The sequence below is a fragment of the Polaribacter sp. 20A6 genome (genome assembly GCF_011378915.1).
Classification (GTDB): domain Bacteria; phylum Bacteroidota; class Bacteroidia; order Flavobacteriales; family Flavobacteriaceae; genus Polaribacter; species Polaribacter sejongensis.
In genome coordinates this window covers 57,672-173,014 of sequence record NZ_WTPZ01000002.1, presented here as the reverse complement: position 1 = coordinate 173,014, position 115,343 = coordinate 57,672, and the positions used below count along the sequence as shown (strand labels likewise).

82 protein-coding genes and 1 riboswitch (2 of these 83 cut by a window edge) are annotated in these 115,343 nt (G+C 30.6%); of the genes, 49 read left to right on the top strand and 33 right to left on the bottom strand.

Translation table 11 applies throughout. The annotated features are described in order from the left end of the window. From GQS57_RS04485 to GQS57_RS04475, 3 genes are all read left to right on the top strand, one after another. A protein-coding gene (locus GQS57_RS04485; RefSeq protein WP_205860210.1) for an SPFH domain-containing protein crosses the window boundary here: on the top strand, window positions 1–71 show its 3' portion. 859 nt of this gene lie to the left of the window's left edge; only the last 71 of its 930 coding nucleotides appear in the window; its start codon lies beyond the left edge, outside the window; it ends in the stop codon at window positions 69–71. Window positions 72–143: 72 nt separating this feature from the next. Next, complete coding sequence (locus tag GQS57_RS04480; protein WP_165731391.1) at window positions 144–461, top strand: heavy metal-binding domain-containing protein; 318 nt, start codon at window positions 144–146, stop codon at window positions 459–461. 275 nt (window positions 462–736) lie between these two features. Then, on the top strand, window positions 737–1,612 hold the full coding sequence (locus GQS57_RS04475; RefSeq protein ID WP_165731390.1) for a LytTR family DNA-binding domain-containing protein: 876 nt from the start codon (window positions 737–739) through the stop codon (window positions 1,610–1,612). A gap of 198 nt (window positions 1,613–1,810) precedes the next feature. Here GQS57_RS04475 and tatA read toward each other — a convergent pair whose 3' ends face one another. The 3 genes from tatA to rnr form a co-directional block, all read right to left on the bottom strand. Next, the gene (gene tatA / locus GQS57_RS04470; protein ID WP_068447859.1) at window positions 1,811–1,999 is read right to left on the bottom strand and encodes a twin-arginine translocase TatA/TatE family subunit; all 189 of its coding nucleotides are present in this window, start codon (window positions 1,997–1,999) and stop codon (window positions 1,811–1,813) included. Window positions 2,000–2,055: 56 nt separating this feature from the next. Beyond that, window positions 2,056–2,745 (bottom strand): head GIN domain-containing protein, encoded by a 690-nt coding sequence (locus GQS57_RS04465; protein ID WP_165731389.1) that lies wholly within the window; start codon window positions 2,743–2,745, stop codon window positions 2,056–2,058. A 157-nt stretch (window positions 2,746–2,902) separates the two neighbouring features. Continuing rightward, a complete protein-coding gene (gene rnr / locus GQS57_RS04460; protein WP_165731388.1) occupies window positions 2,903–5,128 on the bottom strand; it encodes a ribonuclease R in 2,226 nt (741 codons plus the stop codon). Between the two features lie 115 nt (window positions 5,129–5,243). On the opposite strand from rnr, the gene GQS57_RS04455 reads away from it, so the two are divergent. The 3 genes from GQS57_RS04455 to GQS57_RS04445 all read left to right on the top strand — a co-directional run bounded on the left by GQS57_RS04455 (window position 5,244) and on the right by GQS57_RS04445 (window position 7,868). Continuing rightward, window positions 5,244–6,149 (top strand): diacylglycerol kinase family protein, encoded by a 906-nt coding sequence (locus tag GQS57_RS04455; protein ID WP_165731387.1) that lies wholly within the window; start codon window positions 5,244–5,246, stop codon window positions 6,147–6,149. Between the two features lie 745 nt (window positions 6,150–6,894). Further along, the gene (rpiB, locus tag GQS57_RS04450) at window positions 6,895–7,329 is read left to right on the top strand and encodes a ribose 5-phosphate isomerase B (protein WP_165731386.1); all 435 of its coding nucleotides are present in this window, start codon (window positions 6,895–6,897) and stop codon (window positions 7,327–7,329) included. A 98-nt stretch (window positions 7,330–7,427) separates the two neighbouring features. Continuing rightward, a complete protein-coding gene (locus GQS57_RS04445) occupies window positions 7,428–7,868 on the top strand; it encodes a GNAT family N-acetyltransferase (protein ID WP_165731385.1) in 441 nt (146 codons plus the stop codon). Window positions 7,869–8,122: 254 nt separating this feature from the next. Here GQS57_RS04445 and GQS57_RS04440 read toward each other — a convergent pair whose 3' ends face one another. The 3 genes from GQS57_RS04440 to GQS57_RS04430 are packed head-to-tail and all read right to left on the bottom strand — an operon-like array spanning window position 8,123 to window position 12,131. Further along, window positions 8,123–10,651 carry a carboxypeptidase-like regulatory domain-containing protein gene (locus GQS57_RS04440; RefSeq protein ID WP_240915430.1) on the bottom strand — a complete coding sequence of 843 codons (2,529 nt, stop codon included), beginning with the start codon at window positions 10,649–10,651 and terminating at the stop codon, window positions 8,123–8,125. Continuing rightward, window positions 10,641–11,561 carry a FecR family protein gene (locus tag GQS57_RS04435; RefSeq protein WP_165731383.1) on the bottom strand — a complete coding sequence of 307 codons (921 nt, stop codon included), beginning with the start codon at window positions 11,559–11,561 and terminating at the stop codon, window positions 10,641–10,643. The genes GQS57_RS04440 and GQS57_RS04435 overlap by 11 nt, the downstream gene beginning before the upstream one ends. A 60-nt stretch (window positions 11,562–11,621) precedes the next feature. Continuing rightward, complete coding sequence (locus GQS57_RS04430; protein ID WP_165731382.1) at window positions 11,622–12,131, bottom strand: RNA polymerase sigma factor; 510 nt, start codon at window positions 12,129–12,131, stop codon at window positions 11,622–11,624. 179 nt (window positions 12,132–12,310) lie between these two features. Here GQS57_RS04430 and GQS57_RS04425 point away from each other — a divergent pair, with 179 nt between their 5' ends. The 3 genes from GQS57_RS04425 (at window position 12,311) to GQS57_RS04415 (ending at window position 14,849) form a co-directional block, all read left to right on the top strand. Next, window positions 12,311–13,363 carry a hypothetical protein gene (locus tag GQS57_RS04425; protein ID WP_165731381.1) on the top strand — a complete coding sequence of 351 codons (1,053 nt, stop codon included), beginning with the start codon at window positions 12,311–12,313 and terminating at the stop codon, window positions 13,361–13,363. A gap of 99 nt (window positions 13,364–13,462) precedes the next feature. Continuing rightward, window positions 13,463–14,245, top strand: a complete 783-nt coding sequence (locus GQS57_RS04420) for a membrane metalloprotease (protein ID WP_165731380.1) — start codon at window positions 13,463–13,465, stop codon at window positions 14,243–14,245. A 16-nt stretch (window positions 14,246–14,261) separates the two neighbouring features. Continuing rightward, on the top strand, window positions 14,262–14,849 hold the full coding sequence (locus GQS57_RS04415) for a porin family protein (protein ID WP_205860209.1): 588 nt from the start codon (window positions 14,262–14,264) through the stop codon (window positions 14,847–14,849). A gap of 178 nt (window positions 14,850–15,027) precedes the next feature. On the opposite strand, the gene GQS57_RS04410 is transcribed toward GQS57_RS04415, so the two are convergent. Genes GQS57_RS04410 through GQS57_RS04400 form a run of 3 tightly spaced genes read right to left on the bottom strand, consistent with a single transcriptional unit; the run spans window position 15,028 to window position 17,211 of the window. Continuing rightward, on the bottom strand, window positions 15,028–15,594 hold the full coding sequence (locus GQS57_RS04410) for a pseudouridine synthase (RefSeq protein WP_302849292.1): 567 nt from the start codon (window positions 15,592–15,594) through the stop codon (window positions 15,028–15,030). Window positions 15,595–15,601: 7 nt separating this feature from the next. Continuing rightward, entirely contained in the window at window positions 15,602–16,390 is a 789-nt protein-coding gene (locus GQS57_RS04405; protein WP_165731378.1) for an alpha/beta hydrolase, read from the bottom strand. A 29-nt stretch (window positions 16,391–16,419) separates the two neighbouring features. Beyond that, on the bottom strand, window positions 16,420–17,211 hold the full coding sequence (locus GQS57_RS04400) for an aldose 1-epimerase (RefSeq protein WP_165731377.1): 792 nt from the start codon (window positions 17,209–17,211) through the stop codon (window positions 16,420–16,422). 113 nt (window positions 17,212–17,324) lie between these two features. Between GQS57_RS04400 and recA the strand changes: the two genes are divergently transcribed. Further along, entirely contained in the window at window positions 17,325–18,332 is a 1,008-nt protein-coding gene (recA, locus tag GQS57_RS04395; protein WP_068447884.1) for a recombinase RecA, read from the top strand. Between the two features lie 130 nt (window positions 18,333–18,462). Here the strand turns inward: recA and GQS57_RS04390 are convergent, their stop codons facing one another. Next, a complete protein-coding gene (locus tag GQS57_RS04390) occupies window positions 18,463–18,612 on the bottom strand; it encodes a PspC domain-containing protein (RefSeq protein ID WP_165731376.1) in 150 nt (49 codons plus the stop codon). A gap of 275 nt (window positions 18,613–18,887) precedes the next feature. Between GQS57_RS04390 and GQS57_RS04385 the strand changes: the two genes are divergently transcribed. After that, a complete protein-coding gene (locus tag GQS57_RS04385; RefSeq protein WP_165731375.1) occupies window positions 18,888–19,604 on the top strand; it encodes a LytTR family DNA-binding domain-containing protein in 717 nt (238 codons plus the stop codon). A 212-nt stretch (window positions 19,605–19,816) separates the two neighbouring features. Here the strand turns inward: GQS57_RS04385 and dut are convergent, their stop codons facing one another. Genes dut through GQS57_RS04370 form a run of 3 tightly spaced genes read right to left on the bottom strand, consistent with a single transcriptional unit; the run spans window position 19,817 to window position 22,583 of the window. Next, on the bottom strand, window positions 19,817–20,248 hold the full coding sequence (dut, locus tag GQS57_RS04380; protein WP_165731374.1) for a dUTP diphosphatase: 432 nt from the start codon (window positions 20,246–20,248) through the stop codon (window positions 19,817–19,819). Further along, window positions 20,229–21,125: an alpha/beta hydrolase gene (locus GQS57_RS04375; protein ID WP_165731373.1), complete on the bottom strand. Its 897-nt coding sequence runs from the start codon at window positions 21,123–21,125 to the stop codon at window positions 20,229–20,231. The genes dut and GQS57_RS04375 overlap by 20 nt, the downstream gene beginning before the upstream one ends. A gap of 3 nt (window positions 21,126–21,128) precedes the next feature. Further along, on the bottom strand, window positions 21,129–22,583 hold the full coding sequence (locus GQS57_RS04370) for an oligosaccharide flippase family protein (protein WP_165731372.1): 1,455 nt from the start codon (window positions 22,581–22,583) through the stop codon (window positions 21,129–21,131). A gap of 94 nt (window positions 22,584–22,677) precedes the next feature. Between GQS57_RS04370 and GQS57_RS04365 the strand changes: the two genes are divergently transcribed. The 3 genes from GQS57_RS04365 (at window position 22,678) to GQS57_RS04355 (ending at window position 25,742) form a co-directional block, all read left to right on the top strand. Continuing rightward, window positions 22,678–23,673 carry an NAD(P)H-dependent glycerol-3-phosphate dehydrogenase gene (locus tag GQS57_RS04365; RefSeq protein WP_165731371.1) on the top strand — a complete coding sequence of 332 codons (996 nt, stop codon included), beginning with the start codon at window positions 22,678–22,680 and terminating at the stop codon, window positions 23,671–23,673. A 43-nt stretch (window positions 23,674–23,716) separates the two neighbouring features. Then, window positions 23,717–24,376 (top strand): hypothetical protein, encoded by a 660-nt coding sequence (locus tag GQS57_RS04360; protein WP_165731370.1) that lies wholly within the window; start codon window positions 23,717–23,719, stop codon window positions 24,374–24,376. Window positions 24,377–24,473: 97 nt separating this feature from the next. Further along, window positions 24,474–25,742 carry an MFS transporter gene (locus GQS57_RS04355; protein ID WP_165731369.1) on the top strand — a complete coding sequence of 423 codons (1,269 nt, stop codon included), beginning with the start codon at window positions 24,474–24,476 and terminating at the stop codon, window positions 25,740–25,742. 61 nt (window positions 25,743–25,803) lie between these two features. Here GQS57_RS04355 and GQS57_RS04350 read toward each other — a convergent pair whose 3' ends face one another. Beyond that, window positions 25,804–26,142 carry a hypothetical protein gene (locus tag GQS57_RS04350; RefSeq protein WP_165731368.1) on the bottom strand — a complete coding sequence of 113 codons (339 nt, stop codon included), beginning with the start codon at window positions 26,140–26,142 and terminating at the stop codon, window positions 25,804–25,806. Between the two features lie 317 nt (window positions 26,143–26,459). Further along, window positions 26,460–28,106, bottom strand: a complete 1,647-nt coding sequence (locus GQS57_RS04345; protein ID WP_165731367.1) for a glycerol-3-phosphate dehydrogenase/oxidase — start codon at window positions 28,104–28,106, stop codon at window positions 26,460–26,462. A gap of 71 nt (window positions 28,107–28,177) precedes the next feature. Between GQS57_RS04345 and GQS57_RS04340 the strand changes: the two genes are divergently transcribed. From GQS57_RS04340 to GQS57_RS04330, 3 genes are all read left to right on the top strand, one after another. Continuing rightward, entirely contained in the window at window positions 28,178–31,486 is a 3,309-nt protein-coding gene (locus tag GQS57_RS04340) for a S8 family serine peptidase (protein WP_165731366.1), read from the top strand. Between the two features lie 127 nt (window positions 31,487–31,613). Then, entirely contained in the window at window positions 31,614–32,048 is a 435-nt protein-coding gene (locus GQS57_RS04335; RefSeq protein WP_165731365.1) for a TerB family tellurite resistance protein, read from the top strand. 46 nt (window positions 32,049–32,094) lie between these two features. Further along, window positions 32,095–32,685 (top strand): 2OG-Fe(II) oxygenase, encoded by a 591-nt coding sequence (locus tag GQS57_RS04330; protein ID WP_165731364.1) that lies wholly within the window; start codon window positions 32,095–32,097, stop codon window positions 32,683–32,685. A gap of 34 nt (window positions 32,686–32,719) precedes the next feature. Here GQS57_RS04330 and GQS57_RS04325 read toward each other — a convergent pair whose 3' ends face one another. Then, a complete protein-coding gene (locus GQS57_RS04325; protein WP_165731363.1) occupies window positions 32,720–33,262 on the bottom strand; it encodes a pyridoxamine 5'-phosphate oxidase family protein in 543 nt (180 codons plus the stop codon). A gap of 89 nt (window positions 33,263–33,351) precedes the next feature. Between GQS57_RS04325 and GQS57_RS04320 the strand changes: the two genes are divergently transcribed. Continuing rightward, window positions 33,352–34,827: a Na+/H+ antiporter NhaC family protein gene (locus GQS57_RS04320; protein WP_165731362.1), complete on the top strand. Its 1,476-nt coding sequence runs from the start codon at window positions 33,352–33,354 to the stop codon at window positions 34,825–34,827. 1,000 nt (window positions 34,828–35,827) lie between these two features. Here the strand turns inward: GQS57_RS04320 and GQS57_RS04315 are convergent. The 8 genes from GQS57_RS04315 to pheS form a co-directional block, all read right to left on the bottom strand. After that, a complete protein-coding gene (locus tag GQS57_RS04315; protein WP_165731361.1) occupies window positions 35,828–36,223 on the bottom strand; it encodes a hypothetical protein in 396 nt (131 codons plus the stop codon). 9 nt (window positions 36,224–36,232) lie between these two features. Further along, window positions 36,233–36,829, bottom strand: coding sequence for a TetR/AcrR family transcriptional regulator (locus GQS57_RS04310; RefSeq protein ID WP_165731360.1), 597 nt, complete (start codon window positions 36,827–36,829; stop codon window positions 36,233–36,235). A 9-nt stretch (window positions 36,830–36,838) separates the two neighbouring features. Continuing rightward, window positions 36,839–38,257: an efflux transporter outer membrane subunit gene (locus tag GQS57_RS04305; protein ID WP_165731359.1), complete on the bottom strand. Its 1,419-nt coding sequence runs from the start codon at window positions 38,255–38,257 to the stop codon at window positions 36,839–36,841. A gap of 1 nt (window position 38,258) precedes the next feature. Further along, complete coding sequence (locus GQS57_RS04300) at window positions 38,259–41,405, bottom strand: efflux RND transporter permease subunit (RefSeq protein WP_165731358.1); 3,147 nt, start codon at window positions 41,403–41,405, stop codon at window positions 38,259–38,261. A gap of 22 nt (window positions 41,406–41,427) precedes the next feature. Further along, complete coding sequence (locus GQS57_RS04295) at window positions 41,428–42,558, bottom strand: efflux RND transporter periplasmic adaptor subunit (protein WP_165731357.1); 1,131 nt, start codon at window positions 42,556–42,558, stop codon at window positions 41,428–41,430. 13 nt (window positions 42,559–42,571) lie between these two features. Continuing rightward, the gene (locus GQS57_RS04290; protein ID WP_165731356.1) at window positions 42,572–43,075 is read right to left on the bottom strand and encodes a GbsR/MarR family transcriptional regulator; all 504 of its coding nucleotides are present in this window, start codon (window positions 43,073–43,075) and stop codon (window positions 42,572–42,574) included. Between the two features lie 251 nt (window positions 43,076–43,326). Further along, window positions 43,327–43,584, bottom strand: a complete 258-nt coding sequence (locus tag GQS57_RS04285) for a hypothetical protein (RefSeq protein ID WP_165731355.1) — start codon at window positions 43,582–43,584, stop codon at window positions 43,327–43,329. 75 nt (window positions 43,585–43,659) lie between these two features. Further along, a complete protein-coding gene (pheS, locus tag GQS57_RS04280; RefSeq protein WP_165731354.1) occupies window positions 43,660–44,679 on the bottom strand; it encodes a phenylalanine--tRNA ligase subunit alpha in 1,020 nt (339 codons plus the stop codon). Between the two features lie 134 nt (window positions 44,680–44,813). Here pheS and GQS57_RS04275 point away from each other — a divergent pair, with 134 nt between their 5' ends. From GQS57_RS04275 to GQS57_RS04250, 6 genes are all read left to right on the top strand, one after another. After that, on the top strand, window positions 44,814–47,846 hold the full coding sequence (locus GQS57_RS04275) for a PEP/pyruvate-binding domain-containing protein (RefSeq protein WP_165731353.1): 3,033 nt from the start codon (window positions 44,814–44,816) through the stop codon (window positions 47,844–47,846). A 176-nt stretch (window positions 47,847–48,022) separates the two neighbouring features. Next, window positions 48,023–49,360 (top strand): NADP-specific glutamate dehydrogenase, encoded by a 1,338-nt coding sequence (gdhA, locus tag GQS57_RS04270; RefSeq protein WP_165731352.1) that lies wholly within the window; start codon window positions 48,023–48,025, stop codon window positions 49,358–49,360. 374 nt (window positions 49,361–49,734) lie between these two features. Then, window positions 49,735–51,078 (top strand): NADP-specific glutamate dehydrogenase, encoded by a 1,344-nt coding sequence (gene gdhA, locus GQS57_RS04265; protein ID WP_165731974.1) that lies wholly within the window; start codon window positions 49,735–49,737, stop codon window positions 51,076–51,078. Between the two features lie 85 nt (window positions 51,079–51,163). After that, window positions 51,164–51,787: a LysE family transporter gene (locus tag GQS57_RS04260; protein ID WP_165731351.1), complete on the top strand. Its 624-nt coding sequence runs from the start codon at window positions 51,164–51,166 to the stop codon at window positions 51,785–51,787. A gap of 81 nt (window positions 51,788–51,868) precedes the next feature. Next, entirely contained in the window at window positions 51,869–52,414 is a 546-nt protein-coding gene (locus tag GQS57_RS04255) for a glutamate dehydrogenase (protein WP_240915429.1), read from the top strand. 7 nt (window positions 52,415–52,421) lie between these two features. Then, window positions 52,422–53,264, top strand: a complete 843-nt coding sequence (locus tag GQS57_RS04250) for a S9 family peptidase (protein ID WP_165731350.1) — start codon at window positions 52,422–52,424, stop codon at window positions 53,262–53,264. A gap of 44 nt (window positions 53,265–53,308) precedes the next feature. On the opposite strand, the gene GQS57_RS04245 is transcribed toward GQS57_RS04250, so the two are convergent. The 4 genes from GQS57_RS04245 to GQS57_RS04230 all read right to left on the bottom strand — a co-directional run bounded on the left by GQS57_RS04245 (window position 53,309) and on the right by GQS57_RS04230 (window position 57,922). Continuing rightward, window positions 53,309–54,376: a hypothetical protein gene (locus tag GQS57_RS04245; RefSeq protein ID WP_165731349.1), complete on the bottom strand. Its 1,068-nt coding sequence runs from the start codon at window positions 54,374–54,376 to the stop codon at window positions 53,309–53,311. Window positions 54,377–54,493: 117 nt separating this feature from the next. Continuing rightward, a riboswitch (cobalamin riboswitch) is annotated at window positions 54,494–54,704 on the bottom strand. A gap of 434 nt (window positions 54,705–55,138) precedes the next feature. Continuing rightward, complete coding sequence (locus GQS57_RS04240) at window positions 55,139–56,710, bottom strand: S41 family peptidase (RefSeq protein WP_165731348.1); 1,572 nt, start codon at window positions 56,708–56,710, stop codon at window positions 55,139–55,141. Next, complete coding sequence (locus tag GQS57_RS04235; protein WP_165731347.1) at window positions 56,700–57,128, bottom strand: dCMP deaminase family protein; 429 nt, start codon at window positions 57,126–57,128, stop codon at window positions 56,700–56,702. Before GQS57_RS04235 ends, GQS57_RS04240 begins: the two co-directional genes overlap by 11 nt. Before the next feature lie 212 nt (window positions 57,129–57,340). After that, entirely contained in the window at window positions 57,341–57,922 is a 582-nt protein-coding gene (locus GQS57_RS04230; RefSeq protein ID WP_165731346.1) for a HupE/UreJ family protein, read from the bottom strand. A gap of 225 nt (window positions 57,923–58,147) precedes the next feature. On the opposite strand from GQS57_RS04230, the gene nirB reads away from it, so the two are divergent. From nirB to GQS57_RS04180, 10 genes are all read left to right on the top strand, one after another. Beyond that, window positions 58,148–60,661 (top strand): nitrite reductase large subunit NirB, encoded by a 2,514-nt coding sequence (gene nirB, locus GQS57_RS04225; RefSeq protein WP_165731345.1) that lies wholly within the window; start codon window positions 58,148–58,150, stop codon window positions 60,659–60,661. A 198-nt stretch (window positions 60,662–60,859) separates the two neighbouring features. Continuing rightward, on the top strand, window positions 60,860–61,237 hold the full coding sequence (gene nirD, locus GQS57_RS04220; RefSeq protein WP_165731344.1) for a nitrite reductase small subunit NirD: 378 nt from the start codon (window positions 60,860–60,862) through the stop codon (window positions 61,235–61,237). A 9-nt stretch (window positions 61,238–61,246) separates the two neighbouring features. After that, window positions 61,247–61,831 carry a DUF4202 domain-containing protein gene (locus GQS57_RS04215; protein WP_165731343.1) on the top strand — a complete coding sequence of 195 codons (585 nt, stop codon included), beginning with the start codon at window positions 61,247–61,249 and terminating at the stop codon, window positions 61,829–61,831. A gap of 17 nt (window positions 61,832–61,848) precedes the next feature. Next, window positions 61,849–63,660, top strand: a complete 1,812-nt coding sequence (locus GQS57_RS04210) for an ATP-binding protein (protein ID WP_165731342.1) — start codon at window positions 61,849–61,851, stop codon at window positions 63,658–63,660. Window positions 63,661–64,079: 419 nt separating this feature from the next. Next, on the top strand, window positions 64,080–64,739 hold the full coding sequence (locus GQS57_RS04205; RefSeq protein WP_165731341.1) for a response regulator transcription factor: 660 nt from the start codon (window positions 64,080–64,082) through the stop codon (window positions 64,737–64,739). A gap of 518 nt (window positions 64,740–65,257) precedes the next feature. Next, window positions 65,258–66,691 (top strand): MFS transporter, encoded by a 1,434-nt coding sequence (locus GQS57_RS04200; RefSeq protein ID WP_165731340.1) that lies wholly within the window; start codon window positions 65,258–65,260, stop codon window positions 66,689–66,691. 141 nt (window positions 66,692–66,832) lie between these two features. Beyond that, a complete protein-coding gene (locus GQS57_RS04195; RefSeq protein ID WP_165731339.1) occupies window positions 66,833–70,354 on the top strand; it encodes a nitrate reductase in 3,522 nt (1,173 codons plus the stop codon). Next, window positions 70,351–71,784, top strand: coding sequence for a rubredoxin (locus tag GQS57_RS04190; protein WP_165731338.1), 1,434 nt, complete (start codon window positions 70,351–70,353; stop codon window positions 71,782–71,784). The genes GQS57_RS04195 and GQS57_RS04190 overlap by 4 nt, the downstream gene beginning before the upstream one ends. 135 nt (window positions 71,785–71,919) lie before the next feature. Then, the gene (locus GQS57_RS04185) at window positions 71,920–73,197 is read left to right on the top strand and encodes an alginate export family protein (RefSeq protein WP_165731337.1); all 1,278 of its coding nucleotides are present in this window, start codon (window positions 71,920–71,922) and stop codon (window positions 73,195–73,197) included. Between the two features lie 659 nt (window positions 73,198–73,856). Beyond that, a complete protein-coding gene (locus GQS57_RS04180; RefSeq protein WP_165731336.1) occupies window positions 73,857–74,507 on the top strand; it encodes an HAD family hydrolase in 651 nt (216 codons plus the stop codon). 168 nt (window positions 74,508–74,675) lie between these two features. On the opposite strand, the gene GQS57_RS04175 is transcribed toward GQS57_RS04180, so the two are convergent. The 5 genes from GQS57_RS04175 to GQS57_RS04155 form a co-directional block, all read right to left on the bottom strand. Further along, entirely contained in the window at window positions 74,676–76,304 is a 1,629-nt protein-coding gene (locus GQS57_RS04175) for a sodium/sugar symporter (protein WP_165731335.1), read from the bottom strand. A 145-nt stretch (window positions 76,305–76,449) separates the two neighbouring features. Beyond that, window positions 76,450–76,626 carry a hypothetical protein gene (locus GQS57_RS04170; RefSeq protein WP_165731334.1) on the bottom strand — a complete coding sequence of 59 codons (177 nt, stop codon included), beginning with the start codon at window positions 76,624–76,626 and terminating at the stop codon, window positions 76,450–76,452. A gap of 26 nt (window positions 76,627–76,652) precedes the next feature. Further along, the gene (locus GQS57_RS04165; protein ID WP_165731333.1) at window positions 76,653–79,052 is read right to left on the bottom strand and encodes a leucine-rich repeat protein; all 2,400 of its coding nucleotides are present in this window, start codon (window positions 79,050–79,052) and stop codon (window positions 76,653–76,655) included. Window positions 79,053–79,358: 306 nt separating this feature from the next. After that, the gene (locus GQS57_RS04160; protein ID WP_165731332.1) at window positions 79,359–80,510 is read right to left on the bottom strand and encodes a T9SS type A sorting domain-containing protein; all 1,152 of its coding nucleotides are present in this window, start codon (window positions 80,508–80,510) and stop codon (window positions 79,359–79,361) included. A 190-nt stretch (window positions 80,511–80,700) separates the two neighbouring features. After that, window positions 80,701–84,864 carry a hybrid sensor histidine kinase/response regulator transcription factor gene (locus GQS57_RS04155; RefSeq protein WP_165731331.1) on the bottom strand — a complete coding sequence of 1,388 codons (4,164 nt, stop codon included), beginning with the start codon at window positions 84,862–84,864 and terminating at the stop codon, window positions 80,701–80,703. Between the two features lie 525 nt (window positions 84,865–85,389). Between GQS57_RS04155 and GQS57_RS04150 the strand changes: the two genes are divergently transcribed. From GQS57_RS04150 to GQS57_RS04080, 15 genes are all read left to right on the top strand, one after another. Further along, window positions 85,390–86,862: an arylsulfatase gene (locus tag GQS57_RS04150; protein ID WP_165731330.1), complete on the top strand. Its 1,473-nt coding sequence runs from the start codon at window positions 85,390–85,392 to the stop codon at window positions 86,860–86,862. Window positions 86,863–86,972: 110 nt separating this feature from the next. After that, window positions 86,973–89,564 carry a fibronectin type III domain-containing protein gene (locus tag GQS57_RS04145; RefSeq protein ID WP_165731329.1) on the top strand — a complete coding sequence of 864 codons (2,592 nt, stop codon included), beginning with the start codon at window positions 86,973–86,975 and terminating at the stop codon, window positions 89,562–89,564. A gap of 24 nt (window positions 89,565–89,588) precedes the next feature. Then, the gene (locus tag GQS57_RS04140) at window positions 89,589–92,732 is read left to right on the top strand and encodes a glycoside hydrolase family 2 TIM barrel-domain containing protein (protein ID WP_165731328.1); all 3,144 of its coding nucleotides are present in this window, start codon (window positions 89,589–89,591) and stop codon (window positions 92,730–92,732) included. A 192-nt stretch (window positions 92,733–92,924) separates the two neighbouring features. Beyond that, window positions 92,925–95,990 (top strand): glycoside hydrolase family 2 TIM barrel-domain containing protein, encoded by a 3,066-nt coding sequence (locus GQS57_RS04135; protein ID WP_165731327.1) that lies wholly within the window; start codon window positions 92,925–92,927, stop codon window positions 95,988–95,990. 387 nt (window positions 95,991–96,377) lie between these two features. Further along, the gene (locus GQS57_RS04130) at window positions 96,378–97,871 is read left to right on the top strand and encodes a sialate O-acetylesterase (RefSeq protein ID WP_165731326.1); all 1,494 of its coding nucleotides are present in this window, start codon (window positions 96,378–96,380) and stop codon (window positions 97,869–97,871) included. 15 nt (window positions 97,872–97,886) lie between these two features. Then, window positions 97,887–99,398 (top strand): sulfatase-like hydrolase/transferase, encoded by a 1,512-nt coding sequence (locus GQS57_RS04125; RefSeq protein ID WP_165731325.1) that lies wholly within the window; start codon window positions 97,887–97,889, stop codon window positions 99,396–99,398. A gap of 12 nt (window positions 99,399–99,410) precedes the next feature. Beyond that, a complete protein-coding gene (locus GQS57_RS04120) occupies window positions 99,411–100,544 on the top strand; it encodes an alpha-L-fucosidase (RefSeq protein ID WP_165731324.1) in 1,134 nt (377 codons plus the stop codon). 361 nt (window positions 100,545–100,905) lie between these two features. Continuing rightward, window positions 100,906–103,989 carry a TonB-dependent receptor gene (locus GQS57_RS04115; RefSeq protein ID WP_165731323.1) on the top strand — a complete coding sequence of 1,028 codons (3,084 nt, stop codon included), beginning with the start codon at window positions 100,906–100,908 and terminating at the stop codon, window positions 103,987–103,989. Window positions 103,990–104,003: 14 nt separating this feature from the next. Continuing rightward, window positions 104,004–105,917, top strand: coding sequence for a RagB/SusD family nutrient uptake outer membrane protein (locus GQS57_RS04110; RefSeq protein WP_165731322.1), 1,914 nt, complete (start codon window positions 104,004–104,006; stop codon window positions 105,915–105,917). Window positions 105,918–106,014: 97 nt separating this feature from the next. Then, the gene (locus GQS57_RS04105; RefSeq protein WP_165731321.1) at window positions 106,015–108,807 is read left to right on the top strand and encodes a SusC/RagA family TonB-linked outer membrane protein; all 2,793 of its coding nucleotides are present in this window, start codon (window positions 106,015–106,017) and stop codon (window positions 108,805–108,807) included. Window positions 108,808–108,837: 30 nt separating this feature from the next. Further along, complete coding sequence (locus GQS57_RS04100; protein ID WP_165731320.1) at window positions 108,838–110,565, top strand: RagB/SusD family nutrient uptake outer membrane protein; 1,728 nt, start codon at window positions 108,838–108,840, stop codon at window positions 110,563–110,565. 20 nt (window positions 110,566–110,585) lie between these two features. Next, window positions 110,586–111,497, top strand: coding sequence for a DUF1735 domain-containing protein (locus GQS57_RS04095; RefSeq protein ID WP_165731319.1), 912 nt, complete (start codon window positions 110,586–110,588; stop codon window positions 111,495–111,497). Window positions 111,498–111,915: 418 nt separating this feature from the next. Further along, complete coding sequence (locus GQS57_RS04090) at window positions 111,916–113,283, top strand: alpha-L-fucosidase (protein ID WP_165731318.1); 1,368 nt, start codon at window positions 111,916–111,918, stop codon at window positions 113,281–113,283. A gap of 12 nt (window positions 113,284–113,295) precedes the next feature. After that, complete coding sequence (locus GQS57_RS04085) at window positions 113,296–114,870, top strand: T9SS type A sorting domain-containing protein (RefSeq protein ID WP_165731317.1); 1,575 nt, start codon at window positions 113,296–113,298, stop codon at window positions 114,868–114,870. 203 nt (window positions 114,871–115,073) lie between these two features. Then, window positions 115,074–115,343: the 5' portion of a T9SS type A sorting domain-containing protein gene (locus GQS57_RS04080; RefSeq protein WP_165731316.1), read on the top strand. The gene runs 2,151 nt beyond the window's last position; the window shows 270 of its 2,421 coding nt (coding positions 1–270); the start codon lies at window positions 115,074–115,076; the stop codon falls past the right edge of the window.

The window sequence follows — 115,343 nt, the reverse complement described above, 5'->3', positions numbered from 1 at the left end:
CAAGTTTTACTGCAAGTAACCAAATTGGTGAAGCAATGAAAAATGCAAAACCTAAAAAATTAGATAAATAAGTAAATACAATTATACTTCATCTTTTGTTACTTTAATGAAAGATGAAGTAACCTTATAAAAAATTACAAGAAATGATAGTAACAACAACTCCCACCATAGAAAACAGACCTGCAACTCAATATTTAGGTATTGTAACAGGAGAAACCATTATTGGCGCTAATTTTATTAAAGATTTCTTTGCAGGAATTAGAGACATAGTTGGTGGACGTTCTGGTTCTTATGAAAAAGTTTTAAGAGAAGCTAAAGATTCTGCTTTAAAAGAAATGCAAGAAATGGCAAATTCTTTAGGTGCAGAAGCTATTGTTGGTGTAGATTTAGATTATGAAACTGTTGGTAAAAATGGAGGAATGCTAATGGTTACAGCCTCTGGAACAGCAGTAAAGTTATAGTAAAATAGCTACTTTTTAATGATCATAAGCTTAATAAAATATTCTACTAAAAATTTTATTAAGTTTTTTTTTCCTAAATTTTAATGCACATTGTATTCGTAAAAAATATTAAAGATTATCTAAGGATAAATTATCATTTTTAATAAAAAAAATAGTTTAACTTACTTCGTAATATAATTATCTTAACTTTCATTTAGTTTGAAAAATAAATAGATTCTTGTTGAAATACTTATAAATAACTATTATTTTTAAAATTTTTATAAAATATAATTTTTATGAAAAATATTCTTAAATGGCTTTCAACGCCCTATTATTTTAATCCATCCATAAAAATTAAACTAAAAATTAGTTTTTCTCTTGGGTTATTCATCTTTATATTTTTATATATTTTTAGACCGTTTTATTTGAATCAATTTGAAGTTATTCTTTTAGAATATACTTTATCAATAGGTATTACTGCCTTTATATCTGCTTTTATTATTCAATATGTACCACCACTTATTTTTAAAGATTATTTTAATGAAGATAAATGGACTATTGGTAGAAATCTATTTTTAATAGTGGTAAGTATTATAATAATGGGAACTATTGTTTGGTATTTTAGTGATCTATATACAAGACCCTATCACCTTAGAAGGTTTAGCCTTTTAGAATTTCTTTTCTATACATTTTTAATGAGCTTAATTCCATTAACCTTTTTTCTTTTTATTAATGAAAAAAATATAAGAGAAAGAAGAGAAAAAAAGGTATTAGAAATTAAAGAAATAAAAAAAGATAAAGAAATTGAAATTTCTAAAAAACTTGCCAGTAAGATTTCTATTACTTCAGATAATGGAAAAGAAAATATTACTTTCAAAATAGATAATTTAGTTTATGTTACTTCTCAAGGAAACTATGCAAGTTTCTTTTTGTTACATGATAATAATCTGAAAGAAAAAATATTAAGAGTTACATTAACCAAAATAACTAAAGAATTAGAAGAGTATCCTAATATTATAAGATGTCATAAAAGTTATATTGTAAATGTGAATTATATTACTGATATTTCTGGAAATGCACGAGGTTATTTATTAGGTTCAAAATTAATACCAATAGTTATTCCAGTATCTAGAAGTTTTTCTAAACAATCTTTACAAAGTTTGATACAATAACCTTCCCATTTATCCCAAATACCGCAAAAATCTTCCTGTTTATAACAAATTTTTAATAATTTCGATTAAGATATATATATTTGTGTCAATGAAAAAGGATTAAAAATATTGGGGGATTTTTTTAATTCGTATACTAAAAAGCTCAACTTGTATTATACAAATTGAGCTTTTTTTATGTTTAAAAAGAATAATTTACTATTATTTTTTCTCTTCTAATTTTTCTTCTGGTTCTTCTTTAGCAGCGTTTTTAAACTCCTTAATTCCGCTTCCTAAACCTTTCATTAATTCTGGAATCTTCTTACCACCAAATAATAGTAAAACTACTACCACAATAATAATTAGTTGTGGACCACCAATGAACATAAAATTTGTTGCTAAACTATACATGTTTTCTTTTATTTAATAGTACAAATATACAAAAAAGGTAATAACACTAACCTTTGTTAATTCCTTTTTTGGATAATTCCACCAATTACTTTTTTATCTTTAACAACCTCTGGATCTCCTTTGTAAAAAATAGATCCTCCAAAGCTTACTTTAGCACTTAAAGTTTTACCTGCTAAAACTTCTGCTTTAGCTCCTGTACCTGCAAAAACATTAGAATTACTAGTTACTTGCATGTCAAAACCATTATAAATACCATATAAGTCTACATCTACTTCTTGGTTATCTGCAGTACCAGTTAATTTTATAATTCCGCCAGATGATGTTTTAACAGTTAAATATTTAACGTCTGTTGTTAAATTAATAAAAGCTCTTTCTTGCGCGTTTACTTCTAATTTATCTTGATTTATATCTTTACCAGTTACCGTTGCACCTTCATTAGCATCTATAATAGCTATATTTTTGTTATAATATAGTTTTACTAATACTTGACCATCTGCAGCATTGTTTTCTGGCTTTAATGAAAAGGGTAATGATATTTTTAAGATGTTATTCACATTCTTAATTTTTACCATTTCAGATTTTTCTCCAGTAATTTCTAATTTTTGCTCTGCAGATTTTATCAACTCTAACTCTATTCCATTATAGACTTTTAATTCAGAATAATCTCCTAAATTTTTAGTTACAGTTGTTTGTGCAATTGTTACAGAACTTAACAGTATAGCACAGATATATATTATATTTTTCATTATTTAAAATTTTTGATTACTATATTTAATTCAACAATTATACCACTATAAAGACTTTTTATCTTTTTTATTGTCACAAAAATAAAAAAGATAATAATCTTAAAGTATTAAAATTTAGTTAATGAATTTTAAATCAATTATTTACCATTTAAAAAAATTAAGCTTCTATTAAAGCAAAATCTAAATGTTTTCTTTCTAAATCTGTATGTTTTACTCTTACTTTAACATCATCTCCTAATTGATACATTTTTTTAGAAGCTTGACCTACAATAGCATATTGCTTTTCATCAAAAAGATAATAATCACTTTTTATATCTCTAATTCTCACCATTCCTTCACATTTATTAGAAGAAATTTCTACATAAATACCCCATTCTGTAACACCGGTAATTACACCTTCAAAAATTTCATCTTTATGATCTTGCATGTATTTTACTTGCATGTACTTAATAGAAGATCTTTCTGCTTTAGAAGCTAATTCTTCTCTGTTAGATGAATGTTTACACTTTTCTTCATACTTATCTGCTTTTGGGCTTTCTCCGCCATCTAAATAGTGTTGCAGCAATCTATGTGTCATTACATCTGGATAACGTCTAATAGGTGACGTAAAATGACTGTAATAATCGAAAGCCAATCCGTAATGCCCAATATTTTGAGTTGTATACACTGCTTTAGACATGGTTCTAATAGTTAAAGTCTCAATCATGTTAGATTCTGCTTTACCATGTACATCACTTAATAACTGATTTAAAGAATCTGAAGTAGATTTTTTGGTATCTGTATTAATTTTGTATCCAAATTTACGGACCATATTTTCTAAAGAAGCTAATTTTTCTACATCTGGCTCATCATGAACCCTGTAAATAAATGTATTGTTAGTAGCTTTTCCTTTAGAAAAACCAATAAATTCAGCTACTTTTCTATTTGCTAACAACATAAATTCTTCAATTAATTTGTTAGCATCTTTAGATTCTTTAAAGAAAACACCCACTGGGTTTGCTTCTTCATCTAAATTGAACTTCACTTCTACTCTATCAAAAGAAATTGCACCTTGTTTCATTCTTTTTTTACGAAGAATTTTAGCCAACTCATCTAACTTTAAAGTAGCTTCTACAACTTCTGGAGCTACTACATAAGATTCATCTGTAATAGAAATATCTTCTGGCATAGTATACGGTTGAACATCATCAGATAATTTTACATTTTCTATAATAGATTGTGCTTCTTCATAAGCAAAACGTTGGTCTGAATATGTTACTGTTCTACCAAACCACTCGCCTACTACTTCTGCTTTTTTGTTCAATTCAAACACTGCAGAAAATGTTAATTTTTCTTCATGTGGTCTTAAAGAACACACTCCATTAGATAACATTTCTGGTAACATTGGTACTACTCTATCTACTAAATATACAGATGTTGCTCTTTTATAAGCTTCATCATCTAAAATAGTTTTAGGTTGTAAATAATGCGAAACATCGGCAATATGAATTCCTATTTCATAATTCCCATTTTCTAATTTTGTGAAGGATAATGCATCATCAAAATCTTTTGCATCTTTAGGATCTATTGTAAAAGTTAAATCTTTACGCATATCTCTACGCTTAGAAATTTCTTTTTCTGTAATTTCAATTGATAAAGATTCTGCATCTTTTTCTACCTCTGGTTCAAACTCATAAGGCAAACCATATTCTAATAAAATAGAATGCATTTCTGTATTATGATCTCCTGGTTTACCAAGAACAGTTGTAATTTTTCCAAAAGGATTTTTGGAGTTTTTAGGCCAATCTAACAAAGTAGCTTGTACTTTATCGCCATCTACTGCCCCATTCAACTTACTTTCAGATACAAAAATATCTGCATACATTTTGTTGTTATCTGGCACTACAAATCCAAAATTTTTGGTTTTACTTTTTTGTAAAACACCAACAAATTCTGTTTTTGCTCTTTCTATAATTTCTACAACGTCAGCTTCATATTTCTTTCCGCTTCGCCTTTTATAAACATATGCTTTTACAGTATCGTTATGCAAACCTTTACCCAAATTAATATTCGGAATAAAAATATCGTCTTCATAATCATCTGTTACAAAATATCCGTTTCCGGTAGAAGTTACATCTAAAGTACCAATAGAATATTTTCTATCAACATTTACTTGAAACTTACCGCGTTCTACTTCTTTTATTTCTTTAGTTGCAGCTAATTCTGCTAATTTCTTAATTATTTGGGTTCTCCCATCCGTATCAGAAATTTTTAATTTTGCAGCAATTTGCTTATGATTATAAGATTTTTCGCTGTCTTGTTTTAATACTTTAAATATATTTTTGGTTAAGTCTTTTACAACGTTCCCTTTCTTTTTATATATTTTATTCTTCTTTTTTGTCATTAATTCTTACTTCTTATTATATGATACTAAATTACAAATATTTACTGTGATTGGCTATTAAAAAATGGTTATCAATCTAAAATTGTAATTTGGCATTACTTTAATTATTATTTTTATGTCTACATCTTGGTTTATAATTGCAAATCCTATTTCTGGAAATCGGAATTTTTCTAAACAATGGAAGGAAATTCAACAATTATTAAACAATAAGAAAATAGACTTTTCTTTTGCTTTTACAAAATTTTCTAAACACGAAATTGAATTGGTTGATACCGCAATTCAACAAGGTTTTAGAAATATTATTTCGATTGGTGGAGATGGAACACTACATAACATAGTTAACGGAATAATGATGCAAAGGTACGCAAAAACTTCTGATATAACTATTGCTGTAATTCCACAGGGAACTGGTAACGATTGGATAAAGACCTATAACATACCTAATAACGTTAAAAAAGCGATTGAAATTATTCATAAAAAGAATATTATTTTACAAGATATTGGTGTTTTAGAAACTGATAATAGCACTGTTTTTTTTAATAATGTAGCAGGTTTAGGGTATGATGGTTACATTGTTAATAAACTAAAAACTTTAAAAAGTTTTGGATCTTTAGCGTATATATTAAGCGGAATAGCTGGTTTATTATTTTATAAAAAAACAGTGTTTAAAATTATTTTTAATGATAAAGTACTAGAAACTAATTGTTTAATGACTGTTTTTGGGATTTGTAAATTTTCTGGTGGCGGAATGCAGTTTACAAAAAATGTAAATAGCACAGATGGTTTATTAGATGTTACCATAGCTAAAAACCTGAATATGTTCGATTTAATTTTAAATTTACCTAAATTATATTCTGGTAAAATTGTAGATCATAAAAAACTAGAAACTTATAAAACTAAAGCAATTAGGGTGGTTCCAAAAACAGCAAAACCTTTTATTCAGGCTGATGGTGAGGTAATTGGAACTGGAGAAGTACAAGTAAAAATTATTGAAAAAGCTATTAATTTTGTAGTTAAATAATTAAAAATCAAATTTATAATTTCAATATAGCTTATATTTTTAAAGAAAAAGACATTGAAGACAATATGCTCTTTTGTTTTTATAAAAGGGAACGCAACTTTAAATTATTAAAAATACTTTTATTCTCTATTAACAGAAAAATAAAGAGTTTAATAAAAGTTAAGTCAATTTCTTCTCTATTTTCTTTTCGCTTTCCTCCTATTTCATTTTTTCGTTTTCAACAGTTATAAACATTCTTTATAATAATTATATTTTCTTTTTAAATTTAAAAAAAACAATAATGGTTATAATAGTGTGTGAATAGCTACTATAAAAAAATGTCTTTTTATTTTTTAATTTCAGTTATTAAAAATCATTGACAAGTTATGAGTTACTTAAAAGCTTAAAAATCAATTTAAAATTAGAGTTATTAACAATAGTTATAAACAGTAGTTAACCTAAAACTCTTAATAGTTAACAACCTAATTGATGTAAACAAATGGTTAATTTTATGTTGATAAACTTTTATCAAAAACTCATAAATAAAGTTGTGTATGTCATAGTACTCGCTGTATTGTAATTTTAATTCAATATACCAAATTTACTTGTAAAACTTTACTGATACTTCTTAACAATTACCTAACATAGCTAAAGAGTTAAAAATTAAAAGGTTATTAAAAAAGCTAATTTTTTGATTGTTTATAACTGTTGATAACCGTTAGTTTCTGTATTTTTGTGGCTACAACACAATTAAAATCAATTTATTATGACAATTGCCATTGGTAACGACCACGCTGGTACAGAATACAAATTCGAAATTATAAAACATTTAGAAGAAAAAGGATATAAAGTTCTAAATTTTGGAACCGATACAAACGATTCTATGGATTATCCGGATGCAATACATCCAACAGCAGATGCTGTAGAAAGTGGTAAAGCAGAAATGGGTATTATTTTATGTGGTTCTGGTAACGGAGCGCAAATGACTGCTAATAAACACCAAGGCATTAGAGCTGCTTTGTGTTGGAATAATGAATTGGTTGCATTAACAAGACAACATAACAATGCAAATGTTCTTACAATTCCTGCACGTTTTGTTTCTTTACAACAAGCTATTGGTTTTGTAGATGTTTTTCTTTCTACAGAGTTTGAAGGTGGTAGACATGGAGATAGAGTAAATAAAATTTCTTGTGCTGGATAATTATTAAAATATTCTTGATACAAAATTTATAAAAAATAAATAAAAATCACTCGACCTTACTATAGTTCGAGTGATTTTTTCTTTCAAATTGATATAATATGGAGTTTATAATAAAAACTTTTTCAGAATTAAATACTACAGAGTTGTATAATATACTTCAATTACGATCGGAAGTTTTTGTGGTAGAACAAGACTGTGCATACCAAGATGTAGATTTTAAAGATCAAAAGGCATTACATGTTTTTGGTTTAAAAGATGATAAAATAATTGCATATACACGTATTTTTAAACCAGGATTTTATTTTAAAAATGCCAGTATTGGTAGGGTAGTAGTTGCTGCTAACGAACGTAAATACGGTTTTGGACACGATTTAATAAAAGCTTCTATTAAAGCTATTAAAACTCATTTTAACGTGGATGAAATTACAATTTCTGCTCAAAAATATTTAAAGAAATTCTATGAAACGCATCAATTTATTCAAGTAGGCGAGGAGTACTTAGAAGATGGTATTCCGCATATTAGAATGGATAGAGAATAATTAGTTTTTGTAGACATTCAGTTTAATGTTTTCACTGTTATGGGATTTCTCCTTTCGTGGAAAAGACAATTTGGATGGTTCGTTATCCGTTCTGTATTAACCTGTTGTTTGTCATTTCGAAATGAGTTTTTTTGCCTTTCGACCTCGCTCAAGATAAACTAATGAGAAATTTCATAAAGTAGCTCAGTTTTTCGCTAGCTTTTTTATGAAATTTTACCTTTGTAAAAGTGACAATTATTGTGGTCTTTTATTGATTAAAAATTGACTCTAAAGCTTAAATTAGGAGTAAAAGGCAAAGAATAATTGTTTACTCTATTTACATTATTTTTACTAGTTTCATCTACAATATAATAAGAATCTATAATGTTTTCCTTATCCGTTAAATTAGTAAAACCTAGACGAATAGTAGATTTTATAACATCAGAAAAATCAAAATTATAACTTCCAGAAAGATCTAATCTAAAGAAATTATCTAGCTTTTCTTGGTTAGGATTGTTATAATTTACAATAGTTCTGTTACCACTTTTTATGGTTTCATTACCGTCAATAGGTGTAGTATAAGGTTTACCAGAACGTAAAACTCCACCAAAAGAAATTTTAAAAAATTCAGTAAAATTATAGTTAAATGCTGCACTTAAAGAATGTGTAATATCTAAGCTATTAGAAAATGTTGTAGGATTAAAAATATCGAATGTATAATCATTTTTAGCGTACGTATAGCTAAGCCAAGTACTAATTTTTTCAGTTTGTTTGTTCACTAAAAACTCAACCCCTTTTACTTTATAATTTCCTATAGAATTTACGGCTTGCGTATTGTTATAAAAGCCTTGGTTATCAGCTGTAATTCCATCTGCTTTTTTATAAAAACCAGTAATATCTACATATAATTTGTTTTTAGAATATGCTGCTCCAAAAGAAGCCTGTTTACTTTTTATAATAGGTGTATTTTCATCATCAGAAAGAATCCATCTTCGTTTTTCTATTCCTAAAAAATTATCTTCAAAATCTATTTTTTGTGCTGTTGTTTGGTTTTTTAATTCGCCTTCTAATTTTACAGATAATTCTGTATTTAATTGCTGTCGGATGTTAATTCTAGGTTCTACAACAAATTTAGAAAACTGATCAAAGTAGTTTGCCCGAACTCCAAATCTTGCATAAGTATTTTTTTTATGATACTCAATTTCAGTATAAAAAGCACTTTTTAACAACACATTTTTGTCTGTTTTAGAAAATGTAGGTGCATTTACAGTTGTGGTATTTTTTATACCTATTTCATTTAATACCAATCCATTAGTAAAATGTAAAACATCAGAAATCTCATATTTAGAATTTAACTTTACTTCCGTTTCTAACACATTATTAAACTGCGTTTGATATTGATCTGAATCTTTATTATAATCTGTAGAATTTATTCTATAATCAGAAAAAAAGAAAGATAAGTTAGTAGAAAATTTAGCATCCCAGTTTGCATGCCAGTTGATGTTTGCCCCTAAATTCTCTTGTTTTAAAGTACTATTTTCTTCAATTGTAGTAGTATTGGTAGTGTACTTTTCTTGATAGTCTAAATTGTTTTTTATATGAATAAAATTGGCTCTAATAGTATGATTGTAGCTAACATCATATAAAACTTTAAAAGAATAATCGTAGAAATAAAATTTAGAATCGGCGTTATTTATAGTACTTGATGAAATAGAATTATCTTGAAAACTACGAGAGAAATAATTTTTATAAGTTGGAGTGTTAATAACATCTGTAAACGACCTTCTTGCAGAAATATGAGCTTCTAAATTCTTCTTTATAGGCACTTGTACAAAAGCATCTGCACTTAATAAATTAAAACCACCACCACCAGAAAGTTTATTTGTAATTTCATTAGATGTTTCCATCTTTATAGTTGAAGAAACCCCGTCTGAAAAAGCACTACTTGTTCCGTTTTTAGTAACAGATATTTTTTTTGTTAAATACGGATTATAAGCAGAAATAAGTCCAAAAAAATGACCTGAATGATACATTTTTATACCATCCCAAAGCATTAAATTTTGGTCATTTGTACCACCTCTTACGTTAATATTAGAAATACTTTCGTTTATACTTTCTATACCTGGTAGAATTTTAATTGTTTTTAAAATATCGGGTTCTATTAAACCTGGTAAAATGCCGAATTTTTCTGTGTCTAAAACTGTACTACCATCAGTATTTTTATGCAAACCAGCGGTTAAAAACTTAGGCATTATAATTTCTGATAATTCTTCTGTTTCTTCTTCTAAAAATACTTCTTTGCAGTTAGAAGAAAACAACTCTTTAGCAGTAATAATCTTTGTTTTAAAACTGATAAAAGAAATTGTTAAAGTAGCATTAGCAGGTACATTTTTTAACTTAAAATTACCGTTATTATTAGTGGTTGTTCCTAATTTATAACCATTTACTTTTACAGAAGTTAAAAATAAAGGTTCTAAAGAGTTAGCATCTAAAACGGTTCCGCAGACAGAAATGTATTTATTTAAAAATGAAACGGTTACATATCTATTGTCTAAAGTTTTAAATTGTAAAAAGGTTTCTTTATTTAAAAAAGAGAGTAGATTTTCTATTGAAATATCTTTTTTTGGTTGCTGTATAAAAATATTTTTTACATCATTATCAGAATAAGAAAATTTTATATCATAACTTTTTTCAAGCCCTAATAAAATTGATGTAAGTGGCTTTTTCTCTGAAGAATTTTGAGAAAATACAAGATTATTAGTCAGTATAAAACTGATAAAAAAAAGAAGATACTTATTTCTCATAATTAAAGATAGTAATTTTTTTACCATCAATTTTATAAGATAACTGTAACGGAATTGTAACAGATTTTAAAGCAATATCTATATCTGTATGTGTAAAACCACCAGAATATAAAATATCTAAATCTACATTTGTAGTTTCAATAGTATACCCAAACTGATTTTCTATTTCTTCTAAAATAAAACGTAATGCTGTACTTTTAAAATTAGATTCTTTTTGCAACCAAGATTTCTCTTTAATATCAAAAGTATTGTTAATATCTACCACGCCATTTACTACTTTAAAAATAGATCCTCTAGGTAATTTAATCAAGCTATCTTTATAAACAACGCTTACCAAACCTTCAAAGGTTTTTACTTCAAAATAATTTTCTCTTTCTTTTACATTAAATTGTGTTCCAAGTACTGTAACCCTACCAACTTCTGTATTAACAGTAAACTTTTCTCCTTTTTGTACTTTAAAAAATGCTTCTCCGTCTAAGGTTAAATTTCTATTTTCTTGCCAACTATCTTTAGCATAAGAAATTTCTGAATTTGCATTTAATACCACCTCAGAATTATCTGGTAAATTAAAGTTTTTTGTTTCTGCAAAGGCTGTTTTATAAATAGCATTATCAGTATTATTAGAGATAAAAAAATATGAAGTTGTTAGTAAGACAACCACTGCTGCTGCATATTTATAGAGTTTCTTATAATTAAAAGGAATAACTTTTCCTTTTTTAGAGGTATTTTCAGTTTTTAATTTAAAATCTGCCAAGGCTTTTTCTACATCAACTTTAGGAGCTTCTATTTGAGATGAATAATGTGCAATTTTTTCTAAAGTATTAAAATCTTTTGTTTCTTTTAAATGCGTTAGTTCTTCATCAGAAATTTCTCTGTTTAGCCATTTTAATATGTCTTTTTCTTTTTTCATTGTATTGTACTTCTATATATAAAACAACTAATCAGTAGTTTACCCTACCTTAAATTGATATTAAATTCCGTCTATTTTAGTTCTTAACTTTTTTAATGCTGATGACATTCGTTTTTCTACTGCTTTTTGAGATATTTCTAACGTTTCAGCAATTTCTCTGTATTTTTTTCCATCAATCCTATTCATCAAAAAAACTTCACGTTCTCCTTCTGTTAGACCTGCAATAGCATTTTTTAGTTTGTCTTTAAACTCTTCTTCTTCTAATAAATAATCTGGACTTTGGTTATTAACATCTAAATAAGGACTGCTTTTTGCATACTCAAAAACTACTTTTTGATGTTTTACTTTATTTAGAAAAAGATTGTTAATAACTGTAAATAAGTACGACTTGGCTTTTGTAAAATCTACTTTAGAACAATGTTCCCATATTTTTATAAAGGCTTCTTGTACTAAATCTAAAGAAGCATTTTTATCACCAGATTTATAATAAGCAAAATTACTTGCAGACTGAATATGAGAAGTATAAAACTCATTAAAATTGATTTCATCACAAAGAGATTTATCAGTCATATTAAGGGGATTAAATAAAAAATATAATTTTTTTTGAGGACAAAGGTAGGGTAAATAAATGTTTAGTTGTTTTACTTACAGGACAGCAATAATATAGCTATTCAAAAAATAAGTAAGATAAATAGTTACTGTTGTTTTACTTATAAATACAAAAAAAAAAAATATCAAAATTTATTATTATGAAATCATTAAAATTATTTACTGCAATTGCGTTGACTGCAATATTAGGTTTTACATCTTGTCAGTCTAACGAAAGTGAAGAAGTAGGTACAAACCCAAATACAAATTCCTCTACATCTCCAACAGCTTCAAATTATGAAAGAGCAGCTAAAAATAATGGTTCTGAAGATGACTTTTTAGACGGAAACGCATGTACTGAGTTGTTATTTCCATTAACAGCAACTGTAAACGGAAAACAAATTACGCTTATTAGTAAATTAGATTTCTCTACAGTTTTAAACATAATGGGAGAGTTTAATGACGATAGTGATGCTGTAACTTTTAATTTTCCTATTCGTGTAAAAACGAGTAATTATACAGAGGTAATTGTAAATAACCAAGCAGAATTAGATGCTTTAAAGGAAGAATGTGAGCAAGCAGAAGAAGTTGGAAAAGATGCTATTTCTTGTATTGATATTAATTTTCCGGTAACGATGTTAACTTATAGTATAAGTTTAGAACAAACAGGAACCGTAGTTCTAGAATCACAAGAACAATTGTATACGTTTATGACAGATTTACAATCTGATGAGTTATTTGCTGTAAATTATCCAATAAATGTAACCTTAAGTAACGGTACTTCAACAGAAATTAATAGTGATACAGAGTTTCAAAATGCGGTTTCTGAATGTGTACAATATGAAGAAGAAAAAGATGAAGCAAAAGAAACTGCAGTAGAAGTAGAGGCTATTTTAACAGGAACTAAATTTAAAGTAGAATCATTTGTTACAGCAGGTGTAGATACTGCAAATGAGTATGCAGATTGGTCTATAGAATTTACAAACGACTTAAAAGTTGTAGCCAAAGATGTAGTAAATGCAACGTTAAATGAAGTTGAAGGAACCTATACTGTAAGTTCTGAAATAGAAGCCTTTGTAACTATTGATTTTGCAAGTAATACAACAGTAAGTGCATTAGGTAATGATTGGGTTGTCACTAATTATAGCAGTGCATTAATTACTTTAAAAAGTAAAACTGATGCTTCTGTAACTTTAGCTTTTAAGAAAATTTAAAAGATTATTAAGTAATAAATATAGTTAGTTGATGATAACTTTGCAGCTATTGACCCTATACCCCTAAAGTAATAGCTGTAAAGTTTTAATAAAACCAGAATGAAAAATATTCTTTTAAAAGTAATTTTAGTTTGCAGTATTTTATTTTCTTGTTCTTCTAAAGAAGATGAAATAATAGATAATGAAACTGGTAACTTAATAAATGTAAGTACAAACAGACAAGTAACAGGTTCTTCTGCAAACGATTTACTTTCTGGAGGTATTTTAAAAAAAATGATTGTAGAAATTGCATATATAGAAGGTTTTAAACCCTCTGAAACAGCTATAAATAATTTTAAAAATTTTATTACAAGTAGAACTAATAAACCAGAAGGAGTAACCTTTATAACTCAAGAAATTTCTTTTACGGATAAAGAAGCATATACTTTAGAAGAAGTAGTAGCTCTAGAAAAAGAGCATAGAACTAAATACAGTTCAGATACAACCATTGCTCTTTGGGTATTATTTGTAAACGGAAAATCTTCTAAAGATACCAGTTCTAGTGCTATTTTAGGCGCTGCATATTGGAACACTTCTTTTGTTATTTATGAAGAAACGCTTCATGGTTTAAGCAATGGTGCTTTTGAACCTGAAAGGAGTTTATTAGAGTCCTCAGTAATTAATCATGAATTTGGTCATCTCTTAGGATTAACAAATTTAGGAAGTGAATTACAAAGTAATCATGAAGATACAGAACATCCAAAACACTGTATCGAAGAAGATTGTTTAATGTATTGGGCAGCAGAAACAAGCCAAGGAATAGGCAATATGCTTTCTGGAGGACAAGTACCAACATTAGACGCACAATGTTTAGAAGATTTAAAAGCCAATGGTGGCAAATAATTTTAAAAATAGAAAAATGAAAACAATATATATTACAATGGCATTAATGATTACAAGTGTATTATCATTAAATGCGCAAGACAGTAAAAACAAAGCAACAGCAGGTATTAAAGGAGGATATAATATGTCTTCTGTAAGTTTTGATGGTAGCTCGGAAACAGATAGATTACACGGGTATCATATAGGTATTTATGGAGAATCTTTTATAGGTAAATTTCTCTCTATTCAACCAGAAATTTTGTACTCTAAACAGGGTTATAAAATTATAGATGGATCTAGTACGTATACCCAAAAACTAGACTATATAAATGTGCCATTGATGTTAAAATTATACCCTGTAAAAAGTTTCTTTTTAGAAGCAGGACCACAAATAGGCTTTTCAATTTCACATAAAGAAACCTTTGAAAGTGGTTTTATTTTATATGATACCGAAAAAGAATTTGATCCTAATAATTTTGATTGGGGTGTGAATGTAGGTGCTGGTTTTAAAAGTGATTCAGGCGTTAGTTTAGGTGTTAGATACCATTTAGGTCAAAATGATATTTATGATGAAGACAAGCCTAAAAATAGAGTTTGGCAACTTTATGTAGGATTCGATTTTTAAACATAAAAAAGGGAGATAAATTAATTTTTATCTCCCTTTTTTGTCATTTTGTAAATTAAGTAACCAAAACCCACTACAAAGTGTAGAATAATTACGGCAGCTACTATATATAAAGTGGTGTTAGAATTGTTCATAACACAAAATTAGAAATATAAATATTGTTTTTTTCTGATAATTATCACATAAAACCTTCAACTTCCTTTACGCCACTAATTTCTAAATCTCCCAATTCTATTTCACCAATTCGTACTCGAATTAAACGTAAAGTAGGCAAACCAACTGCAGCCGTCATTTTACGCACTTGCCTAAATTTTCCTTCTCTTATAATTATAGAAACCCAACTTGTTGGTCCGTGTCTTTCATCTCTAATCTTCATGCTTCTCAGCGGAAATTTTGGATCATCAATAATAGAAGCTTTCCCTGGTTTTGTCATGTATTTTTTACCATTAAAACCAATTTCTACACCATTTTTTAATAGTTCTATTTCTTTCTCGGTGATTACACCATCAACTTGTACGTAATATTCTTTTTCGTATTTATTACTTCTAATTTCTGCGGATACTTTTCCGTCAGTTGTTAATAAAAGTAATCCTTCCGAGGGAACATCTAAACGACCAATTGCCATCGTTCCTGCTGGGAAATCATGTAAATCTCCTAATAATTTTTTCTTCCGCTTTGCGGGATTTACAAACTGAGAAATCATTCCCCAAGGTTTGTGAATTATAAAATGACGGTGTTTTTCTATCAATTTATTAGTTTTTTAAAGAAGATAAAAACTCCTTAAAAGAAGCCCAATACGTTTCATTACCTTCTGTAGTTTTCCAAAGCGCTCTAGAACCATGAATCCCTTTTACTTCTGGTATAAAATGCGTTAAATAACTAGCATCTACTTTATTTACTAATGTTTTAACGGCAACACTTTCGCTTAAAGAAGAAGTAACAAAAACAGGTTTTTTATACATACTTATACTTTTATTAATGTCTATTCCTTTAAAATATTCACCAGGACTAAATGCAGCAACAGCTTTTATTTTAGAATTATTTACACCCATTAAAAGTGCTAAAGAAGAAGAGTAAGAACTACCAACTAATATAATTTTTTGTCCGCCGTTTTGATTGTATATATAATCTACAGCAGCTTCAATGTCTTGTTTTGCATCTAAATAAGTATCGCCTAAACCTTTTGTACGAGCAGCCATTGCGGTTTCATTATCTATATTATTAACCGTTTTACCAGAACGTTGATCTATTGCCATTACAGCATATCCTAGTTTAGTTAATTCTATAGCAGAATCCTTATATTCTCCTCTACTATAACCTGCCTGATGACATAATAAAATAGTAATAGGTGTTTCTTTGTTTTTATAAATATCTGCCGTAATTGGTAAACTATCTTTAGAAGGAAAAGTGATTGTAGTTTTTAGAAAACTTTTGTCTATTTCTTTTACAATGCTTTTATTTTCTTTTTCTACGGTAGTTTTATTAGTAGGTTGTTTACAAGAAAAGACAAGTATAAGGCTAAGTATTAAAGTAAATTTCATGTTATTATGTATAGATTTTAATATTGTCGTTAAATTACTTTTATAGTTACAGAAAAACTATTTTCACTTTTAGAAATACTCATATTTTCTTCGGAAAATTTTTGGTCTGTGTACGACGTATATTGAGTAATTGGTTCTATGCAAAGCATGTTATCAACTTCTGTCCACAACATAAAATTATTGAATCCCTTTGTAGTAATTTCTAAATCGTTTCTATCAATATTTTTTAAAATGATTTTATCAGTATTTAAAACCGGAAAAGCATTTGCACCTGCTTTATAAACATCTGCTAAAGTAATTTCTGTACCATTAGAAATTAAAGTTTCATTACCAGTGTTAGATAGCATAAATGCCGGATGATATCCTAACATAAATGGCATTCCTTCATCAGAATTAATAATGAATTCTATTTTTAGAGTATTATTATCTAAAGTAAAATTCTTTTGAAAAGTAAAATCGAAAGGCCAAGAAAGTTTTTCTTCTGTAGATTTTTTAGGAAATTTACTATTGTTAATAAGTGTATTCTTTTTGTATTTTTTGATGAATTTAGCCGAGTTTTCATCTGAAGAGATTAAAGAATACTCTAATTCACGCAACAAACCATGTTGGTCTAGAATGGCATCACCATTTTTGGTATGAACTCTAAAATTATTTTTAGTAGTTGGACCAATTACTGGAAACATTTCATCATCAGAATTACGCCAACCGTTGTTTCCTTTTTGATGAATATATTCTTTATCATCTTTTTGAAAACTGATAATTTCTCCTTTTTCAATGTTAACTGTGCACTCTTTATTTTTTAAAAATACTTTAAAATTCATTGTTAGTAAGCTTTGTGTAAAAATAGAATAAATTTGACTGTTATTTTTTAGGAAACTAATTTAAGTTTTTTGTAACTTGTCGGACTTATTTAAAAATAAAACAAGCAAGATTAATGGCGACAGATAAAGAAAAAACAGCAAAGCTAAAAGCACTTCAACTTACTCTAGATAAGCTAGATAAGACTTATGGTAAAGGAGCTGTAATGAAATTAGGTGATGTAGTAACTGAAGATATAGATGCAATTTCATCTGGTTCTTTAGGGTTAGATTTGGCTTTAGGCGTTGGTGGTTATCCAAGAGGAAGAGTTATTGAAATCTACGGACCAGAATCTTCTGGTAAAACTACCTTAACATTACATGCAATTGCAGAGGCTCAAAAAGCAGGTGGAATTGCAGCGTTTATTGATGCAGAACACGCATTCGATAAATTTTACGCAGAAAATTTAGGAGTAGATATTGATAATTTAATTATTTCTCAACCAGATCATGGTGAGCAAGCTTTAGAAATTGCAGAAAACTTAATACGTTCTGGTGCAATTGATATTGTGGTTATTGATTCTGTTGCAGCATTAACTCCAAAATCTGAGATTGAAGGAGAAATGGGAGATTCTAAAATGGGTTTACATGCTCGTTTAATGTCTCAAGCATTACGTAAGTTAACAGGTACTATTTCTAAAACAAAATGTACTGTTATATTTATTAACCAATTACGTGAAAAAATTGGTGTAATGTTCGGTAATCCAGAAACTACAACGGGTGGTAACGCATTAAAATTTTATGCTTCTGTTCGTTTAGATATTAGAAGAAGAACACAAATTAAAGACGGAGACAAAGTTATTGGAAACAGTACTAAGGTTAAAGTTGTTAAAAATAAAGTAGCACCTCCTTTCCAAATTGCAGAATTTGATATTATGTATGGACAAGGAATTTCTAAAGTTGGTGAAATTTTAGATATTGGTGTAGAGTTAGGTATTGTTAAGAAAAGTGGTTCTTGGTTTAGTTACGGAGAAACAAAATTAGGGCAAGGTAGAGATGCTGTTAAAGGCTTAATTAAAGACAATCCTGAGTTGGCAGAAGAACTTGAAGGTAAAATAAAGATTGCTATTGAAAATCAAGAATAAATATTAAAAGTTCTAACTATTATTATTAAACTGCTATAGAAGTAATCAATCTATAGCAGTTTTCTTATTTTTAAAATGTTTTCTTTCTAATTTTATCTATTGTATTTAATAGAATAAGACTCTAAATGGTTTACTTAGAAAGCAACTTTACAATCCATAAGATTAGGTATAAACCCAATCCAACACCTGCGAATAAAAAGGCAACAACAAAGCCTATTCTAATATACTTTGCTTCTACATTTATTTTTGGACTTAACCAATCTGAAACACCTAAAATCATATTTTTATTTTTTGTTATGTTAATAAAGGCCATTAAACTTCTAATATTACTAAAAGAAGATTCCTATTTCATATAGAAAACCTAATCATAAAGATATAATAAAAAAGCATTATTTAATAACAACACTTCAAATTATGTTTTAAAATTGAAAAGGTATCTTAATCTTTATCCTATAAAAATATTTGTTTATCCTTATTAATTATTATTTAATACTTTTTATTTGTAAATTTGCATGAAGTCTATTTTTTAGAAATTTTATCTTTTAAAAAGAGAATATGAAATACAAATACGTAATTATACAAGACAATCAAGAAGCGCTTGATGATTTAAAATCCACTTTAGACAAACATTCTAATTATAAGCTTATAGATGTTGCATCGAATCTAGAAGATGGATTTGCTTTAATTTTAAAAACTAAACCCGATCTAATTTTTTTAGATGTAGAAATAAATGATAAAAATTCTTTTACGCTTATTCCTAGGTTAAAAGAATTTTTTATGGAGTTGCCAACCATTATTATGACAACCTCACATAATTATTATGCAAAAGAGGCGGTAAACAATCAAATATCTTATTTTTTAAGTAAACCAATTGAACCGGTAGAATTACAAAAGTCATTATTATTATTTGAGAAAGGATTTACAGAAGGACAATCGCATCTTGCTGTAAAAACAAGTTCTGATATTCATCTTTTATCTTACAAAGACATTTGTTTTTTACAAGCAGAAAGAAACTATACCAATGTTTTTAATATCACAGGAGAGAAGTTATCAACTTCAAAATCCTTAAAGCATTTTGAAGAAACTTTACCTAAAAAATTCATTAGAATTCATAAAAGTTTTATCATCAACAAAGATTGTATTGAAAAGTTAAATACTAGAAAAGGGCAACTTTTTTTACAACCACTTGATGCTCTTATAGATTTAGAAGAAAACTTTGTGCCCATAGGAAAAGAGTATGTTCAGAAGCTTAAAAACTCATTTACATTTTAAAGTAAAACAAAAAGTATAATTGATTTTTTGATGTTTGTCCTTGTTAAAAGGATATTCATGTTATTAATTTATAATTTTATCCTAAAATTTATTTATAAGAATATAAATTATAAAATAATATAAACTGTCTTTTTAAAAGTTAATTAGTTTAAGAAAAAACAAAATTCCCGCAACAGCGGGAATAAGTATTATTAAAAATATGTGTTTGGTATTTAAACACCTGTACTTCCAAAACCATCAGCACCACGTTCTGTTTCACTTAAAACAGTTACTTCTTGCCAATTTACACGTTCGTGTTTTGCAATGATTAATTGTGCGATTCTTTCACCATCATTAATTACAAAATCATCATTAGATAAGTTGACTAAAATTACGCCAATTTCTCCTCTATAATCTGCATCTACAGTTCCTGGAGAATTTAAAACGGTTATTCCGTTTTTTGCTGCCAAACCACTTCTTGGTCTTACTTGGGCTTCAAAACCAACTGGTAAAGCTATAAACAAGCCTGTTTTAACAATAGCTCTTTCTAATGGCTTTAATGTGATTACTTCTTCAATATTTGCTCTTAAATCCATTCCTGCAGCGCCTTCGGTTTCGTAATTAGGCGTTGCGTGTTTCGATTTGTTAATTATTTGTACGTTCATTGTTTTCTAAATTAAATAAAAATGTAATTACTTCTAAAAATTCTGCTTTCCAAAAAGACTCTGTATGTTCTCCGTTTGCTGCAATTTTCGTTTTTAAATTTTGTGTTGTAAAACCAAGCGATATTAATAATTCTGACATATTCTTGGTATCAGGCACCATAGAATCTCCTTCTTCATCACCAACTAATAGAAATAGTTTTGTTTTTTGCTGATTTCCATTTTCCTCGGCAAATGTAATTACTTTATTAGAGAACCAAAAGGAGGTAGAGAGAGCACCAATTTTACCAAAGGTTTCAGTATGTTTTAATCCGCCATAAAAAGATATTAAACCACCTAAAGAACTACCAATAATAGCGGTGTTTTCTGCTGCAGGTTTAGTTCTGTATTTTTTATCGATAAAAGGTTTTAGTTTATTTATCAGAAAATCTACATAAATGTCACCTTTTCCACCACCATATTTTTCGTTTTTCCAAGGTGTGTATTCTTCAATTCTTTTCTCACCACCATTTTCTATGCCAACAACAATAAAGCTTTTTCCTGTGTTTTTGTATAGAGTATTTAATGTTTCATCAATTCCCCATTCTCCAACAAAAGATGTGGCATTATCAAATAAATTCTGACCATCGTGCATATAAATTACATCATATTTTTCTGTTGATGTAGTATAATTTGGAGGTAAATACAACCAAATTTTATGCGCAATATCATTTAAACCATTAATAACAAATGTGGTTTCTAAAATGGAAACATTGGCTGCTTTTGTAGAAGTTCTTTCTGAATTTACTTTAGATTTATTTTCTTTTACATCTTCTTTTTTCACTTTACAAGAAATAGAAACAAGTATAAAAGCAAAAAAAAGGATAGATATTCTATTCATAATTTATCGTTTTAAAATTTGCTTTATTTCATCTTTTTCATTGTAATAAATCAAGCCAAAGAAAAGTAAAATAGTTACTATAGAAAACCAATACTGCCCTCTAAATAAAGTAAAAGAAATCCACTCGAAAATGATTGAGAATACTAAATAATAAGCTATTTTTTTTAATTTATAATTTACCGGATAATGTTTTTTACCAACAAAATAAGACAACACCATCATGGTACCAAAGGCTATTAAGGTTGCCCAAGCAGAAGCCATAAAACCAATTTTAGGAATCATTACTAAGTTAAAAACAATGGTAATGATAGCACCAACAATAGAAAAGTACATTCCGTATTTTGTCTTGTCCGTAAGTTTATACCAAATTGATAAATTGTTATAAATACCTAAAAATAAGTTTGCTAAAAGTATAATTGGTACTATAGAAAGCGCCGTAAAATATTCTGGTTTTCCTAATAGAATTTGCGCGAACAAATCAATAAAAATGACTACAATTAGCATAAAAAATGCTCCAAAAATGGTAAACCAAGTCAAAACTTTAGAGTAGGTTTCTTTGGCATTTTTTTTATCAGCATTATTAAAGAAAAATGGTTCTGCACCTAAACGGAATGCCATAATATACAAGGTCATAAAAACACCTAATTTGTAACAAGCAGCGTAAATTCCCATTTGTTTTTCACCTAAAATATCTCCTAAAAGTAGTTTGTCTAAATTTTCATTGGTTACAAAAGCTAAACTTCCAACCATTATTGGAAAACTATATTTTAACATCCTTTTGAAAAGAGAAATATCAAACTCGAATTTGAATTTAAAAACAGCAGGAAAAAGTAATAGAAAAGTAGATAAACTTGCCACAGTTCCTGCAACAAAAATGTGTATTACTTTTGGATAATTATTGTAATAGTTTACAATGGATTCAGGTAAATAAATTTCGTTTTTTAAGGCATAAGGAACAAACCACAAAAAGAAAACATTTAAAATTGTGAACACACCAATATTTATCAATTTTATTGCAGTAAATTTTAAAGGTTTGTTGGTAACACGTAAATATGCAAATGGTACAACTACTAAGGTATCTAGCGTAATTGTATATACTAATAATTTAAAGAATAAAGGGTTTTTAAATCCGAAGAAAATAGCTATTTCATTATTAAAAAATAGGGCTAAACAGCAGAAGATTAGTGTGGAAATTAGCAAACTAATAAAGGAGGTAGACACCACTTTTCCTTTCTCTTTTTCTTTAGAAAAAAAACGAAAAAAGGCAGTTTCCATACCAAAGGTTAGTAGTGCATTTAAATAGGCAGCGTACACATAATAATCTGTATTTACGGCATATTTCTCTGCATCTAAAGTAGAGGTATGTAGTTTTACCAAAAAGATGTTAATTGCCCGTGGTAAAACAGCGGCAATTCCGTATATTATAGTGTCTTTAAAAAAGCGTTTTAAGGAACTCAATAAGTTTGAATTAGAGTATACAAATATAATAATTCGTAAATGCAATCCTCAAAAGATAATAGTTTTATTACTTTTGATGTAAAAAACACGATTCATGAACACACAGAAAAAAATAGCGGTCTTTGGAGGGGGAAGTTGGGCGACTGCAATTGTAAAAATGTTGTCTGAAAATATTAGTACAATTGGTTGGTACATGCGTAATGAACAGGCAATTGAGCACATAAAAGAAAATGAACACAATCCTAATTATTTGCAATCTGCAGAATTAAACGCAGAACAATTAGATCTGTCTAGTGATATAAATTATACAGTAGAAAATTACGATGTTCTTATTTTTGCAATTCCATCTGCATTTTTAACAAGTGAATTAAAAAAATTAACGTCTTCATTAGATGGTAAAATCATTTTTTCTGCCATTAAAGGTATTGTGCCAGAAACAGGATTAATTATAGGCGAGCATTTTAATAGAGAATACAATGTTCCAATAGATAATATTGGTGTAATTACGGGGCCTTGTCATGCAGAAGAAGTGGCTATGGAGCGTTTATCTTATTTAACAATTGCTTGTAAAAATGAAGATAATGCAAAATTTATAGAGAAATCTGTGCAAAGTTGGTACATTAAAACGAAGATTTCAGACGATATTGTTGGTACAGAATATGCTGCTATGTTAAAAAATATTTATGCGGTTGCAGCAGGTATTGCACATGGTTTAGGGTATGGAGACAATTTTCAGGCGGTGCTAATGAGTAACGCAATTAGAGAAATGAAAAGCTTTATAAAAAAGGTGCATAAAATGAAACGTAACATTAACAACTCTGCTTATTTGGGCGATTTGTTAGTTACCGGATATTCTCTTTTTAGTAGAAATAGACAGTTTGGAAACATGGTTGGTAAAGGCTACACTGTAAAATCTGCGCAAATGGAAATGAGCATGATTGCAGAAGGATATTATGCTACCAAAAGTGCTTTTAAAATGAAAGAAGAAAATGGAGCAAATACACCTATTATAGATACCGTTTATAATATTCTATATGCAAATAAAAACCCTAAAAAAGAATTTCAAAAATTGACAGATAAATTAGATTAAATGTTTAATTTTGAACATTGAAGTTAATTATTAAACAATTACAATGAAAACAATACAAGAAGTTGTAGAAAGCACCATTAGAAAAACACCTTTTATAGAAGAGGCTTTAAATGAAAAGTTGATAAATGTTTCTTCTTTAGCAAGAATTATTTTACCCGAAGTTTCTACTGCTTTAAAGAAAGAAGTAAAGGTTGGTGCAGTTATGATGGCTATTAATAGACTTTCTCCTGCAAGTGAATTACGTATCAGAAAAAATATTAAGAAGTTAGCTTTAGATTTAGGTGATGTAATTGTACGATCTGATTTGTGTGATTTTACTTTTAAAAACACCACTTCATTATTAAAAGAAATTGCAAAAATTTTAATGAAATCATCAGAAAGTTCTGATTATTTCTTGACGGTTTCTCAAGGTATTTTTGAAACGAATATTGTTACTAGTAAAAATTTAGAACCTTTTGTAAATGAGATTTTTGAAAAAGAAGGACTTATTTCTAGCGTATTAGATTTGGCTTCTATTACTATCAAACTTCCAAAAGAAAACCAAGAACAATCTGGTATTTATTATTTTATTTTAAAACAATTGGCTTGGGCAGACATTCCGTTACAAGAAATTATTTCTACTACAAACGAAATGACTATAGTTGTAAAAGAAGAAGATATTAACCAAACTTTTGCAATTTTAATGGATATGAAATTGAGTTAAATAGAACTTAGTTACTTATTATAAATTAACAGATCATCCTACAAGGTTTCTAAAACCTTGTAGGATATTATAAAACAACCAACTATCTATTTTTATAATGGCAAAACAAGATCCTTATGCAGCATTAAGAATTAAGGAATTCAATATCTTTTTATTTGTTAGATTCTTACTGGTTTTTGGTTGGTCTATGCAGTTTATTGTTATAGAATGGCAAGTATATTCCATTACAAAAGATCCTTTATCTTTGGGTATTATTGGTTTAATGGAAATTATTCCGGCATTTACAATGGCTTTGTTTGCTGGCCATATTGTAGATCAAAATGAAAAAAGAAACTTATTTGCTATCTGTATAGCGGCTTTTTCGCTGATTAGTTTAGGCTTATTCTTATTAACATCAGATACTGTTGTTGGGCATTGGTCTACAAATAAAATTCTATATTCAATTTACGCTTTGGTTTTCTTTGGTGGATTTTTACGTTCGTTTTTTGGACCTACAATTTTCTCTTTAGTGGCATTATTAGTTCCTAAAAAGATATATCATAATGCGGCAACATGGAGTACAAGTACCTGGAAAACGGCTTCGGTTTCTGGAGCCTTATTTGGTGGTTTTTTTATAAGCTGGATTGGTGTTGATAAAACACTTTGTTTGGTATTTATCTTGGTCATTCTATCCTTAATTTTTACTTTTTTAATAGAAAAGAAACCCATTTTAAATAAAAAAATTGGGGAACCTATGAAAGAAAGTTTAAAAGCTGGTGTAAGGTTCGTGTTTCATAATAAAGCTATTTTAGGTGTTTTAACATTAGATATGATTGCAGTTTTATTTGGTGGAACCGTAGCTATTTTATCTGTTTTTGCACAAGATGTTTTAAAAGTTGGGCCAGAAGGTTTCGGTATTTTAAATGCTTCTATTTCTATGGGAAGTATTGTTACCATGTTTTTAACAACGTACATTCCTATCAACAGAAAAACAGGTAAAAAAATGTTGGTTTCTGTCTTTATTTTCGGATTAAGTATTATCGCTTTTGGGTTATCTTCTATTTTCTGGGTAAGTGTTTTAGCATTGTTTATAAGTGGTGCTGCAGACGGAATTTCGATGGTAATTCGTCAGACAATTTTACAATTAAAAACACCCGATGATATGCGAGGTAGAGTTTCTTCTGTAAACTCTATGTTTGTTGGTTCTTCTAACGAGTTAGGTGCTTTTGAAAGTGGTTTAGCTGCAAAGTTTTTAGGAGCTTCTATGGCGGTTGTTTTTGGAGGAACGATGACATTGCTTACTGTTGTAGGTATTGGTGCTTTAAACCCTACTTTAAGAGAATTAGATTTAACAGAAGAGATAGAAGCAAACCAAAAAGAAGATTAATTTTTACTGAGTTTTAAAAGTAAAAAAAACCGCTTATTATTTTAATAAGCGGTTTGTAAATTTATTTAACTTCTGTGATGGTTAGTATGGTTTTTACAGTTGTTAGTTCTCCTGTTGCTTCACCATTTTCATCAAATTCATCAATTTGTTTTGTAGAATACGTAATCATAAATTTCTTACCAATCATTTCCTCTTCATATAAAGAAAGATCTATGTTTTCATCTAAGTCGTAGAATAAAATAGTAGCATCTTTATCGTCTACAAATTTAAAATACTCAGTTTCTGTTACTCCTTTAAAAGTAGCAACAATTTTGTTTTCTTTTTCTTGTGCAGAAATTGTGTTTACAGCAAAAGTAAGGGTAATAAACAGCACGAATGCTGATGCATATAATGTTTTCATGATTTTTAATTTTAAAGTTATTTTTTAATAAATATAGTAGCAATTCTTTTTTTAAAAAAGAATTGGCTATTGTTTTGAAGTACTCGAAACTATATTTTCATAAGCCTTAAAATTACTGATGATGTATATCAAATATACATTTTTTTTGAATTGAAAAATAAAATAAATATTATTTTAAATATTTTATAAAAAGTTATGTTGATAATAAATTTATCATAAATTGTATTGATAATTAATAAGTTATATAGTATTTTATTTATTAAAAAATCCTTCAAATTTTAAAACTTGAAGGATTTTTTAATGAGTACCTACATTTTTTATTCAAAAGTAGTCGCCAATTGTATTTTTTCTTCTAATTCTAATTGATGTTTTTTAGTTGTTTTTTCATCCCAAGAAAAATGAGTTTTAAACAAATCTAAAACATAGTCTTTGTATAAATTTACACTGTGTGCGTCAAAAAACAAACGCCCCGTTCTACGCATAAAAAAATCTGTTGGAGTGCAAGTCATTTCGTAGTTTATAGTAAACCAAACTTCTGCAATGATCATTTTTTCTTGCATATTATCGTGCATTAAATCATCAAATTTTTGCAAAATAATATCTGTCTGCTTTCCGTAATTATGTACTAAATATTCAGCATCTTTTCTATCGAAATCTACTTCTGCAATTCTATTCTGAATAGCATCAGTATAACTTTGTACCTCTTGGTAATTACTAAAAGTACCACCAGAAAGTGCTATATCTTTGGTTTTTATTTCTTCAAATTTTGTATCGAATCTGCGTTCATATTTTTTGGCAACCAAATCTACTATTCGTTCTGCCATTTTACGATAACCGGTTAATTTTCCACCAGCAATAGAAATCAGTTCGGTATCAGAAACAAAAATTTCATCTTTTCTAGACAATTCTGAAGCAGATTTTCCTTCTTCATGAATTAAAGGTCTTAATCCTGCCCAAGAAGATTGAATGTCATCCAACGTAAGTTGAATATTTGGAAACATATTGTTCACAGCAGAAATAAGGTAAGTAGCATCTACCAAATTGGTTTCTACATTATTTTTATCTAGTTGATAATTGGTGTCTGTAGTTCCAAAATACGTAACTTTTCCACGCGGAATAGCAAACATCATACGCCCGTCTGGAATATCAAAATAAACAGATTGTTTTACAGGTAATTTATCATGTGCAACTACTAAATGAACTCCTTTGGTTAAATGCAATCTTTTACCAGTTTTAGAGTGGTTAATTTGTCTTAATTCATCTACCCAAGGTCCGCAAGCATTTACTACATATTTAGCTTTAATTTCATATTCTTCATCAGAAAAAGTGTCTTTTACCTTTGCTCCAACAACTCTATTATTTTCATAAATAAATGCTTTAGCTGCGGTATAATTTATAATTTTTGCATTGTAATTTAAAGCTGTTTTTAAAACTTCAATAGTTAAACGAGCATCATCTGTTCTGTATTCTGCATAATAGCCAGCACCATTTAAAATACTTTCTGGAAGCATTGGTTCTTTTTCTAAGGCCTCTTCTTTGTCTAACATTTTTCGTTTGTCTTCTCCTTCTACAGATGCTAAAATATCGTAAACTTTTAGTCCGATAGATGTTAGCCAAGAACCATACGTTCCACCATCAATTAAAGGTAAAATCATTTTTTCTGGAACCACTAAATGTGGCGCTAAATCATGCACAATAGCACGCTCTGTACCCACTTCTTTAACCAACCAAAAATCGAATTGTTTTAGATAGCGTAAACCTCCGTGAATTAGTTTTGTAGATTTACTAGAAGTACCAGAAGCAAAGTCATTTTTTTCTATCAAAGCAACTTTCATTCCTCTAGATGCTGCATCTAAAGCGATTCCTGCGCCTGTAATTCCACCACCAATAATTAGTACATCAAATTCGGTAGATTGTAAATCTTTGGTAATAGTTTCTCTATTTAAATAAGAAAAGTGATTCATGTTAAAAGTTAAATTTTAAGAATAAAAAGATAATAGTATATATTTGCTTACAAAATACATAAATCAACCCTATGATATACAAATACTTTAAGCAATTTTCTCTTTTTTTATTTTTAGCTTCTTTTTCTTTAGTGGGGCAAAATTCTAAAGAAAAACAATTTATAATTAAAGATTATGATTTAACAAAATTAGAGAATTTAAAGGAAGAATTTTCTACAAAATTTAGAGAAGAAAAAAAGAATGCTACACTTTTAGCAACGCAAAAAGGCTGGAAATTAAAGTATAAAGATCCTAAAGGATCTTATTACGAATTAATGAGGGTATCGGAAGAAGGTACGCCTTTATATTATAAAACATACAATGTTGATGCAGCTATTTCTACAAGAACCAATTACTTACATAATAATGGAGGTCTTGGTTTAAATGTAGAAGGTCAGGGAATGACAGCTTACGTTTGGGATGGAGGTATTGCAAGAGCAACTCACCAAGAATATGACGGAGACGGTGGAGATGATAGATTTTCTGTAGGAGATTTATCAACTGAATTAAATTTTCATGCTGCTCACGTTATGGGAACTATTATTTCTTCTGGTTTTGAGCCAGCAGCAAAAGGAATGGCACCTAAGGCAAAAGGTATTGGTAATGATTGGAATAATGATTTATCAGAGGCTACGCTTGCAGCTTCAAATGGAATGTTAGTTTCTAATCATTCTTACGGTATTGCTGCTAGAGATGATGATAATGAAGTCCAAATTCCATCCTATTATTTCGGAGCTTATATTAGTACTTCTAGAAATTGGGATAACTTAATGTACAATGCGCCTTATTATTTAATGGTTGTAGCTGCAGGAAATGATGGTAATGATAATACTGCAAATGAAGCTCCATTAGAAGGAGGTGCTGCTTTTGATAAGTTAACAAGTTGGTCTACTACAAAAAATAGTTTGGTTATTGCCAATGGACAAGATGCATTAATAGATGCTAACGGTGCTTTATTATCTGTTACCAGAAATACGAGTAGTTCTCAAGGACCAACAGACGACTTAAGAATTAAACCAGATATCATGGGGAATGGATCTTCTTTATATTCTACTTATGATTCTGCAGACAATGCTTATAATACAATTTCTGGTACCTCAATGGCTTCTCCAAACGTAACAGGTTCTTTATTGTTGTTACAACAATATTATAAAGAAACTTATGGTAGCTTTATGAAAGCAGCTACATTAAAAGGACTGGCACTGCATACTGCAGATGATACAGATATGGTTGGACCCGATGCAAATACAGGTTGGGGATTAATGAATACTAAAGTTGCTGCAGAAACCATTACTAAAAAAGGTTTTGAATCTTGGATTTCTGAAGAGGTTTTAACAAATGGAAATTCTTATTCCGTAACTGTTAATTCTGATGGTTTAAATCCTTTATTAGCTTCTATTTCTTGGACAGATAAACCAGGTGTTGTAAGTACAGGAATAGTAAATGATGCAACAGCTAGTTTGGTAAACGATTTAGATATTAAAATTACTAGAGATGGTGTTGAGTATAAGCCTTGGAGATTAACAGGAGTTAGTAGTAATGAAAAAGGAGATAATTTAGTAGATCCTTATGAAAGAGTAGATGTAACTAATCCAACTTCTGGAGAATATACTATTACAGTTACTCACAAAGGAACTTTGGCAGAGGCTCAAAATTTTTCTTTAATTGTAACGGGTGTTGCTGGTGAATTTACTTTTGTAGCAGATACTTCTGAACAAGCATTTTGTTCTAATGAAGATGCTGTTTTTAATTTTGAATATAGACAAGCGGTTGCAGGTACTACTCAGTTTTCTGCTACAGGAGCTCCAGAAGGTGTATCGGTAGCTTTTTCTAAAGAATCGTTAAGTGCAGATGGTAGCTTTAATATTACTTTTGGAAACTTATCAAACGTTCCAGCAGGTTCTTATTATATTGAAGTGAAGGGAGATAATGGAAATGAAATTCAAAAAAGAATAATTAGGCTAATTGTTCTTCATCAAAATTTTGATAATAACCCATCGGAGTTAGAGTTTCCAGTAAACGGACAGAAAGGGTTAGCAAAAAAAGTGTCTTTAGCGTGGAAAACAAATTTAAATGCAGAAAATTATGTGGTAGAATTATCCAATTCACCTAGTTTTAGTTCTATTTTATATACAGATGTTGTTACAGACAGAACAATAGATGTAAGTAATTTAGAAACAAATTCTGTATATTATTGGAGAGTAAAAGCAACAAATAAATGCGGAGAAGGAGCATATACTTCTGCTTTTAGTTTTCAAACTGGGGTTACAGATTGTACAAATATTTATACTGCTACAGATTTTTCTACGGCTGGTATAGATGAAACATCTGCAAATGCTACAGCAATAGTTCCTATAAGTATTACAGACAATTTATTTGTTAATAAAGTTATGGTAACAGTAGATATAACACATCCAAGTATGCAAGAGTTAACACTTTCTTTACAAGCTCCAGAAAGTATTGGTGGTGCTAGTGTTGTTATTTTATCTAATGCTTGTGGTAATAAGGGAGATATGAGTAATACTACTTTTGATGATGATGCAGGTGTATTATTTTGTGAATTTTCAGCCCCAGCAATAACAGGAACCATAGCACCTGATAATAACATGAGTGCTCCATTTTTAGGGAAAAATGCACTTGGAGACTGGAAATTAGTTGTACAAGACAACTCAGAATTAAATGGAGGCCAAATTAATGCTTTTTCTATTACAATTTGTTCATCAGTAGAAAATACAAGTGTTCCTACTTTTTCTACTTCAAATTTAGTTTTAAATGGAAGTTTAAACTATGTAATAACAGCAACTGATATGAATGCTTCTACGGCTTCTGAAACCGAAGAACAACAAATATATACCTTAGTAGAATTAGCAGAAAAAGGGACTCTTAAAAAAGAAGGAACCGAATTAGTTTCTGGAGATACTTTTACCCAAGCAGATATAACAGGTGGTAAAATAACTTTTACAAATACTGAGACAACTTCTTTTACAGATCAGTTTAAAGTTAATGTTACAAACGATGCAAAGGGATGGTTAGCAAACCAGACAGTTACAGTACAAGAAGGTGTTTTAAAAACAAATGAATTTTCTTTAAATGATGTTTCTTTATGGCCAAACCCAGTAAAAGGAATTTTAAATGTAAAATTAAATAATGCAATTGGTAATGATGTAATTATCTCATTATTTGATTTACAAGGAAGAAAAATCTTCACTTCTGTAAATAAGTCTACTACAAATGTATTTACTAAAGAAATAGATACAAAAAACCTTTCTTCAGGAGTTTATTTATTAGGTATAGAGCAAGGAAGTAAAAAAGTAACTAAAAAGATAATTATTACAAAATAAGGTAACTTTTAAAATCAAATTAAAAGCCAAAACAACTGTTTTGGCTTTTTTCATCTTATTTAATTAAAAGGTAAAATAAATTTTATTTATATTTCCTATTATTAACATTTATAAAAAAACATACACAATGGCAATTTTAGATTTATATTCCTCAGGAAAACACAAACAAGAAATAGGACATTTTGCAAATATTGTAAAAATTGCAAAAGCAGACGGAGAAATTTCTGAAGGTGAAAAAGAATTATTAATTAGAGCAGGCAAAAACTTAAATATAACATTAGAAGAATCTATTCTTATATTAACAAACCCAGAAAAGTACCCAACAAATGCACCAGTAGGTTACGAAGATAGAATAGAACGTTTGTATCGTTTAGCTAAAATGATTTTGGTGGACGGAGAAGCAAAATTAGTTGAAGTTCAATTGATGAGAAAAATAGCAATTCGCTTACATTTTTCGCATGATAATGTAGAAAAAGTATGTGATGAAGCAATTCATTTAGTGCTAAACAACAACGATTTAGAAGATTTTACTAAGGCAATAAAGTTGGTGAACAAGGATTAATTTTTAATTGCAAACAATTCACAACCTAGAGCTGTGGTTGTCCTGGATGGACGATCTTGCAGAGCAAGATTATGTAATTATTGATGATTTTATAGACAACAACCTTTATAAAGAAATTAAAAACTTCCTTTTTGAAAAAATAGATATTTTTGATAAAGCAGGTATTGGTTCTCTTAACCAACACACAATAAAAAGAAACATTCGTGGTGATAAAACCTATTGGTTAAATAAAGACAGAGATGCGGCTCTTAGTGGTTTTTGGAATTTATTAGAAGAAACTAAAAGTACGTTAAATAGGTATTGTTATCTAAGTTTATCTGGCCAAGAATTTCATTTAGCTCATTATCCTTCTGGAGGTTATTATAAAAGACATTTAGATCAATTTGAAGGTAGAAATAATAGAATGATTTCTATGATTATTTACCTTAATGATAATTGGGAAGCAGAAAATGGTGGACAATTAGAAATTTTAGATAAAAACAAAAAATTACAATTAGTAGCACCTATTGCAAAAAGATGTGTTTTATTTAAAAGTGATAAAGTACCACATGCTGTTTTAAAATCTTTTAAAGACAGGTATAGTTTAACGGGTTGGTTGCTTTACCAGCCAACAAGTTTAGGCCCTTTATTAGGGTAATTATATTTTTCTTTTTTATAAGTTACTCAAAACATTATTTCAATATTTGGGAAGGTAAACCATCAATACTTGTTTGGTTTTTATCTTCCCAATACTTTTTAATACCCTCTTTCCCTTGTTCTGAGGCCCAATCATTCAATTCATTTCTTTCGCCTTTATAATCGTAAAACGGAATAGACATTCCGCAAGAAGTTTGTGCAGATGCTATAGAAATATCAAAGATTTGACGCGTTCCTGGTGTTTCTGGAAACAGCGTAATTAAATTATTCCAAGAAGCATCTCCTTCTTTAATTTCTTTTCCTTTTCCGTACAAACGTAAAATATTCGGTGCACCTTCAAAGGCACAAAACATAATGGTAATTCTGTCGTTTTCTAATAAATGAGCCGCAGTTTCATTTCCGCTTCCGGTAACGTTTAACCACAAAACACGGTTTTCATTCATCACTCTAAAAGAATCCATTCCTTTAGGCGATAAATTAATTCGTCCTTCATTTGGAGCCGTAGCCACAAAGAATATTTTTTGTGCTTCTATAAACTTTTGAAGCCTAGAAGTGATTTTTGTATAAAATTTTGACATAATCGTAATTATTAGCTGACCAAATTACAAAATAACGATTGATAATGTGGTTTAATAATTACTACCTTTAGCAACTTAAAGACTTTTTTATGGAATATGGATTTTTATCAGTAATACCACCTATTGTGGCAATCATTTTAGCCTTAAAAACCAAACAAGTGTACATTGCCTTGTTATTGGGTATTTGGTTTTCTTGGTTGATCATAGAAGGTTTTAATCCGTTATCCGGAACTTTGGCAATGATAGAAGGCATGGTAAATGTTTTTCAATCTGCAGGAAATACCAGAACTATTATGTTTAGTGCTTTGGTGGGTGCATTATTAATATTTATTCAATATTCTAGAGGAGTAGAAGGGTTTATCAATATTATCAACAGAAAATTAGTAATATTAGAAAATAAAAAAACAGGGTATAGTAGAGTAATGGTTCAGATTTTAGCAACCTTTACTGGTTTATTACTGTTTGTAGAAACGAGTATTAGCTCCTTAACCGTAGGTACATTGTACAGACCCATTTTCGATAAATTAGGAATTCCGAGAGAAAAACTAGCCTATATAGCAGATTCTAGTTCGGCACCATCATCTATATTAATTCCGTTTAATGCTTGGGGAGCTTTTATTATGGGATTGTTGCTAACACAAGGAATAGACAAGCCTTTTGCAATGATGATTGCCTCTATTAAATATAACTTTTATCCAATTTTAGCCATCGGAATTTTGTTTTTTATCATCTTATCTAAAAAAGATTTTGGCCCAATGAATAAAGCCGAAAAAAGAACCAAAGAAACAGGAGCGTTAATGAACGAAGGTTCTACACCAATGATTTCTGATGAAATTACGTCATTTCCTCCAAAAGAAGGAATTGAAGCAAAAGCGTATAATATGATTGTACCGCTTTTGGTCATGGTTTGTATGATGCCTATAAACCTAATTTACACCGGTTGGGCTGCTGTAAAAGAGTCTACAACTACTTTAGACCATATTACACAAGCAATCGGAGAAGGTTCCGGTTCATCATCTGTATTATACGCAGTAATTACAGCTTTATTGGTTGCCATGGCAATGTATTTTATACAAGGAATTATGAAGCCAAAAGAAGCTGTTAATTTAACTTTAAAAGGAATTAGTGAGCTAATGCCATTAGCGTTGTTAATGTTGTTGGCATTTGCTATTGGAGACGCTTGTAAGGAACTAGAAACCGGAATTTACGTAGCCAATGTTACTAAAGATTGGTTGTCGCCAGAATTGTTACCGGCTGTGGTTTTTATCATTAGTTCTTTTATTGCTTTTTCTACCGGAACCTCTTGGGGAACTTTTGCTATTATGTTGGCAATTTCTATACCTATGGCAAACATTCATGGAGCAGATCCAACTATTGTGGTTGCTGCAACTTTAGGAGGTGGTGTTTTTGGAGATCACTGTTCGCCAATTTCAGATACTTCTATTATATCTTCTATGGCGTCTGCCAGTGATCATATAGACCATGTAAAAACGCAATTACCATATGCCTTAGTGGGTGGTGTAATTACAGTTTTAATGTATTTGATTATCGGTTTTTTAGGATAAATTCGTTTTTTAACGATCCTTTTTAAGAATTTGGGCGTTACCACAAGGGTCGCGCTTTCCACTATATCTTTTTGCGAAAAACAAAAAGGATGCCGTTGCAATCGCTAACGCGGGCGTAATTGCGAACAAACTGTAATTTTGATTAGATTGTTATTTCGCACTCAATTTGTCGTTTCGACCTTTTGGGAGAAATCTCATAATATTTATAGAACTATTTATATCACGAATAACCACACAATCTGTCATTTCGAAATGAGCTTTTTTAAGTATTTCGACTACGCTCAATATAAACTTATGAAAAATCTCACATTTAGCTTGTCATTTTGTTTGTTTTACCAAGTTTCATAAAGGAAAATCTTGTACGGTACTCGTTAAAAACGAGCACTAGCGTAAGAGAAAAGTGTGAGTCTTGTTAAGATTTTTATGGTATAATTGTTATGCGGCTTCTCCTAACGTCGAAGTGACAATTTTGAAGTTTTATTAACTTTTATAGTTTCATTTATATCACGAATAACCACACAATTTGTCATTTCGAAATGAGCTTTTCAGCGATTGAGAAATCTCACTTTAGCTTGTCATTTTATTTAATTTTAAGAGCGTTATCAAAAGAAAATCCTTCACGTACTCGTTAAAAAAGAGCACTAGCGAAAGAGAAATGTGTAAGTCTTGCTAAGAGTTTTATAGTATCACTTGTTATGCGACTTCTCCTGACGTCGAAGTGACAATTTTGAGTTTTTCTGGTTTAATTGAATCTAATTACACTCAATAACCACACAGTTTGTCATTTCGAAAAGAGCTTTTTTAAGTATTTCGACTACGCTCAATATAAACTTATGAGAAACCTGATAATGATTGTTCGCTTTTTTGTTATCAATGCAATAATACTTTTCTTAACGTAGAAGTAATAAGTTTAAAGGTCTTTCGAACTCTTCATTAAAATAAAAAACCTCTTTAAATTTTAAAACTTAAAGAGGTTGATAAATATATATGAAATATCTTTTTACTCAGCTAAAATACCACGTTTTTTAATGGAATCAATCATACGTAAAGAACCTTCTTTAATGGTGTTTTCTTTAAAGAGAAAGGTCTTTTCATACAACGTATTTCCTTCAAAAAAAGTAACCTGAAAACGATTGTTTAATTTGAACAACTCTGGTTGAATAAATTCAATTTTAGCAAAAGAATTTGCTGGAAGTTTGTCTAATTTTTTACGGAATAAAGACGTTATTTTAGTTTCAGAAAAACCTTGTGTAACAACTACCATCATTTCTAAATCAACATTTTTATTATTGATGATGTACACATTCCAATCGTTGGTTTTATAAATATCATTGTATTCATAAGCGATTGCCATTTCTACATCGGTAACTTCTGGTATTTGAATGTCTTTTTTCATAAAAAATAATCAAGAAAATAATTTGTTTTTGTCTTTGTAATTTGGTGTAATTACACCTTTTAAATTGTTAACAATAAGGTGTTTAAAAACACTTTCTACACCGTATTTATCAAAAAGATTTGTAGGTTCAAAAACTAAGCTTTTTAGTTTTGTAAAATACAAATCGCAAAACAAATTGATATTTAAATTTTTGCAAATATACTCTTTTTCTATAGCCTCTTCTAGTAAAGGTTTTAAGTTGGTTTTTATAAAATTGACTTTAAAATCAATAAAAACAGCATCTGCTTTGTGATGATATTTTTTAATTCCATATAAAAAAGTCGGTTGAAAATAGTCTAAGTATTGAAAATTTACTTTTTGAATTAAAATTATTTTCTCAATAGGATCTTCTGTAGTTTTTACAATTTTATCTATTTCGTGTAGGTATTTTTCAATAATAAAACGAACTCCTTTAGAAATGAGTTCGTCTTTAGTTTTAAAGTGTTTGTAAATGGTTTTTTTAGAAATACCAAGTTCGGAAGCGAGCTCGTTCATAGAAAAACGCTTGCTTCCAAACTTGATAAAATTTGTAATAGAACATTCTATAAGTTCTTGTTTACTAACCATTTTAAGTTATTATTTTAAACCACCACCCAAAGCTTCGTATAAGTTTACAACAGATTGTAATTGTTGTAATCTACTACCAATTACTTTAATTTCTGAGTTTAAGGCACTTTGTCTAGCTGTTAATAAGTCTAAATAAGTAGCATAACCATTCTTTAATAATTCATCAGAATTTTTCTCTGCTTTACGCAAAGCTTCCACTTCATTTTTTAAGAATTCGTACTTTTTATTTTCAGAATTGAATGAGTATAAAGCATTTGAAACTTCGTTACCTGCAACTAATAAAGTCTTTTTAAAATTTAAAAGTGCTTGTTCTTGTTGTGCAATAGCAACTTCTTTTTGCGTTTTTAGCTTACGCTTATTAAAAATAGGTTGTGTTAAACCACCAACTATATTTGCAAATAAAGAGTTTGCATTAAATAATTTATCTAATTCTAAACTTTGCAATCCGCCAGCAGCGGTTAACGTTAAAGAAGGATATAAACTACTTCTAGCAACATTTGTCAATTCGAAAGCACTTATTAAGTTATATTCAGCAGCAATTACATCTGGTCTGTTACTTAGTAATTCTGAAGCAAAACCTAATTTCATTTCAGTGGTTATAGTTTGGTCTTCTAAACTACTTCTTTCTACTTCTTGAGGTGTTTTACCTAATAAAATACTTAATGTATTTTCTGCTCTAAATAGTGCAACTTCTAAATCTACTTCTAATGCTTTCGCATTGTTGTATTGTGCAATATTTTGATCTACTGCAACCTGATTTGTTAATCCTGCTTCTTTTAAAGATTTAATGGTTTCTACCCCTTTTTCTCTTGTTTTAATAGATGTTTTGGTAATTTCTAACTGCGCATCTAAAGCTAAAATACTGTAATAAGTAGCTGCAATACTAGAAATCAATTGTGTTTTTACAGCTTGATGACCGGCAACACTTTGTAAATAGGTTGCTTGCGTTGCACGTTTATTGCTTCGTATTTTTCCCCAAATATCTGCTTCCCAAGAAAGTGATGCAGTAATATCCCATTGATCTGTAGAAGTATCTGTTAAAAACGCCCCAAATTGGGTGTTTTTAGATAATTCTTGATGTGTAAGATTAGGACCAACACTTAAAGAAGGTAAATAACCAGATTTTCCTTGTTTAGCATATGCTTCTGCTGCAACTATTTGTTGAATAGCAATACGAATGTCCATATTGTTTTGCAAGCCTTCTTCTATATATTGTTGCAAATAGGTATCTGTAAACAATGTTTTCCAAGATACATCTGCCATAGATATACTATCTGATGGCAAATTATCTGTTCTGTACAAGTTTTCTGTTTCTGTAACTTCTGGTCTTGTGTACTCTTTAGCAACAAAACAACTTTGTAACGTTAAAGCCATAACAGCTATAACGACTCCTTTTTGAAGGTTTCTTTTTTTTATAATTGATATCATCTTATGCTTCTTCATTTTGTTCAGAAATAACTGCTGGTTTACTAGAAACTTTTTCTTGTAACCATTGAAATAATATAAATAGTATCGGAATTACAAAGACTCCTAAAATGGTTCCTATCAACATCCCTCCAACGGCACCTGTACCGATAGAATTGTTTCCTTCAGACCCAACTCCTTTTGCTAATACTAATGGCATTAAACCAAGTATAAAGGCAAATGAGGTCATTAAAATAGGACGTAAACGAGATTTTGCTCCATGTATAGCTGCATCAGAAATACTTTCTCCATTTTTACGTCTTTGTAGCGCAAACTCCACAATTAATATGGCGTTCTTGGCGAGTAGACCAATCAGCATGATTAAAGCAATTTGGAAATAAATGTTGTTTTCTAATCCAAAAAACCAGGTACTTATATAGGCTCCGAATACACCAAAAGGAAGTGATAATACTACTGCAAATGGTAATAAATAACTTTCATATTGTGCACTTAATAAGAAATACACGAATAAAATACTCAATGCAAAAATAAATATAGTTTGGCTCCCAGCACTTACTTCTTCTCTTGTTAAACCAGAATATGCAATGGTGTAGTTACTTGGTAACTTTGCAACTTCTTCTTCAATAACTCTAATGGCGTCTCCAGTACTATAACCTTCGTTTGTAGCACCTGTTAGGGTCGTAGAATTAAATAAGTTGAAACGCGTTACCGATTGTGGTCCATATACACGTTCTAATTTTACAAACTGTGTAATTGGTGTCATTTCACCAGAGTTTGTTCTAACATACATGCTATTTAAATCATCTACGGTTGCTCTATCATCTGGTAAAGCTTGAATATATACTCTAAATTGTTTTCCGAATTTTGAGAAATCCGAAGCATATATACCTCCAATATAACCTTGTAATGTTGAGAAAATACTATTAATAGGCACTCCTTTTTCTTTTGCTAAAGGCACATTAATTTCCATTTCATATTGTGGATAATTTGTACTGAAAGAAGATTGTGCATATTTAATTTCTGGATGACTCATTAAAGCCATTGCAAATTCTTTATTTGCTTTGTCTAAGTCTTTAAATTCACCTCCAAATTTATCTAGTAAATTTACCTCAAAACCTGCAGAGTTACCAAAACCTCTAATACTTGGTGGCGAGAAGAAAATAATATTTGCTTCTGGGATGGTAGCTGCAATTCCGAATAATTTACCTGTAATTGCTTGTACAGAAGTAGAAGGATCTTCACGTTCTCCCCAATCTGCTAATTTTATAATACCAAAACCGTAATTACTACCAGCTCCACTAATTAAACTTCTACCTTTAATAAAGTTTACGGCAACAACACCATCTATATCTTTAATTTTACTATACAAATCTTTAGCTACTGCGTTTGTTCTATCTAAAGAAGCACCTGCTGGTAACTCAATATTTGCAAAAAGAATTCCTCTATCTTCATTAGGTACAAAACCGGTTGGTGTTTGTTCTGATGCCCAAAAAATTCCAACAATAGCTAAGACTAATAATAAACCAGATACCCATTTTCTCTTATATAAGAAATGTAGTGATTTACCATATCTATCAATAGTTGCGTTAAATCCTCTATTAAACAGCGTGTAAAAACGCTTTAAAGGACTTTTTCCTTTTATTTCTTCATCTTCTTTATGTGGTTTTAATAGTAAAGCACATAATGCCGGACTTAAAGTTAATGCGTTTACTGCAGAAATAAGGATTGCAATAATTAATGTAACTCCAAATTGCTCATAAAAAACACCTGTTGGTCCAGAGATAAAAGTTACTGGAATAAATACAGCTGCCATTACTAAAGTAATAGATATAATAGCTCCAGAAATTTCATTCATGGCAGTTAAAGTTGCTTTTTTAGCACTCTTTTCTCCTTCATCTAATTTGGCATGTACGGCTTCTACAACCACAATGGCATCATCTACCACAATACCAATTGCAAGTACTAATGCAAATAGTGTTAATAAGTTAATTGAGTATCCAAAAACATTCAAGAAAAAGAAGGTACCAATAATAGAAACTGGTACAGCTATCGCTGGAATTAAGGTAGATCTAAAATCTTGCAAGAAGATAAATACCACTAAGAACACCAATAAAAAGGCTTCTAATAAAGTACTGATTACTTTTTCTATAGATGCATTTAAAAATAAACTCGTATCGTAAGGTACAAAAACATCTAATCCTTCTGGTAAGTCTTTTTTTGCCTCTTCTAAGGTTTCTTTAATGTTTTCAATAATTACTTTTGCATTAGAACCTTTTGTTTGAAAAATCCCCATAAAAACTGCAGGATTTCCTTTACTCATTGCGTTAGACGCATAAGATTGTGCGTCTAATTCAATTTCTGCAACATCGTTTAAACGAAGAAATTGTCCGTTTCCTAATGCTTTTATAATAACATCTCCATATTGTTTTTCTTCTTTAAAACGACCACTATAGGTTAATGTATATGAAAATGATTCTCCACTATTTTCACCTAAAGAACCTGCAGCTGCTTCTAAATTTTGTTCTGCTAAGGCTGCTGTAATATCTGAAGGGATTAAATTATAAGCTGCTAATTTTTCTGGTTTTAACCAGATTCTCATAGCATAATCTTGTTGAGAGAATACACTAACATCTCCAACACCACTAATACGCTGAATAGCAGGAATTACGTTTATTTTTAAATAATTCTGAATAAAAGTAGCGTCGTAATTGTCGCTTTCAGAATACATAGAAATAAACATTAAAGCACTTGTTTCTTGCTTTTGAGTAGTTACACCTGTTTGTACAACCTCTGCAGGTAACAATGGTGTTGCTCTAGCTACACGGTTTTGAACGTTTACTGCAGCAATATCTGCATCTATTTCTTGATTAAAATAAACAGTTATTTCTGCTGTACCTGTGTTAGATGCAGTAGAGGTAATGTACGTCATACCTTCTACACCATTAATTTGCTCTTCAATAGGTACAATTACACTTTCTAAAACTGTTTCTGCGTTGGCTCCGGCATAAGAGGCAATTACCTTTATGGTTGGTGGAGCAATATCTGGGTATTCTTCTATTGGTAGGCTTGTAACGCTTATAATTCCAAGCAAAACAATGATAATAGAAATTACGGTTGAAAGAACGGGTCTTTCAATAAATGTTTTTAACATAACTAAATAAGTTTATGGTTTGCTAGTTTTTAAATAAAGTTTCTACAGGTTTAATAGCGTCATCAAAAGGAGTGTCTTGTGGTGTAATAACGGTACCACTTCTTAATTTACCAACTCCAGATACTACAATCTTATCTTTTAAATTGATTCCAGATTCAACTACATATAAATTGCCTACTGCTGCTTTTACTTTAATAATTGAAGTTTCTGCTTTGTTACCTTCTCCTACTTTAAACAACATAATATTTCCTTGTTGTTCATAAGTTGCTTGTTGTGGAACAACAATTGCATTTTCGAAAACAGTTGGAATTTGAATTTTACCACTATTTCCATTGGTTAATAGTTGGTTAGGATTGTTAAAAACAGCTCTTAAACTAACAGTACCTGTATTTTTATTTACTTGTCCTGTACTTGTTTCTATTTTACCTTTTTCTGCATACGTGCTTCCGTTTGCCAATACCAAATTGATTTCAGCATAATTTGCCAATTTTTCTTCTAAGTTTTTACCTTCTGCATTTTGTAAAAAGTCTAAATATTCACTTTCGTTTAAACTAAAAAAGGCATATACTTTACTAATATCACTCACTGTTGTTAATGGAGTTGGATCTGCTGGACTCACCAATGCGCCTTCTCTATAATTAATAGCACCTACATAACCATCTACTTGACTTCTAATAGTTCCATAAGCGATACTTGCAGAAACACTACTATAGTTAGCTTTGGCTTGTGCTAAATTTGCTTTCGCAGTTTCTAATTGAACCGAACTAATAATGTTTTTTTCTACTAACGGTACTAATTTGTTCACTTCTACTTGTGCAACATTAATACGCGCTTTTGCTGCACCAGCATCTTGACTTAAAGATTGTGTCTCTAGTCTAAATAAAACTTGGCCTTTACGTACTTTCTGACCTTCGTCTACCATTACTTTTTGTATGTATCCAGATACTTTTGCTCTAACAGCACTGTTTACAACTCCTTCTAAACTTGTTGGGTATTCATTAAAACTTGTAACTGTTTTAGGTTGCATGGTAACTACAGGAAAAGAAGGTGCAGGACCTTGTGCTGCTGCGGCTGGTTGCTCTTTGTTGGTGCAACTTGCAACTACTAAAAATACTCCTAGTGATAGTAATGATAATAATTTATAATGTTTCATTTTTTGTCTTGGTTTAAATATCGAATTTATGGTTGGCTATTTTAGTTTTTAATTCTTCTACAGAGGTTGTTGCTCCGTCTATAAATTTTATATAATCATCGTGAAAATTTAGATCGAACTTTTCTTCCTTATTTTCAATTTTATTCTTGTTTATAGTTTCTTTGTAATTTTTTATTTCTAGATGCATTTCACGCTCTTCTTTCCATTTATCTATCATACTATCTATATGCTGAAGAACCATTCCTTTATTAATGATAAAATATTTTTTACGATCACCTGTTTTTGTGAAATACACTATTTTATGTAAATCTTGTAAATGATTAAGGTGTGTAGAAATGGTGCTTTTACTTGCACAAAGTATGGTGACCATATCTTCAAAAGTGACTCCTTTTTTACCTGTTAAGATGATGTAAGCTAAAATACGAGCTGCAACTGGAGCTAATTGTTCTCTGTCTTCTAAATGCACACCTAGTTTTTCAACCAAGTCCATTTTTATTTTACAGATTTCTTCTTTCATTTTATTTGCTTTAAGACTGTTTTTGAAGTTCAATTATTCATTTTTAGTCAAATTCTTTGCAAAGATATATTTTTAGTTCGGAACAAACCGAACTTAACGAAGTTAATTTTTTGTTAAAGGAAAAAGCCGATAGTTATATCGGCTTTAAATTTTGTAATATGTAAGTTTGGAATGTGTTTATTATCCGCTAAAAGCGGATAAAGGTCTAGATAATAAGCTTTTTTAAAAATTTTTCTTTTGTAACTATAGAATTACCAAAGTTTATAAAACTCTTCTTTAGAGATTGCATCTCCATCACATTCATCTATGGTTAATGTGCCTTCGCACAAACCACCAAACTCATCTTCTAGATGATCTTCATTATATTTAGTAACTTTTTCGTTTTTGTAAACCGTAATTTGTTTTAAAACTTCGTCTGCATCATTGGTTTCAAAATACCAAGTTGAGGTTCCCCAATCTGCATATTCATCATCTCTTTCTTCGTCCCAAAATTGTGTAAAGTATTTCATTATCTAAATTATTTTTTACTATTAAAATTCACAATACCGATTATACAAACTTGTTAACTCTTTCCTTGTTAGGTTTTATAAAACAGATTTAAACTGTTCTAAGAAACGTTTATCGTTTTCATAAAACATTCTAATATCAGGAATTTGGTATAACAACATGGCAATACGTTCTATTCCCATTCCAAAAGCATAACCAGAATATTTTGTTGGATCTATGTTTGCATTTTTCAATACATTAGGGTCTACCATTCCGCATCCCATAATTTCTAACCAACCGGTACCTTTTGTAATTTTATAATCTGTTTCTGTTTCTAATCCCCAATAAATATCTACCTCTGCACTTGGCTCTGTAAAAGGGAAATAAGAAGGACGCAAACGTATTTTAGATTTACCAAACATCTCTTTTGTAAAGTACAAAAGGGTTTGTTTTAAATCGGCAAAAGAAACATCTGTATCAATATACAAACCTTCTACTTGATGAAAAATACAATGTGCTCTTGCAGAAATATCTTCATTTCTAAAAACTCTACCTGGAGAAATTGTTCTTATCGGTGGTTTATTTTCTTCCATATATCGTACCTGTACAGAAGATGTATGTGTACGTAGTAAAATATCTGGATCTTGTTCTATAAAAAACGTGTCTTGCATGTCTCTTGCCGGGTGATATTCTGGCAAGTTTAAAGCTGTAAAGTTGTGCCAGTCATCTTCTATTTCTGGACCTTCAGAAACGGTAAAACCAATTCTATTAAAAACATCAATAATTTGGTTTCTTACCAATGAAATTGGATGACGAGAACCCAAATTAATAGGCTCTGAAGGGCGTGATAAGTCTCCATAAAAAGATTTATTACTCTTAGCACTGTCTAAAGACTCGCTTAACTCGGCAACTTTTCCTTCTGCAGATTTTTTTAAATTATTTAATGCTTGTCCAAAATCTTTACGCAATTCTGCGTCTACATTTTTAAATTCAGCAAATAAATCCTTAAGTAAGCCTTTGCTACCTAGGTATTTAATTCTAAAAGTTTCAACTTCTTCTTTTGTGGTTGCGTTAAATGACTTTACATCACCAATCAGTTCTTTTACTTTATCTAACATTACATACTAAATTAGGTCGCGAATTTACACATTTTTATTTTTGTTGAATCTAATTTTTGGCTGAATACTTGTAATATATTAATGTTCTAAACTAGAAAATTAATATATTGTAAATTATATAAAACAGCATAATAATGAAAGAAAATATCTTATCTAATTTAAAAACATATGCATTTAAAGAGGTAACTTTTGATAAATTAATGCAAAATAGGATTAATAAGGTATTAATAGTTTGTTCTAACTACGATTTTTATATGCTTGAGGAAGATGGTAGAATTGAAGAACGAATTTTTAATGAATACACTTCTTTAAACCTAAGGCATCCACCAAATTTTATTCATGCAAATTCTGCAAAGAGAGCAATTAAAATGATGGAGACTCATCAAATAGACATTGTTATTACTTGGTTAGATATTGGTAATTATAATGCTTTTGAAACATCAAAAAAAATTAAAGAAGCTTTTCCTGATGTTCCTATTGCAGCTTTAAGTCATCATTCTTCTCAATTGAGAAGTAAGCTACAAAAAGAAAATACAGATAGTATAGATTTTGTTTTTCATTGGAATGGTAATGCAGACATATTTTTGGCAATTATTAAGTTAACCGAAGATAGAATGAATGCAGAAACGGATATTAATACGATTGGTGTTAAAGCTATTTTATTGGTAGAAGATTCACTGAAGTTTTATTCTAGATATATTCCGCTTATTTATAAAATTCTCCTTAAACAAACGCAAGGGTTAATGTCTGAAGGATTAAACGAGCATAGAAAAATGCTGTTAATGCGAGGGAGACCAAAAATTTTATTAGCCACTACTTTTGAGGAAGGTATTGATTTGTTTGATACCTACAAAGAAAATTTACTAGGTGTAATATCTGATGTTAATTACTTTAAAGACGGAGTTAGAAACAAAGAAGCAGGTTTTTTATTATTAGATTATGTAAGAAAATACAAACGTTATTTTCCTTTTTTAATGCAATCATCTAATGAAAATAATGAGAGGCGAACGTTAGAATTGAAAGGTAAATTTTTATATAAACATTCAGAAACTTTAGGTGTTGATATTAAAAATTATATTATAAAATACTTTGCTTTTGGAGATTTCGAGTTTTGGGATCCTACTCAAATGAAAGTTTTAGCAACAGCCAAAGATTTAGGTGAATTTCAAAGAGCTATAAAGAATGTTTCTGAAGATTGTTTGATGTATCATGCAAAAAGAAGTGAGTTTTCTAAATGGTTAAAATCTAGAGCGCTGTTTCCTTTAGCAGATTTATTGAGTGTTATAGAATATGATGAATTTGAAAACAATGGTCAAATAAGAGATTTCTTACTTAATTCTATTAAGGCATATTTAGTTTATAGATCTAGAGGTGTAATTGTAAAGTTTAATAAAGATAAATACGACGAGTTTGTTGGTTATGCACGAATTGGTGAAGGTGCTTTAGGAGGCAAAGCAAGAGGTTTGGCTTTTATAGATTCCTTTTTAAAACGGAATAATTTATATAACAAATATAAAAACGTAAGCATTACCATACCAAGAACTGTTGTAATAAGTACAGAGGTTTTTGATCAGTTTATAGAAACCCATAAACTAATAAAGTTTGCAGCAAAATGTACAGATGATGATAAAATATTACACGAATTTATTTCTAAAGATTTACCAGAATGGGCTTTAGAAGATATTAGAGCATTTTTAAAAACCACTACTTGTCCTATTGCAGTGCGTTCCTCAAGTATGTTAGAGGACTCAAATTATCAGCCTTTTGCAGGTGTTTTTGCAACCTACATGATTCCGAATTCTGAAATAAACAAAAAAGTTGAAATGGTTGCTAATGCAATTAAATCTGTTATAGCATCTGCTTTTTTTGAAAACAGTAAATTGTATTTAAAAGCAATATCACATACTATAGAAGAAGATAAAATGGCTGTAATTTTACAAGAAGTTATAGGTAAGCCATATCAAGATGTATATTATCCAAATATTTCTGGAGTAGCACGTTCTATTAATTTTTATCCCATTGGAGATGAAAAGGCAAGTGAAGGAATTGCAAATATTGCTCTAGGTTTAGGGGAAATAATTGTGGGTGGCGGACAAACATTACGTTTTTCACCATCTTATCCCAAAAAAATATTACAACTATCTTCTCCCGGCTCCACACAAAGAGAAACGCAACAGTATTTTTATGGTTTAGATTTGAATCCGGATAGTTATAAAGTTTCCACTTGTGAAGCCATCAATAAAAAGAAGGTAACGATTAGAAAAGCAGAAAATCACGGGTCTTTAAAGTTTGTAGCATCTACCTACGATTTACAAAATAATATGATTAGACCTGGTGTAATGCATGATGGTATTCGTGTAATTACGTTTGATAATATTTTAAAATACAATACATTTCCGTTGCCAGAAATTTTACAAGAACTCTTACGTGTTGGGCAACGAGAAATGAGAAGCCCTATAGAAATAGAATTTGCTGTAAAGTTAGATGTTCCTGCAGGTAAACCAAAAGAATTTAGCTTTTTGCAGATAAGGCCCATTATAGAAAGTATGGAAACCGTAAGTAAATTACCTGAAAATTTAGATATTTCTGAAACTATCATTTATTCTGAATCTGCTTTAGGAAATGGTAAATATGAAAACATTTGTGATGTAGTTTATGTAAAGCCAGAAACGTTTAATTCGGCAAATACAAGAGATATTGCAAGTGCCGTTGAAGAAATTAATAAAAAATTTGTAGCACTAGACAAGCCTTATATTTTGGTGGGTCCTGGACGTTGGGGTTCAAGTGATTCTTGGTTAGGAATTCCGGTGCTTTGGTCTCAAATTTCAGCTGCAAAAATAATAGTAGAATCTGGTTTAAATGATTTTAGAATAGACCCGAGTCAAGGGACTCATTTTTTTCAAAATTTAACCTCTTTTAAAGTAGGGTATTTAACCATCAATCCGTTTATAAAAGATGGCTTTTTTGATGTAGATTACTTAAATGAACAAGAAGCAGATTTTGAAGATTCTTTTTTAAGGCATATTTCTTTTAAAAATGACCTTACTGTTATTATTGATGGTGAAAATAATAAAGCAGCTATTTTTAAAGAAGGTATCTCTTTGGAAAACAGTACTTCAAATATAGAAGAATCATTTGAAGAATTGCCTCCAGAAGGATTTATGTAAAATGTATATTTTATAAAAAAACACTTCAAATAAATGAATTAATATTCAAATTCTTAGAAAAGAGATAAAATATTGTTAATTATCAAAAAACATGCTGAAAATTTTATTTTAAAATCAATTTTAAAATGTATTTTTGAAGTATAAGTTATTCAATAAAAATTACTAATTATACCATTATGAATGTAAAAGAAATTTTAACAAATTTGGAAACAAAACACCCTGGTGAAAAAGAATATTTACAGGCTGTTAAAGAGGTTTTAGAGTCTATTGAGACAATTTATAATGAAAATCCACAATACGAAGCCGCTAAAATTATTGAACGTTTAGTAGAACCAGATAGAATTTTAACCTTTAGAATTTCTTGGATTGATGATGCAGGACAGGTTCAGGTAAATATTGGGCATAGAGTGCAATTTAACAATGCCATAGGTCCATACAAAGGAGGTATTCGCTTACACCCAAGTGTAAATTTAAGTATTTTAAAGTTTTTAGGATTCGAGCAAATATTTAAAAATGCCTTAACAACACTACCAATGGGAGGTGGAAAAGGTGGTTCTGACTTTAATCCAAAAGGAAAATCGGATACCGAAATTATGCGTTTTTGCCAAGCATTTATGCTAGAGTTATGGAGAATGATTGGACCAAGTACAGATGTACCAGCTGGAGATATTGGGACAGGTGGTAGAGAAATTGGGTTTATGTATGGTATGTATAAAAAATTACAACAAGAACATACAGGTGTTTTTACAGGAAAAGGTTTAAACTGGGGAGGAAGCTTAATAAGACCAGAAGCAACAGGTTTTGGTGGAGTTTACTTTACAAAAGAAATATTAGAAACTAAAAATGATAATTTTAAAGGTAAAACAGTAGCGCTTTCTGGTTTTGGAAACGTAACGTGGGGTGTGGCTTTAAAAATTACAGAATTAGGCGGAAAAGTAGTTACAATTTCTGGTCCTGATGGATATATTTACGATGAAAAAGGGTTAGATGATGATAAAATTAGTTACTTATTACAGTTAAGAGCATCTAATAATGATATTGTTTCTCCGTATGCAATTGAGTTTCCAGAAGCAAAGTTTTATCCTAATGAAAAGCCATGGGGTGTAAAATGTGATATTGCAATGCCTTGTGCTACTCAAAATGAATTAAATGGAGAAGATGCCTTAAAATTAGTTGCAAATGGCGTGCAATATGTTGCAGAAGTTTCTAATATGGGTTGTACTCCAGAAGCTGTTCATGCATTTCATGATGCTAAAATTTTATACGCACCTGGTAAAGCAGTAAATGCTGGTGGAGTTGGAGTTTCTGGTTTAGAAATGTCTCAAAATGCAATGAAACTAAACTGGACTAAAGATGAAGTAGATGAAAAATTACATCAAATAATGCATTCAATTCATACAGCTTGTTTAATATACGGAACAGAAGAAGATGGCTATGTAAATTATGTAAAAGGAGCAAATATTGCTGGTTTTATTAAAGTAGCAGATTCTATGTTAGATTTAGGAGTTGTATAAAAATAAATAAATTAAATACTAAAGCGCATCAATTTTATTGATGCGTTTTTTTTTTGCTTTTTGCAGAAATAATATTTTATGTATGCTATTGAATGTAAGAGAATTATAAAATGTAAAAGAGCTGGGTTTTTACAGATTTTAACTCAGTAATGTTTGTCTTTTAAAATGAATTTATAAAGTAGTAAAAGCAGTAAAATAAAGGGATAATATGAGGGTTTATAAAGATTAAATAATTTTTTTTAAAGGCTAATAGTTTTAATTTCAACCAAGTTAGATTCGTAAGTTTGATTCTCTTAAGTTTTACTAAAACTTAAATATAACTTATATTTGTTATCGTTAAATTTTTATAAAATTCAAGAAAAATGCTTACAAAGATAGAGTCCAAAATAGAAGATTTCATGCAGTTGGTTGAAAAAAGAAACAGCCATGAACCTGAATTTTTACAAGCAGTTAGAGAAGTCTCTGAAACTTTAATTCCTTTTATTATTGATAATAAAAAGTACTACGGTAAAAACCTTTTATTAAGAATGGTAGAGCCAGAAAGATTAATTTCTTTTAGAGTAACATGGACAGATGATGATGGAGAAATAAGAGTTAATAGAGGGTATAGAGTTCAAATGAATTCTGCTATTGGACCTTATAAAGGTGGTTTAAGATTTCACCCTTCTGTAAATGCTAGTATTTTAAAATTTTTGGCTTTTGAACAAGTGTTTAAAAACTCTTTAACAACATTGCCAATGGGTGGTGGTAAAGGTGGTTCTGATTTTGATCCGAAAGGAAAATCTGATCGTGAGATTATGAGTTTTTGTCAGAATTTTATGAGTGAATTACAAAAACATATTGGACCAAATACAGATGTGCCTGCAGGAGATATTGGAGTTGGAGCAAGAGAAATAGGGTATTTGTTTGGAATGTATAAAAAATTAAGAACAGAATTTACTGGTATTTTAACAGGAAAAGGGATTGAATATGGTGGCTCACTAATAAGACCAGAAGCTACAGGTTACGGAACTGTATATTTTGCAGCATCTATGTTAAAACTTAAAAACGACTCTTTTAAAGGTAAGAATGTAGTGATTTCTGGATCTGGAAATGTTGCGCAATATGCTGCTGAAAAATCTATTGAATTTGGAGCAAAAGTATTAACGCTTTCTGATTCTGGAGGATATATTTATGATGAAGATGGTATTGATACAGAAAAGTTAAACCATGTGATGTATCTTAAAAATGAAAAGCGTGGTAGAATTAGTGAATATTTGGAAAAATACCCAAACGCAAAGTATTTTAAAGGAGAAAGACCTTGGTCTGTTAAATGTGATATTGCATTGCCATGTGCAACTCAAAATGAGTTAAATGGTGAAGAAGCAAAAACATTAATTAAAAACGGTTGTATATGTGTTACTGAAGGAGCAAATATGCCTTCTACACCAGAGGCTGTTCATGAATATCAAAAAGCAAAAATCTTATTTGCTCCAGGAAAAGCATCTAATGCTGGTGGTGTTGCAACTTCTGGTTTAGAAATGAGTCAAAATTCATTAAGATTAAACTGGTCTAGAGAAAAAGTAGAGGAAAGGTTAAAAGAAATTATGCAAAAAATACATGATTCTTGTGTTGAATATGGTAAAAATGAAGATGGGTCTGTAGATTATATCAAAGGAGCAAATATTGCTGGTTTTGTAAAAGTTGCAGATGCAATGCTAGCACAAGGTGTAGTATAATAGAACTCTTATAAGTTATAATATAAATGAAACGCGTCAATTTTTTGACGCGTTTTTTTGTTTATTTGCCTATATAAAACAATTTATGAGCTTTCTAATTTTTATTTTCTTAGGTTTCGGTGTTGCTATCTTAGGTAGTATAACACCTAGTTTTTTAAACTTAACAGTCGTTAAATTCAGTCTAAGGAATGGAAAAAAAGCAGCGTTTTATCTTATTGGAGGGTATGCTACTGTTTTATTTTTTCAAGCCAATATAGGTGCTTATTTATCGAGTATTTTAATGGAAAACTCAGAATACATAACCTTATTACAAAAAATAGGTACAGGTATTCTCTTGCTGCTTTCTATTAACTTTTTTAGATTGTATTTTACATCCAAAGAAAAGAAGATAAAAGAAGAAATACCTAAGTCTAAAGCCTATTTACATGGTATTGTAATGTCTCTTTTAAATACCATTGCAATTCCGTTTTATTTTACAACTATTTCTGTTTTAATAGGGTTAGAATACTTTGAATATTCTTACCTAAATGGATTTTATTTTTCAATTGGTTCTACAATTGGTTCTTTTACGTTATATTCATTGTATGCTATTATTGCCAAAAACATTGAACATAAACTAACTTTTATTGCTTCTAAAATGGATTTAATTTTAGGAACTTTAACAGGTGTAGTTGCGTTAGGAAACTTTGTTTTCCTACTTTACAAATAATTTATTTTGAATATCTTTTTACTCTTTTTTTTCGGGTTTATTTTCTCTTTCGTTGGTTCTATAACACCAAGTATGTTAAATATGACTGCGTTAAAAATTAGCTTAGAAAAAGGGAAATTAGCAGCTAACAAATACGCATTCGGAGTTTCTTTAATTATCGTTCCTCAGGTGATAATAGCGGTTGTTTTAACCAAATACATTGCACAAAACCCAACTATCCTAGAAACCTTAGAAAAAGTAGGAATCGTTGTTTTTATCGCTTTATCTTATTATTTTTATAATGAATCTAAAAAAGGGAAAATAAAAATTGATGAGGTAAATATCAAAGAAATAAATCCCCTACTAACTGGTATTTCACTATCTGTTTTAAACATGTTTGGCATTCCTTTTTTTAGTGGAACCATTATTACGTTAGATGTTTTTAAGTTGTTTAGTTTTGAGGCTGTTTCTGTACTATTTTTTACGTTAGGATCTGTATTAGGAACATTTTATATCCTATTTTTATATGGGAAATTTGCAAAAATTATTCAACAGAAAACAGGGAAACTCACAAAAGATATCAATCTAATTTTATCCATAATAACAGGTTTAGTAGCTGTTTTTACATTTATAAAACTATTTATTTAAAGAGAATATGAAAATTTTAAAAAACTTAATCGTTCAAGGAAAACACAGTAAACCTATTGTTGCAGATGTTTTTTACAAAGAGAATCATCAACCAAAAAAAGTAGTTATTTTCTGTCATGGTTACAAAGGTTTTAAAGATTGGGGAGCTTGGAATTTAATGGCGGAAGCGTTTGCAGAAGCAGGTTTTTTCTTTATAAAATTCAACTTTTCTCATAACGGAGGTACCGCTGAAAACCCTATAGATTTTCCGGATTTAGAAGCTTTTGGAAATAATAATTATACCAAAGAACTAGACGATTTAGAAAGTGTTATCGATTGGATTTCATCCGAAGAAAAATATAAAAACGAAGTTGAAATAAATGATATTTCAATAATTGGACATAGTAGAGGTGGCGGAATTGTCTTACTAAAAGCAAATGAAGATACAAGAGTGAAAAAAGTAATTTCCTTAGCTGCAGTGTGCGATTTTGGCTCTAGAAGCTCAACAATTGGCGATTTAGAAAACTGGAAGAAAACAGGTGTTAAATACGTTTTAAACGGACGAACAAAACAAAGTATGCCGCATTTCTATCAGTTTTATTTAGATTTTAAAGAAAACGAAGAGCGTTTAAATATTCAGAAAGCGGTAGAAAATTTAAAAATTCCACAGTTAATAATTCACGGAGATAAAGATACTTCTGTTTCTATTGATGAAGGTAAAAATATACATTCTTGGAATGCTGAAAGTCAATTCGAAATTATTAAAAATGCAGATCATATTTTTAATGTTTCTCATCCTTGGAAAAAAGAAAACATGTCTAAAGAATTAGAAGAGGTAATTGAAGTTTGTATTGATTTTTTGAAAAAATAAATCTACAAAGTATTTCCTTGTAGATTTATTTTAGGGTACTTGTTTTAGATTTCAAACTCTTTAGCAGAAAAGTAAATATCTATTGGAGAAGCTCCTACGTTATCTACCGTTTTTGCTACAGTTTTATCTGCGTTATAAATTACTAAACCACTATTATCTGGATCTATAAAATCCTTTAAACCGATAACGTAAACTTGTTTCGTATTTGGGTGTTGTTTTACAACTGTGTTAAATGCAATTCCGTCGTTAATTGGTGCTGCAAACTCTTCAATTACTTTGGTTTCTGTATTAAAAGTGTAAATTTTTCCAGATGCAGATTCAGACCAAAAAGCATTCACACTTTCTGAGTTCATTGTTAAAATACTATTTGTGTATAAATTAATAACACCATCTGTATCAGTTACTGTTTCATTTATAGAATAGTCTTCATTTAGTTTTGTAAAGGTGGCAGCTGTGGCTCTCTTTTCTTTTGCTACCCAAATAGTTCCGTTTTTATCTTTTAAAAGTCCAGAAATACTGTCATCAAAAGTTATTACAGAAGTAAATTCTTTAGTAGTCATATTCATTACAACTAATTCCTTTCCATCTGCAATTAACACATTTTCTGCATCTACAATTAGTGCAGCATTGTTAAAAAGAATTTCATTAGAAACCTCACTTATAGCATCACCAATACCAGTAGTGGTATTTACATGGCAAAGATTGTAATTTCTACTTCTTCCACTTCCAGAGGTATTAATTACCAAACCATCCGTGTTAGAATACATTTGTAAATAAGATGGAGAAGATACGTTAGAAGAAGTTATAGATTCTTCTACACTTAATGTTTCTAAGTTAACTTTAGAAATATATGATGGTCCGTTTTGACTTACAATATATAGTTGATTATTATAGCTAGAAAAAGAGGTGCTTTCTGCATTTTCAGATACAGTAACGTTTGGTGTTGCAATTTGATTTTCGTCTAGAAATGTAAGTGCTGTTTTATCACTTTCTAGAGATAAGATAAAGGCATTATTGTAAGTTATTGGAGCTTCAGGAACTACATCTTTTTTAGTACAAGATACTGCAAATAATAAGCCAATTAAGGCTAATCTAGTTAGACAACTTTTCATTATGATTGATTTTAAAATTTTAAATAACAAAATAGGCAAGTTCTTACCCTTATTAAAAAGCGAAAAAACCATGCATATGACACGTATTTCTTTTAACTTTTTTCCCGAAAGTTAAAAAAGACGAATATAATTTTTGGCAGGTCTCCTGGCTTGCATTTTGTTAAAACCTTCCCGTCTTTTGTAAAGACAGTGGTGTAAGAAATAACGATAATCTAAACTAGACAATGCTTACAGTTGCGGGAACAGCTCAGGCTTAAAAAAACTACCTGATTCCCTTTTAATTTTAATTCAATTTATTGAATATAAAACCAAAAATTTATGATGCAAAAGTATCCCCTTTTTTCATTATAAAAAACTAATTTCAACAAATAATCTAGTGTATTTTTAGGTCTTAGGAATTGCAATTTCCTTTTATGAGATAGCGAGATTTCTCAATCGCTAAAGTTCTTATTTTGAAGTGATAAAGCTGAATGCAAAAAAACACAGAACTTATCACTGAGAAGTATTTAGAAGTCTAATAGCAGTGATACCATAAACATGAGCAAATTCATGAGATTCCTCAATCGCTTAAAAAAAGCTCATTTCGGAATGACGAACTGTATGAAAAAAACACCCAATTTGTCATTTCGACGAAAGGAGAAATCTCATAACAGTGATCCCAAAACAGCGAGCAACATTATGAGATTTCTTTCTCCATTCGAATTAACAAACAGCGTAAAACACTGAATACTGCTGCTGTAAGCTGAATACTAAAACCACAAACTACTTCTCACTCTCCAATTCCAAAACCTTTTGAATCATTTTATCATCCTGGTGCATAATTCTGTAAAAGCCAACATCGCCAAAAAGTGTATTTGCAATAGAAGCTTTTAGGTATTTTTCTAAGCTTATTTTGGTTGTTAAAGAAGGTTTAAAAGTATCTTTAATATCAGATAAATAACTATTAAAAACAGTCCCATCTGTATCAAAATCTGTAATAAAACTATCTATTGTCCATTTTTGCAGCTTTTTTCTATTGTTATCAACATAATCAAAAGCAAAATCATTAATGGTATTAAAGTAGTAACCATTCATATAAGAAGTAGTGTCTATTGGTACAAAAACATCCGGAATAATTCCTCCGCCACCATAAACAATCTTTCCTTTAGGAGTTTTATATTTAAGAGAATCTACCACTTTTATGCTGTCTTTATTTAACAATTCACCATTAGAAACCCTCTTCTGATAATCTGTATAATAATTCTTATTTCCTTTGTGGTCATATGGTTTTTGAATAGATCTACCGGTTGGCGTATAATAACGAGCCGTTGTTAAACGCACAGCAGAACCATCGCCTAAATCCATTTCTATTTGTACCAAACCTTTTCCAAAAGAACGTCTTCCAATAATGGTTCCTTTATCGTTATCTTGTAAAGCACCCGCTAAAATTTCTGATGCAGAAGCAGAGTTTTCGTCAATTAAAACATACAAACCACCTTTTTCAAAATCACCTTTAGAGGTTGCAAAAGATTCATCTATTTCGTTTTTATTGTTTTTTGTAAAAACAATCAGTTTATCATCTTCTAAAAATTCATCAATAATACTATTTGCAATGTCTATAAAACCACCACCATTGCCTCTAATATCAAGAATTAAATCGGTCATTCCATCATCAATTAAGGTGTTTAATGCAGATTTAAATTCACTGTAAGTATTTCTCGCAAAACGATCTAATTTAATATAACCAACAGAGTCGTTCACCATATATGCTAAATCAACACTTTTAATATTTACATTACCACGAGTCACAGAAACGGTAAAAGTAGAGTCAATACTTTTTCTATAAATTTTAAGCGCAACTTTGGTATTTGGTTTCCCTTTTAAATAACCAGGCACTTTATCGGTGTACATTTTTTTACCATACAAAGTATCTTTGTTAGCCATTAAAATTCTGTCTCCTGCCTTAATTCCTGCTTTTATACTTGGTCCACCTTTTATAGGTTGAATAACGGTAATTGAATCTTCAATCATTCTAAACTGAACGCCGATTCCTACAAAATTACCTTGCATGTTTTCTGTAACTGCTTGCAGCTTTTCTTTAGGAATATAAACAGAATGCGGATCTAGTTTACCCAACATTTGCGTAATAGCTCCGTCTAAAAGACTTTCTGTATTTACGGTATCTACGTAGTCTTTTTCAATAAAATTAATAAGTTTTCTTATTTTTAGTTCTTGAGACGAATTTTTATTTAAAGACAACATATTGCTACCACTTCCGTTAAGCGAAAGTCCAATAAGTAAACCAAAAATAACTGCTAAAGATAAGTATATAGGGAGGTTGTTTCTATTCTTCATAAGGTAAATGCATAATTTCTACGCCTGCTTTTTCTAGAAAATTGATACCAGAAGTATCCTTGTATGATTCTGCATACACAACACGTTTTATTCCTGCTTGGTGAATTAATTTGCTGCACTGAGTACATGGAGATAAGGTAATATATAAGGTTGCACCCTCTGCAGATTGTGTAGAAGACGCCACTTTTAAGATCGCGTTTGCCTCTGCGTGTAAAACTTCCCACTTTGTAACTCCATTACAATCTTCGCAAGAATTATCAAAACCAGTAGGTGTTCCGTTAAAGCCATCAGAAATGATCATTCTGCCTTTTACAATTAACGCACCTACTTGTTTACGTTTGCAATGAGAGAGTTTCCCCCATTCGCGAGCCATTTTTAAATAAGCCCTATCGTATTTTAATTGTTTCTTTTCAGTCATACAGAACGAAAGTAAAAAGATTTAGATAAATATGACGTTAATAATTAGACAAAATTTATTTTCAGCTGTTATGAATAATTTTTTGGGCGTTCCCTTATAGGTCGGGCTTTCCCCTACAATCTTTTTATTCATCCTTCATAAAAAGGATTTTCACTGCAATCCCTAACGCAGCTAGTCTGCAAACAGCAGTTTAATACTTTAAAATTTAAGGCTTACCAAAACACTCTATCTAGCATCATTTGTATAGAAAAACCAATTACAATAGACGAGCAAACTAAAATCCAATCTCTTCTGCTAACTCTAAAAAAGTTTTGAAGTAATGTACCAACAATTAAAATACCTAAGACAATAATAATTTGAGCAGCTTCTATACCTAATGCAAATTCTAATAGCGGAAACAATTTATTTTCTTCTTTACCAACCATCATTTTAAAATAGTTAGAAAACCCTAAACCGTGAATTAAACCAAAAAACAAAGCAAATATTAAGTTGATGTTTTGTTTACCTGAAGCAGTGTTTTTAGCTGTAAAAACATTTATTGCTCCAGTTATAAAAATGGTTACCGGAATTAAATATTCAATAATATCTATTCTAATTTTTAGAATTCCGTAGGCAGATAAAGCCAAAGTAACAGAATGACCAATTGTAAATAAGGTTACTAACCATAAAACTTTTTTCCATTGTTTAAAGCTAAATACAACAGCTAGCACAATCAAAAATAAAATATGATCGTAAGCAGATAAATCTAACACATGGTTTAACCCCATTTTAAAATACAGTAAAAAATCGTCCATTAAAAAAAATAATTAAGTGTGAATGGTAAAGATATTAAAAACAGTTATCGCATAAAAACCTAAATACACTATTAACAATTCTAATTACTAAATTTTAAATAAAATCAAATTTATAAGTATTCATTCCTTTAAATCGATAATAATTTGATAAATACGTAAAGTTTATTACTTTAAATAAGTATTAATACGTAATAATACTTAGTTTTGTAATTCAAATACGTAATTATGAAAACAGTTATAGTTGTCGGAAACGGAATGGTTGGTTATAAATTTTGCGAAAAATTTGCAGCAACTCCAGAAAGTAAAGATTTTAAAGTTATTGTTTTTGGTGAAGAACCAAGACCTGCTTATGATAGAGTTCATTTAAGTGAGTTTTTCGAAAATCAAGATGCAAAAGCCTTAGAAATGGCACCTGCAGAATGGTATAAAGAAAACAATATCGATTTAATTGTTGATGAAAGAGTTTCGGAAATCAATAGAAAATCTAAAGTAATTACTACGGCAAACGATAGAGCCTTTTCTTATGATTATTTAGTGTTAGCAACAGGTTCATCTGCTTTTGTTCCACCAATTAAAGGCGTAGAAAAAGAAGGGGTTTTTGTATACAGAACTATAGAGGATTTAGAAGGAATGTTGGCGTATGCAGCAAAACTGAAAGAGAAAAACCCAAATGCAAGAGCTGCCGTTTTAGGTGGAGGATTGTTAGGTTTAGAAGCAGGTAAAGCCGTTATGGATATGGGATTAGAACCTCATATTGTAGAGTTTGCCTCTAAGTTAATGCCAAGACAATTAGATTCTAGAAGTAGTAACGTATTGCAATTAAAATTAGAGTCTATAGGATTAAATATTCATTTAAACAAAGCAACCAATCAAATTCTAGGTGATACATGTATTACAGGAATGGAGTTTGGCGAAGATGATGTTTTAGACGTAGAAATGTTAGTCGTTTCTGCCGGAATTAGACCGAGAGATGAGCTAGGTAAAGTGTCTGGTTTAGAAATGGGTGTTCGTGGCGGAATTGTAGTAGACAATAAAATGCAAACTTCCGATCCAAGTATTTTTGCAATTGGAGAAGTTGCTTTGTACAACCAAATGATTTTTGGTTTGGTGGCGCCTGGTTATGATATGGCGGGCGTTGCAGTAAATCAAATTATTGGAAATGTAGAAGAATTAATGCCTGCAGAGATAGATATGTCTACCAAATTAAAATTAATTGGTGTAGATGTAGCAAGTTTCGGAGAGCCTTTTATGCCAGCATCAAAAGGACATTCAGTTATTTTCGAAAATAAAACTCAGCATTTATATAAAAGAATTAATGTTAGTTTAGATGGAAAGTCTTTATTAGGAGGAATCTTAGTTGGTGATGCATCGGACTATAATATGTTGCACCAAGTATATTTAAACGGAATGCCAATTCCAGAAGATGCAGCACAATTAATATTGCCAGCAACAGAAGGCGGTGCTTTTGGTAGTGCTTTAGATTTACCAGACGAAGCGCAAATTTGTTCTTGTGAGAATGTAACAAAAGGTCAGATTTGTGGAGCCATAAAAGACGGTTCTTGTGAGGATTTAGCCGGAGTTATATCATCAACAAAAGCAAGTACAAGTTGCGGTGGTTGTAAACCAATGGTTACAGATTTGGTAAACGAAACGTTGAAATCACTTGGTAAAACGGTTAAAAATGTAATTTGTGAACATTTTGAATATAGCAGACAAGAGTTATACGGAATTATAAAAGCTAAAAAACTGACTTCCTTTAACGAGGTGTTAGATGCTTGTGGAACTGGTCATGGTTGTGAAACTTGTAAGCCGTTAGTTTCTTCAATTTTTGCAAGTTTATATAATGACACGCCAAATAAAGAAGATGTTACTCAAGATACAAACGATAAATTTTTAGCAAACATTCAGCGTAACGGAACCTATTCTGTAGTGCCAAGAATTGCTGGTGGAGAAGTTACTCCAGAAGATTTAATTGTTCTAGGCCAAATTGGATCGAAATACAATTTATACACAAAAATTACCGGTGGAGCTCGTATCGATTTCTTTGGTGCAGAATTAAACGATTTACCTGCTATTTGGAAAGAGTTAATTGCTGCTGGTTTTGAAAGCGGACATGCGTACGGAAAATCGTTAAGAACTGTAAAAAGTTGTGTCGGTTCTACATGGTGTCGTTATGGTTTAGATGAAAGCATCACGTTTGCCATTGAACTAGAAAACAGGTATAAAGGATTGCGTTCTCCGCATAAAATTAAAGGTGGAGTTTCTGGTTGTATCCGTGAATGTGCAGAAGCGAGAGGTAAAGATTTTGGAATTATTGCTGTAGAAGGTGGTTGGAATCTTTATGTTGGTGGAAACGGTGGAGCAACACCAAGACATGCTCAGTTATTAGCAGAGAAAATAGACAACGAAACGGTTATTAAATATTTAGACAGATACTTAATTTACTACATACAAACTGCTGCTCCGTTAATGCGAACTGCCGCTTGGTTAGATAAATTAGAAGGCGGAATTGAGCAATTGAAAAAAGTAGTTATCGATGACAGTTTAAATATTGTTGAAGATTTAGAAAAAGAAATGCAATTCTTGGTAAATGCGTACGAATGTGAGTGGAAACAAGCCATCGAAAATGAAGAAACTCAAAAACGTTTTCAGCATTTTGTAAATTCAGATGATAGAGATGATAACTTAGTATTTGTTCCGTTACGTGATCAGAAAATGCCAGAACTTTGGAAAAATTAATTTTTCAGCTATAAATGATAACGTACAGTTTTGTCATTTCGACGTTAGGAGAAATCACATAAAGTTGCTCAACATTATGTGTTCACCGTAATGCGACTTCTCTTAGAATTGAAGTGACAGAACGTTTTAAAATAACATTTTAAATCTCAATTATTTTCAATAATACTATTTAGTTGAACAGAAATAACAAATACAATTATGGACACATTACTTTTAAAATACAAAACAGTAAAAGAAGCAGATGTAAAGGTTTGGTTTAAAGCAGCTCCTGTAAATGCATTTCCAAAAGATGGTGGTGCATGTGTAAAATATAAAGATTTACAAATTGCTGTTTTTAATTTTTCTAGATTAGGTAAATGGTATGCTTGTCAGAATTTATCACCAGAAAAACAAGAAAACGTGTTGTCTAGAGGTATGTTGGGCGATCATAAAGGGATTCCTAAAATTGCGTGTCCGTTACACAAGAAAACATTTTCATTAGAAACGGGCGAAAATTTAAATGCAGATTTAGAACCTATTGCTGTATATCCAATTAAGATTGAAGCAGAAAATGTGTATATTGGCTTCTCAGAATAAACAAAAAAGATGAAGCCAACAAGATTTGAAACTGCTATTGCTATTATTGATAAAAAAAATGCAGAAGACCCAAACAACTATCAAGTTTCTGGATTAGAGTATCCTAAAGAGTTATTATACTCGCAAAGAATGACAAGAAAGTTGCTTCAGTTTGATCCTAATGCATCAAAGGCACTTCAAATTTCTGCAAGAGCACAACACATTTGTCGTTGGAAAATTGGTAGAAAAGAATATCCAATGGATAGGACTGGATATTTAAAATGGCGTGAAGAATTAAAAAAAATGCATGCAAAACTTACAGGAGAAATCTTAGAAAAAGTTGGTTTTGATGATGAATTTGTAGACCGAGTAGAAAAGATTATCTTAAAAAAATTAATCAAGAAAAACGAAGAAGCTCAAACTTTAGAAGATGTTATTTGTTTGGTTTTTCTAGATTATTATTTTGATGAATTTGCAGCAAAACATACCGATGAAAAAATTATCGATATTTTAAAGAAAACGTGGGTAAAAATGTCTGATAATGGACATGCAGCAGCGTTAAAAATTCCATTTTCAGAAAAAAGTCTAGACTTGGTAAAACAAGCTATTTCATAAATAAAATGTAATTTAACATGACTAAAAACGGCAATTCATTAGACCAAAGAACGTTTGATAAATTAAGCCGTTTATACATTATTGCATTAAGTACCATTGCACTTTCTGTAGTAATTAGTCAGGTTTTAGTTCGTAATCATTTAGAAACTCAAAAAAGTGATTCTACCGTAATTAATGTGGCTGGTAGACAAAGAATGTTGAGTCAGAAATTAACCAAAGAAATAGTTTCTCTTTCTGATTATTCTGATAAAAAAAATAGACTTCTACTTAAGAATAAAATTTCAGAAACCCTTTATCTGTGGCAGTTATCTCATCATGCGCTTCAAAAGGGTAATGACAGTTTAGGGCTTCCTGAACATAATAGCGATAAAATTAAAAGTGAATTTAAAGCGATTAATCCTGTTTTTAATACTATTGAAAAAGCAGCAAAATCAATCGTAAAAAAAATATCACAAAACCCTACTATTCCTATTGATGCGCTAACATCAGAAATTAAAAAAGTAACTCATAATGAAGGTTCTTTTTTATTGATGATGGATGAAATTGTAAATCAATACAATGTAGAAGCTGATAAAAAAATAGCTTGGTTAAAAAAATTAGAATTTCTTTTAATGTCTTTCACGTTAATAATTCTTTTAGGTGAATTTTTATTTATTTTTTGGCCAACAGCAAAATCGGTAAAAGCAACACTTTCAGAGTTATTATCCGCAGAAAAAAGAGCTAAAAAAATGGCTTTTGATGCTGACGAACTTAGTCTTTCGAAAGAGAAATCGATAAAAGAATTACGTGCGTTTAGCCATGCAATAGATGAAACGTTATTGTTTGCAAGGGTTTCGCCAAGCGGAAACTTAATTCATATTGGAAATAAATTTTCACGCTTGTTTAGATTATCAAACTTAAAGAATGAAGTGTTATTTTGGAATGTTTTATCTAAAAATGAAAACGAACAATTAGTAATTGAAGGCTTAATTAATAAATATAAAAAAACAGGTTGGCAAGGAGAAGTAAAAGCAACCATAAAGGGCGATATCGATATTTGGTTAGAAATGTCTTTGGTGCCTTATAGACCAACAGAAGATAGGTCCGAATTGTTAATTATTGCCTCTGAAATTACAGATAGAAAAGCGGCTCAAATAGAAGTAGAAAGACTTACAGAAGAAAGTTTTGAAGAGAAAATGAGTCAGCAAAAGATAATCTCTAGTAAGATTATTGAGAATCAAGAAAAGGAGCAAAACAGAATTGCTAAAGATGTGCATGACGGAATTGGGCAAATGCTAACTGGATTAAAGTACAATCTAGAAAGCATCAATATGAATGATATTGAGAAAACAACTTTAAAGATTGAACACTTAAAAGAATTAACAACAAATATTATAAAAGGAGTTAGAACTGCTACGTTTAATTTAACTCCTCCAGAATTATCAGATCACGGAATTGTGCCTGCAATTACCAAGTTAACACACGAATTAGGAAGATTAACAGGGAAAGAAATCATATTTTTTAATAAAACAGATTTTAATGAACGTCTAGATTCTTTAGTAGAAATTAATATTTATAGAATTGTACAAGAAGCAATTAATAACGCTATTAAATATGCAGATTCTTCACATATTTTAGTGTCACTTTCTCATAGTAAAAATATTTTAAGTATAAATATTGATGATGATGGCCAGGGTTTTGAACCTTCTAAAGTAAAAAAAGTTAAAAACGGAGATGGAGGAATGGGCATGACTTTTATGAAAGAACGTATTAAATATATTGATGGTCGTTTATTCTTAAATTCTGAATTAGGAAAAGGGACGAGAGTTACATTGAATATTCCTATTTAATAGTCCATCTTAATCTTCCCATTTCGTCTGCGCTCAATGCAGGCTCCAGGAAGAAACACAATACTCACACCACTTTGCGTCTTTTCGCTTTAGCGAGAGAAACCCCACAATAGTGATAACACAAAACATAGCAACCTTATGTGATTTCTCCTATCGTCGAAATGACAAACTGTACGTAAAAATAACCACTCAACTTGTCACTTCGAAGTACCATAACATTGATGACACAAACCCGATCAGCCTTATGTGATTTCTCCCAAAAGGTCGAAATGACAAATTATACCTAAAAAGAACCACTCAGCTTGTCACTTCGAAGTATTGAGAAGTCTCATAGCAGTGATAATACAAAACTCCACATTATATAAATACGTAGTTTTACTTAAAAACCTTATTTTTGTACGTATAAAATAGTTACAATTATGATAAATGTAGTTTTAGCAGACGACCATGTTTTGGTAAGAGATGGAATAAAAGCACTTTTAGAAGATCAAACAGGAATTACTGTAATTGATGAAGCTTCTAACGGAAAAGAAGCGCTAGAAGTTATTGCTAAAAACAAACCGCACGTCCTTATTGTGGATATCCGTATGCCAGAAATGAACGGAATTGAAGTAGTTGCAGAAATCACTAAAAATAAGATTGATGTAAAAACCCTTGTACTTTCTATGCATGATTCTGAAGAATACGTAGTAAAATCTATACAAGCAGGTGCAGACGGTTATTTATTAAAAGGAGCGAGTAAAGAGGAGTTTTTAAAAGCTGTAAATAATGTTGCAGCAGGAGATAAGTATTTTACGGGTGATGTTTCTACCATTATCATGAACAATTTTGTAAACGGAAATACTGCTAGAAAAGAAGAGGCGAAAACAGTTATAAAAGAGCTTCCTTTTAAATTGACAAAGAGAGAAAGACAAATACTTACTTTGGTTTTAGAGTTAAAGAACAATAAAGATATTGCTGATGAGCTTTCGATTAGTAAACGTACTGCAGAAGTGCATCGTTTTAACTTAATGAAGAAACTAGAAGCTAAGAACCTACAAGAATTAACTAATAAAGCAAAAGAATACCAGTTAATATAAAATTAGCTGCCAAGATCGCAAAGAAGAATGCCTCTGTGAATCTCTGAGTTTCTCAGCGCATCTCTGTGTAACAACTAATACTTACTTTTTCGTTTGACTTTTCCTTAGCTTATCAATTACAAATACACTGTATATCATAATGAACAAGCCAAGAATCATAGCGCTATATTGTAAATTTCTATAATCAGCTAAAAATGTCATTCCGATTGTTGAAAGTGCTATTCCAAGTACAAATAGGTTTATTCCTTTATTCTTTTTCATCTTTGTTCCGTTTATTTACAATTGATTAGTAGTGTAATAGAACTATTTGTTACACTTTGTCTCGTGATTTTTAATTGAATAGAACAATTTTATATAATACACCTTTTTCATACCAATTATTTTTAAACCCCAATTTTATCAAATTCATAAATTCGATACTACGTAATTATTAATCTAGTAAATTTTAAATAATACGTATTTTTTAGATAGTTAATTAAGTATTTATACTTAGTTTTGTGTAACTAAAAATATGTATTATGATAAATTTAGCTCAAGAAAAGTCAACAAAATTAAGTCTATTCGATTTTAAAAATGTAGCAACTCGTACATTCTGGATTACCTCAATATCATTCTTTTTATGCTTTTTTGCATGGTTTGGTATTGTCCCTTTTATGCCAGATGTTGTAAAAGATTTAGGATTAACACCAGACCAAAAATGGAACTCAATTATTTTAGCCGTTTCAGGTACTGTTTTTGCCCGTTTACTAATTGGTAAATTATGTGACAAATACGGACCAAGAATATGTTATACTTGGTTGTTAATGTTAGGTGCAATTCCTGTAATTTTATGTGGGTTGGTACAAACACCCACTCAATTTTTAGTTTGTAGACTATTTATTGGTTTTATTGGTGCATCCTTTGTAATTACACAAGTACACACTTCTTTAATGTTTGCGCCTAATATTGTAGGTACTGCAAATGCAACTTCTGCAGGTTGGGGAAATTTAGGTGGTGGAGCCAATAGATTAGGGATGCCATTAATAGCAGCAGCAGTTGTTGCTTTTGGTGTTGCAGATGGTGAGGCTTGGAGATATTCTATGGTAATTGCTGGTATTGTTTGTTTTGCAATGGGAATTGTATATTACTTCTTTACAACAGATACGCCAAAAGGAAATTTTAGCGAGTTAAAAGAAGCTGGAGAAATGGTGGTTACTAAAAAAGACCAAGTTGGTTTTTTAGAAGTATTAAAAGATTATAGGGTTTGGATTCTTTTTGTTGTCTATGCAGCAAGTTTCGGAATTGAATTAACGGTATATGGTACCATGGATGATTATTTGCAAAATACTTTTCAATTACAAAGAGTTACAGCTGGTAACATTGTATTGTCATTTGCATTGATGAATATTTTTGCAAGAACTTTAGGTGGTTTCTTTGGTGATAAATTTGGAAAGTTAAAAGGCTTAAGAGGTCGTGTTTTATTCTTATCTTTCATTTTAACATTACAAGGAGTAATGTTGATATTTTTCTCTGGAGCAACCAGTTTAGTTTTAGGAGTTGTTTTATTGATTTTATTTAGTTTAAGTGTTCAAATGGCAGAAGGAGCAACGTTTTCTGTAGTACCATTTATCAATAAAAAAGCAATTGGTTCTGTATCCGGAATTGTGGGAGCAGGAGGAAACGTAGGAGCTTTTTTAGCAGCAATGTTATTAAAATCGAAGTCTGCATTGGCAGAAAAATCAGCAATTTTATCTAGTGAAGGTTTAAGTGCAGAGGTTGCTAAAGCAGCACAGTCTGCGGCATCTTCAAGTGCGGTGTCTAGCGGATATTTACTAATTGGTTTTGTAGTTGTAATTACAGGTGTTATAGCCTTAACAATTAAGTTTTCTAAAGAAGAAGAAGGAGTAGAAAGCTTTAAACAAGATGTAGATGGTCTTCAGCCAGAATTAATACCTATAAAGGTAAAAGCTTAAACAATAAAAACAAATTAACTAAAATGTTTTTATTGTTCATTTAAAAACTCGCTGTACTTTTAAAAGTGTATTGAGAATAATAAAATAGAATTTTGGTTCGTAAAATTTTAATGTCGTATTTAGTATAAAATATTGGTCTAAATGATTAAAAATGAAATTAAAACAACGTGTTCTTACTGTGGAGTAGGTTGTGGAATTATCGTAAAAAAAGACATTAACAACAAGATTTTTGTTGAAGGTGATAAAGACCATCCTGTTAATAAAGGAATGTTATGTTCTAAGGGGATGAATCTTCATTACGTTGCCAATGATACTTCAGACAGAATTTTATATCCAGAAATGCGATGGTCTCGTTCGCATCCGCGTGAGCGTGTATCTTGGGATACGGCTTTAGATAGAGCTGCCAACGTTTTTAAATCCATTATAAAAAAACACGGTCCAGATTCAGTAGCATTTTATGTATCAGGACAAAGTTTAACAGAAGAATATTACATAGCAAATAAGCTAACAAAAGGATTTTTAGGAACTAATAATATAGATACCAACTCGCGTTTATGTATGAGTTCTGCTGTAGTTGGTTATAAGAAAACATTCGGAGAAGATAGTGTGCCAATTTCGTACGATGATATAGAATTAGCAGATTGTTTTTTAATAACAGGTGCAAATCCTGCTTGGTGTCATCCAATTTTATTTAGACGAATAGAAAAACACAAAGAAGAAAATCCGAAGGTAAAAGTTATAGTAATTGATCCACGTAAAACAGATTCAGCAAAATTTGCAGATTTACATTTGCAATTAACACCAGGAACCGATGTTGTTTTGCACAATGCCATTGGTAGGTGTTTGTATAAAAGTGGTTTAATTGACGAAGATTTTATCAAAAAACATACGCAAGGTTTTGATGGTTATAAAGAAGTAATCTTTGGAACATCTTTAAAACAAGCATCTAAAATTTGTGGAGTTCCGGCAAAAGAAATTCAGAAAGCTGCAGAAATGATTGGTCTTGCAAAAGGATTTATCAGTATGTGGGCAATGGGTTTAAACCAAAGTGTAATTGGTACAGACAAAAACACATCACTTATAAATTTATCTTTAATTACCGGACAAGTTGGTAAACCAGGTTCGGGTCCTTTTTCATTAACAGGGCAACCAAATGCAATGGGCGGACGAGAAGTTGGCGGAATGGCAAACTTGTTAGCAGTTCATAAAGATTTAGGAAACGAAGAACACAGAAGAGAAGTTGCACAGTTTTGGGGCGTAGATAAAATATCTGCAAAACCAGGCTTAACAGCAACAGAATTGTTTGATGCTTTAGAAAGCGGAAAAGTAAAAGCTGTTTGGATTGCGAGTACAAATCCGTTGGTGAGTATGCCAAATTCTCATCAGATAGAAAAAGCCATGGCAAAATCTAAATTTGTGGTGGTGCAAGAAATTTCTCACAAAGCAGATACTTTAGCTTTTGCAGATTTGGTTTTACCAGCTGCTGCTTGGTTAGAGAAAGAGGGGACCATGACCAATTCGGAACGTAGAATTTCTTATTTACCAAAAGAAATAGAAGCTCCAGGAGAAGCAAGACCAGATGTAGAAATTTTCTGTGATTTTGCACAAAGAATGGGCTTTAGAGGTTTCGATTTTAATGGAGCAGAAGAAATTTACGACGAATATGCGTCTATGACCAAGGGAACTAATATTGATGTTTCTTTCTTAAATTATGATCGATTAAAAAACGAAGGGACTTTTCAGTGGCCTGTAAATGAATATAGAAGTAAAGGAACACCGCGTCTTTTTGAAGATAAAAAGTTTTATACACCATCTCAGAAAGCAATTTTTAATACACCATCTACCATAGAAAATACTTCTGTAAAAACAAACGATGAATTCCCTTTAATTTTAACCACAGGTCGTATTAGAGATCAATGGCACACGATGACGAAGACGGGGAAGGTAGCAAGATTAAAAACACATTATCCAAAACCTGTTTTAGAAATTAATCCGGTAGACGCTTTTTTAAACAAAATTAAAGAAGGAGATATTACCGAAATAAAAAGTGCAAACGGAGTTGTAAGAGTCCGTGCAAAAATTACAGAAGACATTAAAGAAGGCGTTGTTTTCTTGCCAATGCATTGGGGTAAAGTTTTAAAAAGCAATTTAAATAGAGCTAATAATTTAACCAATACACATGTAGACCCGGTTTCTAAAGAACCCGATTTTAAGTTTACCTCTGTTTCTGTATCAAAATATAAAAAACCGAAAGACAAAATTATTATTGCTGGTGCAGGAGCCGCAGCTTTTCGTTTTTTACAAAATTATAGAGATTATAACGACGTTGATGAAATTCATGTTTTTTCTATGGAAAAGAACCTGTTTTACAACCGTGTTTTATTACCAGAATATATTACAGAAGAACTTTCTTGGGAGCAATTATTGAAAATAAAAAACGCTGAATTAAAGAACTTAAATATAAAAATTCACCCAGAAACAATTATCAATAAAATTGATAAAGAAGCAAAAATTGTTACAGATTCTAACGGAGAAACACATTCTTTTGATAAACTAATTTTAGCAACCGGAAGTAGACCTTTTATCCCGAAGGATGTACAAATAGAATTACCAGGTCGTTTTACCATGCGTAATAAAAGTGATGCAGATAGCTTTAAGAATTATTTAGACAATACAGGTTTGCCGCCAGAAGAACAACATGTTGTAATTGTTGGTGGAGGTTTGTTAGGTTTAGAGTTGGCCGCAGCTATGAAGCATAAGAATGTTAAAATTACTATTATTCAGCGTGCATCTCGATTAATGGAACGTCAGTTAGATAAAATTTCTAGTAAATTATTATCTCTAAATGTACAAGAAAGAGGTATTCAAATTTATTTTGATAATGAAGTAAGTACTGTTTTTGATGATGAAGACACGGGCGAATTAACCATCAACCTAAAATCTGGAAAATACATTACGGCAAACGCAATTGTGTATGCCATTGGTACAAGACCAAATATAGAAATTGCTAAAAATAACGGAATACTTTGCGGAAGAGGTGTAAAGGTCAATCAGCATTTACAATCTTCTCATCCAGATATTTTTGCCATCGGAGAAATAGCAGAATTCAATAATAAATTATTCGGAATTACCTCTGCAGCAGAAGAGCAAGCAGGAATTTTAGCCAACTTTATTGCAGGAGATATTAGTGAAGCTTACAAAGGTTCTGTATTAATGAATATTTTAAAATTCAGCGATTTAAACTTGTGTAGTATTGGTGAAATTAAAGTGCCAGAAAACGATCCGAGTTACGAGGAAATTATTTTTACAGACATTTCTAAAGGATATTATAAGAAATGTATTGTTAAAGACGATTTATTAATTGGGGCTGTTTTAGTAGGTGATAAAAATGAATTCGCAGAGTTTAAAACCTTAATAGAAAGTAAGATTGAAATGTCTGACAAACGAGATACTTTATTGCGAGGAGCTTCTAACGATACGCCAATGTTGGGCGAGTTGGTTTGTTCTTGTAGCCAAGTTGGATCGGGTAATATAGAAGAAGCAATTGCTGGTGGATGTTCTGATTTTACAGAATTATGTAATAAAACAGGAGCCGGTTTAGGGTGTGGAAGTTGTAAAACGGAAGTAAGAGATATTTTGAATAACGCAAAAGTAACGGTATGAGCAAGCAATTAAATAGATTGATAGTTAGAGGTGGCGTTTTATCTCCAGGAGAACTAAAATATATATGCGAATCCGTAGAAAGTTTAGGTCAAAAAACGATTTCTTTTGGGTCTCGACAAGATATTTTATTACCAAAAAAAATAAATCAAGAAGAGTTATCTCAATTTGATAAACTGCAGCTGGTAGAAGCAGATGATACGGGTACAGAAAACATTGTTTCGTCTTATGTTTGTGCAGATATTTTTCCGAGTACTTCTTGGTTAACAGGAGATCGATATTTGTATTTATTAGAACAGTTTCGATCAAAATCAAAATTAAAAATAAATTTAACAGATCCAAAACAACGTTTAGTTCCTTTGTTTACAGGGAACATCAATTTTATAGCTTCAGAACATGAAGATTATTGGTATTTGTATGTACGACTTCCAGAATGGAAAAACACACAAATGTATCCTGCTTTAATTTATAGTTGGGATTTAGATAAGGTTGAAACAGCCATAGAAAACATCTTACAAGAAGAGCCCGAAACCATAGAAATGATTTTTGACTTGGTAAGTGATGCCATTGATACCAATAATAGAACAGTTGATAAACCTTTAGAAGTGCCTTTTTATCCTTTTCCTTATTTTGAAGGAATGAACAAAATTGGTATGGATAAATATTGGTTGGGTTTGTATTGGAGAAACAATAAATATGATATTTCTTTCTTAAAAGAAATGTGCGAATTGTGCTCTGAAAATAAGATAGGAAAAATTTCTATTACACCTTGGAAATCTTTTGTAGTGAAAGGGATTCCGAAAGAATCTAAACTGGTTTGGGAGAAGTTTTTAGGCAAGCGAGGAATCAATGTTCGCCATTCTATGTTAGAGTTAAATTGGCATATTCCGGTTGCCAATAAAGATGCTTTAAATTTAAAGAAATACTTGGTTTCTAACTTCGATCAGAATGATATTAGTACGTATGGTTTAACCTTCGGAATTACAGATTATAGTAAAGCAGCTTATTATTTTACATCTATTGTTGTCGAAAAAAATAAACAACCAGAAATGATTGGAAATTTTCAAACAAGAGATACGTATAATCTTTTGTATGCTAAGAATTTTGATCCAAATACTAGGCAATATATTATGCACGTTCAAGACGTGGATAAAGTAGAATTACCTGGTTTGTTAATGGAATTAAGTCAGCTGTATTTTGATCAATTAGGAAGTGAAAAAGAAGTAGAGAAAGAAGCCGAAACTAAAAAAGAAACTACAGAGTTAGAGGTTTATCAATGTACAGATTGTTTAACAATTTATGATGAAGCTTTTGGAGATATTACACAAGATATTGCACCAAAAACCTTTTTTAATGATCTGCCAGAAAGTTATGAATGCTCACTTTGCGAAGCTTCAAAAAGCAGTTTTCAAAAGGTAGTTTTAGTTAAATAAAAACGAATTAAAAGATTTAAGATATTCTTTTATGCTAGCCATAAATATGATATTTATCACAAAAAAGATGTTTTAGTCTTTTTATATTACACCTTAAATAAAAAATAAAAATCAGAACTTAAAATAGAATTAAAAATGAAAAAACAATACATAGTTTTAGCGTTGTTGTTAGTGAGTTTCCAATTTGTAAACGCACAATTTACGTTAGATGGAGAATTTAGACCACGTACAGAATATAGAAATGGTTTTGGAAGTTTAATTCCGGATGCAGCAGATGCAAGTTTTGGAATTTCTACAAGAGTACGTTTAAATACGAGCTACATGACCGATAATTATTGGGTATATGTTAGTTTACAAGATGTAATGGTTTGGGGAGAAAATAGACAAATTTTGCCTTACGATCAAAATAATTCTTTTGCCGTTTTTCAGGCTTGGGCAGAATTGAAGTTAGGTGAAAATACTTCTACAAGAGTTGGTCGTCAAGTTTTATCTTATGATGATCAAAGAATTTTAGGAGGTTTAGATTGGGCGCAGCAAGGTAGAAATCACGATGCTGCTTTATTAAAGTATAGAAAGGAAAATTTCATGTTAGATGTTGCTTTAGCATTTAATCAAGATTACTCAAATCCAACAGGATTTCAATCTACAGGAACAGCGTATAATACAACAGGTTATTTTTCATATAAAACCATGCAAATGTTGTATATGAAACAAAAATGGGCAAAATTATCTGGGAGTTTGTTGTTATTAAATAACGGATTTCAAGAATTTGATGCTGTCACAAATGAAGCAGACGGCGTAAGTAATTTACAAACTTTAGGAACTCATTTAGAATACAAAGATGGAAGTTTTGGTTTGTCTGCAAATGCATTCTTACAAACAGGAAAACGTCAAGGTAATATAGATGTAAAAGGAGCGTATTTAGTTGGTTTAGATGCAACTTACAAAGTAGCTCCAAAAGTTGGTTTAGGAGCCGGTTTAGAGGTAATAAGTGGTAATGATGGAGCTGCAGGAGAAACCGGAGCTTTCTTTCCATTATATGGAACAAACCATAAGTTTAATGGGTTTATGGATTATTTCTATGTAGGTAATCATGCAAACTCAGTTGGTTTGGTAGATTATCATGTAAGCGCAAAATTTACTATAAATGATTCTTCTAGTTTAATGGTAAAAGCGCTTAATTTTAGAGGAGAACAAGCCTTAGCAAGTGGAGAAAAATCTTTAGGAACAGAAATAGACTTGGTTTATAGTAAGAAATTTAAAGGCTATTCTTTAGCACTTGGGTATTCTCAAATGTTTGCAAGCGATGGTATGTACGAGTTAAAAGGAGTTACTGAAGCGGCTGCTGCAGGAACACAAAATTGGGCTTGGGCAATGTTGGTAATTAAGCCTAAGTTTTTAAGCGGAAAATAATAAAGTAGTACAGTAAACTATTAGTATTATAATTCCTTTTAGTGTTAAGAATTATAATAACTAATGTTTTTAATCCCTCTTTTAGAGGGATTTTTTCTTTTATATAAGGTGAATAGTAGTCTCTTAAAAATGTTTTTAACACACAGTTTGTCTTTTCGACCGCAGGGAGAAATCTCATAAGGCTTGTAAATTGTTGTAGCGTCACTATTATGAGGCTTTTCGTAGACTCGAAGTGACGTTCGGTGTTTATACTCACAGTTTGTCATTCCGAAATGAGCTTTTTTCAAGCGATTGAGGAATCATATAAAGTTTGTAAATATTGCTGTGGTATCACTGTTATGAGACTTCTCTTAAACTCGAAGTGACAAACTGGGATGGTTTTGTTGTGTGCATATTTGAGTTGGGTGGAATGTATTTAGCATAAAAAAAGCCACTAATTCACGAATTTTTTATGTTTTGAGGTTAAAACAAAAGAATAAGACTAATTTTTTTATGGACAATTCTGCTTGTTGAGAATGTCTTTTTTTGGTCATTTATAAAAACGGTTTTTACATCTTTTTAACAAACTCGAATGATGATATATTATTTGAAAAATATAGAAAGTCTTCCGCGTTTTCAGAGTGTAATCATGATATTATTAGTAATTTTATCAAAAAAAAATGAAGTATAAAGCTGTTATTTTCGATTTAGATGGAACGCTCGTTAACTCAATAAAAGATATTGCCGATGCAATGAATATTGTACTCGAAAAACGCAAATATCCTACTTACAATTATGAAACTTACAAAACTTTTGTAGGCAGTGGAGTTAGAAGTTTGGTGGTAAAGGCGCTTCCAGATGAAAACCCTAAGGATGAAGAAGTAGCAGCGTGTCTTAAAGATATGATGCAGGTGTACAGTGCAATTTGTATTGATAAAACGGAACCTTATGAAGGGATCTTAGATTTATTACATCAATTAAAGGCTAAGAATATTAAAATAAGTGTGCTTTCTAATAAAGAAGATACTTTGACTAAAAAAATATCGGCCTTTTTGTTACCAGAATTTTTAAGTCCGGTTTTAGGATTGAAAGTTGAGGTTGATAAAAAACCAAATCCGAAAGTAGCTTTGGAAATCTGTGAGGAGACACAGATAAAACCAGAAGAAACCATTTTTGTTGGAGATACAGATGTCGATATTCTAGTCGCTAAAAAAGCAAAAATGCTTCCTGTTGGTGTGTCTTGGGGGTTTAGAGATAAAAAAGGATTGATAGAAGCTGGAGCAGCGCATATTTTAGAACATCCATTAGATTTGATGAAGATTATATTATAATACCAATTTAATATCCTTCGACAAGCTCAGGAAGACATTTTGAGTTTTAATTGTTTTACGAGATTATATAATTTAACTGGTATACTATATCTAGCATAGAATGAATTGAATAAAAAAAATCGTCTAAATTTCTTTAGACGATTTTTGTTATAAACTATTTGGTATTTCTTACCAGAATAAACAGTACAATACAGTTAGTAAAATACAAACTGTAATTGACCCCATATTAAATAATGGAGACGTTTTAAATAGATCTTTCGTAATTTCAATTCCTTTAGGATCATCTGCTCCTTTATTCTGAATATTACTCATTATCATAATAATAGCCAAAGTTAAAAGCGTTGTAATCCCCATTTGATGCATCCAAGGTTCGAATACTGCAATTGGAATAAACTTTAATGCCAATGCAATCGGAATTGATAAAATCGCTCCCCAAATTGCTGCATTATTGGTTGTTTTTTTCCAAAATAAACCTAACATAAATACTGCTAAAATACCAGGACTTACAATACCTGTATATTCTTGAATGAATTGAAATGCTTGATCAATACCACCTAATAATGGCGCAACAATTACTGCAATAACCAAAGCAGCTGCAGCAGAAATTCTACCCACATTTACTGTAGTTTTATCATCTGCATTTTTGTTGATGTATTGCTTGTAAATATCCATGGTGAAAATGGTAGATGTAGAGTTTAACATCGAAGCTAAAGAAGATACAATTGCCGCTGCTAAAGCTGCAAAAGCAACACCTTTTAATCCGGTTGGTAAAAATTGTAACAACCAAGGATATGCTTTATCAGCTTGATCTACAGAAGGTACATTTAACATACCCGCTTCACCTAAATTAGCCATAATAGCTGGATCATTTACCATCACGTATGCTGCAATACCCGGAATTACCACAATTAAAGGAATTATTAATTTTAAAAATGCTGCTAATAAAATCCCTTTTTGAGATTCTTTTAAAGATTTAGCTGCTAAAGTTCTTTGAATAATATATTGGTTGAAACCCCAATAGTACAAGTTGGCAACCCATAAACCACCAACCAATACCCAAATACCAGGTAAGTTTACATAGTTATCATTAGATTCTTCTAAAATCATGTGGAATTTTTCTGGTGCTGCTTCCCAAACTTTAGAGAAACCAGCTAACATTCCTTCTCCACCAGAAACGGTGTTTAAAGCTAAATAAGTAGTTACCAAACCACCAAAAACTAAAAATACTACTTGTATTACGTCTGTCCAAGCTACTGCAGATAAACCTCCGTATAAAGAATACGCAGCTGCAAATAAAGCTAAACCAATTATAGCGTACATCATATCTACGCCCATAATGGTTTCAATAGCCAAACCTCCTAAATACAATACAGAAGCGAGGTTTACAAAGATGTAAAGTGCTAACCAGAATACTGCTAAGATGGTTTTAAGATTGGTAGAAAAACGTTTTTCAACAAATTCAGGAATGGTATACAATCCTTTTTCAATAAAAATAGGTAAGAAATATTTACCCACAATTATTAAGGTTAAGGCTGCCATCCATTCATAAGAAGCAATTGCAATACCCAAGGCAAAACCAGAACCAGACATTCCTATAAATTGCTCTGCAGAAATATTGGCTGCAATTAAAGAAGTACCAATTGCCCACCATGGCAAAGATTTACTTGCCAAGAAGTAGTCTTCTGCGTTTTTTTGGTGTCCCTTTTTATCTCTAGAGACCCATAAACCTACACCTAAAATTAAAATGGCATATGCAATAAAAACTACATAGTCCCACATTTCAAAACCTGCTTTCATTTTTTATTATGATTTGTTTATTACTTAATAGCTATTACTAAAATTGTAAAGCCCTTTACTGATACTACTTATTATTAAACTATAAATATGCCTCAAAATAAATTAAGAGGCATATTACTAATTATTGGGGGAATTCATATTTTATTTAAAACCCAGTTCCTGGAGTTGAAATAGCTTCTGGACTTGAAGCTTGTGCTTTCTGTGGATTCAGAATAAGGTAAGTTCCCAATGCAGTTAATGCTGCATATTTACCGTAGTTTCCAATCTTTTTTAAAGCGTCTTTACGAGTTATTTCTTCTGTATTTTTTATGTTATTTTTCATGATGTTTGAGTCTAAATTTTTGTTAATTATTCTAAAATGATTTTTTTACTTAATTTACCAGCTTCCGTTTCTAATTGAACAATGTAAATTCCGGTAGCTAATTTTTGTAATGAGATTTCTTTAACTCCATTTGAATTAAAAGAAGTGTTGATAACTTGATTACCAAGAATGTTGAATAATTTAACGTTTGTTTTTCCTTGAGATAAACCAACAATTTTTAAAGTAGTTGCATTAGATTTATAAATGCTTACATTTTCTAAAATAGCATCAGAAGTACTTAAAACACTTTGAGTTGTAGTGTGTAAATAAAATCTGCCAATTCCATTTACTGCTTCAGTTAAAGAAACTTTATAAGTTGCATTTTCGTCTAATTTTGTAAATGTATTACTAGATCTATCTTCTAAATATACTTTAACATTTTCTGGTAAATTTAAGCTTTCAGCAGAAAAAGTAATTTGTTTACCTGCTTCTGAAATTAAACCAACAGGAACTACAGAAGTTTCTATACTTTCATTTGATAAAGACTGTACTTGATAGTTTTTACCTGTATTGTCTTTTAATAGCTGTGTAAATACATCAAAATTATTAGCTACACCAGTAAAAGTTGCTCCGTCCCAACCTTTATCAAAACCTGCTGTAGCTGATTCTGTAAAGTATATTTTTGCAAATCTTTCAGTATCTCCACTATTTATAAGTAGTTTAATTTTTGATATCGCTGTTTTTTGAAAAGTACCCGTTGTAGAATTAGTTTGAATAGTTGTAGCAAAATCAACAACAGATCCACTATTTGCTTTTACAAAAAATCCTTGTCCTGAAGTTAATACTTTATTATCTCCTGTTACATGGTTTTCGTAATTTCCATTAGATTGGTTAAATAACCAAATTTCACCAGAAAGATTTGCATTAGCAGTTAAAAAAGCACCACTATTAATATTTGCTAAAAAAGGGTTTCCTAATAAATTATAACCATCTGTATCTGTTGAAACAGGAATATTATCAATATTACCTGAATTTAAAGATGTACCTGTAAAAGAAATTTCTCCTGCACCAGCTGCATCTTCTCTTTTTACAGAATATCCTACACCAGGTGTAAAAGGTAAATCTTCACCAACTTGCATATAAGACCAACTATTTCCGTTTGTAGTATATGTTGCTATTCCTCTATTAGCAGCAAGAGTTCCTGTAGCATCAATACTATTAGCGGTTACGTATGTACCATCATATCTTTCATCATTTACAGGAGAAGATACTAAAAACCAGTTTTCTGTTGCTAAAGTTCTACTATAAGTAACGTCTGTTGTTGTTTTAGATAACGTTCCTTCTACAATAGAGAAAATAGCATAATCTGTAGCTGTCTCAAATGCAGCACTTGCACCATTTGGCACAACTAACGTAGGATTAGATGCAATGCTAGTCTCAGCTGTACCAAACATAGCTGGATCAATATCTAATACTGTTGCATTAGCAAAAGCAATATATTTTAAGCCTGAAGCGTTGTGAAAGGTATTGTTACCATCAATAGCAGTAAGCGTTGCAGGAAAAGAAACAACCTCTAAACCTGTACCGTTAAAAGCGTTTGCAGCAATAGTTTCTACAACAGGTACATTTAATGTTTTTAAAGAAGTTGTATTCCAAAAATTTAAACCACCTATATTTGTTAATAGTGGTAAATCTAGAGATACTATTTGATTTGCATTTGCAACAACATCACCAGCAAACGTTTGTGCGCCTGTAGTTGTAAGAACTGGTAAACTAACGTTCGTTAATAATTTACAATTTTTGAAAGTTTGATTACCTGCAGTTGTTAAAGCTGGTAAACTAATAGTTACTAATGAACTACATCTAAGAAATGTATTATTATTTACACCTGTAAGACCTGGCAAGGTAACAGTTGTTAATGCACTACAATCTTGAAATACTGAATTATTAAAAACTCCTGTCCAATTTGGAGCAGAAATAGACTCTAATTTTGTACAACCTTGAAAGTTAAGAGCACCAAAAAAACCAGAAGTTAAATTAGGTATAGACACTGTTGTAATATTTGTAGCATCTCTAAAAGTTCTAAAAGAATCTGACAGGGTTGTAGCATTAATAACAAGTGTTACTATGTTAGTGTTACCTCTAAATGCATCTGATGTAATATTAGTTACTGTGTAAGTTAATGTAGCTCCGTCTGTGTAATCTACAGTGGCAGGTATTGTTAAAGTAGCATTTGGGTAAGGCACATTATAAGGAGCGGCAGTATTACCTCTATTTTTGTTAGATACCAATACTGTATTAGCTGCACCACTTGATGCTAAATCCGTTATTTCATAAATTAAATCATCTACAGTAAAAACATCTCCAATTGTTTGCGCTTTGATTAGCATTGTAGAAAATAAGGTAATAAACATTACCATTGTAATTGTTAAATAATTTTTTTTCATTTTATAGTTTGTTAATTGTTCTTTACAAACTTATTGTTAATTAATTGTTAATATGGTGGTGTTTTGTATCGAAATAGGAGTAATTATGTTACAGAGTCAAAAAGTTTCCCTATAATTTATAGGGTTTTAATGAGATTTTTATGCACACTCGGGCGGTGCCTGATATTATAAATAATAAAACTTAAATATTTGTAATTTATTGTTTCTTAGCAAAAACATCTTTTGTGGTTAATAATTAGACAAAAAAATAAGGAGTAAGAAATTTAAAATTTCTTACTCCTTACCAAATTCAAATAATAATCCTTGTTACTCCTTAATTACTTTTAAAGTTTTTATTTCTAAATTGTTAGAGTCTGTTGCTTTTAATAAATAGATACCCGCTTTTAATTCACTCATATCTACACCGTTTGTTACTTTTTGAGAAAGTACTTTAGCTCCTAATATATTATAGATTTCTACAGAAGAAATAGTGTTAGAAGAAAAGTATAACACATCTTTTACTGGGTTAGGGAATGTTTTAAAAGTTTCTTTAGATAATTGGTTTACAGATAAAGTACCTCCATTGAATAGTTTTGTAACATCTGCATCTGATATTGCTCTTTTATAAACTTGAATATTATCCATTCTAGTTTGTAAGTCTGCATTTCTATTTACCGATGAAACTCCATTACTTGTAAACTCTCCTGTACTTGTATCTAAATTAGATGGATTACTTGCTGGGTGATTTGCACCACTATAACCGATGTATATTTTTCTATTATTCCACTCTCCACTTGCTTGTTCTGCACTAGAGGTTGTTTTTAACTCTCCATTTTTATACAATCTATATAACTTATCTGATGATGTGTAAGTTAAAACAACATCATTAAATTCTGGTGTAAATGTAGAACCACTTTTTTTACCATATCTAAAACCATCATCTCCACCTACAGAAAGCCCCATACCTGATGTAAACCCACCATTTCTAGAAACGATTCTGTCTGAGTTCCAAACACCAGCACTTTCTTCTCCCACTATGGTCATAAACCCAGCATCAATAGTCATATTATGACCAAATATCATATAATCTAATCTAATAGAAAAATCATCAGTCCCAATAGCAGCCTCGTCAATTATTATGTGTCCTGTATAATCTGTTTGTAAAACTTTACTAGATTTACTAGTGTCAGTAATAATTCCATTTGCAAATGGAAGTCTAGAAACTTCACCATCAACACTTAGTTCCATGTCATTTCCTAATGCAGTTACAATATATACATTTGCATTTATGTATACTTGAATGTTACCTGCAGGACTCTCATCATCAATATAAGCTATATTACCCATACCATCAACGTTTGTTACTCCAGTAGGTAAATTACTAAGAGGGTCTGAGCCTTCGAAGTCTATTGTAAATTCTTGTGCAAACCCTAAAAAGCTAACACATAATAAAGTAAGTGAAAAGTAGTTTTTTTTCATTTTGTCTAATTTAAATAGTTAATGTTAATCTCTGCTAATTTAAAAATAAACATACTTAAAAAGGGCATACTATTGTTTCAAAATATGGGGGGGAATGTTGCATCTTGTTATAGGTTAGGCTATAACAAGATTTATACATAGTTAATGTTAGCAAATTTTAGATATACTTTAATAGTAAAAGGAAGGTGTTTTAAGAATCATTATCCATATACGAGGTATCACTATTTTCAATAGGATCTTTGTGTTGTTTTATGTATTCTGAAGGACTAATGCCGTATTCTTTATTAAAACATTTACTAAAGTACTTTTGATTATTAAAACCTGTTAAGTAGGCAACTTCAGAAATGTACATACTATTTTTCTTTAACAGTTGTTCGGCACGTTTTAGACGTATTTTTTTTATAAAATTAACAGGTGTTTCGTTCAGAATTACCTTTAGTTTTCTGTATAAATTTGCTCTACTCATTCCTACTTCTGCTGCGAGGTATTCTACACTAAATAAATGGTCTCCCATAGAACTCTCTACAATACCGACTAGTTTTTTTATAAATTTTTCATCATTAGATTCTACTTCAATTTCAGAAGGAGCTGCTGTAATTACTTTACTATATTCGTTTTTAAGCTGTTTTCTAGATACCAAGGTGTTGTTAACTTTCCATTTAACAAACTCCATACTAAAAGGTTTTTCTATATAATCATCGGCACCCATAGATAAGCATTCTATTTTTGTGTCAGGAGAATTTTTAGCAGTTAGCATAAAAATTGGAATGCTTTTAATTTTTGGATTTTGTTTTATTCTTTTTAACATAGAAATTCCATCTTCTACTGGCATCATAATATCACTAATAACCAATTTTGGTTGTTCTTTTAAGATAATATCATAGCCTTCTTTTCCGTCTGATGCTTCTAATATATTATATTGACCAACTAACTCTTCTTTAACCATTGTTCTTAATTCAGAATTATCATCAACAATTAAAATAGTAGGTTTTGTAATGTCTTTTGGAGTTGTTTTTTGATCGTATTCGGAAGAAATTTCTTCTATAACTTGAAATTCTGAATTTTTAATAAAGTTTTTTAATAACGGTGTACTTGTTTTTAAAATTTCATTTTTATGAAACCTTTTTTTACTAATTGGTAGGTAAAAAGTAAATTCGGTAAACTTGTTTTCTTCACTTTCTGCAAGAATAAGTCCATGGTGTCTTTCTATTAGTTTTTGAACCAATTCCATACCAATTCCTGTACCCGGAATTTGATTACTATAGGGTTTTGTTGCTTGGTAATATCTATCAAAAATATGTACTAAATCTTTTTCAGGAATACCTACTCCGTTATCTTTTACAATACATTTTATGTATTCGCTTTTAGGAAGGTTTAAATTAGTAAGCTCTTGGTCTTCTGTAGAAACTATTTTTGTTTCAACACTTATTTCTCCTCCTTCTTGAGTGTATTTGAAAGCATTTGATAATAAATTAAAAAGTATTTTTTCTAAAATATCTACATCATACCATGCTTTTTTAGCAGGTTCGTCTGAAGTAAAGTTGTATGTAATATCATAGATTTTTGCAAAATCATTAAAGGCATTTTTTATAATGCTTACATCTTTTATAATATCATTTTTAGAGATGTTTAATTTGAACTTTCCTTGGTCAAATTTTCGGATATCCATTATCTGATTTATAAGCCTGTGCATTCTTAATGTATTATTGTAAATACGTTGAGAGGTAAGTGGACTTAGGGTAAACTTTTTTTCTTTTACTACTTTTTCTATCGTACCAAGAATAAGTGATAATGGTGTTCTTAATTCATGAGAAATGTCTGTAAAAAAGATCATTTTCATTTTATTAAGCTCATTATCCTTTTCTCTACTCACAGTTTCTTTTACAAGGTTTTGTTTTAATCGGTACCATCTTCTAATTAATTTAATACTGATAAAAATGAGTATTACGCTAATTAGAAAGTAGGTTAAATAAGCCCAATTAGACCTCCAAATAGAAGGCATTATTTTAAAAGTTAGTTCTGTTGGTATTTCATTCCAAACACCATCGCTATTAGAACTCTTTACTTTAAATTTATATGTACCAGAAGAAAGATCATTGTAATTTGCATTTCTATTAGAAGCACTTGTGTATACCCAATAATTATTTAGACCTTCTAACATATAAGCATACTCATTTTTATATGGAGTTGTTAAGTCTAAAGAGGAAAAGTTTACTACAATATTGTTTTGATTATAAGGTAGCGTAATTGGTTCTTTTGCATCTACATTTAAGTGATTAGAAATGTGTAATTCTGAATTTATCTCGTTACTTTTTGTTGCTCCGAGTGTTGCAAAACTTGTGATTACTGTGGTTGGTAAGACACTTTTTTGAAAGAAATAATTGCTATGAACTGTGTAAAAACCTTCTGCACATCCAAAATAAATGGTGTTTTTACTATGGTTTGAAGCGCTAGAATTAAAACTAAACTGACTTTCTTTAATTCCGTCTTCAATTTTAAAGGGAATAAATTTTTCTGTTGTTAAATCAAAACGAACCAAACCATCTTGTGTGCTTAACCAAATATTACCATCGTAGTCTTCTTCTATAGATGAAATAGTATTAGATAAAACTCCATTTAATTTTCTAAAACTTTTAAAGCTATTTGTTTCTTTAACGTATTGGTTTAAACCGCCACTTCTTGTTCCAACCCAAATATTTTTGTTTTTATCTTCATACAAGCTTAAGATTGCATTAGATGTTAACTTATTTTCTATAGTTGGTGTATATTCTTCGATTGTTTCATTGTTTAAATCTACTTTATAGAGACCTTCTCCCCTTGTTCCTATCCATAAATTTTGATCTTCAGTTAAAAGAAAAACTGAGGTATGGTTTTTAGCCAGTCTTGTAATAATATCTTGTTTAAATTTAGATATCTCATTCGTGTTATTTATAATATCTACACCACCGTTCCAAAGTGCAACCCAAATTTCGTTTTTATTAATTACTTTAATATCAGTAATTTCATTTTTATAAGTTTTTAACTTTGTTAGTGCTAGCTTATTGGTGTCATTTTTATAAGGTTCAGATTCAAATAGACTATTACCTGATGTTATATAAAGTTTGTCCTTCTCATTATTAAATGAGATATGTTTAATATTACGGATTCCAGTTTCTATTTTTGTTGATGTGTTTTTTCTAGTATTATAAGTGTAAAGACCTGTATTCATACCTACTAAGATATTATTAGGAGCATAAAAGAGTAAGCAATTTGTTAAATCATTAGCTGTATTGTTAGGTGCTTTTATTTCGTTATACTCAAAAATAGATGTTCTTATACGGTATTTATTGATTCCTTTTAAAGAACCAATCCAAAGGTTACTATAAGTGTCAAAAACTATAGAGGTAATAAAGTTGTTTTTTAAGTTTCCGCTTTCAGACTCTTTAGAGTATCTGATAAAAGTATAATTGTTATTGTTTCTCGTTGCTTTAAATAATCCACTTTTAGTTCCTATCCATAAATCTTCATTATTAGGGCTTATTGCTAATGAGGTTAGTGTAGTTTGTTCTTCTTTAGAGTTGGTAAAATCTGGGTAATTTTCTAATCTTTCTAGCGCTAAATCTGCTTTATTATATTTTAAAATAAAAAAACCGTGAGGGGTAATTACAGCAAACCTATTGTTTCCAAGGTCTTTTACACTAACAATTTCTTCTTTAAAATTTGTCTCTGTGTAAGTGTTATCTTCATTTAAGATAAAAAAACCTTTGTTTGTAGCTATCCAATATCTCCCAAAATCATCTTCTATCAAAGAGTTTATCTGTGCCTTTAGTTTTGAGGCTGCAATACTGTTTGTATAGTTTTTTGTACTGTTTATTTTTTCAAAGTCTTTGTTACTATCTATTTTAAGTAGTCCTATTCCTTTTAATTGAACAAAAATTTTTCCGCTTTTACTTTTGTATAAAACTTCTGAAGTAATGTTTTTATTAAACCCTTTAAACTTATTTTCTTTTCTGTTAAAGTGAATCAAATAACTCTCACTACCAATCCATAAATTTTTGTGTTCATCTTCTACTATAGAATTAATACTATTATTAGGTAGCGAAAAAGGTTCAAAAGCATCTTGTTGATAAGACACTAAATTGTACCCATCATATCTAAATAGCCCATTATTACTTCCTATCCATAAGTAACCAATGCTATCTTCAAACAACACATTTATCTTTTTATTAAATGCAGAACCTTGTATTATTAAGTCATTAAAATAAGGTTCATTTTTTTGAGAGAAACTTATGGTAACAAAAGTTAGACATATAAACAGGAATATTTTTTTTAATAGTGGTTTACAGGTTATAATCTTTGGTAGTTTTATAATCATAAAGTTCATTATTAATAGTTTCTGTACGGGTACTATAATATTATCTATTTTACCTTAATTCTATAGATGCTTAACGGAGGGTAAATGTTGCATCTTGGTGTTGTTTATGTTGCAAAATTAGATTATTTGGGTTAATTTATTCCTTTTTTAGTGTTTTTTAATTAATTGAACCACTGATTTACTTCTCTTTGCATGTTTTTCTGTTGCTTTTTTTTCTAGTGCTTAGCAAGTTTTGTTAATTAAATTTTGGAAAAAGTATGAATAGATCGCTAGATATATAAGAGGTTGTAAAATGCAACAAAATTAGTGTCTGTAAAATGAGACGTTCAATAAGGTTGGAGATGTCTGTTGATACTGTGTTGGGATTTTAATGTTGCGTTTTTCAATTTTTTGTGATATTTGGCTAAAAATGCAACATTAAGAGGGTGTTTTGTATATTTTTAAATATTCTTTTAATAATATATTTGAACCTAGCGAATTTATTTCGTTATGCAAATCAGTAAATTAAAGTAAAATTAAAAGGAAATGAATAAAAGTTTAAAATTTCTCTCTTTAGCTTTGTTAGTCTTCACTGTGATTTCGTGTGGCTCAAAAAGTTCAACAGAAAAAAGTAGTTCGGAAGAAGTAGAAACGTCTTTAAGAAAACCAAACATTATCTATATTTTAGCAGATGATCTTGGTTATGGAGATTTAGGTAGTTATGGGCAGACAATGTTTAAAACGCCAAATATTGATAAATTGGTTACTGAAGGTTTAATGTTTACACAACATTACGCAGGTAATACGGTTTGTGCTCCTTCAAGATCTGCTTTATTAACAGGTCAGCATACAGGGCATACACCTGTTAGAGGAAACAAAGAAATTATGCCAGAAGGGCAATACCCAATTCCTGCGAATACATTTACTTTAGCCGAATCGTTAAAAAAAGGTGGTTATGTAACAGGTGCTTTTGGTAAATGGGGATTAGGATTTCCTGGTTCTGAAGGAGATCCTGTTAACCAGGGTTTTGATACTTTTTATGGATACAATTGTCAACGTTTAGGTCATAATTATTATCCAAACCACTTATGGTCTAATAGAGATTCTATTGCTTTAACAGGTAATGATAATGGTAAAAAAGAACAGTATGCTCCTATTTTAATTCAGAAAGAAGCTATTCAGTTTTTAGAAAAAAATAAAGACACTACTTTCTTTATGTATGTGCCTACTATTATTCCTCATGCAGAGTTAGCTGCACCAGAACACTTAATAGAAAAGTATAGAGGAAAATATTTACCAGAAAAGAAATTTAAAGGAACCGATAGTGGTCCGGAATTTAGATTAGGTAAATACGAATCTCAAGATGAATCTCATGCAGCTTTTGTGGCTATGATAGAAGTGATGGATACTCAAGTGGGTGAAATTATGGATAAAGTAAAGGCTTTAGGTATAGAGGATAATACTATTATTGTTTTTGCTTCAGATAATGGACCTCATGAAGAAGGAGGAGCTGATCCAAAATTTTTTAATAGTGCTGGTCCTTTAAGAGGAGTTAAAAGAGATTTATACGAAGGAGGAATTAGAGTGCCAATGGCTATTAAATGGCCAGGGAAAATTAAGCCAGGTACTAAAACAGATTTAATTTCTGCTTTTTGGGATGTATTTCCTACATTTTCTGAAATAGCAGGTGTAGAAGTTCCTAAAGGTTTAGATGGTATTTCTTTCTTACCAACATTATTAGACAAACCAGAAGAGCAAGTGCAACATGATTACTTGTATTGGGAATTTCACGAAAGAGGTGGAAGACAAGCAATAAGAAAAGGAGATTGGAAAGCTGTAAAATATAATGTATTAAAGAAACCAAATGCACCAATGCAATTGTTTAATCTTTCTACAGATATAGGTGAAAAAAATAATATTGCAGATCAACACCCAGAAATAGTTACTCAAATGAAGGCTTTGTTTTTAGAAGCAAGAACTCCTTCTGATGTGTTTACTTTTAATCAAGTTTCTTTTTAAAAAGAGAAGCTTAAAATAAAATAATAAGATTTTACTTGTAGTTAGAAATTCTATGTTTCTAACTACAAGTATATTTTTAAATAGATAAAAATTAATTCTTCTTTCTGTTTATGATTTTAAAAAACACCTTTTTTATTGCGTTATTTAGCCTTCTTTTGGTAAGTAATATTTGTGCTCAAGATTTAAAAAAGATAAATATTACTACCAATAATGGTCATGCTATAAAAAAAGGAGCAAGTGGCTTTAATGTTCGTATAGCAGACAAAATTTGGAGTTATACACATCCAGATTTTGTACAATCTGTAAAAGAATTAAAACCAGGTTGGTTGCGTTATTTTTCTGGCACCATGGGCGATGCTTTTAGCAGTGCAACTGGTCAGTATGATTTAGATTATATTTCTATGTTAGATAAACCAAAACCATTTTTAAAAGGACATAGATATGTAAAAGTAAAAGGACCACACAGAGTTATTGATTTGTATGAACTTTTAAGTGAAGTAAACGGTAAATTAATTATTACTGTAAATGCGTTTACAGAGTCGCCAGAAATGATTTTAGAATTGGCTCGTTTCTGTAAAAATAACAATATAGAAGTAGCTGTTTGGCAATTTTGTAACGAACCTTATTTTTACGTTCCAAACAGAAATAGATTTTGGTGGAATGATGGTTTTGACTATGCTGCTAAAATGAAACCTTATGCAGAAGCAATTCAACAAGTTTTTCCGGATGCGCAATTAACCCTTAATTATACTTGGGATGGCGTTTGGACTTTTATGAAAGAAATTAACCAATATCAAAAAGAACATGGAGTATATTGGAATGTGTTTTCTAAACATTCTTATGCGCCACATACAGGGAAAAAAGATACGCAAGAACAAGCTTACAAACGTGCAAATACCAAATTATTAGAAGCAACTTCTAGTGCTGCAATGTCAGAGATAGAAGATTATACTTGGAAAGATGTGCCAATGGTAATTACAGAATTTGGTGTTTGGAACAAACCTTTAAATGGTATTTATTCTAGTATTTATAATATTGAATATGTAATGCGTCAATTAGCACATACAAATACACAATATGTAGGTGCGCACGAGGTAAGTAACAAGTATTATCCAGGTAAAGGAATGGGGAATGTGGTAGAAAATGCATTCGAGAATAAGTTAAAAATTGAAACAGATACGGTTTTAACCGGTATCCGAAGAGATTTAGAAGGTAAAGCGTATAAAATTTATAATGAAGCTGTTAATAATTCAGAATACTTATATCATGTAGAAATTGCCAACAATGTACAAGTTGATGGTTTAAAGAATACAAAAGTAAACGGAATGTTTGCGCAAGGATATAAAGGGAGTAACGGCTATAATTACTTAGTGCTAAGTAATAGAAGTGCTGTTGCAAATCAATATCAAATTAATATTGATGAAAAGTTGTTGAAAGACAATTTATTGGTGACTTATATTGCTGCAGATTCTTTAAACGCGAGAGATACAGAAATTAAAGAAATTCAAATTAAAAACGGAATTCTATCTGTAAAACCATTTAGTTTATCGGTTTTAAAATGGAAAACGGATTCGTATAAATTAGAGCAACCAACCATTTATAAAGCTACCGTAGAAAAAGAAGGAGTTTTATTAAAATGGGGCGCTATCGCAAAAGCGAAATCCTATAAAATTCATTATGGTACGGATGCTTCAAACTTAAGTGAAACTATTAATGTACCTGCTACGAATACTTTTTTAGTGAACGGATTACATCCGAAGAAAAAATACTTTTTTAGTGTTGAAGCACAGAATGATGAAAAAATTAGTGAGCTATCTAACGCAGTTTCTGTAACATATCAATTACCTATTAAACCTGAAGTTTTTAAAGTTTCAAGAAGAGATAATAGTGTCACTTTATTCTGGAGAAGTGTACCAAATGCAACGAGTTATTTAATTAACTATGTTGATGCAAACAATAAAAGTATTGAAATAGATACAGACAATGTTTTTGGATATAGAATAGAAGATTTAAAAGACAATACAAATTATCAATTTACAGTTACCGCATACAATGGTTTGGGTAAAAGTATTTCTTCAGAAAAAGAAAAAGTATTTGTTTCGTCTAGAGTGCCATATAGTCCTAGAAATGTGTCTGCAATACATAGCGCATCAAATTCAATTGAAGTAAAATGGCATCCTAATAAAGAGATATTACCAAATACGTATTATAATGTATATAGAGGTACAGAATTACATGAGTTTACAAAAGTAGCAAGTGGCATAAAAGATACTGTTTATGTAGATGCTTCTATTAAAGAGAATACGCAATATTATTATACGGTTAAAGCAGAAACAGAAGTTGGTGAGAGTAATTTTCATCCTAATATTGCTACCGCTTTTTCAATAGAAAAAAATAATCAGGTTAAAATTCAAGTTGTAGAAACTCAAAAAGAAGGGTATTTGGTTAAAGTAGTTTTAAATCAATTAAAATTAAAACCAGAAGATTCTTTCGGAGCAATTATTAACAATGTTTCTTACTTAAATGTAGAGCATATTAAAATTTCAGGAATCCCAGACGTAGAAAGGAATAAATCTTTTCATGTTTTTATTCCTAATTCAAAAGTAAAAGTAAATTCAAAATACGCTATAAAAGCCTTTGTTGTAAAAGGTGGTAAGCAAATTGAAAGTGCCATTGTAAATCAGTTTATAAGTAAAAATTAAACCAACACTTAATTATCTATCAAAATGAAAAAATCTTTATTAATCATTATTGCCTTAGTTGCTACTTTCACTTCTTGTGATAAGGGCGACACAAAACCTATTTATGTAGCTGATAAATGGGAAAATCCAGAATGGGAAAATCCAGAAATTTATCAAATAAATAGAGAAGAGCCAACAGCTTCTTTTTATAAGTACGCAGATGATGCAGCAGCTTTAAAAAATGAAAGTTGGAAAAATTCATCTTTATACAAATCTTTAAGCGGAACTTGGAAATTTTACTATGCAGATAGTGTACAAGCAAGACCAACAGATTTTTATAAAGCAGGTTTTGATATTTCTCAATGGGATGATATTGAAGTACCATCTAACTGGGAATTAAAAGGACATGGAATTCCTATTTATACAAACAGAACGTATATGTTTCCTCCAAACCCACCATTTATTCCTCATAACTTAAACAATAATGGAAGTTATAAAAAGGAATTTGAAGTTTCTGAAGACTGGGATGGAAAAGACATTTACTTACATTTTGAAGGTGTAAGTGGTGCTATGTACATTTGGTTAAACGGACAAAAAGTAGGTTATAATGAAGGTAGTAAAACTGCTGCTGAATTTAAAATAACAGACCTTGTTAAAAAAGGAAAGAATGACTTAGCAGTGCAAGTTTTACGTTGGTCTGACGCAAGTTATATGGAAGATCAAGATTTCTGGAGATTAAGCGGTATTGAGCGTGACGTATATGTGTACGCTGCCAATAAAGTAACTTTAAGAGATTTTAGAGTAACGTCTGATTTAGAAAACGATTTTAAAGATGGTATTTTTAAAGTAGATTTAAAAGTTGATAACAACACTGCAGAGGCAACTCAGCAAGAAGTAAAAGTACAATTATTAGATGGTGATAAAGAAATTTATGCAGCTACTAAAAACGTACAATTAGCAAAAGGAAGAAACGTTGTTGATTTTGCAAAAAATATTCCTAATGTAAAAACTTGGAACGCAGAACACCCTAATTTATACACACTTTTACTAAGTGTAAACGGAGAATCTACTTCTATAAAAGTAGGGTTTAGAAACATTGCTATTAAAAACATGCAGTTTTTAGTAAACGGAATGCCAGTATTATTAAAAGGAGCAAACTTACACGATCATAGTGATACAGAAGGACACGTTATTTCTGAAGAATTAACCTTGTTAGATATGAAAGTGATGAAAGAAAATAACTTAAACGCAATTCGTTGTAGTCATTATCCTAAAAACCCACACTTTTATAGATTGGCAGACAAACACGGTTTTTATGTAATTGATGAAGCAAATATTGAAACGCATGGTATGGGTACTACCAACCAAGGTTTAAATAACAATAAGAAAGATCAGGCAGTGCATCCAGCATATTTACCACAATGGAAAGGAGCGCACATGGACAGAACAATTAGAATGTTTGAGCGTGATAAAAATTACCCTTCAATTATAACTTGGTCTTTAGGAAATGAAGCTGGGAATGGTGAAAATTTTGTTGCAACTTATAATTATTTAAAAGAGCAAGACGATACCAGACCTACACAATATGAAGGAGCTACTCAGTATGATAATACAGATATTCAAGCGCCAATGTATTGGACAATTGATAGAATGGTACAATATGCAGAAGGAAACCCAACACGTCCATTAATTCAGTGTGAATATGCACATGCAATGGGTAATAGTGTAGGTAATTTACAAGACTATTGGGATGTTATTGAAAAGTATGATATTATGCAAGGTGGTTTTATCTGGGATTGGGTAGACCAAGGTATTTTAACAAAAAATGAAGAAGGCGAAGAGTTTTGGGCGTATGGTGGAGATTTAGGTGCTGGTCACTTACATAACGATAAAAACTTCTGTTTAAACGGAATTGTAAATCCAGATAGAACAGCACATCCTGCTTTATATGAAGTTAAAAAAGTATACCAATACATTAAGTTTAAAGAAGTAAATATTAAAAAAGGAGAAATCGAAATCAAAAATATTTATGATTTTACAAACTTAAATACGTTAGATTTCTCTTGGACTTTACTTAAAAATGGAGAAGAAGTAGCAAATGGTGCATTGCCAGTTTTAGATATTGCTCCTTACACTACTAAAAAAGTAAAAATCGATTTACCTAAATTAGACGATGCAATTGCAGAATACCATGTAAATGTATATGCTAAAACTAAAACTGCTACAGGTTTATTGCCAGCAGGTCATGAAGCAGCGTATGAGCAATTTGCACTTACAAGCCCTAAAACTAAAACTGTTTTAGCTAAAAATGATGGTTCTTTAAAAGCAGATGCAGATGCAACTTCTATTAAAGTTACAGGTAACGGATTCAACTTGGCTTTTAGTAAAGAAAACGGTGAGTTAACTACCTTAGATTATGGAAACGGTAATGTATTGTTAAAAGGAATTAAAGCTAATTTCTGGAGACCAACTACAGATAATGATTATGGTTTTAAAATGGGGAAAAAAATGGGTGTTTGGAAAGAAGCTTCTAACAACCAATCTTTAACATCTATAGAAAGTAAAACAACTGCTGATAATACTATTTTGGTATCTGCAACGTATGCATTAAGTCCTGTAAAAGGAAAATTAGTTATTGATTATACGATCGATGCAGCTGGTAAAATTTTAGTGAACACTACGCTTTCAGAAATTAATACAGAATTACCAGTTTTACCAAGATTCGGAAACAACTTTGTAGTTAAAAACGAGTTTAATAATGTAGAGTGGTTTGGTAGAGGTCCTTTCGAGAATTACCAAGATCGTAAAACAGCTGCTTTAGTTGGATTGTATAATGCTCCAGTAAAAGATTTATATTTCGCTTATATTCGTCCGCAAGAAAATGGGTACAAAACAGACACACGTTGGGTAACATTTAAAAACGGATCTGGAACAGGAATAAAAGTAACAGCTACAGATTTAATTTCTTTTAGTGCACATCATCAATATAATGAAGATTTTGATGCAGGAAACGAAAAACAACAACGTCACACTACAGATATTAAACAAAGAGATTTAGTAAACATCAATATAGACTACGGTCAAATGGGTGTTGGTGGAGATACAAGTTGGGGTAGAATGCCTCATAAAGAGTACCAAATTAATGCTGGTAATCTAAGTTATAGCTACACCATAGAAGCTATAAAATAAGAAAAGTAAATTTATAATGAGGTTGTCTAAAAAGGAATAAATCTTGTCATACTGAACTTGTTTCAGTATCTCAACTTACTGAAGTTTAAACTTCATAAGAATCTGAAATAAATTCAGATTACAAAACACCTTTTTAGACAACCTTATTTTAGTAAAATAAGTATGCTTAACAACATTTAGAATTTAAAAGATATGCGTATAAAAAATTTAATAATCCTTTTTGTTTTTAGTTTTATATTCTCTGGTTTTTCAACCGATAAAAACCCTAAAGATAAAATTGTACAGCGACTCAGTTTTGATAGCAATTGGAAATTTATTCAGCAAGATATTGCAGGTGCAGAAAAAGTATCTTTTAACGATGCTTCTTGGAGAACCTTAAACTTGCCACATGATTGGAGTATAGAAGGTGAGTATAGTGAAGAAAACCCAATGGGAGCCGGTGCAGGGTATTTACCAGCAGGTTTTGGTTGGTATAGAAAAACCATTACAGTACCAGAGAATTGGAAAGGAAAACACGTAGAAATTGCGTTCGACGGTGTTTTTATGAATAGTACGGTTTGGGCAAACGGACAAGAATTAGGAACAAGACCTTATGGTTGGGTTTCTTTTGCGTATGATGTTAGCGAAATAGCAAAAACATCTAAAACAATTACGTTTGCAGTTCGTGTAGATAATGACAAACAACCTGCTGCACGTTGGTATACAGGTAGCGGAATTTATGCACATACTTGGATTGATATTAAAAACAATACACATGTTAAAAGAGATGGAATTTTTCTTAGAACAGAAGATGATAAAGTTTTTGTAGAAACAGAATTATTCACCAAAGAAGATGCTGGTAAAGTAACGTTAATAACTTCTATTATTGATAAAAATGGTGTTGAGGTTGCTTGTGATAAAGACAAAATTAAATTAGAAAAAGAAGCACATGTAAAAACGGAGTTAAGTATAGAAAATCCAAATTTATGGTCTGTAGAATCTCCTTATTTATACACTTTAAAAACGGAAGTAGTAGTCGGTAAAAAAGTAGTTGATATTGTAGAAACAAAATTTGGAGTACGTGATATTGAATGGATTGCAGAATCTGGAATGTGGATTAACGGTAAAAACGTAAAATTACAAGGAGTTTGTAATCATCAAGATGCAGGAGCCTTAGGAGCTGCAGTACCTTATAAAATTTTGAAGTTTAGAGTACAACAGTTAAAAGATATGGGAGTAAATGCGATTAGAACTTCGCACAATCCGCAAACGCCAGAATTTTATGACATCTGTGATGAAGTAGGAATGATGGTTATGGATGAGATTTTTGATGGTTGGAAAAAGAAAGCCAAAAATGATTACGGCGCGCATCATTTTGATGAATGGTGGAAACAAGATTTAACAGATTGGATTAAGCGTGATAGAAACCATCCTTCAATAGTTATTTACAGTGTTGGTAATGAAACTGGTGGTCCAATTGGGAAAGATTTAGTAGCAACTTGTAATCTTTTAGATCCTACAAGACCTGTAACTTCTGGTCATTCTGGTTCAGATCACATGAATGTTTTAGGAATAAACGGAGGTAGTGAAAAGAAAGGATTTATGGAAAATCTAGCAAAAAATCCGAAGGATAGAGTTTTTATAGGTACAGAAAACACACATACTTGGCAAGTTAGAGGGTATTACAGAACTAAAACTTGGTATAGAGATGGATTTCCAAACAGAAATAACACCTACGAAATTCCTGATTTAACTGAAAAAGAAGTTTTTACTCACGATTGGATTCAAGAATCTGGTAGAAAAAATAGAAAACAAATATTTAATTCTAGTTATGACAATGCAACTGTACGTGTGTCATCAAGATTAAGTATTGAACAATTGCGTGATGTTCCTGCTTATGCTGGTTCTTTTAGATGGACAGGTTACGATTATATTGGAGAAGCTGGTTACGTGCATGGTGGTTGGCCTTTTAAAGCTTTTATGGGAGGAGCAATTGATTTAGCAAATTTTGAAAAAGACTTGTTTTACTTATATCAAAGTCAATGGACAACAAAACCAATGGTTCATATTTTACCACATTGGACACATCCAAAAGTAGCGTTAGATACTGAAATTCCGGTTTGGGTATATTCAAATACAGAAGAAGTAGAATTGTTTTTTAATGATGTTTCTTTAGGAAAACAAAAACCAGGAACCGCATGGGATGAAATGCAATGCCAATGGATGGTAAAATGGCAACCAGGAACATTAAAAGCAGTTGGGTATAAAGATGGTAAAGTAGTTTCAGAGAAAATTATTAGAACTGCAGATCAACCTTCTAAAATTAAATTATCTGTAGACGGAGAAGCGTTACAAAATAGTTTAGATGATATTGTTCAAGTACGTGTAACAACTACAGATGATAAAGGAGAGTTTTATCCGTATGGAGAAAATAGAACTTATTTTAATGTGTTTGGTGGAGGAAAAATAAAAGCACTAGATAATGGAAGTCCTGTAGATGTAGAACAACATGTTGGACCAAATCATAGAGTAGCATTTTACGGATTAACACGTGCGTATATTTCTGCGACTGATGAAAAAGGAGCTGTTAATTTATTAGCAAGTTGTATTTTAGGAGAGAAAAAATTAATCACTTCTAATAAAGTAAGTATCGATACAGAAATGATCAATTTAAGAGGAAATAAAATCAACCCTAAAATTGAAGTGTATTATACTACAAACGGAAATACACCGACAACAAATTCTAGTGTTTATAATGGTGCTTTTGATATAGAAATAGAAACAACCGTAAAAGCATTAATTGTTGTTGATGGAAAAGAGACACAAATTTTAGAAGAGAAATTCGGGCAAAGTGAAGGTTTTACTTGGAATGAAACTTTAGAGAATTTAGGGCAAATTGGTGAACAAGCAGAAGAAGCAACGTTAGTGAATGCAACAGTTTCATTAAAAGGAAAAAACTTTAACGGAAAAGGTTTTGTAAGTCTTGCTAAAAAAGGAGCTTCTATTTCTTGGTATCAAGAAAATGATGGAAGTGCAGGTAATGCAGAATTAACGATTCGTTATAGCACCAAAATTAAAGATAAATCTGGAGCTTACATAAAAGTAATTGTAAGTGATAAAGTTGTTCGTAAAGAGGTTTTATTATCTAATACGCAGCATTCTGGTAATAACTGGAAAACGGTTAAAATTCCGATTAAGATTGGCCGTGGAGCAAACACAATCTTGATTGAGTCTTTAGGAAATGATGAGGTTTTAATTGATGAAATTCTGATAAAGTAAATTTTTAAAGGAGTAATAAAACTTTTGTTTATTTTGATATAAGCAAATGTAAAAGAGGTTATCTAAAAAGGATTAAATCTTGTCATACTGAACTCGTTTCAGTATCTCAACTTACTGAAGTTTAGACTTCATAAGAATCTGAAATAAATTCAGATTGATAAAAAAAGGCTTTCTAGACAACCTCTTTTTATTGCACTAATAAGTCTTTTATCTAGCATTAGACGATATATACTTCTAAGCTTCAAAATAAATATCGTTATTTTAAATACTGCAACATTTGTTACCCCTAATTGATATTTATAGGATCTATTAAGAATGCTATAATTGATACATTTGTAAGGAAACCCATGTCCGTAGGTAATATGGATAGTAAAAAATGTATTACAAATGAGATTTAAAAATTTTTTTAAAAGACCTTTCGTTTTATGTATTCTTTTATTTTCAATAGGTACCTTATTTTCAAACGACCTAAAATTAGGCTCGCTTTTTCAAGAGCACATGGTATTGCAGAGGAATATGCCTATTCAGGTTTGGGGGAAATCTTTACCAAATAGCTTAGTAAGTATTCAATTAAAAAATAAAATAGTAACTGTTTATGCAGACGAATCTGGAGCATGGAAAACAACATTACCAAAATTTAAAGCTGGCGGACCATATAAATTTGAAGTAACTTCCGGTGAAGAATCGATCAATTTTACAGATATTTTGATTGGTGAAGTTTGGGTTTGTGCTGGGCAATCTAACATGGTAGTGCCACACGCAAACATTCCTGAAGTTCACAAATTAGATGCTCTTGCAAAAAATATTCGAACTTTTGAGGTTCCAAGAACGGTTTCGTTTTCAAAGGAAGAAAATATACAAAATGGAGTTTGGGCTTTAAAAAACCCATCGAGTGCGACGGCAATGACGTTTTCTTATTTCTTACAAAAAAACGCAGATGTGCCAGTTGGTATTATTTTAGCAGCATGGGGTAGTTCTTCTCTAGAAGGTTGGTTGCCTAAAGATATAATAAAAGAGTTGCCGCATTTTAAAACAATGATGGAAACTTTTGATGCAAATGAGACAAAACAGCAACGTATAAAATCAATTTTAAGCTCTAAAGAAAAAAGACAAAGAAAAGATGATATTTTTTTAAGAACACAACCAAATGTTATTTACAATGCCATGATGCATCCTTTAATTTCATATTCATGCAGAGGTATTGTATGGTATCAAGGAGAGGCAAATGCAAAATCTAAAGAAGACATGTTACAATATCGTAAAACATTTCCTTTTTGGGTAGATTATTTAAGAACTCAATGGAAACAACCTTCTTTAGAATTTATTGTAGTAGCACTTCCGGGATATATTGGTAAAAAAAATAAAAAACCTCGTTTTGATGCAGAAAATCCTACAGAAGACTCTTGGGCTTGGATGCGTGAATCTCAATATTCTTTTGATAAAATTAAAAATGTACAAGTAGTTACTACTATAGATTTAGGAGAAGCTTTTAATATTCATCCAACGGACAAATTACCAGTTGGAAAAAGAATTTCGCTTTTAGCAGAAAAAGCGACTTTACATAAAAAAGGGTTGGTTGATGGACCAAAATTTAAAAGTTATAAGGTTCGTAAAAATGAAATCAGTATTAAATTTTCTGATGCTAAAGGATTAAAAACGAAAGATGGATCTTCTCCAAAAGGTTTTTGGGTTTCAGATAAAAATGAAAAGTGGCATCAAGCGGAAGCAGTCATCAAAGGAAAAAAAGTAATTATTAAAGCAAAAGGAGTGGATGTTCCTGTACATGTACGTTATGCTTTTGCGGCAAAACCAATGGTAAACCTTGTAAATAAGATAGGCTTACCAGCAAGACCATTTAGAACGGATAAATTTAAAAATTAAATCATCATATATAAAATGAAAAATTACATAATTAAATCTTTAATCTTAGCAACTATTTTTAGTTTAAGTAGTTGCGCAACAAGTCATAGCCAGAAAAAGGAGGTTAAAAAACCTAACATTCTATTTATTTTTTCTGATGATCAAAGGGCAGATGCCTACGGAGCTAGTGGTAACGGTTATATAAGTACACCTAACATTGATAAACTTGCAGAAACGGGTACGCGTTTTAAAAACACGTATGTTATGGGAGGAAATCAAGGAGCAATTTGTGCACCTAGTAGAGCGATGTTAATGAGTGGTAAAAGTCTTTTTCATGTGTATGAGAAATTAAAAGGAGTTACTACGATGCCTATGTATTTTAAGCGTTATGGTTATGAATCTTTTGGTACCGGTAAATGGCATAATGAGCCTTCTGCTTTTGAAGCCAGTTTTGATAAAGGTAAAAATGTAATGACTATGGGGATGACAGATTATTTTAGTGCTCCTGTTAGAGATTTAGATGCTAATGGTAAATTAACAAAACCTGTAAAAAAAGGATTTACAACAGATATTTTTGCAGATTCTGCAATTGATTACTTAAATAATTATGCGAAAGAAGGTACAGAAAAACCATTTTTCTGTTATGTAGCTTTTAATGCGCCTCACGACCCTAGATCTCCAAGAGAAGATTATATAGGAATGTATAAAGAAGAAGCAATTCCATTACCAGGAAACTTTAAAGGATGGCATCCTTTTAAGTTTGATAATATGAATATTAGAGATGAAACGCTAGGTCCTTGGCCAAGAACTCCAGAATTAATAAGAGAATCTCTTGCAGATTATTATGCGTTAATAAGTCATATGGATAATCGTATTGGAGATATTATTCAAACATTAAAAGACCAAAATTTATTTGACAATACCATTATTGTTTTTGCTTCGGATAACGGATTAGGTTTAGGAAGTCATGGTTTATTAGGAAAACAAAACTTGTATGAACACAGTACAAAAGTGCCTTTAATTATTAGTGGACCAGGAATTACTAAAAATGAAAAAAGTGATGCATTGCTTTATTTGTTTGATATTTTTCCAACATTATCAGATTTATGTGAATTACCAAATCCAACTACTACAGACGGACAAACATTTGCTCCTTTATTAAAAGGAAAAGAAATGGAAACTCGTAAATCTTTATATACCGTTTACAGAAATACAGTAAGAGCTGTTAGAACAGATGAATGGAAATTAATTAAATACCCAAATCAGAATTACCAACAATTATTCAATTTGAAAAAAGATTCTATAGAAATAAATAATCTAGCAGACAAACCAGAATACAAAGCTAAAATTGCTGAGTTATCTAACCTAATGGAAGATTGGTATAAAACTACAGATGATACTGCAAACATGTCTCCAGAAAAGATTTTACCAATGGAGTATGATTACACAAAATTAAAACAAGTACCAGATAAAAAACAACCAAAATATACTTTAGACAAATATTTTAAAGGAGTAGACTTAAAAAAGGTTAAAAAAACAAATCACTAAAACATATTTCTCATGATAGATAGAAGAAAATTTATGCAACTTTCTGCATTAGGAGCAGCAAGTACATTTTTAATGACAGGCTGTAAGGGGTTAATTACAAATACTAATAATAATGTGCCTCTTTATTTAAATGATTATAAAGATACATATGCAACCGATCCGCGTAAAGCGTCTATAGATTGGTTTAAAGATGCTAAATACGGTATGTTTATTCATTATGGTTTGTATTCTATTTTAGGAAGACATGAGTGGGTTATGTATAATGAAAAAATTCATGTTGCCGAATACGCAAAATTAAAAGACCAATTTACTGCCGAGAAATTTGATGCAGATTTTATAACAGATTTGGCATTAGAATCTGGTATGAAATACATTAACTTAACTACACGTCATCATGATAGTTTTTGTTTGTGGGATACTCAATACAGCGATTTTAAAAGCACCAATTCTCCAGCAAAGAGAGATTTAGTAGCAGAATTGTCTGAACAATGCAACAAAAAAGGACTTGCCTTTTTCTTATACTATTCTCATGGTAGAGATTGGCAACATCCACATGCACCAAATAACGATAAATGGGGAGGAGCTGCAAGACCTAAATATGCAACAAAAGAACCCGCTTATAAATATGGAGAAGAGCATCATTTAGAAAAATATTTAGAGTTTATGAGCAATCAAGTAGATGAGTTGTTAACCAATTATGGACCAATTGCAGGTATTTGGTTAGATGGGTATGCAACACCAGCATCAGGAGATAGAAGCAAGTTTAAATTACAAGAATTGTATGATTTAGTGCACGCTAAACAACCACAAACTTTGGTTTCTTATAAACAAGGTATGATTGGTACAGAAGATTTTTTAGCGCCAGAACATAAGTATAGAAATGAAGGAGAGCCAAAAACACCATTAGAAATTTGCGATCATTTACAACGAAAAGGTTGGGGATATATGAAAACTCAAGATGGTAATCATAAACATAAAGAAGAAGTAATTGCAATGCTTAAAAAAGCAGCTAGTTATCCTGCAAATTTATTATTAAATACGGGTCCATTACCTTCAGGTGAAATGCACCCAGAAGATGTAAAGGTTTTACGTGAAGTTGGTAAAGAAATTAGAAATAGAGGTTGGGATAATATTCTAAAAGCTTAATTTTTTTTATGTGTTAAATTAACCTTAAAGTTAGTTTTATTGCTTAGTCATAATTTGCGACAAAAATGCATCAGGATATCCAAATCCCCTATTTTAAGGGGAAATATCATTAAAAAGCAACATTTTGAATCCCTATATGAGAAATTTTATTCTTAATAATATGTTAATTTTGTTTATCGATTAAATGTTTATCTAATAACATTGTGAATTAAGTTAGCAAAAAATAAAAATTAGCTGTTTTTATTTTTTAAAATAAGGAACAATTATTTGGTAAATAATAATCAAAAAAAAAGCAAATTAAACTTTTAACTATTATGATTGTGAGATTTCAATATTCTATTAATTCAGAAAATTTAAATTTATGAAAAAACTCAATTTATTATTATTATTAATATCCATTTCTTGGGGCTCTTTTTCTCAAGATATAATTAAAGGTATTGTAAAAGATTCTGGAGGAATACCTTTACCAGGAGTTAGTGTGGTCGAAAAAGGAACACAAAACGGAACAAGTACAGATTTTGATGGTGTATACCAAGTTAAGGTATCTCCAAATGCTACTTTAGTTTTTTCTTACCTAGGTTTTAAAGAACAAGAAATTAAAGTTACCGGACAAGCTAGTTTAAATGTTATAATGAAAGAAGACACCGAAAGTCTTTCTGAAATTGTAATTATTGGTTATGGTCAACAGAAAAAAGAAAGTGTTTTAAGTTCTATTAGCCAAGTTAAAGGTGCGGAGTTACTAGAAACAGGGTCTCCAAATATTGCAAATGCCCTAAGTGGTATTGCACCTGGTGTAAATATCGTTCAATCTTCTGGGCAACCAGGAGCCGATGACGGTCAGATTTTTATACGTGGTAATTCAGATCCATTAATTTTAGTAGATGGAGTAGAAATTGTGGGTGGTTTTTCTAATATAGATCCTAGAGATGTAGAGTCTATAAGTATTTTAAAAGATGGTGGAGCTACTGCTGTTTATGGTATTAGAGGTGCAAACGGGGTTGTTATTATTACAACTAAACGTGGTAAAATAGGAAAGCCTATTGTAAGTTTTACAAGTGAGTATACTGTAAAAACTTTAAGTGAAGAACCAGATGTATTGGGTGCTTATGATGCTCAAAGTGCATTTAATGTAGGTATTTTAAACGATAAAGCTTATGATAAAGGATATTCTTCTGCAACAGATTTAGCGCATTGGAAAGATGGAGATTTACCATACATTTATGCAGATACAAATTGGGCAGATGCTGTATTAAGGAATTCAGCATCAAGTTTTAATCAAACAGTTTCTGTACGTGGTGGTACAGATTTTGTAAAGTACTATGCATCTGCAGGGTATTTAAGTGAAGGAGATATTTTTAAAACAGTTAAATATCATAACTACAACCCAGAGTATAGTTTTGACAGATATTCATTTAGAGCAAATCTAGATTTTACAATTTCTAAAACTACACAATTAAAAACAAGTGTTAGTAGTCGTTTAGAAGATAGAAATGGTGCTGGTAGTGGTACTAATGGAGGTAAAAGTCCAGATGTTTTACAAGTATATAATTTGGCACCAGGTAGTGTTCCTTCTATTTATCCAGCAGAGGTTATGGAACAATATCCTGATCCATTATTTCCAGGACTGGTAGAAGAGAGATTTAGTGCTGATAATATATATAGTACTATTAATAATAGTGGAGCAACAAATACTCAAAAAACAGTATTTTCTATAGATTTTGAATTAGATCAAAAATTAGATTTTATAACCAAAGGATTAAAATTTGTAGGTAAGTACAATTATATAAGTACCTATACTTCTCAAAGAAAAACTACTTTTGCTAGTACCTTTTTTCTAGGGAGACCAAATCTTTATTTTTTAGATAGAAATGGAGAATGGAGTGGTTTAGATGGAGATAATGTACAAGAACCAGTTGAATATAATGTAGGTAATGAAAGTGTTAATTGGAATAGTGAAATTGCTTATGTAAATGCACGATTGGCTTATAATAGAAGTTTTGGTTTGCATAATGTTACAGGTTTAGCTCTTTTTAGTAGAAATAAAAAAATAACAAATACAGATTTTCCTTATTATAGTGAAGATTGGGTTGGGCGTGCAACTTATAATTATGATGCTCGTTACTTTTTTAGTGTAAGTGGTGCTTATAATGGAGATGAAACTTTTTATACAGGAGAGCGTTTTCAATTCTTTCCATCTGTAGAAGTAGGTATTAATTTAGCCAAAGAAAAATTTGTAAAAGATAATATCCCTGCACTTAACAACTTTAAGGTAAGATATTCTTACGGACAATCTGGTTCTAAATCTGGTTTGGGTACAAATCGTTGGCAATATTTAAGTTTTTATGACTACGGTACAAGTAAGGCATCTCAAAGATTAAATTCTAGATATTGGTTTGGAGAAGATATAAACAATAGAATTACAAGTATAGAAGTATCTCAGTTAGGAAACACATCTCTTAGTTGGGCAACTGTTACCAAACAAAATATTGGGGTAGATTTTGGTTTATTCAAAAATAAAATATCTGGTGAAGTAGATTTCTTTAAAGACAGTAGAGTAGATTTAATAAATAGAATACAAACAGTACCGGGTTATTTTGGTTCTGATGCAGCTTTGCCTTTTGCAAATATTGGAGAATCTGAGAGTCATGGTGTAGATATTTCATTAACCTATAAGAATACAACTTCTTATGGATTAAAATACTCTATTACTGGTGGGTATGGTTTTTATGAAAACAGAATTCTTGTAAGTCCTTCTGATGGTGAAGGTACACCAGAATATGCTAAAATTGCAGGAAAACCAAGTGGGTCTCAAGCATTAATACAAGCAGATGGTTTTTTTCAAAACATAGATGAATTGGTTAATTACCCTATAATTGCAGGGAATCCTGGTTTGGGAGATTATAGATATATAGATTATAATGCAAACGGAGATATAACTGCTGGTGTTTTAGAAGATCAAGTAAGGTTCGATTTACCAAAATCGCCTAAAAATAGTTATAGTCTTAAAATGAATTTTGCATACAAAGGTTGGTCTTTAAGTGCTTTAATTAATGGAGTAGAAGGGCACAAAGGGCTTATTAATGGTAACTTAGCATATCTATTACCTAATAGTGTTGCTTCTGGGCTTACAGAACAATTAGATTATTGGACACCTACAAATACAGATGCTAAATACCCAGCATTACACGCTGCTACAGACCCAAATAGATCTTCTGTACATTCTTCTAGAATAGTAGATTTAGATTATATTAAATTAAGAAGTCTTAATTTAGGGTATACTTTTGATATGAGTAATTCTAAAACCATTAGTAATTTAAAATTATATCTAAATGGTAGTAATTTATTTACAATTACCAATTTTATATATGGAGATCCAGAAGGGAATAGTCCAGGAAGTTATCCTATTTTAAGAAGGTTTAATCTTGGACTTAATATTAGTCTTTAAAAAATTTAACGATTATGAAAATAAATAAATATATAGGTGTTTTATTAATAGTTACGCTTTTCTTTAGTTGTGAAGCGTATCTAGATAAAGAACAAGATTTTGAAGGTTTGCAAGAAGAAGATGTCTTTGGTGATATTCTTACGGCAAAATACTTTTTAGACGGAGCTTATGGTAAGTTAATTACAGATGTAAGTGCAAAGGGTAATTCTGCAGATTATTTACCAGACATGACAATGTCTGGAGAAGGATATCCAGGAAGATTAAATAATAATGTCCCAGAAATATATAATTATTACGCTCAAGGAGATTATTTAAGTTTAATGAACTGGAATAAGAACAATGGTCAAGCTCCAAATTTTGTAGTTAGATATTATGAGGCTTGGAAAGGGATTAGAATTGTAAACAGCTTTCTAGAAAATGTAGAGTTAATTACAAATAGTAACGAAGAAGAAATAAATGGTCTTAAAGGACAAGCTTATTTTTTAAGAGCCTTCTTTTACCACCTTTTAACCAAACGTCATGGAGGATTAATTTACCTAAAAAATAATTTAGATCTTAATGCTCCTCTAGATAGAGCAAGAGAAACGTATGCAAGTAATTATGCCAACATTATAGAAGATGTTAATATGGCTATAGATTTATTACCTATTAGCTGGAAATCAGAAAATGTGGGTCGTCCTACTAAAGGAGCAGCAATGGCTTTAAAATCTAGAGCTTCCTTATTTGCGGCGAGTCCATTAGTAAATACAACAAATGATAAACAGGCATGGATAGATGCTGCAACCGCAGCTTCAGACTTAATAAATTTTGCTAATAATAATGGTTTATATGCGCTTGCAGATGCTAGTGCAGCGGCTAGTTTAGATGTTGGGCATAATGGAGCAGATTTATTTGTTTCAGAACCAGAAGCATTGAAGCCTTATAGAAATATTTTTGTGGGCCCAGGTATCTCTAAAGTAATACCAAACGAAGTTATTTTTATGGAGGTAAATCAGTCAATTATTGCAGCTGGTGGTTTCGTTCATCCAGAACCAAGACTTGCCTTAACAGTTGGTTTTGATATTATTAAAGGAAATGGTGGTCCAATGAATGTTGGTGCAACTGCTAATTTTATTGCTAAGTATGAAACTAAAAATGGTTTGGCAATAGAAGATGATCCATCGTATAACCCACAAGAACCTTTTATTAATAGAGATCCTAGGTTTTATAATGATATTTTATTTGATGGTGTACCTTGGAAGGCAACAAGTGCAGGTGCAGTAAACAAAACAGGTTTTACAGATTTGGCTTTTGTTAATGAACAAGGTAAAAGAGGTTTAGATTTAGTAGATCCAACAATTGCAGGAGCTTTGCTTTGGAAAGTGAGAAACACAACAGGTTTACGTATTAGAAAATGGATACCTAATGGTCTTAACTGGAGAGGTGGATGGAATGGAGATTTCGATTTTCATATAAATAACAACATCTTTAGAATGGCTGAAATTTATTTAAACTATGCAGAAGCTGCTAATGAAGCGTATGGCCCAGGTGGTGTAGCTCCAGGAGCAAGTTTATCTGCTTTAGATGCGGTTAATAAAATTAGAAATAGAGTTGGTATGCCAAATGTAAATGCAACTTATGCTGGTTCTACAGATAAATTAAGAGAACGTATTAGAAATGAAAGAGCTATTGAGTTAGCGTATGAAGGGCATCGATATACAGATATGAGAAGATGGAAAACGGCACATTTAGATGAAAACCAAAAAGTAGAGTTTTTAGAAATGCGTTGGCAAGGAGAAGAATCTTCCATATATCCTACTGGTTTTAGTTATGATTATGTGGATCAGGCTGATAAAAGAAAAACATTTACAGACAGACATTATTGGTGGCCAATTCCAAGTTCAGAATCTGAAGTTGCTCCATCATTTACTCAAACAACAGGCTGGTAATTATTTTTTCTAGATAAATTATAAAAAAACAAAGGCATAGTAATTATTTTATTTCAATAAGAAATAGATATATATAACTTAAAACAATAAAAAACGGATGAAACTAACTTTAACAGAATTAAAAGTTTTTATTTTCTGCTTAATTAATACAGTAGCTATTAATATGGGTGTTGCTCAAAACACCCCCTTAAATAGTATAGCTGTACAAGATTCGCTACAAATAAAAAGTAATGACGAGATACTTGAAACTCCATTCGGAACTTTCAATCTAAGTCAAACAACAGGGGCTGTTTTTAGAATTTCTGGAGACGAACTTAGAAAAACAACTGGAGATAATCTTGCGGAGGCATTAAGAGGAAGAATACCTGGTTTAAGAATTGTAAGAGGTTCTAATACACCTGGAAATAACGGAGGGTATTCTTTTATTTTAAATGGAGGAACACCTTATGTTTTGGTTGATGGTCAACCAAGAGGATTACAAGTAGATTTAAGAGAAGTAGAAGAGGTATTGGTACTTAATGATGCTACGTTTAACTCTCTTTTAGGTAACTTAGGAGATAACGGACTTATTTATGTAGTAACTAAAGGAGGTAAACCAGGTAAACCAACTATAGAAGTAGGGTACCAAAGAGCAATAAATAAATCTACAAGATTACCAAATTTATTATCTGCTTCAGAATATGCAAATGTTATTAATAGAGCAGCTAATAATGATGGTTTAGCAGCTGTTTATAGTGCAGATGCTATAGCAGCATATCAAAATGGATCTGACCCAATTAAATATCCAAATGTAGATTATCAAGATACTTTTTTAAATGATTTTTCTAGTTCTAATTTTGCTTCATTAAATATTTATGGAGGTACAGAAGATGTTTCTTATAGTGCTTTTATAGGATATTCAGATTGGCAAGGTTTAGAAAAAGTAGGAACTCAAATAGATGGACGTGACATTACTTTTAGAACTAAAATTAAAACACGTATGAATGATTTAATTTCAGCTCATGCAAGTGTTTATGGTAAATTTGGAGAAAATAAAAGACCAGTTATAGGCGCAGATGATACTTTTAATAGAATTTCTAGTACACCTTCAAATGCTTTTCCTTTACAGGTAGAAGATTCTTATATTGTAAGTAATCAATTTGGAAATAGCTTATTATCAGAATTAGAAAACGGAGGTTCAAGAACAGATTATTCTGCGAATATGATTTTTGATTTAGGTTTAGATTTTGATTTTAAAGAATATGTTCCTGGTCTTAAATATCAAACTTATTTAATGATGAGAACAAATAATTCTCAAGTATTACTTACAAATAACAGACCAGAATTAAATACTATAGAATATTTAGAGGATATACAAGGTAAAGATTCTTTAGCATTAAAATTACATACAACAGAACTTATAGATCTTTCAGTTGGTAGAAATTCTAGTGGAATACAAAGGATTTTTACATATGCTGGTAATTTTAGTTATGTAAAAAAAGGAAGAGAAGGTGTTTTAAACCTTAACCTTAACCACATGTTGTATTATGAACCAAATACAAATTCATCGAATCCAGATAAACGTAACCTAACATTTAACTTAAACGGATCGTATGCATTACGAGATAAATATATCATGTACGCAAATATGAATATGAGTGGTAGTAATAAATATATAGGAAGCAATAGAACAAAGCTTTTTCCTACTATGGGAGTTGCTTGGGTAGCCTCTAATGAAAATTTCTTAAAAGATAGTGATGTTATAGATTACTTAAAATTTAGAACTTCGTATGGTGTTGTGGGTACAGAATATACTGCTTCTTCTTATTATTTTCTAGATACTTGGTCAGGTGGTAAAAATAATGGAACAGCTTATTTTGGAAACAATACTGCAAGTCAAGCTTTATATGGGTATAGTTTATCTCAAGTAGGAAATAGTGATTTAGATTGGGTTGTTTACAATCAACAGTTTGTAGGTTTCGAATTAAAAATGTTTAAAAAATTAAGTTTAGATTTTAATTATTTTAACATAGAAATAAACGGTCAAGTTATTAAAGCAGGTGAGTTATACGCAGATGCTTTAGGAAACGATGTTTATTTACCACAAATAAACTATACAGAAAGAACCAACAAAGGTTTTAATGCAAACTTTACGTTTAATGATAAAGTAGGAGAATTCAATTATTATATAGGTGCAAATGCAGGATATAATAAAATTACGAAAGATAAAATTTCAGAAGTTCAACATTTAGAAACGTATAGATTACAACAAGGACAAGCAGACGATAATATAATGGGTTATATTAGTGATGGACTTTTTACTGCTGATAATATTGGAAGCGCTTTACCTCAATTTGGTACTGTACAGATTGGTGATGTTAAATATGTAGATCAAAATGGAGATAATGTTATTGATGTAAGAGATCAAAGAAGTATTGGGAATAGTACTCCAAGATTAAACTACGGAATTAGTTTAGGTGCAGAGTATAAAGGATTCAATTTTGATGTTGTAGGTATGGGAGTAGCTGGTTATGATATGAACATGAACTCTATGGCTTATTATACACATTATGGTTTAGGTAGTTATTTTGGAAGTGTAAATAACGCTTTACCTAATGGTAATGCAAACCCTAGACTTAGTACAAGTAAGAGTTTAAATAACTATGTAAATTCAGATTATTGGACTTTAGATGCAAGTTACTTTAGAATATCTAATTTAGAATTTGGGTATACATTACCTCAAACGCTCTTGTCTAAAAGTGCTTTAAAAAACGTTAAATTATTTTTAAGAGGTAATAATTTAGCATTATTTAGTAAAATGAAAGATTTAGATCCAGAGGATATTAGATCTGGTGTTTATGAATACCCTATGATGAGAACTTTCGTTTTAGGAGCTTCTATAACATTTTAATAAAAGATAATGGTTAAAAAATATAAAAACATGAAATTAAATAATAATAAAATATTAGTAATTTTAGCCTTGTCGCTTTCTGTGTTTGGATGTAGTGATTTTTTAGATGATCCAATTCAATATACAAGTGAAGAGGAAGTTATAGATATGAGATTAAATTCTCGTGGTTTAGTAGAAGATATTTATACAGATTATGCATTTAAATATTTTGAAGATTTTTCTGTAGAATATTTAACAGATAATGGAGTATTAAATTCTGGTGAAACAAATTTAGCAACTGGTTATTGGGGGCCAACAAGTAACCCTTATAATTATGTATGGCAACAGTCTTACAATAACATCAGACAAGTATACCAATATATAACATTGGTACACGATATTGGTCTTCCAGTGTTTGCAGAAGAAGGAGATGAAGTTAGAAACGAGAATGTAATTAGAAGGTATTACGGAGAAGCGCACTTTTTAAAAGCTTGGGCAGAATGGGATTTACTTAAAACTTTTGGAGGTCTTGCTACAGACGGACAGATGTTAGGTTTTCCTATTGTAAACGGCATTTTAGAAAATGAAGCATATGCTACTTTAAAAAGAAATACTTATGATGAATGTGTAGCTCAAATTATAAAAGATTTAGATGTTGCTATAGAATATCTGCCTCTTACTTATAAAGGTAGTGATCTTGGATTAACCGCAACAGAAACTGGTAGAGCAAGTGGTTTAGCAGCGTATGCATTAAAGGCTAAAGTAGCATTAATGGCGGCAAGTCCTGCTTTTAATCTAACTAACGATCTAACAAAATGGGAGTTAGCAGCAACGTATGCACAAGAAGTAATTGTTAAAAACGGTGGTTTAAAAGATTTAAAGGCTTATAATTTTAGTAACGTAAATAATCCAGATCATATTTGGAGGTTGCGTACTGGTGAAAAAAATAATAGTTTAGAAAATCGTTTATATCCTCCAACTTTATACGGTCAAGGAGAGGTAAATCCTTCACAAAATTTAATAGCAGCTTTTCCAGATGCAAACGGATATCCAATTACAGATGCAGCAAGTACTTTTAATGCTGCAACACCGTATGCTTCTAGAGATAAAAGATTTTATAAGTTTATATTTTATAACGGAGACCAATGTTTTGAGTCTGAAACATGTTCAGATTATAGTCCTTTAGAAACGTATGAAGGTGGTTTAGATAACTTTGGTGGTTTTATCCCTAATGAAGGAACTAAAACAGGGTTTTATTTAAAAAAGTTTTTAAGTAATTTAGATTTCGATCCATCTTCTATAGATGCTACAACAAATCTTCCTAAAATTTATGTTCAACTAGGGCTTACAGATATCTATTTATCTTATGCAGAAGCAGCAAATGAAGCTTTTGGTCAGCCAAATGCAGTACCAGCAGGTTTTAATTTCTCTGCTAAAGATGTTTTAGCAAAAGTAAGAAAAAGAGCAGGTTTTAATACGGATCCTTATTTAGATATTACTGCAGCAAATAGTGATGACTTTAGAAAATTAGTTAAAAACGAAAGACGTATAGAGCTTTGTTTTACAGCAGAGAGATTCCATGATTTAAGAAGATGGAAAGATATTGTAAACATAGAAAATGTAGAAGGTGTAAGTATTACAAAAAATGCAGATGATACATTTACGTACCAAAACAAAATGGTAGAGGAAAGAGCGTACGAAGCTAAAAATTACTACTTACCTTTGCCTTATTCAGAGTTATTATTAAACTCTAACTTAAAACAAAACCAGGGATGGTAAAAAATTTAAAAACAAAGATTATGAATAAAAGCAAGTTAACAACTGTTACCCAATTCTTAATGTTGGTAATAATTGCAGGATTAGGTTTTTCATCTTGTGCCTACGACGATTTTGTAGAAAATGAATTTGAATATACATCTGTTTATTTACCTTATCAACAAATAGACAGAACCTTTATTATGGGCGAAGGAATGCGCATAGGTGTAGGGGCTGTTTTAGGTGGTAGATTAGAGAATAATGAAGATGTAGAAATTACATTTTCTTTACAAGACGATTTAGTAAATGATGCTGGTTTAACAGTTTTACCAAGTACGCATTATCAACTAGTGGATGCAGATGGAAACCCAGCAAATAACAAAATTACAATACCAGCAGGTAGTGTTCAAGGTTTTGTATATGTAAAAGCAGATTCTATTAATTTTCTTGGAGACACGGGGTCTTTAGGTAATAAATATGCTTTAGGTTTTCAATTAGACAATGTTGTAAAAGCAGATTCTATTTTATCTAATTTAAAATCTACCATGATAACATTTACTTATATAAACCAATTGTACGGTAAATACATTCAACAAGGTAGCTATGTAAAAGACGATGGAACAAGTGTAGAAACAGTAACATATTCTGGCGTTATAACAGATGAAATAGAATTAACTATGGCAGCACCTAAAACATTTGTTTATAACGGGCTTGCAGAGTTTAGAGGAGGAACACAAAAAATGCACGTTATATTAGCAGATGATAACACAATTACTTTAGAAAGTATTGCGGGTTCTGTTGCTATTATAGATGATGGAGGTTCTATTTACAATCCAGACACAAGAGAAATAACACTTAATTATTCTTTTGATTATAATGGTGCAAATTATAAAGCTTCGGATGTTTTAGAGTTTAGAAACAGAATTGTAGATGGTGTAAATCAAACAGAAATTTAATATATTTAAGTTTCAATTGATTATAATAACAAAAAAGGCCAGTATGTATATTGGCCTTTTTTTTGTGCAAAATAGTTTTAATAAAAAAGAAATTTAAAACGAATTACCTAAGTGCAATTAAGATGAAGTTGGTTTAATGTATATGTTATCAGTTGTTTATGGTTTTATGTAATTCTAAGAGAAATAAAGTTTATCAAATAGAATTGTTGTATAAAATGATTCAAAAATTATAGGTGTTGTCAATGCGCTAAGTTGTATTTATAGGTATTAATGTTTCGTTATAAGTATCATTTATTTTTTACACTTTGGAGTTTTTCGAATGCAAAAGGCTTCTTTATGTAACATTTGTACCCCTTAAGTTGGAAAATGAAAATTTAAAAATGATTTAGCTTTGTAATATTCAATTAAATTATATCACATGAAAAAAATTATTCTAACCACCTTATTTTGCCTTACCTATTTAATGTCTAACGGGCAACAAAAGAAAATATGGGATGAAACCGAGCAAGAAAAAACAGAAAGATTAGCTTGGTGGACCAACGATCGTTTTGGAATGTTTATCCATTGGGGAGCTTATTCTCTTGCAGCTAGACATGAATGGGTAAAAACGCGTGAAAAAATTTCTGATGAAGACTACCAGAAATACATAGATAATTTTAATCCTGATTTATACAACCCGCAAGAATGGGCAAAATTAGCAAAAGCAGCAGGAATGAAATATGCTGTAATTACCACAAAGCATCATGACGGGTTTACGTTATTCGATTCTAAATACACGGAATATAAAGTAACAAATACCCCGTATGGTAAAGATGCCATAAGGGAATTTGTAGATGCTTTTAGAGCTGAAGGAATAAAAATTGGTTTTTACTATTCAATTATCGACTGGAAACATCCAGATTACACTATTGATAGAATACATCCATTAGCACCAAAAAACGAGAAAGAGTATAAAACTATCAATAAAAATCGTGATATGGGTGTTTATCGCGAATACCTAAAAAATCAAGTTACAGAAATTTTAACCAATTACGGACAAGTAGATATGCTTTGGTTAGATTATTCAATTCCTGGAAAGCACGGAAAAAATAAGGACGATTGGGGTTCTGTAGAATTAATGAAACTAATTAGAAAACTACAACCAGGTATTATTGTAAATGATAGATTAGACATACAAGATTATGCTGGTGGATGGGATTTTACAACACCAGAACAATTTAAGGTAACCGAATGGCCAACGTATGAAGGTAAAAAAATTCCTTGGGAAACCTGCCAAACATTTAGTGGTTCTTGGGGATATTATAGAGATGAACTTACATGGAAAGATAATAAGCAACTATTAGTATTATTAATTGAGTCTGTGAGTAAAGGAGGTAATGTGTTGTTAAATGTTGGTCCAACAGGAAGAGGAGAAATAGATTATCGAGCGGAGGGTGCCTTATTAAAAATGGGAGATTGGATGAAATATAATGGACGTGCAATTTACGGATGTACACAAGCCCCAGAAGAATTTGAAACCCCAGAAAACTCTATTTTAACCTATAACCCAACTACGAATAGACTTTATATTCATTTAATAGATTATCCATTACAAAACTTTACCTTAAAAGGGATGAAAGGAAAAATAAAGTACGTTCAGTTCTTGCATGATATGTCAGAAATTCAAATTAAAAATCCTCATGGAGCTTGGGGGAAAAAAGACTTGGCAGCGCAAGATGTAAACTTAAGACTTCCTGTTACTAAACCAAATGTTGAGATTCCGGTAATTGAAATCATTTTAAATTAAAAATATAAAATAATGAAAAAAGCAATTTTTACAATTTTAGTGCTGGTTTGTTGTGTGAATATCAACGGACAAAACCATACATCTGAAATCTACACAAATGATATGGATTATGTTCTAGGAGATGCTAAACAAGCATTTATTCAAGATAAAATTAAAACAAAAGAACAAGCAGATAATTTATTACAAGGTTTTATCAATCTTAAAGTTAATGGGATTCGTATTCCTATTTATGCCGAAGGATTGAACCCTAACAAAGAAATGTTCGATTATTTCTATACAATTGCTGTAGAAGCAGGTTTTCCAATTTTTGCAAATCCTGCACAATCTAGTGGAGGTCATAGAATAGCCTGTGGTGTTTTAAATACTACAGAAAGTTTATGTGATGTTAAAAATGATGCAAATGCAACTAATATTTTAATTGAAAGAATAAAAGACTTCGCTGCAGAGTATAAATGTAAATGGATTAATGCTTTTAATGAGGATGGAAGAACTAATAACCCTTGGACTCCTAGTCAAATGAATACTATTTATTCTTCTCTTTACAATAATGTAAACGGAGCAGAACTAATAGGTTCTTGTGCTTGGGGAATTCCTGCAAGTATAGATGTTATGAACAATACCAATATAGAAGATTATATAACAGTTGCAGCAACGCATAATTTAGGTTTTAATCATTCTTCTTGGCCAACATTTATCAATTTAGCAAAAGCAAAAGGATTGCCAGTTTGGGATTCTGAAGTAAACCATAACGATGCTAAAGGAAACGGTACTCGTTTAGAAAAAGCATTAGAATATAAAGTAGATGGTTTGGTAATGTACAATTTATGGAATAGCATTAATTTAACCGATGGTTCTGTAAAATCTAGTGGAGAAACTTTGATGGCATTGTATTTAAAGCCAGAAGCAATACCAGAAAATATTGCGCTTACGGGTACAGCTACACAATCTTCTACAAATCCACAGTTTAACAAACCAGCTTCCTTGGCAATAGATGGCGATACAAACGGTAATTATGGTAGTGGTTCTGTAACAGTTACAAATAATGAAGAAAACCCTTGGTGGCAAGTAGATTTGGGTACAGAACAAAAAATTGGTGAAATTAAAGTGTTTAACAGAACAGATGCATGTTGTGCTGATAGAATGTCTAACTTTACAGTATCTGTTCTTAATAGTGCAGGAGTATCACAGATTTCCCAAACATATACAACACATCCAAATCCTTCAATTACATTTGATGCAGGTGGTGCTCTAGGACAGATTGTAAAGGTTCAATTAAATATTACACAGGCATTAACTTTGGCTGAGGTACAAGTTTTTGCACCGGACGCACCTTTGTCTACAGAAAACCATCTAATTAGCAACGTAAATATTTATCCAAATCCAGTTGCAGATAAATTAGTTGTTTCAGATCCAGATGCTGTATTTAATCAATTTACAGTTTATAATATAAATGGACAGGTAATTAAAAGTGGTAAAATTTCTTCGGAAAAAGTTGAAATTAATACAGTTAAATTTTCTAAAGGAATTTATTTTATAAAATTAGAAGGAGTAAAATCTTCTGAAACACATAAAATAGTTAAAAAATAAGTTACTTATTTAAATAAATATAGCAGCATCTAAAATTAATTTAGATGCTGCTTTTTTGTGATATAAAGTGAGAGGTACTTTTTTATAAATATTTCGATTTTTTATTATAATGATAGTAGTAATTGCAACAATTTCACCTCCTAAATGATATTTATAAAGTGAATAGTTATTGTAGTTTTAAATGTATCTCTAATACTAAAAAAATGAAAACAAAAATTACTTTTATCTTTTTTCTTCTTTTTACGTTAACCTACTTTGCACAAACCAATCCTTGTGGTACTGTTGTTAATGATACGTTTATTGGAACAGGAGCTTTGCCTTCTGAATGGACAGAATACAATACATCTGGCAGTGTTACTGTTACGGATGGTAAGTTAAAGTTTGAGCATAGTAATCAAAAACCTGCTGCTTACAGAACTATTACTCCAATAACAAGTAATGCTAATTTTTCTTTTGAAGTAAATGCTTCTCGT

What these genes read in the sequence shown, in the direction of transcription:
- GQS57_RS04250 (WP_165731350.1), top strand. Translation starts at nt 52,422, where the DNA reads ATGAAAATTTTAAAAAACTTAATCGTTCAAGGAAAACACAGTAAACCT.
- GQS57_RS04200 (WP_165731340.1), top strand. Translation starts at nt 65,258, where the DNA reads ATGATAAATTTAGCTCAAGAAAAGTCAACAAAATTAAGTCTATTCGAT.
- dut (WP_165731374.1), bottom strand. Translation starts at nt 20,248, where the DNA reads ATGAACGTACAAATAATTAACAAATCGAAACACGCAACGCCTAATTAC.
- GQS57_RS04260 (WP_165731351.1), top strand. Translation starts at nt 51,164, where the DNA reads ATGAGCTTTCTAATTTTTATTTTCTTAGGTTTCGGTGTTGCTATCTTA.
- nirB (WP_165731345.1), top strand. Translation starts at nt 58,148, where the DNA reads ATGAAAACAGTTATAGTTGTCGGAAACGGAATGGTTGGTTATAAATTT.
- GQS57_RS04330 (WP_165731364.1), top strand. Translation starts at nt 32,095, where the DNA reads ATGGACGATCTTGCAGAGCAAGATTATGTAATTATTGATGATTTTATA.
- GQS57_RS04235 (WP_165731347.1), bottom strand. Translation starts at nt 57,128, where the DNA reads ATGACTGAAAAGAAACAATTAAAATACGATAGGGCTTATTTAAAAATG.
- GQS57_RS04390 (WP_165731376.1), bottom strand. Translation starts at nt 18,612, where the DNA reads ATGATTTTAGGTGTTTCAGATTGGTTAAGTCCAAAAATAAATGTAGAA.
- GQS57_RS04175 (WP_165731335.1), bottom strand. Translation starts at nt 76,304, where the DNA reads ATGAAAGCAGGTTTTGAAATGTGGGACTATGTAGTTTTTATTGCATAT.
- gdhA (WP_165731352.1), top strand. Translation starts at nt 48,023, where the DNA reads ATGAATGTAAAAGAAATTTTAACAAATTTGGAAACAAAACACCCTGGT.
- GQS57_RS04100 (WP_165731320.1), top strand. Translation starts at nt 108,838, where the DNA reads ATGAAATTAAATAATAATAAAATATTAGTAATTTTAGCCTTGTCGCTT.
- GQS57_RS04160 (WP_165731332.1), bottom strand. Translation starts at nt 80,510, where the DNA reads ATGAAAAAAAACTACTTTTCACTTACTTTATTATGTGTTAGCTTTTTA.
- GQS57_RS04305 (WP_165731359.1), bottom strand. Translation starts at nt 38,257, where the DNA reads ATGATATCAATTATAAAAAAAAGAAACCTTCAAAAAGGAGTCGTTATA.
- GQS57_RS04355 (WP_165731369.1), top strand. Translation starts at nt 24,474, where the DNA reads ATGGCAAAACAAGATCCTTATGCAGCATTAAGAATTAAGGAATTCAAT.
- GQS57_RS04240 (WP_165731348.1), bottom strand. Translation starts at nt 56,710, where the DNA reads ATGAAGAATAGAAACAACCTCCCTATATACTTATCTTTAGCAGTTATT.
- GQS57_RS04325 (WP_165731363.1), bottom strand. Translation starts at nt 33,262, where the DNA reads ATGTCAAAATTTTATACAAAAATCACTTCTAGGCTTCAAAAGTTTATA.
- rpiB (WP_165731386.1), top strand. Translation starts at nt 6,895, where the DNA reads ATGACAATTGCCATTGGTAACGACCACGCTGGTACAGAATACAAATTC.
- GQS57_RS04245 (WP_165731349.1), bottom strand. Translation starts at nt 54,376, where the DNA reads ATGAAAAGTTGTCTAACTAGATTAGCCTTAATTGGCTTATTATTTGCA.
- GQS57_RS04360 (WP_165731370.1), top strand. Translation starts at nt 23,717, where the DNA reads ATGAAAACAATACAAGAAGTTGTAGAAAGCACCATTAGAAAAACACCT.
- rnr (WP_165731388.1), bottom strand. Translation starts at nt 5,128, where the DNA reads ATGACAAAAAAGAAGAATAAAATATATAAAAAGAAAGGGAACGTTGTA.
- GQS57_RS04300 (WP_165731358.1), bottom strand. Translation starts at nt 41,405, where the DNA reads ATGTTAAAAACATTTATTGAAAGACCCGTTCTTTCAACCGTAATTTCT.
- GQS57_RS04155 (WP_165731331.1), bottom strand. Translation starts at nt 84,864, where the DNA reads ATGATTATAAAACTACCAAAGATTATAACCTGTAAACCACTATTAAAA.
- GQS57_RS04185 (WP_165731337.1), top strand. Translation starts at nt 71,920, where the DNA reads ATGAAAAAACAATACATAGTTTTAGCGTTGTTGTTAGTGAGTTTCCAA.
- GQS57_RS04455 (WP_165731387.1), top strand. Translation starts at nt 5,244, where the DNA reads ATGTCTACATCTTGGTTTATAATTGCAAATCCTATTTCTGGAAATCGG.
- GQS57_RS04130 (WP_165731326.1), top strand. Translation starts at nt 96,378, where the DNA reads ATGAGATTTAAAAATTTTTTTAAAAGACCTTTCGTTTTATGTATTCTT.
- GQS57_RS04285 (WP_165731355.1), bottom strand. Translation starts at nt 43,584, where the DNA reads ATGAAATACTTTACACAATTTTGGGACGAAGAAAGAGATGATGAATAT.
- GQS57_RS04400 (WP_165731377.1), bottom strand. Translation starts at nt 17,211, where the DNA reads ATGAATTTTAAAGTATTTTTAAAAAATAAAGAGTGCACAGTTAACATT.
- GQS57_RS04105 (WP_165731321.1), top strand. Translation starts at nt 106,015, where the DNA reads ATGAAACTAACTTTAACAGAATTAAAAGTTTTTATTTTCTGCTTAATT.
- GQS57_RS04095 (WP_165731319.1), top strand. Translation starts at nt 110,586, where the DNA reads ATGAATAAAAGCAAGTTAACAACTGTTACCCAATTCTTAATGTTGGTA.
- GQS57_RS04320 (WP_165731362.1), top strand. Translation starts at nt 33,352, where the DNA reads ATGGAATATGGATTTTTATCAGTAATACCACCTATTGTGGCAATCATT.
- GQS57_RS04085 (WP_165731317.1), top strand. Translation starts at nt 113,296, where the DNA reads ATGAAAAAAGCAATTTTTACAATTTTAGTGCTGGTTTGTTGTGTGAAT.
- nirD (WP_165731344.1), top strand. Translation starts at nt 60,860, where the DNA reads ATGGACACATTACTTTTAAAATACAAAACAGTAAAAGAAGCAGATGTA.
- GQS57_RS04415 (WP_205860209.1), top strand. Translation starts at nt 14,262, where the DNA reads ATGAAAACAATATATATTACAATGGCATTAATGATTACAAGTGTATTA.
- GQS57_RS04335 (WP_165731365.1), top strand. Translation starts at nt 31,614, where the DNA reads ATGGCAATTTTAGATTTATATTCCTCAGGAAAACACAAACAAGAAATA.
- pheS (WP_165731354.1), bottom strand. Translation starts at nt 44,679, where the DNA reads ATGTTAGATAAAGTAAAAGAACTGATTGGTGATGTAAAGTCATTTAAC.
- GQS57_RS04445 (WP_165731385.1), top strand. Translation starts at nt 7,428, where the DNA reads ATGGAGTTTATAATAAAAACTTTTTCAGAATTAAATACTACAGAGTTG.
- GQS57_RS04425 (WP_165731381.1), top strand. Translation starts at nt 12,311, where the DNA reads ATGAAATCATTAAAATTATTTACTGCAATTGCGTTGACTGCAATATTA.
- GQS57_RS04310 (WP_165731360.1), bottom strand. Translation starts at nt 36,829, where the DNA reads ATGGTTAGTAAACAAGAACTTATAGAATGTTCTATTACAAATTTTATC.
- GQS57_RS04125 (WP_165731325.1), top strand. Translation starts at nt 97,887, where the DNA reads ATGAAAAATTACATAATTAAATCTTTAATCTTAGCAACTATTTTTAGT.
- GQS57_RS04465 (WP_165731389.1), bottom strand. Translation starts at nt 2,745, where the DNA reads ATGAAAAATATAATATATATCTGTGCTATACTGTTAAGTTCTGTAACA.
- GQS57_RS04150 (WP_165731330.1), top strand. Translation starts at nt 85,390, where the DNA reads ATGAATAAAAGTTTAAAATTTCTCTCTTTAGCTTTGTTAGTCTTCACT.
- GQS57_RS04405 (WP_165731378.1), bottom strand. Translation starts at nt 16,390, where the DNA reads ATGAAATTTACTTTAATACTTAGCCTTATACTTGTCTTTTCTTGTAAA.
- GQS57_RS04140 (WP_165731328.1), top strand. Translation starts at nt 89,589, where the DNA reads ATGAAAAAATCTTTATTAATCATTATTGCCTTAGTTGCTACTTTCACT.
- GQS57_RS04190 (WP_165731338.1), top strand. Translation starts at nt 70,351, where the DNA reads ATGAGCAAGCAATTAAATAGATTGATAGTTAGAGGTGGCGTTTTATCT.
- GQS57_RS04180 (WP_165731336.1), top strand. Translation starts at nt 73,857, where the DNA reads ATGAAGTATAAAGCTGTTATTTTCGATTTAGATGGAACGCTCGTTAAC.
- GQS57_RS04440 (WP_240915430.1), bottom strand. Translation starts at nt 10,651, where the DNA reads ATGAGAAATAAGTATCTTCTTTTTTTTATCAGTTTTATACTGACTAAT.
- GQS57_RS04090 (WP_165731318.1), top strand. Translation starts at nt 111,916, where the DNA reads ATGAAAAAAATTATTCTAACCACCTTATTTTGCCTTACCTATTTAATG.
- GQS57_RS04120 (WP_165731324.1), top strand. Translation starts at nt 99,411, where the DNA reads ATGATAGATAGAAGAAAATTTATGCAACTTTCTGCATTAGGAGCAGCA.
- GQS57_RS04230 (WP_165731346.1), bottom strand. Translation starts at nt 57,922, where the DNA reads ATGGACGATTTTTTACTGTATTTTAAAATGGGGTTAAACCATGTGTTA.
- GQS57_RS04110 (WP_165731322.1), top strand. Translation starts at nt 104,004, where the DNA reads ATGAAAATAAATAAATATATAGGTGTTTTATTAATAGTTACGCTTTTC.
- GQS57_RS04430 (WP_165731382.1), bottom strand. Translation starts at nt 12,131, where the DNA reads ATGACTGATAAATCTCTTTGTGATGAAATCAATTTTAATGAGTTTTAT.
- GQS57_RS04115 (WP_165731323.1), top strand. Translation starts at nt 100,906, where the DNA reads ATGAAAAAACTCAATTTATTATTATTATTAATATCCATTTCTTGGGGC.
- GQS57_RS04365 (WP_165731371.1), top strand. Translation starts at nt 22,678, where the DNA reads ATGAACACACAGAAAAAAATAGCGGTCTTTGGAGGGGGAAGTTGGGCG.
- tatA (WP_068447859.1), bottom strand. Translation starts at nt 1,999, where the DNA reads ATGTATAGTTTAGCAACAAATTTTATGTTCATTGGTGGTCCACAACTA.
- GQS57_RS04475 (WP_165731390.1), top strand. Translation starts at nt 737, where the DNA reads ATGAAAAATATTCTTAAATGGCTTTCAACGCCCTATTATTTTAATCCA.
- GQS57_RS04255 (WP_240915429.1), top strand. Translation starts at nt 51,869, where the DNA reads ATGACTGCGTTAAAAATTAGCTTAGAAAAAGGGAAATTAGCAGCTAAC.
- GQS57_RS04170 (WP_165731334.1), bottom strand. Translation starts at nt 76,626, where the DNA reads ATGAAAAATAACATAAAAAATACAGAAGAAATAACTCGTAAAGACGCT.
- GQS57_RS04350 (WP_165731368.1), bottom strand. Translation starts at nt 26,142, where the DNA reads ATGAAAACATTATATGCATCAGCATTCGTGCTGTTTATTACCCTTACT.
- GQS57_RS04345 (WP_165731367.1), bottom strand. Translation starts at nt 28,106, where the DNA reads ATGAATCACTTTTCTTATTTAAATAGAGAAACTATTACCAAAGATTTA.
- GQS57_RS04215 (WP_165731343.1), top strand. Translation starts at nt 61,247, where the DNA reads ATGAAGCCAACAAGATTTGAAACTGCTATTGCTATTATTGATAAAAAA.
- GQS57_RS04205 (WP_165731341.1), top strand. Translation starts at nt 64,080, where the DNA reads ATGATAAATGTAGTTTTAGCAGACGACCATGTTTTGGTAAGAGATGGA.
- GQS57_RS04315 (WP_165731361.1), bottom strand. Translation starts at nt 36,223, where the DNA reads ATGAAAAAAGACATTCAAATACCAGAAGTTACCGATGTAGAAATGGCA.
- GQS57_RS04340 (WP_165731366.1), top strand. Translation starts at nt 28,178, where the DNA reads ATGATATACAAATACTTTAAGCAATTTTCTCTTTTTTTATTTTTAGCT.
- GQS57_RS04375 (WP_165731373.1), bottom strand. Translation starts at nt 21,125, where the DNA reads ATGAATAGAATATCTATCCTTTTTTTTGCTTTTATACTTGTTTCTATT.
- GQS57_RS04290 (WP_165731356.1), bottom strand. Translation starts at nt 43,075, where the DNA reads ATGAAAGAAGAAATCTGTAAAATAAAAATGGACTTGGTTGAAAAACTA.
- GQS57_RS04295 (WP_165731357.1), bottom strand. Translation starts at nt 42,558, where the DNA reads ATGAAACATTATAAATTATTATCATTACTATCACTAGGAGTATTTTTA.
- GQS57_RS04195 (WP_165731339.1), top strand. Translation starts at nt 66,833, where the DNA reads ATGATTAAAAATGAAATTAAAACAACGTGTTCTTACTGTGGAGTAGGT.
- GQS57_RS04480 (WP_165731391.1), top strand. Translation starts at nt 144, where the DNA reads ATGATAGTAACAACAACTCCCACCATAGAAAACAGACCTGCAACTCAA.
- GQS57_RS04275 (WP_165731353.1), top strand. Translation starts at nt 44,814, where the DNA reads ATGAAAGAAAATATCTTATCTAATTTAAAAACATATGCATTTAAAGAG.
- GQS57_RS04385 (WP_165731375.1), top strand. Translation starts at nt 18,888, where the DNA reads ATGAAATACAAATACGTAATTATACAAGACAATCAAGAAGCGCTTGAT.
- GQS57_RS04210 (WP_165731342.1), top strand. Translation starts at nt 61,849, where the DNA reads ATGACTAAAAACGGCAATTCATTAGACCAAAGAACGTTTGATAAATTA.
- GQS57_RS04145 (WP_165731329.1), top strand. Translation starts at nt 86,973, where the DNA reads ATGATTTTAAAAAACACCTTTTTTATTGCGTTATTTAGCCTTCTTTTG.
- GQS57_RS04420 (WP_165731380.1), top strand. Translation starts at nt 13,463, where the DNA reads ATGAAAAATATTCTTTTAAAAGTAATTTTAGTTTGCAGTATTTTATTT.
- GQS57_RS04135 (WP_165731327.1), top strand. Translation starts at nt 92,925, where the DNA reads ATGCGTATAAAAAATTTAATAATCCTTTTTGTTTTTAGTTTTATATTC.
- GQS57_RS04435 (WP_165731383.1), bottom strand. Translation starts at nt 11,561, where the DNA reads ATGAAAAAAGAAAAAGACATATTAAAATGGCTAAACAGAGAAATTTCT.
- GQS57_RS04165 (WP_165731333.1), bottom strand. Translation starts at nt 79,052, where the DNA reads ATGAAAAAAAATTATTTAACAATTACAATGGTAATGTTTATTACCTTA.
- recA (WP_068447884.1), top strand. Translation starts at nt 17,325, where the DNA reads ATGGCGACAGATAAAGAAAAAACAGCAAAGCTAAAAGCACTTCAACTT.